Raw genomic sequence first — 112,796 nt, 5'->3', positions numbered from 1 at the left:
CGCCGGCGGGGCCGATGCCTGCTGGGTGCCGATCGCCCCCGGGCTGACTCCGCACGGGCTGCGGCACACCTACAAGACGATGATGGGCACCCCGGCTACGCTCATGGACGACCAGATGGGCCATGAGGACGGCTCGGTGCAGGCGCGCTATGCGCACATCACCTCGGGGATGACGGAGCGTCTCCTGGGTGGTCTGACCGATCTGTGGCACTCGGCGCTCGATGTGCGAGGCGCGTTCAGCCCAGGGTCACCGGTCGCCGTTCTCGATCACCTGTTGAGGGAGCGTGGGGAATGACGTTCTCCCCGATGTCAAGATCTTCTCCCCAGATTCTCCCCAGCACGTCTCCCAACGGGAAACGGGCTCCATCCCTGAGGGATGAAACCCGCTCTGACCTGCTGATTCATCTGGTGGGCGATACTGGGATCGAACCAGTGACCTCTTCCGTGTCAAGGAAGCGCGCTCCCGCTGCGCCAATCGCCCTCGATGCCGAGGTGGAGACGGGATTTGAACCCGTGTACACGGCTTTGCAGGCCGTTGCCTCGCCTCTCGGCCACTCCACCGAGCAGACCCCGCACGTAACCTGTGGCGGCCTCTCCGAGCGGACGACGGGATTCGAACCCGCGACCCTCACCTTGGCAAGGTGATGCGCTACCAGCTGCGCTACGTCCGCTTGTCTCTCCGGCGCGTTCCCCGGCGACGGATGAAACATTAGCGGGTACCCGGCCGCCTTGCCAAACCGGGGTACCCCGGCGCGTCGCGATCGGCGTTATCCACAGGTAAGGAAATCCGGCGCGCGTGTCGTCCCCGGACCCGCTTGGATGGCCTCATGCAGATCCGACAGGTCACCGCCGAGGAACGCACCGACACCATGTTTCCCCTGCAGGCGTACGCGTTCAGTCCCTCGCCGTGGGCCGACGCCGACCGGGAGGACTACGCCCGGCGGATGCGGTTCTACCGGACCGCAGTCAGCCTTGTCGCCGAGGAGGACGGGCAGGCGCTGGCCTGCGTCGGCGCCTTCCCGATGCGGCAGAACGTGCGGGGCGTCCTGCACGAGATGGCCGGCGTCGCCTCGGTCTCGACCCACCCGTCCGCTCGCCGCCGGGGGTTCGTCCGTGAGCTGCTGACCCGCCTTCTCCACCAGATGCGCGACCAGGGTTGCACCGTCAGCGCCCTCTACCCGTTCCGGCCTTCCTTCTACGGCCGCTTCGGCTTTGTCGGCCTGCCTCGGTTCCGGACCGCCACCTTCGCCCCTCAGGGCCTCTCCCACCTGCTCAGCGCCGATCTGCCGGGCGTGGTGGAGCGGGTGCCCATGCAGGCGGGCTTCGACGACTACGATGCCCTCACGCTGCGCCTGCTGGGGCAGCGGCACGGCTTCTCGGTGTACGACGAGGTCCGCACCGCCGAGTTCCGGGAGCTGCCGCGCTGGGTGGCGATCGCCCGGGTCGACGGCGAGGTGGTCGGTGCGGTGACCTACCGGATCGACCGGTTCGGCGGTGATCTGGTGGCAGGCGACCTGCTCACCACCGGGCCGCTCGGCCGGGCGCTGCTGCTGCAGTATTTCGCCCGGCACGTGGATCAGGTGGGACGGGTGATCGTGACCATCGGCGCGGACGAGGTGCCGGAGCTCTGGGGCACCGACTTCCCGGTGCTCACCCAGGGCCGGGTGGATCATCCCAGCCATGCCGGCCCGATGGCTCGCCTGCTGTCGATGGAGGCGCTGACCGGCACGGTGACGACGGCGGACGAGTCGATCACGATCGAGGTGGTCGACGACGACTTCATCGCCGGGTGCTACCAGCTGACCGGCGAGGGCGGGCGGCTCTCCGTGGAGCCGAGCAAGAACGCGCCGCAGGCGACGGTCACCTGCGGGGGCATCTCCGGGCTCGCGTACGGCGTCCTGGACCCGGTCGAGGTCATGACCAGGGGATTCGGGCAGGTGGAGGCGTCGGCGGTCGGGCCGCTGACCGCGTTGTTCCCCAAGCGGATGCCCTACCTTTTCGCCGACTTCTAGACCGGCCGCAGGCAGGGGAGGAGGGGCCGATGAGGTCAGACGGCGGCAGGAAGGCCGGCGGAGCTGAACGCCCGCCCGTCATCGGTGACCAGCGCGGAGTCGTAGCCGTCCGCAGCCAGCTTGGCGAGCCAGGCGATCCCGGCCTCGCCCATCGCCAGGGCCGCCGTCGCGTAGGCGTCCGCCAGCGCCAGGTCAGGTCCCACCACGGTCACCGAGCGCAGGCCCCGGGCCGGCTCACCCGTGCGCGGGTTGAACACGTGGTCCCCGCGCTCGTAGGTTCCCGACGTCGCCACGGCCTGGTCGCTCACCGCGAGCACCCAGCTCAGCTTGTCCGCTTCCCACGGGTGCCGGATGCCGACCCGCCACAGCGCGCCCGTGCCGGAGCGGCCGCGCGCCCGGATGTCGCCGCCGGCGTTCACGCAGTGGTTGACCGAGCCGGCCTGGGCCAGCCGCGCGGAGGCGATCTCCACCGACCAGCCCTTGACGTAGCCCGACGGGTCGAGCGGGCCGGCCGCGTAGGCGTCGAAGTATCCGTCCGTCTCGCGCCACAGGTCCGCGCACGCCTCCAGCACGTGCTGCATGTCCGTGGAGCAGTCCGCCGGGTTGAGTTCCCGCCGGCGCAGCCTGCTGACCTCGCTGTCCTCGCGATAGGTGCTGAAGCGCCGGTCCACCTCGTGCAGCCAGCCGCACACGTCGTCGACCATCGCGCGCAGTTGCTCCTGCGGCAGGTTGTCGGCCAGGTCGATGCTGACGACCGTGCCCATGACGTGCTCGGCGTGGTGCATGGCGCGGAACTCTACGCCGTGGCCTGGTCGATGGCGGCCTGGAGCGACTTCACGTACGACTCGGAGGTGAACGTCGCGCCCGAGACCGCGTCGACGTCGGCGCTCTGTGCCTGCACGGTGTCCTGCTTCAGCGCGGCGATCGCCGGGGGGTTGATCGTCGCGCTGTCGCCGGTGACCGGGTACGTGGCGTCCGCCGCGGTGATCTTGCCGCCGGAGATCTTGATCGACACCTGGATGGTGCCGTACGGGTTCTTCGCCGCCGAGCCCTTGAAGACGCCATTCTTCAGGCCGCTGCCGCCCGCTTCGCCTTCGGTGTCCGCGGCCTCCTCCGTCGGCTTGGCCGTGGGCTTCTTCGACGACGGCTTCTTCGACGAGGTCGCCTCCGGGTCGGCGTCCTGGCCCGAGTTCGCCAGGTCGACGGCGGGCGGCGCGGCCGTGGGAACCACCGGTGCGGAGACGCTCAGCCGGACCCCGACGATCAGGGCGGCGCCGGTCAACGTCCCAACGGCTGCTGCGGTGCTGCGTCGCATGAGGAAACTCCCGGAATCAGAATTCGAAGGGGTCGAGGTGCAACTGGCTGTCTGGCACTTCCAGCTCGCGCAGGGTCTGCACCGCGGCGTCCACCAGCCCGGGCGGGCCGCACAGGTAGACGTCCCGGCGGTTCACGTCGGGCACCAGCCCGAGCAGGCCATTCGCCGTGAAGAGACGGCGCGGGCCCGGGTCGTTGCGGGAGCCGACGATGTAGCGGACCCAGGCGTCGCGGCGCTCGGCCAGGTCCTCCAGCTCCTCGCGGAAGACCAGCTCGTCGGGGCGGCTGGCCCGGTAGATCACGATCGTGTCCGGCGGCATGTCCTCGAGCAGGGCCCGGATCGGTGCGATGCCGCTGCCGCCCGCGATCAGCAGCGCCCGGCGGCGGGTGCGGCGCTGCGCCGTGAACGTGCCGAACGGGCCTTCCGCCCAGATCGGCGTGCCCGGCTGCATCTCCGCGAGCTTCGCGGTGTGCCCGCCGACCGCGGTGACGGTCAGGCGCAGCCACTGCGAGTTCGGCGCAGCGGAGAGCGAGAACGGGTGCGACTGCCACCAGCCGTTGGCGGTCAGGAAGCGCCAGCGCATGAACTGGCCCGCCTGCGCCGGCAGCCGCTCCAGGTTGCGGCCGTCGATGTAGATCGAGAACGTGTTCGCGCCCTCGGCGACGACCTCGGCCACCTCGAAGCGGTGCCGCACATTGAGCCACAGCGGCTCGACCAGCCGGCCCCAGACCAGGGCGGCGATGACCAGGGCACTCAGCGCGGGCCAGAAGATCGACGCGAACTTGCCGGAGAGGTCCGCCCCGGTGGCGACCTGGTGGCCGTAGCCGAGCAGCAGCACCAGATAGGCGGTGAGGTGGATGAAGTGCCAGAGCTCGTAGGGCAGCTTGCTGCGCGCGGCCCGGATCGAGATCAGGCTGATCAGCACCAGCAGGCCGGTGGCCACCGTCGCGCTGATCATCTCGGGCAGCGTGGTGATGATCGTCCAGCCCTGGTCGACGACGCCGGATTCGGCGGTCAGCGCGTAGCCGTAGACGATGAAGACGATGTGCGCGAGCACCGAGACGACCAGCGTGGTGCCCAGCCAGCGGTGCCAGCGCAGCAGGTCGCGGGCGCCGACCCACTCCTCGAGCCAGGAGACCCTGCTCATCATCAGCAGCTGGATGAAGAGCAGGTAGCCGCCGGTCAGCCCGGTGATCCGGCCCGCGGCCAGCATCAGCGTGGCCGTGTCGTTGATCGCGCCGGCCTGGGTGTCGAAGAGCCAGAGCGAGATGCTCGTGGCTAGCCCGGAGAAGAACAGCAGCACCGTGAGCAGGCGGTTGCCGGAGGTGGCCTCTGCGGGCGGGCGGTCGTCGGTGACGATCGCCGGGCCGGTGCCTTGCCAGCCGGAGGAGTCCGGGGCCTCGACGATGATGTCGCCGCGTGGCACCGCCTCGTTGAGGTCGGGCTGCTCCCAGAAGCCGCGGTCGGGCAGCACCGTGGGCTCGTACTCGGGTTCGCGCTGGTCCTCGAAGGTTCCGAACATGGTCGGCCCTGATCGGCCGGCAGTATCGCCGTACGCTCGCGCCATCGACCTCACCCGCTCAGCAGTCGTCCTTCGGCGTCTGCCACCCCCCAGCGGCCGACGTGACGGTCCGGTCTCGGCAGGCCGTCGACGGGTACTACGCGGTTCAGCGGGTGAAGGCTCAAACCTGACGGAAAAAAGGTCAGTTGTAAGAGATGATCTTGTCGATCAGTCCGGCGCCGGGGAAGTCCAGCATGATCGTTCCGGTGCGGCGCAGCCCGTGGCCCTCGTTGAGGTAGACCAGCAGGAACGGGTTCACGCCCTGCACGCCCAGGGCGCCGCCGGCCACCTGTTGCGGCTGGGCGAAAATGCTCGATCCGCTGGCGAAATTGACGTACCACCTGGCCGGGTCGCCGGCGCCGGTGGTGTCGAGGTGGCGCCTGACCTGGTCGCGCTTGGTGGCGATGGCGCCCACGTTCGGCACCGAGTAGTTGTCCTGCACGTACGTGGACGAACCATCCCGCCACTGGTCGAAGTGGGCCAGACCGTAGTGCTCGATCGGGCTGCCGAACGCCCCGTGCAGCACGGCGAGGACCACTTTGCCGCGCACCGCGCCGAGGGTCGGGAGCCCGGCCGCCGTTGCCCGGGTCACCGAAGGCTGCCAGAACAGCGGGGTCACGTAGGAGTCGAAGATGTCCGCGAAGCTCTTCTGGCCCGAAACGTCCGTACAGGATCCGAGCTGTCCGGTGCACTCCTGTTTGAGGCGCATCACGACGGTCTCGCCCGGATGGTCCGCGAGGAAGGTGCGCAGCACCGCGACGACGTCGCCGAAGTTCGCGTTCTGATAGGCCGCGCCGTGGTGGATCGTGAAGGTGTTCCCGCCGTTGACCCGGGCCCGGATGTCGATCATGCGGATGCCGGCGGTGAGCTGGCGGGCCAGCGTGGCCCCGCTGTCGCCGAAGTTCTCCTGCGTCTGGGTCAGCGCGCCGCCGTGGATCGACATCGTCTCGTGCGTGCCCGGGATGGACAGCGCCGCCAGCGGGGTGGTGTCCGGCAGGTCGCGCATCCAGTCCGGGTGGCTGGCCGCGCTCAACGTCCGGTAGGAGGCGTCGGCGGCCAAGGCGCCGCCGGGCGTCGCTACGAGCAGGGCAGGCAGGACGGCGAGGACCACGAGGGCGCGCTTCATGCAATGAAACCTATCGATCTTTGGGGTACGGCGGAAGAACACCCGATGACCGGCGGCTACCGTCACGACGTGACTGACGAACCCGCCGGCCTCACCGTGGTCGGCATCGGCGCCGACGGCTGGCCGGGCCTGTCGGGCACGGCCACCGCCGCGCTGACGTCCGCACAGGTGATCTTCGGCAGCTCCCGGCAGCTCGCGCTGCTGCCCCCCAACGTCGAGGGCGACCGGGTGCCGTGGCCGTCCCCGCTGCTCCCCGCCCTGCCGGGCCTGCTCGACGCGAACCGCGGGCGGCGCCTCGCGGTGCTGGCCAGCGGCGACCCGATGCTCCACGGCATCGGCGCGACGCTGGTCAAGCTGCTCGGCGCCCCGGCCGTCCGGGTCGTGCCGCACCCGTCGTCGGTGTCGCTGGCGGCGGCCCGGCTGGGCTGGCCGCTGCCGGAGACCGACGTGCTCAGCCTGGTCACCGCCCCGGTCGAGGAGCTGCACCCGCTCGTGCACCCGGGCCGAAAGATCCTGATCCTGAGCTCCGGCGCGAAAACCCCGGCCGCCGTCGCGGCCCTGCTCACCTCCCGCGGGTACGGCGACAGCACCGTCACGATCCTCGCCCAACTCGGCGCCCCGACCGAAACAACACGCTCCGGCCCCGCGTCATCCCTGGACCTCACCGACGTGGATCCGCTGAACGTGGTGGCCGTGGCCTGCTCAGCGGGCGCCGCGCCACCACCGCAGCCCAAGCCCGGCGGAGTATTCGCTGCCCCGGAGCGGAGCGGGCCGCGACCCCTCGTGCCCGGCCTGCCCGATGCCGTCTACGAGAGCGACGGTCAGCTCACCAAGCGTGAGGTCCGAGCCGTCACGCTGGCCCTGCTGGGCCCGCAGCCCGGCGAGTTGCTCTGGGACGTCGGCGCGGGTTCCGGCAGCATCGCGATCGAGTGGATGCGGACCCACCGGGACTGCCGGGCCGTCGCCGTCGAGTCCTCCGCCGAACGCGCCGGGCGGATCGTGCGCAACGCCGCCGCTCTGGGCGTACCGAAACTTCGGGTTGTGGAGGGCCGCGCGCCCGGCGCCCTGGCCGGGCTGCCCGCGCCCGACGTGGTCTTCATCGGCGGGGGCGTCACCCGGGACGGTGTCGTCGATGCCGCCTTGGCCGCCCTGCCCGCCGGCGGGCGGCTGGTCGCCAACGCGGTGACCCTGGAATCGGAGGCCGTGCTGGCGGCCTGGTACGCGAAGCTGGGCGGTGAGCTGACCCGACTCGCCGTGCAGCGGGCGGCGCCGGTCGGCGGGTTCACGGGATGGAGAGCGATGATGCCGGTGACCATTTGGTCGGTGACCAAGCCGTGACGGTGCATTTCATCGGCGCCGGGCCGGGCGCGGCCGACCTGATCACGGTACGGGGCCGCCGGCTGATCGAGTCGTCCCCGGTCTGCCTGTACGCCGGCAGCCTGGTCCCTGCCGAACTGCTCGACTACTGCCCGCCCGGCGCCCGGCTCGTCGACACCGCCCGGCTCACCCTGGACGAGATCATCACCGAACTCGTGACCGCCGCGAAGGCCGGGCAGGACGTCGCGCGGCTGCATTCCGGCGACCCCTCTGTGTTCAGCGCGGTCGCCGAGCAGATGCGCCGGCTCGACGAGGCCGGGGTCGAGTACGACGTCACGCCCGGCGTGCCCGCCTTCGCCGCCGCGGCCGCCTCGCTGGGGCGCGAGTTCACGGTGCCCGGCGTGGCTCAGACGGTCATCCTCACCCGCACCAGCGAGCGGGCCACGGCCATGCCGCCCGGCGAGGACCTGGCCACACTCGGGGCGAGCCGCGCCACGATGGTGCTGCACCTGGCCGTCCAGCGGATCGACGCGGTGGTGGCCGAGCTGGTCCCGAGCTACGGCGCCGGCTGCCCGGTCGCAGTGGTGGCCCGGGCCAGCCGGGACGATGAGCTGATCGTCCGGGGCACGCTGGCGGACATCGGCGGCAAGGTGGCCGCGGCCGGGATCAGGCGCACGGCCGTGATCGTGGTCGGGGCGGCACTGACCGCATCGACGTTCCCGGACAGCCACCTCTACTCCGCGGACCGATGCCGACCGTGACCGGCCCAGCGATGGCCGCGCCCGGAGCAGGGCCGGCCGTGCCTGGGCCGCCCCCAGCTGCGCCCGGACCAGCGTCGGCTGCGCCCGGACCAACGCCGGCTGCGCCCGGACCAACGCCGGCCATGACCGGACCGATGCGGCCATGACCGGACCGGGATCGCCCGCCAGGGTGCTGGTGCTGGGCGGAACGACCGAGGGACGAAACCTCGCCTCCGCCTGCGCAGCCACTCCCGAGCTTGAGGTGATCAGTTCGCTCGCCGGGCGGACGACCACCCCTTTGCTCCCCGCCGGCAAGGTCCGCATCGGCGGTTTCGGCGGGGTCGACGGGTTGACCGCCTACCTGCGGGACCGGCGGATCGCCGCCGTCGTTGACGCCACCCACCCGTTCGCCGCGACGATGACCGCGCATGCCGTCGCCGCCTCCGCGCGGGCCGGCGTGCCGCTGCTGGTTCTGCGCCGGCCGGGCTGGACCGTGCGGCCGGGTGACCGCTGGCACCGCGTCCCCGACCTCGCGGCGGCTGCCGCCCTGCTTCCCCGGCTGGGCGAGCGGGTGTTCCTCACCACGGGACGGCAGAGCATCGCCGCCTTCGCCGCCGTGGATGCCTGCTGGTTCCTCTCCCGCTCGGTGGAGCCGCCCGGCGCGCCTCTGCCGGAGCGTCTCGAGGTGCTTCTCGGCCGGGGGCCGTTCACTCTCGACGGCGAGCGGGAGCTGCTGGCCCGGCACCGGATCGACGTGCTGGTGACCAAGGACAGCGGCGGCAGCACCGCCAAGCTGGACGCCGCCCGCGAGCGTGGCCTGCCGGTCGTGCTGGTCGATCGGCCGCCCCTGCCGCCCGCCGCAGAGAGCACCGCCGGCGGCACGGCGGTCGCGCCCTGCCCGGCGACGGCGGCCACCGTGGCGGACGCCCTCGCCTGGCTCAGGCGGGGTAGTGCCGCGGCGTGTACACCTGGGTAGAGCCGTCACCCCGGGTGGTCACCCGGGTCTGGCTGGAGCCGACGATCAGCAGGCAGCGCATGTCGATCGTGGCCGGGTCGAGCTCGCCGAGCGTGGTCACCCGCACCGCTTCCTCCGGGCCGCCCACGTCGCGGCCGACCACTACCGGGGTGGCCGGGCTGCGGTGCCGCAGCAGCAGCTCGCGGGCGCGGACCAGCTGTTCCTTGCGGCTCTGCGACGCCGGGTTGTAGATCGCGATCACCAGGTCGGCGCCCGCCGCCGCGGACAGCCGGGCCGCGATCACCTCCCACGGCTTGAGCCGGTCGGAGAGCGACATGATGCAGAAGTCGTGACCCAGCGGCGCGCCGGCGCGGCTCGCCACGGCCTGTGCCGCGGTCAGCCCGGGCACCACCCGGACCGGCACGTCCTTCCACTGCGGGTCCTCGCTGACCTCCAGCACCGCCGCGGCCATCGCGAAGACGCCCGGGTCGCCCGAGGAGACCACCGCGACGTTGCGGCCGTGTTTGGCCAGGTCCAGCGCGAACGCCGCGCGTTCCGCCTCCACCCGGTTGTCCGACGGGTGCCGGCGCTGACGGGCGTTCGGCGGGACGCGATCCACGTACGGGCCGTAGCCGACCACGTCGTCCGCGGCCGCCAGGGCCTCCTGCGCCTCCGGGGTCAGCCAGTTGCGGCCTGCCGGGCCCAGCCCGACGACCGTCACCTGCCCGTGCTGCTCCGCCGGGACCTGCTCGGCGCCGAACGTCGAGGCGGCCGGGCTGGGCAGCAGCGCCAGCGAGAAGTACGGGACCGTGTCCGGGTCGATGTCGGCCAGCCGGCCGTGGCGTTCCCGGTCGGTCGTGGCGCGTTCGACGTACCAGGCGTCGTCGAGGCGGCCGGCCTGGGCCAGCGCCTCGCGCACGCCGGTGAACGTCCGGCCCAGCTTCATGATCGCGGCGGAGTCGGTCGTGGCCAGCCGCGCCGCCAGTTCGGCCGGGGGCAGCGTGCCGGGCAGCACCGTGAGGATCTCGTCGCGTTCCATCAGCGGGCGGCCGAGCACCGCCGAGGCCGCGCTCACCGAGGTCACGCCGGGCACGACCTGTGTCTCGTAGCGGTCGGCGAGCCGCTTGTGCATGTGCATGTAGGAGCCGTAGAAGAACGGGTCGCCCTCGGCCAGCACCACCACGTCGCGGCCCGCGTCCAGGTGTGCGGCCAGCCGCTCGGCGCTCTGCGTGTAGAACTCGTCGATCGCGCCCTGGTAGCCGCCCGGGTGGTCGGTCGTGCCGGTGGTCACCGGGTAGATCAGCGGCTCCTCGATCTGGCCCTCGCGCAGGTAGGGCTCCGCGATCGCGCGGGCGTTGCTGCGGCCGTGCCGCGCCGCGTGGTAGGCGATCACCCCGGCCGCGCTGATCAGCCGGGCGGCCTTGACGGTGACCAGCTCCGGGTCGCCGGGGCCCAGCCCGACCCCGAACAGACGGCCCGCCATGACTACTCCTCCTCCGAGGCGAGGGCGTTGACCGCCGCCGCCGTGATCGCGCTGCCGCCGCGGCGCCCGCGCACGACCAGGAACTCCAGGTCGGAGGCGGCCAGCGCGTCCTTGGACTCGGCCGCGCCGATGAAGCCGACCGGGATGCCCAGCACCGCCGCCGGCCGGGGCGCGCCCGCCGCGACCATCTCCAGCAGCCGGAACAGCGCCGTCGGCGCGTTGCCGATCGCGACCACCGCGCCGTCGAGCCGGTCTCCCCACAGGTCCAGCGCGGCCGCGCTGCGGGTGTTCCCGAGCTGCGCCGCCAGCGCCGGCACCGACGGGTCACGCAGCGTGCAGATCACCTCGTTGCCGGCGGGCAGCCGCTTGCGGGTCACCCCGGACGCCACCATCTCGGCGTCACAGAGGATCGGCGCGCCACCGAGCAGCGCCTTGCGGGCCGCGGTCACCACCCCGGCGCTGAAGCCGATGTCGCCGGTCAGATCCACCATCCCGCAGGCGTGGATCATCCGGACGGCAACCCGCGCCACGTCGGCCGGCAGCCCGGACAGGTCGGCCTCGGCCCGGATCGTGGCGAACGACCGCCGGTAGATCTCCGCGCCGTCGCGCACGTACTCCATCTCAGCCCTTCCTCGCGGCGCCGACCAGCACGCCTACCTCTGCGGCCGAGGCGCTGCCGACCGCATACGGCGACCGCACCTCGTATCCCGTGCCGGTCGCCTCGACCCGCACGTGCGGCCCGGCGGGGCTTCCGCACCCCCGGGCGCAACCGACCCAGTGCACCGGCAGCCCGTCGCCCGCGACGGTCGCGGCGTCCGCGTCGGCGCGCACGTCGGCCAGCGACTTCGCGCAACCCGGCCGGCCCGCGCAGGCGGTCACCCCGGCCCACCGCGACCCCACCGCGACCTCCAGCCCGGCCCCGGCCAGGGCCGCGACCCAAGCCTGCGCCGCCTGCGGCGTCAAACCGGGCAGCACAACCCCCCGCCACGGCGTGAAGGTCAGGGTCGCTGCCGCCTCCAGCACCTCCAGCTGTACGTCGCTGAGCCGCCCGAGCGGAATCAACGCCCCGACGGCCACGGTGCCGTCGGGCTGCCCGACGACCCCGATCGGCTCCCGCACAACGGGCCGGGAGAGCCGCACCGGCTCCCGGAGCGTCCGGCCCAGCGTGGCGGCCGTCCGGGCAGCGACCCGGACCGGCCCGTCAAGCAGCTCACGCACCCGCCACGGCACTCGCTGCGAACCGGCCCGGGGGTGGGGAACACGCCGAGGGGGCCGACCATCCGGAGGCACGTCCACGGACGCCACAAAACCGGATGAGTCCGGCGGGGCCACCGGGTGGCTGTCAACGGACATGTCCGGCGCGGGCGACCCGAGCTGGGCCTCGCGTTCGTCCAGGAAGGCGTGAGCCGCCGCCAGCAGCGCCGGGATCGTCTCCGCCGCCGGCACGCGCAGCCCCGCGTCCACGCCCGCGAAGATGATCGCCACCTCGCCCGGCGGATCGAGCGGGAGGGCCGCCACGTCGGCCCCGAACGCCACGTCACCGACGCCGCTGTCCAGGGCGAACAGGAACCGGCCCGGCAACTCGGCCAGGGCCGCGTCGGCGCACAGGGCCCCGTCCAGCGCCTCGACCGGCAGCGCTCCGGCCAGCGGCGACGCCACTATGTTCCGTACCAGTTCATGGGTTTCCGAAGGCAGCAGGCCGGCGGCCCGCAGCCGCCCCGCCAGCTCGGCCACCGGGGCGTCGCGCAGGGCTCTGAGCTGGAGATTTCCCCGGCTGGTCAGCTCCACCTGGCCGTCGCCCCAGCGGGCCGCCAGCTCGCGCACCGCGGTGAGCTGGGCACCCGTCATCCGGCCGCCCGGCACGCGGATGCGCGCCAGCGGCCCGTCGGCCGCGGCGTGCAGCCGCAGCGCGCCCGGGCAGGCGTCGACGTCGGCGCGCACTGATGGGAGAGGCACGGCCCGGATACTACGGATCGGGGCCGACACTTTCCCGGCGGCGGTCGCCATCGTCACACCGGCCCGCTCGCCTTGACGCCGCTCGCACGCATCAGCAGAGTGGGAGGCCACGTGCGGCGACGCCGCGGAGGAAGCCGGTGCGAGTCCGGCGCGGTCCCGCCACTGTCAGAGGGTCCTGATAGACCTTCGAGCCAGGAACTCCAGTCGCCGTGACATCCACCGATCCGGGGCGCGGACCCCGAGGGGAGAGCCGTGTTTCTGCTGCTGTCGACCTCCGACACCGACCTGCTGAGCGCTCGCGCCAGCGGCGCGGCCTACCGCCTGGCCAATCCGGCCCGCACCGCGGTCGACGACCTGCCCGCCCTGCTCGACGGGGCCGAGCTGGTCGTCGTGCGCATCCTCGGCGGCCGGCGGGCCTGGGAGGAAGGGCTCGACGCGCTGCTCGCCGGGCCGGTGCCGGTGGTGGTGCTCGGCGGCGAGCAGGCCCCGGACGCCGACCTGATGAAGCTGTCGACCGTGCCCGCGGGCGTGGCCGCGGAGGCGCACGGCTATCTGGCTTACGGCGGCGCGGACAACCTCGCGGCCCTGCACGACTTCCTCTCCGACACGATCCTGCTGACCGGCCACGGGTTCGCCGCGCCGGTTCCGGCCCCCGACTGGGGGCTGCTGGAGCGCGAGCAAAAGGACATCCAGGGCCCGACCGTCGCGGTGCTCTACTACCGCGCCCACCACATGGCCGGCAACACCGCGTTCGTCGAGGCGCTGTGCCGCGCGGTCGAGGACAAGGGCGGCCGGCCGCTGCCGATCTTCACCTCGTCGCTGCGCACCGCCTCGCCCGAGCTGCTGGCCGAGCTGCGCAAGGCCGACGCCCTGGTGGTGACCGTGCTCGCGGCCGGCGGCACCAAGCCGGCCACGGTCTCGGCGGGCGGCGACGACGAGGCGTGGGACGTCGGCGTGCTCGCCGACCTCGACGTGCCGATCCTGCAGGGCCTCTGCCTGACCAGCAGCCGGGCCGCCTGGCAGGCCAGCGACGACGGCCTCTCCCCGCTGGACGCGGCGACCCAGGTCGCCATCCCCGAGTTCGACGGCCGGATCATCACCGTGCCGTTCTCGTTCAAGGAGATCGACCCGGACGGGCTCTCCGTCTACGTGCCCGATGCCGAGCGGGCCGCCCGGGTCGCCGGCATCGCGGTCGCGCACGCCCGGCTGCGGCACATCCCGCCGGCCGAACGCAAGATCGTGGTCATGCTCTCGGCATACCCGACCAAGCACTCCCGGATCGGCAACGCGGTCGGCCTGGACACTCCCGCCTCCACGGTGCGGCTGCTGCAGGCCATGCGGGAGCGCGGCTACCGGGTCGGCGAGTTCCCCGGCGTCGCCGAGGGCGACGGCGACAAGCTCATCCACGCCCTGATCGCGGCGGGCGGCCAGGACCCGGACTGGCTCACCGAGGACCAGCTCGCGGGCAATCCGGTACGCATCACCGGCGCGGCCTACCGCACCTGGTTCGCCACGCTCCCCGCTGACCTGCGCGAGTCCATGGAGCAGCACTGGGGCGAGGCGCCCGGCGAGCTGTACGTCGACGACGACAGCATCGTGCTGGCGGCGCTGCGCGATGAGAACGTGGTCGTGATGGTGCAGCCGCCCCGGGGCTTCGGCGCCAATCCGGTCGCCATCTACCACGACCCCGACCTGCCGCCGAGCCACCACTATCTGGCGGCGTACCGGTGGCTGGCCGACGACTTCGGCGCGCACGCGGTCGTGCACGTCGGCAAGCACGGCAACCTCGAGTGGCTGCCCGGCAAGAACGTCGGCATGTCCGCCTCGGACGGCACCGACGCGGCCCTCGGTGACCTGCCGCTGATCTACCCGTTCCTGGTCAACGACCCGGGCGAGGGCACCCAGGCCAAGCGGCGCGCGCACGCCACGCTGGTCGACCACCTGATCCCGCCGATGGCCCGTGCCGAGTCGTACGGCGACGTCGCCCGGCTGGAGCAGCTGCTGGACGAGCACGCGAACATCGCCGCGCTCGACCCGGCAAAGCTGCCCGCCATCCGCGCGCAGATCTGGACCCTGATCCAGGCCGCCAAGATGGACCACGACCTGGGCCTGGCCGACCGGCCGGGCGACGAGGAGTTCGACGAGTTCATCCTGCACGTCGACGGCTGGCTCTGCGAGATCAAGGACGTGCAGATCCGCGACGGCCTGCACATCCTCGGCAATGCGCCGAGCGGCGAGGCCCGGGTCAACCTGGTGCTCGCGATGCTGCGCGCCCGGCAGATGTGGGCCGGTCAGGTCGCCGCGCTGCCCGGCCTGCGCGAGGCCCTGGGCCTGGCCGAGGAGGCGTCGACCGCCGAGACGGACGCCGTCGAGGAGCAGGCCCGTGCGCTGGTCGCCGCGATGGAGGCGGCCGGCTGGGACCCGGCCGCCGCCGACCGGGTGACCGGGGACGCGACCGTGGCGAACGTCCTGCGCTTCGCCGCCACCGAAGTCGTGCCGCGGCTGGCGAAGACCACCGACGAGCTGACCAACGTGCTGCACGCCCTCGACGGCGGCTACGTGCCGGCCGGGCCGAGCGGGTCGCCGCTGCGGGGCCTGATCAACGTGCTGCCGACCGGCCGCAACTTCTACTCCGTCGACCCCAAGGCCATCCCCAGCGCCCTGGCCTGGGAGACCGGGCAGGCGATGGCGGAGTCGCTGCTCACCCGCTACCGCGCAGACTACGGCGACTGGCCGAAGTCGGTCGGGCTCTCCGCCTGGGGCACGAGCGCCATGCGGACCGCCGGCGACGACATCGCCGAGATCCTCGCGCTGATGGGGGTACGCCCGGTCTGGGACCCCGCGTCCCGCCGGGTGACCGGCATCGAGCCGATCGAGCTGGCCGAGCTGGGCCGGCCCCGGATCGACGTGACGATCCGCATCTCGGGTTTCTTCCGCGACGCGTTCCCGCACGTGGTGGCCATGCTGGACGACGCCGTGGGCCTGGTGGCCGGGCTGGACGAGCCAGAATCGGTCAACTTTGTGCGCGCGCACGCGCTCGCGGACGCCGCGGCCGACAAGACCTGGCGGCAGGCCACCACGCGGATCTTCGGCTCGCGGCCGGGTGCGTACGGGGCCGGGATCCTGCCGCTGATCGACAGCCGCAACTGGCGGGGCGACGCCGACCTGGCCGAGGTGTACGCGGTCTGGGGCGGGTTCGCGTACGGGCGAGGGCTGGACGGGGTCGAGGCGCGGGGGGACATGGAGACCGCGTACCGGCGGATCGACGTGGCGGCCAAGAACATCGACACCCGCGAGCACGACATCGCCGACTCCGACGACTACTTCCAGTACCACGGCGGCATGATCGCCACGGTGCGGGCGCTGACCGGGAAGGCGCCGGCGGCGTACATCGGGGACTCCACCAACCCGGACGCGACCAAGACCCGCAGCCTGACCGAGGAGACCGCGCGGATCTTCCGGGCCCGCGTGGTGAACCCGCGCTGGATCGCCGCGATGCAGCGGCACGGCTACAAGGGCGCGTTCGAGCTGGCCGCGACGGTCGACTACCTGTTCGGCTACGACGCGACCGCCGGCGTGGTCGCGGACTGGATGTACGAGCAGCTCGCGGCGAGCTACGTGCTCGACCCGGACAACCGCAAGTTCATGGACCAGTCCAACCCGTGGGCGCTGCACAGCATCACCGAACGGCTGCTGGAGGCGGCGGACCGCAAGCTCTGGGCGGCACCGGAGCCGGCGACGCTGGCCGCGCTGCAACAGGTCTACCTGGAGACCGAAGGCGATCTGGAAGGTGACGAGGGATAACCACCGACTGGTTCACGCTGGAGCACGCCTACGGGCGGGCCACCGACACCCCCGGCCACCTCGCCGCGCTGGAGCACGGCGACGCCGAGGCCCGGGCGGCGGCGCTGTCGCACCTGGACATCGCCGTGCACCACCAGGGCTTCTTGTACTCGGCGACCGAGCCGGCGGTCCGGGCGGTCACGGCGCTGCTCGCCGCGGGACGGGCCCACCCGGACACGGTGGACGAGCTGATCGGCTTCCTCGGCAGCATCGCGCAGAGCGTGGTCGCCCTGCGCGACGACGAGTACTTCGCCGTCCTGGTGCCGGATCTCTCGGCTGCGGTGGCGGAGGCCTACCCGGTGGTGCTGCCGACGCTCGAGTCGACGTCTCCCGAGGACGCCCTGATGCTCGCCGAGTGCCTGGTGGCCATGGCCCGGATCCCGCTGCTCGCCGACCGCCGCGAGCAACTCGCCGTGCTGATCGGCGAGCTGCGGTCGGCAGGGCCGCCCGAGTCCCAGCCCCACTGGGTGCGGCTGCTGGCGAGCCTGGGGGTGGACGTCCGGGCCGACCTCGACGACGCCGACCCGGCCGTCCGGCTGCGTGCGGCGCTGGCCTGCGAGCCGGACCCGGCGGCCCGGGAGATCATCCTCGCCGCGCTGGCGCACCCCGCGCCCGCCGGGACGCACCGATCGGAACTGGTCGCCGCGGCCATCCGGGTGGCGTCCGGCTTCCCGGAGATAGCCGACTCCGCGTGTGCCGTCGTGGCCCGAGCCAGCTGGACCGGCGCCGGCGACGAGTGGGGTGAGCTGGTCCGGTACGCGTTCGCCGGCGGGCGCCGGCCCCGGCTGACGGACGAGCAGCGGGCGTTGCTGCGGGCGCTGGTCGCCAACCCGGACCTCTGGGACCCGATGAACGGCACCGTCGGGCTCGTCTATACGCGGGCCGGCCTGCCGTTCGACCGGGAATCCTGCCGCCGCCTCGCCGAGAAACGTCGAGAAGCCGCCGCCGGCTCCGACTCAGCGGTATGAACAATCAGATGAGCAACCGCAAGGTCGTCGCGAACGTGTCACTGTCGCTCGACGGCCGCACCACCGGCACCGGCGGCGACTACGACATGGGCTGGATCGTCCCGCACGCGGTCACCGACACCGCCCGCGACCACATGATCCGGGTGACCGAACCGGCCACCACCGTCCTGCTCGGCCGCAAGAACTACCAGGGCTTCGGCGGCTACTGGCCGTCGGTCGCCGACGACCCCGGGGCCGACTCCCGCGAACGGGCGTTCTCGGCCTGGCTCAACCGGACGGAGAAGGTCGTCTTCAGCACGACTCTGACCGAGGCGCCCTGGGAGAATTCGCGCATCGTGCCCGGGGACCCGGAGGGTGAGGTCCGCCGGCTGCGTGAGCAGGCCGGCGGGGACATCATCGTGCTGGCCAGCGCCAGCATCATCCGCGAGCTCCTCGCCGCGGACCAGGTGGACCGGCTCAGCATCACGCTGTGCCCGGAACTGGTCGGCGGGGGAGCGAAGTTGCTGGAGGACGGCCTGCGAGCCTCGGCGTGGCAGCTGACCGACTCGACACCGACCGAGTCCGGCGCGCTCTGCCTGCTCTACGACCGCGTTTCGGCCCAGCGATAGGCAGCGCTCCAGCACCTGCCCCCGCTGCCGGCGATCAGTCGGTGTCGCGGCGGCGGAGCAGGTAGGTGTCCATGATCCAGCCGTGCCGTTCGCGGGCTTCCGCCCGCACCCGGCGGATCTCGTCGCTCACCTCGGCCAGCGGCCCGGAGATCAGCAGCTCGTCCGCCGTTCCCAGGTACGCGCCCCAGTAGATGTCCACGTCCTTCGCGTCCACCGAGCCGAAGGTCTGGTGGGCGTCCAGCATCACGATGACGTCGTCGACGTTCGGCGGCCATTCCTCGGCCAGCCGGCGGCCGGTGGTGACCTGGAACGGGCGGCCGATCCGGTTCAGGCCGATCCGGTGCTTGGCCGCCAGCGCCGAGACGCTGCTGATGCCCGGGATGACCTCGTAGTCGAAGACCGTCTCGCCGCGGGCCAGGATCTCGTCGAGGATGCTGATCGTCGAGTCGTAGAGCGACGGGTCGCCCCAGACCAGGAACGCGCCGGTCTCCTCGTCGAGCAGGTGCTCGCGGATCAGCGCCTCGGTCACCTCGGCGCGCCGGTGCCGCCAGTCCGCGATCGTGCCCTGGTAGTCCGCCGGGGTGCGGTCGCGGTCCGGGTCGCGGCCCTCGGCGATGCGCCGGCTCGGCCGGCCGTACGCCTTCAGCATCCGGCGCCGGAGCTCGATCATGCTTTCCTTGGCCTCACCCTTGTCGAGCAGGAAGAACACGTCGGCCCGCCCGATCGCCTTGGCTGCCTGCAGGGTCAGGTGGTCCGGGTCGCCCGCGCCGATCCCGATGACGTAGATCTTCCGCACGCCCAGCAGTCTGCCGCACGCCGCACCAGCACCGAAGCGCAGGCCACCCGCCCGAAACGAACCAACTCAACCCCGCACAGCAACCGCCGCCTTCAACGCATGCTCCAGTGCCAGATGCAAAGCCCCGTGCAACGCCGCCTCAGTCCCCAAAGTCCCGTACTCAACCCGGGTGGGCCCAGGGAACGAGATCGCCGCCCGCACTCGCGGCAGCAGCGCCGGATGCGTCCCCACCGGCCCGCCCAGCAGCACCAGCGCCGGATCCACCACCGCCGCCACCGAGATGATCGCGCGCCCCACCGCCGCCGCGAGCACCCGCAGCGCCCGCTCGTCCGCGCGATCGAGCAGTTCCAGAGCCGCCGCCACGTCGTTGGACGGGGCGTCCGACCGCCCCAGCCCTCCAGCAGCCAGATCAGCCGCGATCGTCGCCGTCGCTGCCCCCGGTAGATAGCCGATCTCCCCGGCCAGACCGTGCGCCCCCCGGATGAGCTGATCACCGATGTACAGCCCGACACCCAACCCCGCTCCCACGTACACGTAAGCGAAGCTGGCCTCCCCGGCCGCCCGGCCCGCGCGGTGCTCGGCGAGGGCGGCCAGGTTGACGTCGTTGTCGACCAGGACCGGCGCGGTCACCAGGTCGCCGATCATTTCCGTGGGGCTGACCAGGCCTTCCGGGAACGGCGTGCCGGCCAGCGGGACGATCTCGTGGGTCACCGGGTGCACCGGGTTCGCGATCGAGATGCCGACCGCGCGCAGTGGCCCGGGCCCCGCCGGGAACGCGCCGACCACCGCTCGCACGTTGGCGACCAGCGCGGCCACGTCGCCCGGGGCGCCCGCCGGGAGGCGGTGGTCGCCCAGGGTGCGGCCGGCCAGGTCGGCGGCGCGGGCACGGACGCCGGACTGGTCCAGTTCCACCGCGAGCACCCAGCCGGCTCGCGCGCCCAGCTCGTAGAACGTGCCGACCCGGCCGCGCCTGCCGGTCTCCTTCAGGCCCGTCGCGTCCAGCAGGCCGGCCTCGACCAGGCGCCGGACCGCCTCCGACACGGTGGGCCGGGAGTAGCCGGTGACGTCGGCCAGCTCGGCCCGGGTGGTGCGGCCCTGCTTGATCGTCTCGTCGAGCAGGCGGCGGTCGGTGGCAGCCCGCAGCACGGTCTGCGGCAGCGCTCGGCCGACCTCGTTCACCGTCACCCCTTGTGATCTTCCAGTTCGATCTCTTACATTAGGACAAGGTTCTAGTTAGGTCACCTAATCAAATGGTTGGAGACAGCGATGCACACCGCCCCCGACGACGTCCCCCGCGCCATCCGCGAGACCAAGGCCGAGCTGCGCAAGCGGATCGGTGACTACGCCGGCGCGTTCGCGCGGGCCGAGGCCGCCGTGCGGGCCGAGGTCGCCGAGGTGGTCGCGCAGCGCGAGCGGGGTGCGGAGGTCTGGCCGGTCGTGCAGTTCGCCGACATCGCCGCCGGCACGGTGCCGGCCGAGCTGATCGAGGCCGTACGCCGGCGCGGCTGTGCCGTGGTCAAGGGCACCTTCGGCCGGGAACGCGCCGAGGGCTGGGACGCCGAACTGGTGGCCTACCTGGACCGCAACGACTTTGCCGGCACCTACCGCTACCTCGACGACGGCGTCTTCGGCGGCCTCGCCGCCAGCAAGCCGTCGATCTTCCCGATCTACTGGTCCCGCCCGCAGATGGAGGCCCGCGAGGACGAGAACATGGTCGCCGTCCGCGGCTTCCTCAACTCCTTCTGGAAGCACGAGTCCGAAGGCCGCGTCTGGTTCGACCCGACCCGCGACACCGCGTACCCGGACCGGGTCCGCCGCCGCGCACCCGGCACCAGCTCGGCCGGCCTGTCCGCGCACACCGACTCCGGGTCGATCGAGCGCTGGCTGCTCCCGGCCTACCAGAACGTCTTCCGGCACGTCTTCGCCGGCCACCCCGAGGCGTACGACCCGTGGGACGGCGCCTACCGCACCGAGGTGCACGAGTTCGAGTCGACGGTGATGTGCTCGGCGTTCCGCACCTTCCAGGGCTGGACCGCGCTGTCCGACATGGCGCCGTCCGAGGGCGTCCTGCACGTCGTGCCGATCCCCTCGGCGATGGCATACCTGCTGCTGCGCGCGCTGCAGGACGACGTGGCCGACGACGACCTCTGCGGCGCGGCGAACGGCCAGGCGCTGCCGATCAGCGAGCGCTGGCACCCGGCGCTGATGCCCGCGCTGACCCCGATCCCCGCGGTCGAGCCGGGTGACACCGTCTGGTGGCACGGCGACATGATCCACTCGGTCGGCGCGGTGCAGGACCAGCAGGGCTGGGGCAACGTCATGTACATCCCGGCCAGCCCGCACTGCGCGAAGAACGCGGCCTACGCGGCCGCGTGCGGCCAGGCGTTCCGCAAGGGGATCAGCCCCACCGACTTCGCGGCGGAGGACTACGAGGTGAGCTGGGCGGGCCGCCCGACCGCCGCCGAGCTCAGCCCCACCGGCCGGGCCCAGCTGGGTCTGTGACCGCCCGTCTGCTGCCCGACCGGCCGGGTCCAGCTGGGGTCTGATCGGCGCGGCATTTCCCGGTACGGCGCAGCGAGCCCCCAACCGCAGCACCGTCCCCCACCCGCACACACCGGCCGGCCGGGGTGGCACTCACCCGTCTGCTGCCCGACCGGCCGCGCCGCGGGTCCAGCCACCGCCGGCAAGGTGCGGGGAGTGTCCGGCTCGGTCGGGGAATGGGCCGGTTGCGCGGCGCGGCCGGGGTCGGTTGCGCGGTGGAGGTGGCGGCGCGGTGGGGGCGGCGGACTTCAGCCGGGCAGGATTCAGTCGGGCAGGATCGGCACGGACGGGTTCAGGTCGCGGCCCAGCGCCGCCGCCCGGGTCACCGACGACGAGCCGAACCTGTCCCGCACCGCGTCCAGCGCCGAGTCCAGGCTGTCCTCCACCGGCAGCTCGAACGGCAGCTCCAGCTGCACCGCCCCGTCGCTGTCCAGGTTGCCCACCGCCACCCCGACCAGGGTCAGGCCGCGCTGGTCGATCAGCGGCCGGGCCTCGGTGAGCAGCTGCCGCGCCGTGGTCAGGATCGCGTCGGTCTGCATGGTCGCCTTGAGCAGGCTGCGGGACCGGGTGGCCCGGGTGTAGTCGGCGAACCGCAGCCGCAGCGTGATCGTGCGCCCGGCCCGGTGCGCCGAGCGCATCCGGCGGGTCACCCGGTCGACCAGGGCCGCCAGCGTCGCGTCGATCTCGGCGAACGGGCGTTCGCGGCGGCCCAGCGCGCACTGCGAGCCGATCGAGCCGCGGCGGTGGCCGGTGCGGACCCGGCGGGGGTCGCGGTTGTGGGCCAGCGCGTGCAGGTGCCGCCCGGCGTGCGCGCCGATGATCGAGACCAGCGCCGCCTCGCCGAGCCGGGCGACGTGCCCGACCGTCAGGATGCGGTGCTCGCGCAGCTTGCCGGCGGTGACCGGGCCGACGCCCCAGAGCCGTTCGATCGGCAGCGGGTGCAGGAAGGCCAGCTCCTCGCCGGGCGGCACCACGAGCAGGCCGTCCGGCTTGCCGACCGCGCTGGCCACCTTGGCCAGGAACTTGGTGCGGGCCACGCCGACCGTGATCGGCAGGCCGACCCGGCCGCGCACCTCGGCACGCAGCCGGGCGGCGATCACGGCCGGCGTGCCGCTGATCCGGTGCAGACCGCCGACCTCGAGGAACGCCTCGTCGATCGAGATGCCCTCGACGATCGGGGTGGTGTCGCGGAACACCTCGAACACCGCCTTGCTGGCCGCCGAGTACGCCGCCATCCGGGGCGGGACCACCAGGGCGTGCGGGCAGAGCGCCCGGGCCTGCGCGATGCCCATCGGCGTGCGGACCCCGTACGCCTTGGCCTCGTAGCTCGCCGCGAGCACAACGCCGCCGCCGACCAGGACCGGGCGGCCCCGCAGCGCGGGGTCGTCCCGCTGCTCGACCGACGCGTAGAACGAGTCGAGGTCGGCGTGCAGGATGGTCGCCTGGTCGGACACCGCGCCATCTTCGCACACATGTTCGAAACCGGCGACGCGCGAGGATGGTGTCATGACAACGCGACCGCCGCTGGCCGAGCAGCTGGACCTGCAACCCCACCCCGAGGGTGGCTGGTATCGCGAGACCTTCCGGTCCGCGGTCACCTTCCGGCCCGAGGGGTACGCGGGCAGCCGCGCCGCCGCCACCGGCATCTACTTCCTGCTCCAGCCCGGCGAGTTCTCCGCGTGGCACGTGGTGGCCTCGGACGAGCTGTGGTTCCTGCACTCCGGCTCGCTGGAGCTGCGGTACGGCGGCTCCGGCCCGGCCCCGGTCGAGGGTGGCGAGACGGCGATCCTGACCGCGGGGAGCCCGCAGGCGCTGGTGCCGGCCGGGGTCTGGCAGGCCGCGTACCCGGTCGGCGGGGAGCCGGTGCTGGTCAGCTGCGTGGTGGCGCCGGGCTTCGACTTCGCGGACTTCCGGCTGGCCTAGTGTCGCAGCTCACGGGGGTGTCCGGAAGGAACGGGGTGGCACCCTGGTTATCAGACTTGAGTGCAACACGCTCAATCTTCTGACCGGAGGACATCCCATGGTGCTGCGTACCGACTTCGACCGCCTGACCACCCGCGTCTTCGACAGCGCCACCCGCTCCGGCGGCGCCCGCCTGGACGCCTACCGCGAGGGTGACTCCTTCTTCATCGACATCGACCTGCCCGGCGTCGACCCGGCGAGCATCGACGTCACGGTGGACCGCAAGGTGCTCAGCATCCGCGCCGAGCGCAAGCGGGCCCAGCGCGAGGGCGTCACGTACCTCGTCGCCGAGCGCCCGATGGGCCCGGTCAGCCGGCAGGTCTTCCTGTCCGACTCGCTGGACACCGACCGGCTCGACGCCCGCTACGACAACGGCGTGCTCACGCTGAGCATCCCGGTGACCGAGCAGGCCAAGCCGCGCAAGTTCGAGGTTGCCGCCGCCTGAGCGGACGTTTCCGGGGCCGCGTACCGATCCGGTGCGCGGCCCCGGCGCGTCAGTGGGCGAACGTGAAGTGGTTGAGGTTGACGAACTCGCCGTCGCCGTCGCGGCCGAAGGTGACGAACACCGTGTGCCGTCCGGTGGTGGGCTTGAGGCCCGTGGTGCGCGACTCCCACTCCTGCCAGCCGCCGGTGTCCTGGACCGGCAGGGTGGCCGCGGGCTCGTTGCCGGGGCTGTCGATCCGCACCTCGACCCGGCCGCCGCGGTCGTCCGCGTCGGAGGCCAGCCGGACGGTGACCTTGGTGGCCGGCCGGTCGCCGAACTCCACGTCGTCGAAGCGCAGCCAGTCGCCGTTGCCGATCCAGCCGACGTTCTGCCCGCCGCCCTCGTCCTCGGTCTCCTGGCTCTCGGTGCCCTGCTGTCCGTCGGCCGCCTCGGCCTGGATCACCGAGTAGGCGTCCAGGCCCCCTGGCTCCGGGGCCGTCGGCGCGGGTGACGGCTCGGCCGAGGGTGTGACCGGCGCGGCCGGGTCGGCCGGTGCGGAGGCGACCGGAGGTGGGGCCGCGGCGGCCGGGGTGTCCGAACCGCCCTGGAGCCGGCCGATCAGGTAGCCGAGCAGGACGAGGGCCAGTCCGGCCGCGGCGAACGCGAGCCGGTTACGGGTGACCCGCGACCGGGAGTGATAGACCCCGGGCGGCGGGGAGGCTGGAATAGTCATCGGCTGAGCAGGATAGCGCAGCGGGCGGCCTTTTTCGAAAAATGTCGACCATGGACTTTGACCTGCGGCGATGGCCCGGGATGCCGGCCCGGGCGGGCTGTGCTACGGGGCCGGGACATCAACGGACGTCATCGGTTGACATCCTCCGCCGGCCGTACGAAGCTCGGTGAGAGCGCTCTCAGTGACAACGGAGCGTAACGGCCGGGACGCACCCCCCTTCCCCTGTCCGCCCCCGAAGCGGCCCGGCCGGCGCCGGATCCCTCCCGTACGGATGTCCTCCGCCGGGCCGGTGCCACCCGGGGGCCGACCGTTAGGTGCCTATGCGACCCCATCGCAAAACCCTGCTCGCCCTCGCCGTCGCCGCGGTGGCGATCCCCGCCGCCGTCGCGGTGATCCCCTCGGCCCAGGCCGCCGCCGGGCCGGACCTGCTCCCGCTCACCGTCACCAACAACTCCGGCCGCGGCGAGGCCACCCACCTCTACGTGCTCGGCGTCAACGGCGGCAAGCTCGGCTACGTCACCGAGGCGGGCACGTTCACCCCGTGGACCGGCGGCGCCAACCCGCCCGCGCCGGCGCCGGACGTGTCGATCGACGGGCCGGCCGACGGCGCCAGCAAGACGATCTCGGTGCCCAAGGGCATCTCCGGCCGGATGTACATGGCGTTCGGCGACAAGCTCGACTTCCGGATCAGCCAGGACGGCGGCCTGGTGCAGCCCGCGCCGTGGGCGGCCGGCGACCCGAACAGCGAGATCCTGTTCGACTGGAGCGAGTTCACCTACAACGACTCCGGGATCTGGCTGAACAGCTCGCAGGTCGACATGTTCGCCGTGCCGCACGCGGTCAGCGTGACCGGCTCGGACGGGCAGACCGCGGTGACCGGCGAGCTCAGGCCCGGCGGGCGCACCGCCGTCATCAACGCCATGAAGGCGGACACGTCGTTCGGCGGGCTGGTGCAGACCCGGGACGACGGGACCGTGCTGCGGGTGCTGGCGCCCGGCAAGGGCGCCGACCGGGGCAGCTTCGATCCGGACTACCTGGCGCCGTACATCGACCGGGCGTGGGCCGCGTACACCGGCGCCGAGCTGACCGTGCGGCCGTTCGCCGACCAGCCCGGCCAGGTCTTCAAGGGCCGGACCGCGGGTGACGTGATGACGTTCACCGATGCCACGGGCGCGCAGGCGGCGACCTTCACCAAGCCGACCACCGCGCACGTGTGGGGCTGCGACGGCAACCTCGGCGCGCCGAACGACCTGGTCGTCGGCCCGATCGCGCGCAGCCTCTGCGCGGCGTTGCAGCGCACCACGCTGGGCACCCAGGCGGTCGAGCCGAGCACCGACGCGTCGACGTTCTACCGCAACGAGCCGACCAACCTGTACGCCAAGGTCATCCACGAGCAGATGGTCGACGGCAAGGCGTACGCGTTCGCCTTCGACGACGTGGCCAACCAGGAGTCGCTCGTGCACAGCGGCGATCCCACCGCGATCGGCATCACGCTCACGCCGTTCGAGTAGCCGGCCGCTCATCGCGGTGGCCGCGACCGGGCTCTCCGTGTCGCTGCCACCGCGGTGCCGTGCCGCACGGGGGAGGTGCCCGGCGGCCGAAAAGCGATCCTCAGCCGTTCGGGGCGAGCGCGGCGAGGATCTCCTCGGCCCGCTCGCCGGCGGCCCGCGGATCGGCGTCCGGGGAGCCGATGAACGGGTCCCAGTTCAGGTCGTAGAACAGCTCGGTCACCCCGGCCTCGGCGTACAGCTGGGCGCCGGCCCGGATCTGGTCCCAGGTGCCGGAGAGCGGCACGTCGTCCGCGCGCAGCCCGGCCTTGACCACGCCGCGCACCACGATCCGGATCGCCGCCGGGTCGCGGCCCGCCTCCTCGGCGGCGCGGCGCACGATCTGGGTGCCCCGGGCGATGTCGGCCAGGCTGGCCCGGCTGCTGCTGACCCAGCCCTCGGCGATCCGCCCGGCCCGGCGCAGCGCGATGTCCGCCGTGCCGCCCAGCAGGATCGGCGGCCCGCCCGGCTGCACCGGCACGGGCGCCATGACGCTCGGCGGCACGGTGTACAGCTCCCCGTCGAACGCGGCGTGCTCGCCCCGGAACAACGTGCGCAGCACCCGCAGATACTCCTCGGTGCGCCGCCCGCGCGGGTTCGGGTTCGAGCCCGTCGCGGTGAACTCCACCTGCGACCAGCCGGTGCCCAGGCCCAGGTCGAAGCGGCCGCCGGAGAGCACGTCGAGGGTGCCGGCCTGCTTGGCGAGGTAGGTGGGTGACAGGTACGGCAGGTTGATCACGGCGACGCCGAGCCGGATCTGGGTGGTGCGGGCGGCGGCGTAGGTCAGCGCCAGCAGCGGATCGAGCACGCTGCGGTAGACCGGCGCGAGACCCTGGTCGTCGCCGGCGAGCAGCCGCTGGAACGCCCAGAGACCGTGGTAGCCGAGCTCCTCGGCCCGCATCGCGAACCCGGTCAACGACAGGGGGTCCGCCCACACCCCGGACACCGGGCACCCGCAGCTGATCAGCATGCGGATCACCGTACTGTCCATGCCAGTACGGTGCTACTGAAGGCCGCCCCGCGCCCTCTGGGGGCCGCAGACTGGCCCAACGTTCGATACTGCGCGGCGTTGCCTATGTTTTGTGTCCGCTGGTGGTCATATGGCACGCTGATGGGGTAAACCTGCTGCTGGATGGCTTGGCCGAGGCTGAGTGTCATCGACTGGGCGCAGAAGAGCATCCATGAGGATCAACCAGTGATTGTTTCGGCCTTCGGGTGGAGTGAAGCTGATGCCCTCGGCTCAATGATTGGCGGCTTGTCTACCGCCGCTGCTCTTGGGGCGACCTTAGCGATTCTGGTAAGGGAGATTCGAACCCGCAAGCTAATGGACCTAGAGAGAGATCGGGAACGCAGGGACAACGAGCGACGCCAGGCTCGAATGGTGTACGCCACTTTGGATCCGGAGAGACCGATCCCAAGCGACCATTTGCCGCGATCCATGCGAGGCTCGGAAAATGAGGTTTATGTTAGGGTCTTCAACCAAAGCGAGGAGCCAATCTGGGATGCGAAGGTCTACCTTCCTGAACGAAAAAGACCTCTTCTGTTTGAACAGGTAGGTCCGCACGACTCGGATACTAACGGTTGGCTCGACGCTCCCGATGAATGGTATCTGATGAATGTCGGACCTGGTTGTCCTGGTACGCCGCACTGGCTTCCACTCGACATTGTATTTGTAGACAACAGGGGTTTGCGATGGCGACGCTCGGGGCGCAGTGAACCAGTGCGCCTGCTCGACAACGAGGATCTCGTCCGGGACGATGCGGCCTGATCCGCATTCGGTATTGAGTACGCTCGGCAGTCTCCATGAGTGGCGCCCAGGTCGCTAGTTCCGCGCGGATGTCGTTGCTGAGACCGAACGTCTCGGTTCGACTGATAAGCATGGTGATCGGTGGCACCGATCGAATATGTCACACCTGCGAGGAGGTCTACCGCATGCCGCTGTCGCTGGTGCAGATGGGCCCGGCGGACTTCGCGCGCCGCCGGGGGCCGCTGATCGCGAGCTACGCCCGGGCGATCGAGAACTCCCGCCGATTGCCCGCGGCGCAGGCGCGCGCCGCGGCCGAGCTGGACGTGGCCGAGCGGCTGCCGCGGGGCCCGGCTACCCGGGGCCACCTGCTGCGCAAGGCGTTGGTGGGCGGCGCGGAGGTCGGCTGGATCTGGGTGTCGCTGCCCGGCACGAGCGTGCCGGAGGCGGCCTGGATCAACGACATCGAGGTCGACCCGGAGTTCCGGTCCCGGGGGTACGCCGGCGCGATCATCACCGCCGCCGAGGCGGAGCTGGCCGGGCTGGGCGTGGCCCGGCTGGGCCTGAACGTGTTCGGTGACAACGGCCCGGCCCTGCGGCTCTACCAGCGGCTCGGCTTCGAGGTGACCGCGCAGCAGTACGGCCGGTCGCTCACCGAGGTCACCGCGCCGGACGGCATCGAGCTGGTGCCGATGGCCGACTACGAGAGCCGGATCGAGGCGCTGTTCGCCGACTACGCCCAGGACCTCGTCGACGAGCAGGGGCTGTGGCACGGCGAGGCGGAGGCCCGGGCGGCCCGCAAGCTGTCCGAGCTGCTCCCGCACGGTGCGCGCACCGAGGGCATGATCCTGCGCACGGTGCTGGCCCGGGGCGTACCGGTGGGGTGGGTCTGGGCCGGCCTGCCGGAGTCGCCGCGGCCGCACCTGGGCTGGCTGCACAACATCGAGATCGACGAGCCGCACCGCGGCCGCGGGCACGGCAGCGCGGCCATCGCGGCGATCGAGGCCGAGCTGGCCCGCCGGGACGTGCCCGGCATCGGCCTGAACGTGCACGGCTCGAACGTCGGCGCGCGCCGGCTCTACCAGCGGCTGGGCTACCAGCTGCTGGCCCAGCAGATGGCCAGGCAGCTGCCGGCCGGCTGACCGGTCAGGGCCGGGTCTGGCCGGCCTCCGCCTTGGCGAGGAACTGCTCCATCCAGGCGATCCGTTCGGCGCTGAGGCCGGCCTCGTGGGCCTGCGCGACGGCCTGCCGGACGTGGGCCAGGCCCTGCTCGCGCAGCCCGTCGGCCAGCTCGGCGATGCCCAGCGCGATGGTGCCGCCGGGGATCCAGCGTGGGTCGCCCAGCTCGGCGCGCAGCTCGTGGGAGATGCGCAGGTGCTCCAGGGCCTTGTCGGACTGCAGGTCGGACATCGCGTAGTAGAAGCCGACGTGGCGGTGCACCTCGGAGCGCAGCAGCAGGTCGCCGTACCGGTCGGCCAGCTCCAGCGCCTCCCAGTAGTAGTGCATCGCGGTTTCCCAGTCCTGGCGCAGCACCTGGTGGACCAGGCCGAGGCCGAACAGCGACTCGGCGGTGCCGGCCGGGTCGGCCAGCCCGCGGCGGATCTCCAGGGCCTGCTGGAACAGCGCTTCCTCGCCCTCGCTGTCGGCCTTGGCGGGGTCGTCGTCGAGCGCCCGGAAGTGCATGAGCATGGCCTGCCGGTCCAGCACGGCCGCCTCCAGCGCCCGGTCGCCGTCGGCCCGGGCCCGGGTGAGCAGCTCCTGGAAGGTGCGCTCGGCCGCGTCGTACTCGCCGGTCCGGAAGGCGGCCTCGATCATCGCCTCGTTGCCCGCCGCCAGTGTGTCCCCCATTGTCCCCATTCTTCGCAGGCTACTGCCGATCCGGGGGCAAAAGGGTCCCCCCTGCCCGTTTGCTTGCCCGGACCTGCTCGAATCAAGGGCGTGAACCACGACATCGAAACGCGTCTCGCGGCCCTGGCCGGACTCATCCGGGAGGCGGAACTGCTCCGGGCCCGCCGCGCCGAGCTGGGTGGCCGGCTCGCGCACCAGGAGGAAGCCCTGGGCGAGCTGCGGGAACGCTGGGCCGGTGAGGTCCGTGACGTCGAGCGGCTGGAGAGCCTGTCGCTGTCCCGGGTGCTGGCGGCGCTGCGCGGCGCGCAGGCCGAGGAGCTGTCCCGGGAACGCGCGGAGGCCGACCTGGCCCGCTACCGGCTGGCCGAGGGGGAGAGCCGGCTGGCCGCGATCCAGGCGGAACGCCAGACGGTCGAGGCGCGGCTGACCGAACTGGCCGACCTGCCGGCCCGGTTCGCCGCGGCGGTCGACGACAAGGAACGCCACCTGCGTGAGCAGGGCGGCCCCCAGCTCGCCCGCCTGCTGACGCTGGCCGAGGAGCGCGGCCGGGTCGAGGCGGAGCTGCGTGAGCTGCACGAGGCGGCCGGGGCCGCGGAGGTCGCGCTGCGGGCGCTGGGCGAGGTGCGCCGCCAGCTCGACCTGGCGTCGGGTCGCCAGACGGCCGACAACCTGCTCGGCGGCGCGCTGTCGGTGGGGCAGCCGAACTGGCTCGACGGGGTGGCCTGGGCGGCGGCGCACGCCGACCGCTGCCTCGCGGTGCTGCACACCGAGCTCACCGACGTCGGCCTGGCCCGGCCGCTGGGCACGCTCCCGCGGGCGATCGCGCCCGCGACCGGCTTCTCGCAGGTCTTCTTCTCGAACATGATCATCCGGGACCAGCTCACCCAGGCGATCCGCGCCGTGGACGCGTCGGCCCAGCTGGTCGCCGGGGTACGCCAGGACGTCGCCCAACGCACCGAGGCGACCCGCGGCCGCTGGCACGTCCTTCAGCAGGAACGCCAGCGCCTGCTGACGACCTGACCGGCCGCGCCGGGTCAGACGGCGGCGAGCGCCTCGGCGATCGGGGTGTCGCCGGTGAACAGCTCGAACGTCGCGTCGATCGCCGCGCGGGTGGTGAGCACGGCGAACAGCACCGCCGCCACGTCGTCGCGCGGCACCGGGCCGCGGCTGCCCAGCTCGACCGAGATCCGCACCCGGCCGGTGCCGGGGTCGTCGGTGAGCGAACCCGGCCGGACGATCGTGTAGTCCAGGCCGCTGGCCCGCACATAGTCGTCCGCCTCGGCCTTGGCGTGCAGGTACGGGCCCATGGACCCGGCCGCGGCGTCCGGCCGGTCCGCACCGATCGAGGAGATCATGACGTAGCGGCGTACCCCGGTGTTGCGGGCCGCGTCGGCGAGCTTGACCGCGCCGCCCAGGTCGACCGTCCGCTTGCGCGCGTCCCCGCTGCCCGGCCCGGCCCCGGCCGCGAACACCACCGCGTCCGCGCCCTTCACGTACGCGTCCAGGGTCTCGTCGTTCTCCAGGTCACCGAGCACCGGGATCGCACCGACCGCCCGGAGATCGTCCGCCTGCGCGGGGGAGCGGATGAGGCCCCGGGCGGTGTGGCCCTGGGCGGCGAGCAGGCCGAGCAGGCGCAGCGCGATCTTGCCGTGGCCGCCGGCGACGAGGATGTCCATACCTCAGTTCTACTCCGCCTCGGGCCGGGTGGTCGCCGTCCGGCTGTCGCCGGTTCGGGCGGGGATCGGGGCCGGCGCGGCGGGGAGGGCGGGCTGCGCCGCCGCGGGCTGGAACGCGACGTCCGAGACGTCCGCAACCAGTTCGGTGAAGTCGGTGCCGTAGGCCGCCGGCTCGACGATCCGCAGCACCAGCGCGAACGGCCGGTCACCGCCGTAGCGACGGGACAGGTCGGTGTGCCGGGACGCGAGGTAGCGGGCCCCGGCCAGGTTGCTGCCCGCGCTCAGGCCGCCGATCAGGAACACCGGGTGCCCGCCGGCCGGTCCCCAGAACCGCGCGACCAGCACGTAGCTGACCTCGGGGGTCAGCACGTACTCGGCGCCGCCGACGGTGAATGCCAGCCGGGGCGAGTTGCCGTCGTCGACCGTGTAGGTCACCCCGCGCAGGATGGTGCGGACGTGCGCCGCGCTGCGCGGGCTGGCGCCGCCGGGGCCGCCCACGCAGAACTCGGTGAGCCGGCCGATCTCGCCGGCCGGCTGGTTCTCGCCGACCCGGTCGGCGTGCGCGCCGCACTCCCGCGCGATCGTCGCCAGCTCCACCAGCGCCGCCACGTCACGGCGGTGCACGCTGAACTCGCGCGGCGACGACGCGTGCCGGGACACCACCAGCAGGCAGCTCGCCCCCTCGGTGAGCCCGAAGAAGGCCCGCTCCCGGGAGAGCCGGCGGCGGCGCAGCAGGAAGCCCGCCAGCCAGACGGCCGTACCGGCGATGACGCTGGCCAGCAGATTGATCAGCAGGTCGCTCACGCCGACTCGCGGATCACGAGGGTGGGCTGGAAGGTGACCGAGCGCGGCAGCCGGCCCGGCGCGGCGATGTGGGCCATCAGCACCTCGGCCATCTCCGCGGCCATCTCCTCGACCGGCTGGCGGATCGTGGTCAGCAGCGGCCGGCAGTCCAGCGCGGCGCTGCTGTCGTCGAAGCCGACCACGGCGAGGTCGTCGGGCACCCGGCGGCCGAGGTCCTGCACCGCGCGCAGCGCGCCCTCGGCCATCAGGTCGCTGGCCACGAAGAGCCCGTCGATGTCGGGATGGTCGGCCAGCAGCCGGCGCGCGCACTCCTCGCCGCCGTGCCGGGTGAAGTCGCCCTCGATCGACGGCACGTCGGCCATGCCGCGGTTGGCCAGGTACGACCGGAAGCCGTCGAGCCGGTCCGAGCCGGCCGGGATGTCCAGCGGCCCGCTGATGGTGGCCAGCCGCCGGCAGCCGCGGCTGAGCAGGTGCTCGGCCGCCAGCCGGGCGCCGAGCCGCTGGTCGACGTCGACGAAGCTGGCCGGCAGCGGCGACGCGGGCCGGGCCGAGACCACCGCCGGGATGCCGAGCTCGTGCACCTGGCGGGGCAGCGGGTCCTGCTCGTGGCTGCTGATCAGCAGCACCCCGTCGACGTGGCCCTGGCGCAGGTAGCGGATGACGTGGTGATGGTCCGTCGAGTCGGTCGGGATGATCACCAGGTGGATGTCGTGCGGGCGCAGTGCGCCGGTGGCCCCGGCGGTGATCCGGCCGAAGTACGGGTCGGTGAAGACCCGGTTGAGGAACGAGGAGTCGTGCGGCCGGTCCGGTTCGGAGATCACCAGGGCCACCGAGTTCGACTTGCGGGTGACCAGCGAGCGGGCCGCCACGTTCGGCACGTAGCCGGTGTCGGCGATGGCGCGCTGGACGATCTCGCGGATCTTCGCGTCGACGCTGGGCGCACCGTTGATCACCCGGGACACGGTGGCCCGCGAGACCCCGGCCGCCTCGGCGACCTGGTCCATCGTCGGGTGCTGCCCTCCGCGGGCGGGCCGGGTAGTCATGGCGTCTGTTATAGCACCAGGCGATTTCTGCCTGAGAGCGCTTTCACGGCCCGCGCCGCCGGGGCCGCGACGAGCCCCGGCGGCTGCGGGCCCCATCTCAGGGCCGCCCGTTCGTGCCGCACTTGATGATCGGCCTGATGCAGTCGTTGACCCGGCGGGCCATCTCCTCCACCGGCCAGGCGTTGAAGAAGTCGCCGTGCATGCTGTACCCGTTGCCGGACGCCAGCCGGAAGTTCGCCGGACTGCCGCTGACCGGGTAACGCATGACCTGGCGCAGCTTCGGCACGACGACCGGGTGGGTCGCCGGGCAGGCCGCGTTGACCGGGTACGCCATGTGGCTCTTGTGGTCGGGCGAGTCCAGATCGCGGCCGTTCCAGCACTGCGGGAAGTCGAGGTACGACTCCAGCATCGTGCCGGCCGGGCACTCCACGAAGTTCTGCGACGAGCCCACGTGCCCGGCGTGCAGACACGACCAGCGCGAGTTCGACGCGTCGGCCGGGCCGGTCGCCTTGGCGTTGCCGGCCACGATCCGCAGCCCGAACGGCAGCGGCTGTGCCTGGGCGATCAGATCGTCCCGGACGCCCTCACCCAGGTAGTAGAAGATGCCGGTGGTCGGCTCGACCGGGGTGTTGCCGTTGTAGAACGTCGGGATCCAGTACGACGACTTGTCGATCGACGGGTTGCAGTTGCTGTTCGCGTTGAACAGGTCGTCGACCGTCGAGTTGGCGTTCGTCACCGTGCTGCCGAAGAAGCTGTGCATGTGCGAGGCGCCCGGCATGTTGGGGAACACGATCGGGTCGTCGGGCAGCCGGTGGCTGAACGGGCAGTCGGCGAGGAACTCCGACACCCGTACGGCGCCGGGCGGGATGGTCGGCGGGGGAGCGGTGCCGCCGCCGCTGCCGTACACCTCGAACTCGGCCAGCGAGACGCCCCACTGGGTGGCGCGGGCGGTGGACTGCAGGCGCACGTACCGGCCGGAGCCGGTGACCGCGACGCTCTGCCGCCCGCCGGTGCCGGCGACGTTGGCCTTGATCGTGGTCCACGAGCTGCCGGTGGCGGAGACCTGCAGGTTGAACGTCCGGGAGTACGCGGTCTCCCAGTCCAGCACCACCGAGGAGAGGGTGGCGGTGCCGCCGAGGTCGACCTGCAGCCACTGCGGGTCGCTGAACGCGCTGGACCAGCGGGTGCCGGGGTTGCCGTCGACGGCGTTCGAGGCGGGGAAGGCCGCGGACTCCGTCGACGAGGCGGTGGCCGGCCGGTTCGCCGAGAGCAGCCCGTCGGCGGCGCTGGCGGAGCCCTGGGTGATGGCGAAGGAGGCGGTCAGGGCGACCGCGACCGCGGCCGCGAGGAGCAGAGGTCGTTTGCGCATGGGGGTCCTTCCTGGTGCCGGGGGCGGGATGGGGGCCCGCCCCCGGCGCGGGGGAAAAGCGTGCGGTCAGCTCACTTGTAGACGCGGACGTAGTCCACGAGCATCCGCGCCGGGAACGGCGTGGAGGCGTCGATGGGACCGGGGAAGTCGCCGCCGACGGCCAGGTTGAGGATGATGTAGAAGGGGTGGTCGAAGATCCACGGCCCGCGGGTCGCCTCGACGGTGGCCTTGCTGGCGTAGAAGACCTGGTTGCCGTCGAGCAGGAACTTGATGCCCTTGCTGTCCCACTCCGCGGCCCAGACGTGGAAGTCCTGCGACAGGTCCACGGTGGCGTACTTCTGGCCGTAGCCGCCGGCGCCGTTGTACTGCGGGGCGTGCAGCGTGGAGTAGGCCTCGCCGGTGTTGCGGCCGAGCACCTCCATGATGTCGATCTCGCCGTTGTACGGCCACGGGCGCCCGGTGAGGAAGTCCGCGCCCATCATCCAGAACGCCGGCCAGAGCCCGTTGCCCTTCGGCACCTTGATCCGGGCCTCGACGCGGCCGTACTGGGTGGTGAACTTGCCGCCGGTGTTCATCCGGGCCGAGGTGTACTCGCGGCCGTTGACGGCTTCCTTGCGGGCCTCGATGACCAGGTTGCCGGCGCCGTCGGTCTTCGCGTTGTTGCTGTTCTCGGTGTAGTACTGGATCTCGCCGTTCTGCGGCACGCCCGGGTCGTAGGTCCACTTGGCGGTGCTGGGCTTGGTGCCCGCCGCGTCGTTGAACTCGTCGTTGAAGACCAGCCGGGTGGCCGGGAAGACCGGGTCGGCGGGCGGGGCCGGCGGGGTGGTCGGTGCGCCGCCGGTGCCGTAGACATTGAAGTCGTAGAGCGAGTAGCCGTACGGGGTGGCCCGGGCGGTGCCGTACATGCGGACGTAACGGCCGCTGCCGGAGACGTTCAGGACCTCCTTGAAGCCCTTGCCCGTGGTGGTGGAGTAGATGTCGGTCCAGCTGCTCGCGTTCGGCGACACCTGGATCTTGTACGAGGTCGCGAACGCCGGGTCCCACTGCAGCTCGACCCGGCTGATCTGGGCCGTGGCGCCGAGGTCCACGTAGATCCAGCCGGGGTCGACCCAGCCGGTGGTCGAGCTGGTCGCCCAGCGGGTGGCCGGGTCCAGGTCGAACGCCTTTCCGACGGTGCACGGGTTGCAGTTGACGTCGTTCTGCTCGCTGGAAGCCGCGCCCGGCTTGTTGTACGACAGCAACGTCGTGCCGCCGGTGGGCGGTGTGGTCGGTGGCGTGGTGGGCGGCGTGCCGCCGCCGCCGAGCACCTGGAACTCCCAGAGCGAGTAGCCGTAGATCGCCAGCGCCCGCTCGGTCAGGTTGAGCCGGACGTACCGGGCGGTGCCGGCCACCGCGACGGTCTGCTCGCCGACGTTGCCGCGCAGCGTGCCGGTGGCGTTGGTGAAGGTCGTGCCGTTGGTGGAGAACTGGACCGTGAAGGCTGTCGCGTACGCGGCCTCCCAGTTCAGCTTGACGCTGCTGACCGCGGTCGCGGCGCCGAGGTCGACCTGCAGCCACTGGGCCGGCGCGAAGGCGCTGGACCAGCGGGTGCCGGTGTTGCCGTCGGTGGCGGCGGACGCGGGGGTGCCCGCCCATTCGACGGACGAGGCGGTGGTCGGCATGCCCTGGGAGATCACGACCTCGGCCGCGTCGGCGCCCCGGACCGTGGCCACCAGGTACGCGGCGAGCAGGCCGAGCAGGGCGAGGCTGAGGGCGGCGGCCCGGGCGGGCCGGAACCGGCGCCCGTCACCTCGGAAAACGTCAGGACTCATGGACGGTCCTCCTTGCGGGGAATCAAGAGGGGATGTGTCAGAGCGGTTTCGGTGCTGCTTCGGGGATGAGAAAGCGCTCTTTGGTACGTCACTCTGAACTGGCGGTTCACAGGTGTCAATGCCTGCTAGCGGCTCGGGAAGCGCTTTCTCGCGGGCGTTCCCGGGGCCTCGGCCGGATCGACGCAGGTGAGCGGCCCGCCGACGGATCTCGGCGGGCCGCGAAGTCCCCGGTTCCGGAACTGGACGGCCCGGGCGCGGTCGGCGGGGCCACGCCCGGATCGGGGCTTATGCCGCGATTCGGCGGGCCGTGGCCCGGCGCCGGGCCACGGCCGGCCGGGGCACCGAGGTCAGCGTCCAGAGCACCAGCGCGGCGAGGCCGAGCACCAGCACCGCGGCGCTGACCGCCCGGTCGATCGACTGCGCGGTGACCAGCACCGGCAGCATCTTGACCGCCACCGAGCCGCCCAGCGCCCGCACCGACGCGCTGTAGGCCAGCGCGGTCGTGATGCCGTCGGCCGGGGCCTCGTCCGCGACCAGGGCGTCCATGTCGCCCTCGAACGCCGTCTGGCTCACCCCGGCCAGGAACTGGGCGATCAGCACGCTCACCACGTGCAGCGGGGCGCCGAGCCAGCCGATCAGCATGGCCAGGCCCCAGAGCGTCCAGCGCAGCACGGCCGGCAGCCGCATCGAGCCGATCGTCTCGACCGCCAGCGTCGCCAGCAGGCAGCCGATGCTGAAGGCGATGGCGGCGCCGGCGACCCAGTGCCGGCCGTGCAGCTCGGTGGTGAGCGGCACCGCGAGCAGGGTCGGGCCCGAGGCGAGCAGCATGATGCCGCCGCCCGCGACGAGCAGCCGGGGCGAGACCGCGGCCCGCCGGGACGAGCGGCGCCGGTGCCCGGTGACACCCTCGCCCGCGGGGCTCGCGGCGGCCGGGGCGCTGACGGCCGGGGCGCCGGCCGCGTACCCCAGGATGCGGGCGGGCATGATCCGGCGGGCCACGCCGTCCGGGGTCATCCGCGCCCGGCCCGCGCTGATGATCGTGGGGAGCAGCGAGCCCGCGTACCCGATGAAGATCATGATGAGCGGCGCGCCGGTCGGGTAGCCGCCCGCGCCCACCGGCAGCAGCGCGCCCAGCCCCGTGCCCGCGGCCTCCACCGCCGCGATGGCCAGCGCGTACCGGGTCATCGACCGGGGCCGGGCGTCGACGGCCGCCACCTCGGCGCGCATCGCGGCGAAGCCGACCCAGGCCGCCACGTGCATGGCGGTGACGGCGAGGGCGATCAGCCAGGACGGCAGGCCGGCGATGAGCCCGGCGAGCGCGCCGACGCGCAGCAGGATCTCGGTGCCGGCGGCGCCGCGCAGCAGGGTGCGGCCGGACCAGCGGCGGGCCAGCCAGCCGGTGACCGGCGCGGACAGCACCACGCCGATGAGCATCGCGGCGTTGTAGAGGGCGGCCTCGGCGAGGCCACCCCGGGAGACGGCCAGCAGGATGAGGATGGTCCAGCCCAGCGCCATGCCGAACGAGTCGACGACGCCCGCCACCACCAGCTCGCGCAGCCGGCCGGCGCGGCGCAGGCCGACCGGCCCGATCCGGCGGTGCCCGCCGCCCGTCGGCTCACGCCGCGTCCGGTCAGTGTCCACCGGAGGTTCCGGCCCGGACCAGCTCGTCCGTCAGCTCCCGGCGCTCCGGCCCGGTGCCGCCGACGAACAGCGGGGTGGGCGGCGCGAAACCGTTGAACGCCGAGGCGTAGCTGAGCGTGTACGCGCCCGCCGAGCCGATGTAGACGATGTCACCGACGTCGATGTCGGCGGGCAGCGCGACGCCGTAGAACATCGTGTCGGAGCTGTCGCAGCTGGGTCCGGTGACGGTGAACGGCAGCGTGGCGACCTCGCCGTGGCCGGGCACGGACGACCACATCGGGTAGTCCCAGCCGGTCGGCACCTGGACGGTCTCCATCATGCCGTTGTAGGCGCCGACGTCGACGAAGAGCCAGTGCTCGCCGCCCCGGAGCTCCCGGCCGATCACCCCGACGGCCATGACCGCGGCCTCGGCGACCAGGTGCCGGCCCGGCTCGGCGGCGAGCAGGGCCGGACGGTACGGCAGCAGCTCCGCCAGCGCGTCCAGCACCGTCGCGCCGATCTCGCCGAGCGACGGCACGTCCGCCAGGTACCGGGCCGGGAAGCCGCCGCCCAGGTCGATCATCTCCAGCCGGATGCCCACCGCGCGCAGGCTCGCCATGATCGCGCCGACCGTGCCGAGGGCGTGGCGCCAGGCGGCCGCGTTCCCGCACTGCGAGCCCACGTGGAAGGTGATCCCGTACGGCCGCAGCCCCAGCCGCCGGGCCAGCACCAGCAGGTCGTGTGCCGCGTGTGCCTCGGCGCCGAACTTGCGGGACAGCGGGAAGGAGCTGGCGGTGTCGTCGACCAGCAGCCGCAGGTAGACCGCGCTGCCCGGGGCGTACTCGGCGATCTTGCGAAGCTCGTTGGCGGAGTCGAAGCTGAAGCGCCACAGCCCGGCGGCGTGCGCGGCGGCGAGGTGCGCCGGCGGCTTCACCGGGTTGCTGTAGAGCACGCCGGCCGGGTCGACGCCGAGGCGCTGGAGCATCCGCAGCTCACCCAGCGAGGCGATCTCGAAGCTCGCGCCGTGGTCGCGCAGCGTCGCCAGGATCTCCGGCGACGGGTTGCACTTCATGGCGTAGAACGGCTGCACGCCGGGCAGCGCGGCGGTGAACGCCCGCAGCCGCCGCACGACCGTGTCCAGGTCGGTGACCAGGTACGGGGTGGGCATGGTGATGACCGCCAGGCAGTCCGGGGACAGCGCGGCGGGCCACGCGGCCGGCAGCGGTGCGCGGGTGCCGATGCGGGCGGCGGTCATGCGAGCTCCTGAGCGGTGGGAAGTACGGGGGATCAGGCGGCGGAGGACTGCGCGCCGGCGCCCTCGCGCAGCAGGCGCCCGGCCTCGGCGGCGGGCACCGGGCGGGAGAAGTAGAAGCCCTGGGCGAACGTGCAGCCCATGTCGCGGAGCGCGGCCAGCTGGCCGTACTCCTCGATGCCCTCGGCCACGGTCGACATGCCGAGGCTCTGGCCGAGCTGGACGATGGTGTTGGCCAGCGCGGTGTTGTCGGCCTGCTCGCCCAGCCGCTCCACGAACGAGCGGTCGATCTTGAGCGTGTCCACCGGGAACCGGCGCAGGTAGGCCAGCGACGAGTAGCCGGTGCCGAAGTCGTCGATCGCCAGCGTCACGCCGAGGGCCTTGAGCCGGACCAGCTGGGCCAGGTTCTCCTCGGTGTCGGTCATCAGCACGCTCTCGGTCATCTCCAGGCAGAGCTGGTCGGCCGGCATGCCGGTCGCGGTCAGCACCTCGCGGACCACGGTCGGCAGGTCGCTGCGGTCGAACTGGCGGACCGAGACGTTGACCGCCATCTTGACCGGGCGCCGGCCGTCCCGCGCCGCCCACTCCATCGCCTGGCGGCACGCCTCCTCCAGCACCCAGCGGCCCAGCGGCACGATGAGCCCGGTGGCCTCGGCGATCGGGATGAAGTCGAGCGGGTTGATCAGGCCGCGGACCGGGTGCTGCCAGCGCACCAGCGCCTCGAAGCCGATGACCCGGTTGTCGGCCATGTCGATGGTCGGCTGGTAGTGCAGCCGGAGCTCGCCGCGGTCCAGCGCCAGGCGCAGGTCGGCCTCCAGCTCCAGACGCTCGACCAGGCCGGCCAGCATCTGCGGGTCGTAGCTGGCGAAGCTGCTGCCGCCGGCGCCCTTGGCCTTGTACATGGCCAGGTCTGCGTTGCGCATGAGCTGCTCGGCGTCGTCGGCGTGGGTGTCGGTGGCCTCGCCCTCGGCGAGCACCGCGTACGCGGCCAGCCCGATGCTGCCCCGCACGTGCAGGTCCCGGGTGTCGATCCGGAACGGCTCGTGCAGCTCGTCGACGATGCGCTGGGCGACCAGCTCGGCCTCGCCCGCGCCGAGCGCCGAGCGGATCAGCACGGCGAACTCGTCGCCGCCGAAGCGCGCCACCATGTCGCCCTCGCGCACCGAGGCGGTGAGCCGGTCGGCGACCCGCACCAGCAGCTGGTCGCCGGCCAGATGGCCGAGGCTGTCGTTGACCTCCTTGAAGCCGTCCAGGTCGAGGAAGAGCACCGTCACGTCGTCGGCCGCGCCGCGGGTCTCCAGCGCCTCGGCCACCCTCTCGCGGAACAGCGCCCGGTTGGCGAGCTGGGTCAGCGCGTCGTGGTACGCCTCGTGCACCAGCTGCTCCTGGAGCTCCTTGCGCTCGCTGATGTCGCGGGTGTTGAGCACCAGGCCGCCGACGTTCGGGTCGCCGAGCAGGTTGGTGATGGTGATCTCGGCCTGGCGCAGGCCCAGCCGGCGGTGCGGCACGGTCAGCTCCAGCACCGTGGTCGCGTACGGGCGGCCGCTGACCGAGCGCAGCGCGTCGGCGAGGCGGCTGGCGGACTCGGCGTCCAGCACGCCGGTCAGCGCGCGCCCGGTGAGCATCCGCGGCCGATAGCCGAAGATCCGCTGCACGGACTCGCTCTGGTACAGCACCACGCCGTCGGTGCCCACCACGGTGACGACGTCGGAGCTGTGCTGCACGAGCGCGTGGAAGCGCTGCTCGCTGGCGTACAGCTCGGCGGTGCGGTCGGCGACCCGGGTCTCCAGGTTGCGGGTGAGGTTGCGGTTCTCCAGCAGGGTCAGCAGCTGGCGGCCGACCATCAGCAGGATCAGCACGGACCGGGTGTAGGCCACGAACGCGGTGTTCTGCCCGGTGCGGGAGAAGAAGATGACGCTGGTGACCAGCGAGGCCAGCACGGCCACGTACGGCAGCAGCACCCCGAACGGCTGGCCGCCCTCGCCGTCCAGCGGCAGGGCCGGCTGCTCGTCCGCGGCGGGCGCCACGATCGGCTTGCCGGCGGCCAGCAGGATCAGCGAGAAGCCCGCGAACCAGCCGATGTCGGTGACGCTGCCCGAGGCGTAGGCCCCGGTCAGGTTCAGGTACGCGTACCCGATGTCGGAGACCGCGAAGGCGACGATGCCGGCGCCGACCAGGGCGAGGTGGGCGAAGGTGTGGCCACGCCGGCGTTGCAGCGCCAGCATGTAGATCACGATCGTCACCATGACGATGTCACCGAGCGGGTACGCGAGGCTGAGGTAGAGCGCGACGGTGCTGTCCCCGCCCGCATCGAGCAGCGGTTCGATGATCAGGAACCAGGCGATCAGCATCAGCGAGACCGCGACCATCAGCCCGTCCAGCACGCTGCGGGCCCGGTTGGCCAGGGTCTGCGCGGCGACCGGCAGCACCAGCAGGCCGGCCGAGCTCAGCAGGATCATGCCCAGGTAGCCGAGGTCGGCCTGGGACGGCAGCGGCACCGAGCCGGTGAAGGTCTCCAGCCAGACGGCGCCCGCCTGGCCGACACCCCAGGAGAGCACGCCGAGGCCGAGTAGCGCCCAGCCGGTGCGCATCCGGCCGCGGAAGGCCGCCGCCCGGACCAGGCAGGCCAGCGCCGCGGAGACCGCGGCGGCGCACAACCCGAGGTTGGAGATGGTCTGCGAGACCTCCGGCCCGCCGACGCCGGTGCTGAGCACCGCGCCGAAGGCGACCACCAGGGCGGTGACGACGAGGCAGAGGGTCCTCCAGCGGCGGCTGCCGTGCGGCGACGGCTGTGCGGTGCTGGCTGCCATCCGACTCATCTCCGTCTGCGTCGGCCGCCCCGGGCAGGGTGGTCGTACCAGCGAGATCGGGCGGCAGGGGTGCGGACTTGAGGCGTTTCGCCGCCGGGCAGGCCGGTCCGCGGGTGCAATTCGGGTGCCCGGACGGCCGCGTTCATTGACACGTGTCTCTGGCGTGTGACAACGTTGTCACGAATTGATCACGACGTTGACCGGAGGTCTACCGATGTTCCGTCGGCTCCTGGCGGCCCTGCTCCTGGTCGTTCCGCTCGGCACCGCGAGCCCGGCGGCGGCGCGCGCGGCGCAGGACGATCCCGTCGACCTGGTGCGCCCGTTCGTCGGCACGCAGAACTTCGGCAACACCTTCCCCGGCGCGAGCGCCCCGTTCGGCATGGTCCAGGTCAGCCCGGACACCGGCGGCCAGGGCGGCTACGACTACCAGCAGTCCAGCATCTACGGCTTCAGCCAGACCCACCTCTCCGGCGTCGGCTGCGGGGTCGCCGGCGAGCTGCCCATGCTGCCCACCACCGGCGCGGTCACCACGGCCGACCCGAACCAGTACCGCTCGCCGTTCTCGCACGCCGACGAGGAGGCCGAGCCGGGCTACTACCGGGTCGGTCTGACGAAGTACCGGACCACCGCCGAGCTGACCGCCACCGCGCGCACCGGCTGGCAGCGGTACACGTTCCCGGCGACCGGCGCCGCCAACGTGCTGTTCAACACCGGCCGGGCCAACCAGAACGTGTTCGACTCCGAGATCCACGTGGTCGGCGACCGCACCGTCGAGGGCCGGGTGCGGGCCGGCAACTTCTGCGCCGGCCGCGACGACCACACCGTCTACTTCACCGCCCGCTTCGACCGGCCGTTCGCCGCCACCGGCAGCTGGCGCGGCTCGGCGCTCTCGCCCGGCGGCCGGGACGCGGCCGGGCCCGGCGGCAACGGGGCCTGGGTCACCTTCGACGCGACCGAGGACCGGGACGTGGTGGTCAAGGTCGGGCTCTCGTACACCGGGGTGGAGGGCGCCCGGCGTAACCTGGCCGCCGAGACCGCCGACTCGTACGACTTCGCCGCCACCCGGGCGGCCCTGCGCGCGACCTGGGCCGGCGAGCTGGACCGGGCCACCGTCGGCGGCGGCAGCACCGAGCGGCGTGAGGTCTTCACCACCGCGCTCTACCACTCGCTGCTGCACCCCAACCTGGCCGGCGACGTCGACAACCGCTACGTCGGCTTCGACCGCGCGGTGCACACCGCCGAGGGGTACACGCCGTACCAGAACTTCTCGCTCTGGGACACCTACCGGCCGCAGAACCAGCTGCTGGAGCTGCTGGTGCCGGAGGTGGCCCGGGACGTGGCGCTGTCGGTGCTGGCGATCGGGCGCGACGGCGGCTGGCTGCCGCGCTGGGCGCTGGCGGCGAGCGAGACCAACATCATGACCGGTGACCCGGTCACCCCGTTCCTGGTCGAGGCCTGGTCGAAGGGGCTGCTGGCCGGGCACGAGCAGGAGGCGTACGCGCTGCTGCGGGCGAACGCGACCGCCCAGCCGCCGGCGGACTCGCCGTACAACGGGCGGACGGGTCAGGACTTCTACGCCGACCGCGGGTACATCCCGTCCGGGTTGAGCCGCGGCAAGGAGTGCGCCGACAAGGGCGGCGACAACGACTGCGACCACCCGGCCTCGGCGACCCTGGAGTACGCGGCCGCCGACGCCGCCCTGGCGCTGATGGCCGCGGGGCTGGGCAAGAAGGCGGACGCGGCGCTGTTCGCCCGGCGCGGGCAGTGGTACCGCAACCTGTGGGACGTCTCGATCAAGCAGTTCCGGCCGCGCACGGTCGACGGGACCTGGCTGACGCCGTACGACCCGGTGGAGGCCGGTCACCAGTTCCACGAGGGCGGGGCGTACCAGTATCAGTGGCTGGTGCCGCAGGACCCGGCCGGGCTGGTGTCGCTGATGGGCGGGCGGCGGGCCACCGAGCGGCGGCTGGACGACTTCTTCGCCTACGACAAGCTGCTCACCGACCCGGCCGGCACCGCGCGGACCGAGTGGATCGCCGCGCCGTACGACTACTACGCCAAGGCCACGTACAACCCGAACAACGAGCCGGACCTGCTGGCGCCGTACCTGTATCTGTGGGCGGGCGACCCGGCGAAGACCGCCACCGTGGTGCGGGCCGCGATGACGCTCTTCACCACCGGGCCCGACGGCATGACCGGCAACGACGACCTCGGCACGATGAGCGCCTGGTACGTCTTCTCCTCCCTCGGGCTCTATCCGACGATGAGCGGCGCCGGCTTCCTGGCGCTGTCCAGCCCGCAGTTCCCCACCGCGACCGTCCGGACCGGGGGCGGGACGCTGACCATCACCGCGCCCGGCGCCTCGGACGCCAACCGCTACATCCAGCGGGTCAGGCTCAACGGCGCGCCGGTCGCCAGGACCTGGCTGGACTGGTCGGCGGTAGCCCGCGGCGGCACGCTCACCCACACGCTGGGCGCCCGCCCGTCGTCGTGGGGCACCTCGGTCGCCGCGCAGCCGCCGTCGGTGAACAAGGCGCCGGCTGACGGCCGTACCCATGTCGACGCGACCCTGCGCCCCGCGAGCGCGGCGCTGCCCGCGGGCTCGGCCACCGCGCAGCGGGCGAGCTTCCAGGTCGACGTGGTCGGCCAGGCGCCTCTGGTGATCGCGCCGAAGGTCACCGCGTCGGTGCCCGTGGGCTGGTCGGCGACGGTCTCGCGGGTGAAACCCCTGGTGTCCCGCCGTCTCCCGGTCGGCACGACCGCCACGGTCACCGTGCGGGCGCCGGCCGATACGCCGGTAGGGACGCACCCGATAGAGGTCACGGTGAGCGCGCCCGGCACGACGCCGGTCAAGCGCACCGCGTCGATCACCGTGCGGGAGCCGCTCACCTGCGCCGGCACGCCCGGCGCGGCGTGCCCGATCGACCTCGGCGCCGAGCGCACGCTGGACGGCACTGCGACCGTGGCAGAGCCGGCGGAGGGCAACTTCGACGGCGGCGGCTGGAGCTACGACGCGGACCTGCTGCCCGCGGCGGGCCCGGTCACCTGGGACGGCGTCACCTACCAGGCGCCCGACCCGGCGGGCACGGCGAAGAACTTCGTCCCGGCCCGCGGCCAGTCACTGCTGCTGCCGGTCGGCGACCACGCGGCGGTCAAGCTGGTCGCGACGACCCACAACGGGCCGGTCACGGCGGCCGTGACGATCGGGTACGCGGACGGCACCTCGGCGCCGGCCACCGTGACGATCGCGGACTGGTGCGGCACGGCGGCCCCGGGCAGCACCACCGTGCTGGCGATGCCGCACCGGATCAAGGCGGGGCAGGGCGTGGACGGCCCGCCGGTCAGCCTGTTCGCGGTGAGCCTGCCGGTGGCCGCGGGCATACAGGTCCGCTCGCTCACCCTGCCGAACGATCCGCGGCTGCACCTCTACGCGGTGACCCTGGCCTGATCCATTGTCGACGCGGGGGCCGTCGCGCCGCCTGCCCGATCCCGATAGATTCGTGGGGTGACCGGGAGCGGGGCCAGGGTGATCGTCGGCCGCTATCGGTTGGTGCGGCTGCTGGGGCGGGGCGGGATGGGTGCCGTCTGGCAGGCGCACGACACCCTGTTGGGCCGGGACGTGGCCATCAAGGAGATCTGGTTCCCGGGCGCCGGCACCGAGCCGGTCCCGCCGGCGGATCCGCTCGTCCGGCGGGCGTTGCGGGAGGCTCAAGCGGCGGCCCGGCTGCACCATCCCGGCATCGTCACCGTGCACGACGTGGTCACCGACGACGGCCGGCCATGGATCGTCATGGAACTGATCAACGGGCGGTCGCTGGCGGAGGCCATCCGGGAGCACGGGCTGCTGACCGAGCAGAAGACGGCGGAGATCGGGCTGCGCGTTCTGGACGCGCTGCGCACCGCGCATCGCGAGGGCATCGCCCACCGCGACGTCAAACCCGCGAACATCCTGCTCGACGCCGCGGACCGGGTGGTGCTGACCGACTTCGGCATCGCCGCCGTCGACGACGCGACCGCGCTCACCGCCACCGGGCAGATGGTCGGCTCCCCGGCCTACCTGGCACCGGAACGGATCAACGGCCGGCCCGCGGCCCCCGCCGCCGATCTCTGGGCCCTCGGCGTCACCCTCTACACCGCGGTGACCGGCAGCTCCCCGTTCCAGCGGGACGACACCCAGGCCACCATCGCCGCCGTCCTCACCAGCCGGCCCACCCCGCCGGCCCACGCCGGCCGGCTCTGGCCGGTCATCAAGGGCCTGCTCGTCAAGGAGCCGGACCGGCGGCTCACCGCTGAGCAGGCACACAAGCTCCTCGCCAACGTGGCCTATCCGACAGGCTCGCCCGGATCGGCCACGCCCACGACGGGGCGGCGCCTGCCTCGCTGGCGGCCCGGCCGACCCGGGCCGCGAAGGCGCACTGTGGACGGTCTGCCGGGAACGGTCGCGGCGCCGGCGCCCACGATCGCCGCACCCACGGCCCATCAGCAAGCATCAATCCCGGGAGAGGCGGCAACGGAGCAGGTTGTCACGGCGTCACCCGAGCCGACCACCACCGTCGCTCATCCGCTGACCTCCGGAGCGGCGCCGGCCGCGTCGAGACGGCACTTCGTGCTCTACGCCGCGATCGTGGCGATCGTGGCGGGTGTCGTCGGCGCCGGGACGCTCTACGCCCGCAACCGACCCGACGCGCCCGGCACGCGGCCCGCCGCCGGCCCGGCCGCGCTCACCGCGGCGGCGTCCACAGCGTCAGGAAGCGCCTCGGTGTCACCCGTCCCGCGCGGCCTGGCCGATCGGGCGCCGCGCCGCTCCACCAGCCCGCCGGCGCCCCGGTCCCGGGTGCCGGCCGCGTTCCACGGCCGCTGGGTCGGCATCGCCGACCAGCCGATGAGCAGGGCGAAGTCATGGCCGGCCGTCATCACCTTCGCCCCGGGCTCGGACACCGGAAAGTTCGAGGCGGTGAGCCTGCGTTGCAAGGGCGTGCTGACCGTCACCGCGCCGGCTCCTACCGAGCGCGTCCTGCACGTGCACCAACGCACCACCCGCGCCTCGCCCGCCCGCTGCGCCGAGGCGGCCGACCTCACCCTGATCGTCAACGCCGCGGGCGGCATCGACATGTACTGGCAGGACGCCGCGGCCGCCAACAACACCGCCACCGCGACCCTGGTGGCCGAGGCGCCACGGTGAGGTCGCCTCCGACCTCGGTCCGGCCCGGGACGCCGGACCGAGCGAGGAACCGGCGGTATTCGCTTGGGCCGGGCCGGGACAGCGCGGGCGCTCAGCGGCAGTCGACGACGATGTCCGTCAGCCGCGCCACCGCTACATCACCCAGCCGTACAGCCGCTCGACCTCCAGGCTGAGCACCAGCCGGCCCTCGTCGATCATGGCCCGGCGGTAGTCGTCCCAGTCCGGGTGGTCCTCGCCGCGGATCAGCCGGTAGACCTCGACGAGCTCCTCGACCGTGGCGTCGTGCTGCTCCGCGGCCGGCGCGGAGAACGTGGCGCGCACGTCGGCGACGACGTAGCCGGCGCCGCCCGGGCCCGGCACCCGCAGGCTGGCGCGCGGGTCGCGCCGCAGGTTGTGCACCTTGGCCAGCGACGCGCGGGTCGACACCCGCAGCACCCGGGCCTGCTCGGCGGCGGTGTAGTTCACATCGGACAGTTGGGGGCGGCCGTCGCGCCTGATGGTGGCGAGGGTGCACAGGTTGGCCGCGACGATCGTGGCCCAGAGGTTGTCGGACATGGAGATCAGGTTAGGCGCAGCCGCCGCCCCGCGTGCGGAGCGACGGCTGCGCCGGGTGTCAGAGTTTCGCGCACTGCCCGATGCGCGGGGCGCTGCCGGCGTTCGGCAGGCCGTTGTTCACCGGCGCCGGCTTGTTGCCCGAGCAGGTGAGCGGGCCGCCGATCGTGTTGCCGGCGACCACCGTGGCCGTCTTGTTGCTCAGCAGCGTCACCGCGCTCCTGAGCGTGGAGTTCTCCAGGCTGACCGGGCCCGAGCCGGACACGGTGACCGGGCCGCTGACCGTGCTGCCCAGCAGCGCGACCGTGCCCGCGCCGGTCGCCGTGACCGCCGCCCGCAGGGTCGCCCCGGTGGCGTAGAGCGAGGCGCCCCTCGACACCGAGACCAGGCCGGTGATCCGGGCGCCGGCGGTGACGCAGGTGACGCCCGAGCGCACCGAGACGGCGCCGACGACGGTGTCGGAGATCGTCGTGGTGCAGGCCGGGGCCGGGACGCCGAGCAGCTCGATCTCGGCGAGCGTGGTGCCCGGTGCGACCTCCAGCCGGTAGAACTTGTACCGGCCGGGTGACGCGATCTTGAAGGGCCGGGTCTGCAGCCGCCAGTCGAACGTCTGCTCGCTGCGCTCGTCGACGGTCGTCCAGGTGGTGCCGTCGTAGGAGCCCTTCAGGGTCCACGAGGACGGGTCACCGGCCGCCGTTGCCGAGGTCAGCGTGTAGAAGTCGGCCTGCTCGCCCGCCGAGGCGAACTCGTACTGCCATCCGGTCGGGAGGGCCGCCTGGGTGGCGGACGTGTTGTCGACCAGTGCCGGCTCCGACGCCGTGCCGCGGCCCGGGCCGGTCAGGTCGCGCAGCGGGTTGGCCACCGCGTCGCCCGAGGTGAGCGACGGCGGGGCGGCGTCCTTGCCGGTGCCCCACCGCGACGGCGACGAGCCCATGGTGAAGTCCAGCGTCGCGCCGTCGGCCAGCAGCGCGTGCGGCAGCGACGTCGAGCCGTACGCCTTGCCGTTGACCTTCAGCGACTGCACGTAGACGTTCTCCCGGCTGTTGCCCGGGGCGTTCACCACGATCTTCTTGCCGTTCTCCAGGTTGACCGTGGCCTTGGTGAACAGCGGCGAGCCGATGGCGTACGCGGGGCTGCCCATCTGCAACGGGTAGAAGCCGAGCGCGCTGAACACCTGCCAGGCGCTCATCTCGCCGTTGTCCTCGTCGCCCGGGTAGCCCTGGCCGATCTCGCTGCCCAGGTAGAGCCGGGACAGCGCCTCGCGGACCAGCTCCTGCGTGCGGTCGGGACGGCCGGCGTAGTTGTACATGTAGGGGATGTGGTGCGAGGGCTGGTTGCTGAAGCCCCACTGGCCCATCCGGACGTCGCGGGCCTCGTACATCTCGTGGATCGGGCCGCCGTACGAGCCGTAGAAGGTGGCCGTCTCACCGGTCGCGAAGAACTTGTCGAGCTTCTTGACCAGGCCGTCGCGGCCGCCGTACAGGTTGGCCAGGCCCTGGCCGTCCTGCGGCACGTGGAAGGCCATGTTCCAGCCGTTGGTCTCGGTGTAGTCGTAACCCCAGACCCGCGGGTCGTAGGTGTCCGGCGGGTTCCGCCAGACCCCGGCCGTGCTCTTGCCCTGGAAGAAGTCCACGGACGGGTCGAACATGTGCACGTAGTTCAGCGCCCGGTTGCGGAAGTACTCGGCCTGCTCGGCGTAGTCCTTCGCCTTCGGGCCGCCCTTGGCCGCCAGCGCCTCGGCCATGTTCGCGATGCCGAAGTCGTTGATGTAGCCGTCCATCGCCCAGCTCATCGCCTCGCCGGTGGCGTCGCTCGGCGTGTAGCCCTTGAAGATCGAGCTGGCCAGGCCCTTGCGGCCGACGTTGGCGTTCGGCGGCGTGACTGTCGCGTTCTTCACCGCGGCCCGGTACGCCGTCTCGGCGTCGATGCCCGGCACCCCCTTGAGGTACGCGTCCGCGAACGCCACGTCCGAGCTGGTGCCCACCATGAGGTTGGCGTAGCCCGGCGAGGACCAGCGCGAGATCCAGCCGCCGTCCCGGAACTGCTGGACGAACCCGTCCACCATCTCGCCCGCCTGCCCCGGCGTCAGCAGCGAGTACGCCGGCCAGGTCGTCCGGTAGGTGTCCCAGAAGCCGTTGTTGACGTAGACCTTGCCGTCCTTGACCGGGGCGCCGGTCTGCGTCGGCGTGCTGGCCGGGCTGGTCACCGCCGACTGCACGGTGTGCCGGTAAACCGGCTCGTCGTTGCTGCCGGTGTTCTCGAAGCCGGAGTTCGGGTAGAGGAACAGCCGGTACAGGTTGGAGTAGAGCGTGACGAGCTGGTCGGAGGACGCGCCCTCCACCTCGACCGTGCGCAGCTTCTTGTCCCACAGCGCCCGGGCCTGGTCGCGGACCGAGGTGATGGTGGCGTCGGCGGCGATCTCCAGGTCCAGGTTGTGCTTGGCCTGCGCCACGCTGATCAGCGAGGTGGCGATGCGCATCCGCACGGTCTTGTGCTGCGTGGTGTCGAACTTCAGGTAGCCGGTGGACGGGCGGTTGCCGGTGGGCAGCATCCCGCTCGCGGTGACCGGGGCGTCGACGGTCGCGTACATGAACATCCGGGTGAAGCCGGCGGAGAGCCCGCCGCTGTTCACGTCGGACCAGCCGGAGACCGCCTGGTTCGCCGCGTCGAGGGTCAGCCCGGAGCGGCTGTCGACGTTGTCCAGCACCAGGTTGGCGCTGTCGCCGGTGAAGGTGAACTGGAACAACGCGGCGTGGTCGGTGGGCGCGATCTCGGTCTTGAGCCCGTTGTCGAACGTGACGCCGTAGTAGTACGGCTTCGCCACCTCGTTCTCGTGCCCGAAGGCCAGCGCGCGATTGGCCCGGTTCGCATCCGGTACGCCGGTGGCGGCGCTCGGCATCACCTGGAACGTCTGCCGGTCACCCATCCACGGGCTGGGCTCGTGGCTGGCCGAGAAGGCCTGCAGGGTGGGCCGGTTCGCCGCGTTGTTGGCGCGGTGGTACTCGTACAGCCAGCTCGTGGTGCCGGCGTTGGTCACCGGGGTCCAGAAGTTGAAGCCGTGCGGGACGGCCGTGGCGGGGAAGTTGTTGCCACGGGAGAAGTCGCCGGAGGACTGGGTGCCGCGGCGCGTCTCCGCGTACTCGGCAAGATGGGCCCGGGGTTCCGCCGGCGCGACCTCGCCGATCGAGATGTCGTCGAACCAGGCCCGGAAGGCCGTCGGGCCGGCCGGCTTGTCGTAGCCGACCAGGATCCGGTTGATGGTCTTGCCGGCCGCGACCTTGCCGATCCGGGAGGTGCGCTTGTTCCACTGTGCGGTGGAGAGCGTCTTCGACGCGCCCTGCGCAGCCGGGCTGACCACGATGCCGTGCTGGTCCAGCGCGTTGAGCTCCGACAGGAAGGTGCCGTCGGTGAAGGCCAGGTCGACCGCGGTGTAGGTCGCCGGGTTCGTCAGGTCCTCGCGGTTGAACTCCGGGAGGACCAGATAGGACAGCTCGGTCTCGGCGGTCACCGCCACGTCGACGTCGAAGACCTTGTTGAACGAGTGACCGCGGCCCTCGGCGGTGTGCCGGCCGGCGATCTGGAACGCCCGGAGCCCGGTGTAGCCCGCGCCCGCCTTGGCGGTGGGTGAGCTGGCCGGGCCCGGGCCGACCCGGCTCTGCATCGGCCCGGCCGGCGGCGGGGTCACGTTGGCGTCGGCCAGCTCGAGCTCGGCCAGCTGGGTCAGGTTGCCGGAGGGGTGCCCGGTGATGCTCAGCCGGTAGATCGGGAACGCCGCCGGGTCGGCGACGGTGTACGTCTTGGTCTGGAACCGCTCGGTGAAGGTCTGGCCGGTCTGCGTGTCGACCGTGGTCCAGCCGGCGCCGTCGGCGGAGCCCTGCAGGGTCCAGTCCCGCGGGTCGCGCTCGGGGGCGTCGTTGGCGGAGGTCAGCGCGTACCTGACGACCTCGGCGGGTGCGTCCAGGGTGTACTGCGCCCAGCTCGTCGGGGTGTCGACCAGCCACTTGGTGGCCGCGTCGCCGTCGTTGAGGTTGGCGTGGCCCTCGTTGCTGTTCGGCTCCGCGTTGACGGCGATGCCGGTGACGTGGCCGCGCAGGCTGCCGGGCATCCCGACCACCACGGCCCCGTCGACGCCGCCGCTGCCGGCCGCCGCGTCGACGGTGTCGGTCCAGTCCGGCTCGGGCTCGTCGGCCTCGAACGACGAGCGGAACGAGGTGGCGGCGGCTGCCGCAGCCCCGCTGCCGGTGGCGACGGCCGCTGCCGCCGCGATCAATGTGACGGATAACAGGGCGACGCCCCATCGTGGCCGGTGCATGCCGTCTCCTTCGCGGAGGATGTCCGGAAACCTCCGCGACACATCGTCATGTCTAAGTCTGTCGATCCGCAAGGGTTCGAGCGCCCTCGATTGACATCGATGTCAGTCGGCGGGGTCCGGGGCCCTGTCGGCGAGCCAGCGTTCCACCTCGGCGGGCGAGCGCAGCAGCACCACGGGCAGCTCCGGGTCCGCGTGCCAGGCGCGCATCCGCCGCCGCTTGCGCGCGAACGACCGGAAGTGCCAGACCACGATGTTGTCGGTGGACAGCACCAGGTTCCGTACCCGCTCGCGGTTGCCGTTGCAGATCTCGGTCCGCAGCACGATCCGCCGGGCGGTGCGGCGCAGCAGCCGGCCCAGCGAGCGCCAGCGCGGGAGATCCAGCCCCACGATCAGCTCGGCGCGGGCCAGCGGGACGTCCAGCCACGTGCCGTAGGCCGAGTCGAGCACCCAGGCGTCGGTGGCGCAGACGGCGGCGATCCGCTCCCGCTGCACCTCGTCCGGCACGGCGACCCAGCCCGGCTCCCAGGTGAGATCGTCCACCGCGACGTACGGCAACCCGAGCCGCTGCGCGATCCGCGCGGCCAGCGTCGACTTGCCGGATCCGGTGACCCCGTAAACCAGAATGCGGCGCACCCCGCCCAGCCTAAGTGGCCGTTCCTCGGCCCACCAGGCCTTCCTCCCGGTCCCGGACGCCGAGCTCGGTGATCGCCGGTCGCGCAGGCGCGGCCCGGCGGTGACGTCCAGCGCGCCGGTCCCCGGCGTGATCAGGCGGAAACTGTGTCGCAAACTCTCGGTCAGGCCGGAAAACCAGGCCCGGCGCGGCCTCCCGCGTCGACTCCCTTCGGGTACGGGGCTACACCGATCGGCGTATGTCGCTCTAGGCTGAGCGGGTGATCGACGAGGGCACCGCCGCCGACGTGCTCGCCTCCTACGGCCGGTGCACCGTCCGCCCCGGGCTCACCGAGGCGGAACTGGCCGGGGTGGAGCAGGAGTTCGGCTTCTCCTTCGCCGACGACCACCGCGCGTTCCTGGCCGCCGGCCTGCCGTACGGGCGGGGCTGGCCGGACTGGCGCGACGGCGACCGCGACCAGCTCCGCGAGAAGCTGGCCATGCCGGTCGAGGGCGTGCTCTTCGACGTCGCGGAGAACGGCTTCTGGTACGAGGGCTGGGGCCCGCAACCGGCCACCACCACCGAGGCGGTGACGGTCGCCCGCCGGTTCCTGATGACCGTGCCGCGCCTGGTGCCCGTCCACTCGCACCGCTACCTGCCGGCGGGCCGGGGCGCGTCGGGTCACCCGGTGCTGTCGGTGATGCAGACCGACATCATCGGCTACGGGGCGGATCTGGCGGCGTACCTCCGGCACGAGTTCGGCGGCGAGCCGTTGCGGACGGCCCGCCCCACCGTGGCCTTCTGGCGCGACCTGATCTCCTAGCTGATCTGTTCGGTGGGGTGTTCCGCACGGCCGGTTTGCCGGGACAGCGTCAGCGGCCCGGCTTCCGCGCCTGCCGGCCGATGTGAGACGCGGGAACCTCCGATTCGCCAACCGGACACCCGCCGGCGTCGATCATGATGAGCTGCGGTCAGGTCCGCACCATGCCGTCACAAGATCTCGGGCCGGCCTCTCCGGGAGCGCCGTTCTGGGGTGAATGGGGTGAGCCGTCCACGATACGAGCGCGCGAGCTGCGCCCTGGCCGCACAGGACCGTCAATGGGTGTGAGACCGCCGTAGCGGATCGTGACGTGATCACTCGGCCTCGCGTTTGGCCCGGGCCCGGCGCTTGCCCTCGTGCATCGCCGCCACCCGGGCCACCGGGATGGTGTGGCCCTCCGCGACCAGGCCCGGATCCAGCGCCTGCGGCTGCGGCATGTGCGCCGCCCACGGGTCGCTGCCGTTGAGCAGTTCCGGTGCCGTGTGCACGGTGAAGTCGGCCGGCGTCACGTCGTCGAGCACGTCCCAGCCCACCGGGAACGACACCGGCAGCCCAGGGCGCACCCGCGGGCTGTACGCGGCCACCACGCTCGCGCCGCCCGACCGGGTCGCGTCCAGGAAGACCTTGCCGTGCCGGTCCTCGCGGATGTATGCGGTGGTCGCCAGCTCCGGATCGAGCCGCTCGGCGCGCGCCGCGACGGCCCGGGTCGCCGCGGCCACGTCCCAGGTGGCTGCGCTGCCGTCCAGCGGCACGAAGATGTGCACGCCCTTGGCGCCGCTGGTCTTCACCGCGCCGGCCAGCCCGGAGTCGGCGAGTGCCTGCCGGACCAGGTGCGCGGTCTTGATCACCACGTCGAAGCCGGCGCCCTCCGGCGGGTCCAGGTCCATGATCAGGTGGGTCGGGTGGTCGTGGTCGGCGACCGTCATCAGCGTGGGGTGGTATTCGACCGCCCGCTGGTTGGCGAACCACAGCAGGGTGCGGCGGTCGTTGCAGAGGGCGTACTGGACCTCGCGGTGTGACGCCTCCGCCCACACGGCCGTGCGCGGCACCCACTCCGGGGTGTACTTCGGCAGGTTCTTCTGCATGAACTGGTCCTGCCCGCGCAGCACCCGGATCACCGACAGCGGGCGGTCGCGCAGGACGGCGATGAGCGGCTCGCGCACCGCGTCCAGGTAGTCGACCAGGTCCCGCTTGGTGGCCCCGGCGCCGGGGAAGAGCTCCTGGTCCAGGTTGCTCAGGGGTACGCCGGCCCGTTCTTCTTTGTCCGCCATGCCGTCATCCTGCCCGGACCAGGCTGAGCGCGGGAAGGACCATCGCGAGCGTCAGCACCACGTAGACCCCGCCGAGGAAGAACTGGCCGTGCCGGGTGGCGATGACCGCACCGACGAACGGCAGCACGACGGCGAGCAGCGCGGCCAGCAGCAGCGCGCCCGGCTGGCGTTCGGGGCCGGTGACACCCCAGCCGACCAGCAGCGAGACGGAGACGAGCCAGCTCAGCGTGACCAGCGCGACCTTGAGCGCGACCTCGGTGCGCAGCGCGGCGGCCCGCCGATCGGCCCGGATCTCGCTCGCCGACCTGAGCCCGACGTCGACCCGCGACAGCGGCGTCCGCTCGATCTCCAACGTCACAACCAGCACTCTAGGGGAGCACCGGACCTCGTCGCATCGCGAGAAACCCGAACGTGACCAGCCACGCCACGTCAGTGCGGCGGGCGCTCGCCGCTGCCCCGGGCGATCACCGACGTCGAGATGACAATCGACCGGGCCGGGACGGTGAGCCCGCTGATCCGCTCGTACGCCAGCCGGGCCGCCTCCCGGCCCATCGCCACCGCGTCGTGCGCCACCACGGTCGTGCCGATCACCTCGGCCAGGTCGAAATCGTCGAAGCCGATCAGCGCTGGCGGGTCCGGCCGGTCCTTGAGCACCCGCAGCGCCCCGGTGGTCAGCCGGTTGTTCGTGGTGAACAGCGCGGTCGGCGGCGGTTCGAGCGCCAGCAGCTCGCGGACCGTCTCCTCGGCCCGCCGCACGTCGTGCACATCGGTGCGCAGGTAGGGCTTCCACTCGGTGTTGCCGGCCGCGCGCATCGCCGCCTGGAACCCCTCGATGCGCCCGCGCTGCGGCACCGTCCGGGCCAGGTCGGCCACCAGCGCGATCCGCCGGTGACCGCCCTTGAGCAGGTGCTCGGCCCCGGCCCGGGCGCCGCCGGCGTTGTCGATGACCACCACGTCGGCCTCCACCCCGTCCGGCGGCCGGTCCAGGAAGACGAACGGCACCCCGCGGTGGCTCTCCACCGCCAGGTACGCGTGCCGGTCGGCGCTCGGCACCACCAGCAGCGCCCGCACCCGGCGCTCCAGGAACGTGTCGATCAGCGCCCGCTCCAGCGCCGGGTCCTCGTCGTTGTTGGCGGTCACCAGCTGCAGCCCGTGCTGGCGCAGCTCACGCTCGATCCCGCTGGCCACCGCCGAGTAGAACGGGTTGGTCAGATCCCCGCTGATCAGCGCCACCAGCGCGGAGGTGGCGCCCCGGCGCAGCTCGCGGGCGATCCCGTTGAGCCGGTAGCCGAGGTGGTCGGCCGCGTCGCGGACCCGGCGGCCGGTCTCCTCGGCGACGTTCGGCTCGCTGTTCAGCGCCCGCGAGGCGGTCTTGAGGCTGACCCCGGCCAGGGCCGCCACCTGGGTCAGCGTCGGCCGGCGGGCGGCCGATTCGTCGACGGCGCCGTCGGCGGACCGGAAGGCGGACATGGTGCTCCGAACTGTCGTCGGTGGCTGACGGGTCTGTCCAAGTCAGGCGGCAATTATGACATCGACGGCAGCCGGGGCGGCGGCGCCGGCACCAGGCTGACCGGCCCCGGCCCGCCCGGCGAATCGGCTCCGCGGACCAACCGTTCGGGCCGCTGCGCAGCCGGGGAAAAACACTACTGTCTGTAGTCTCCGACCTCGCGGGTCTGGGCATGGATCGGCTGCTGGAGGCGCTGTGACGGACACCATCACCGCCGGACGGGATCGGTACTTCGATACTCTGCGTGCTGTCGCCATCGTCCGGGTGGTGCTCTTCCACGCCTTTCCGATCGCCACGCTCGAGCTCGTCTTCCCGTCGATGGGGGTCATGTTCGCGCTCGGCGGCTCGCTGATGGTCAAGTCACTGGACCGGTCCGCGTCCCGGGCGGTGCGCAACCGGCTGCGGCGGCTGCTGCCCGCGCTGTGGGTGATGGCGCTGATCCTCGTACCGGTGATGCTCCAGCGGGGCTGGCAAGACCGGCCGTCCTGGCCGCACCTGCTGCTCTGGGTGCTGCCGGTCGCGGACCCGCCGGCCAGCGAGTTCGGCTACCCGGCCGCGGGCGTGCTCTGGTATCTGGTCACCTACCTGTGGCTGGTGCTGCTCTCGCCGCTGCTGCTGCGCCTGTACCGGCGGTGGAACCTGCCGACCGTGCTGCTCCCGCTGGTCGGTCTGCTCCTGCTGATCGCCTACCCGGAGACTTTCGGTACGACGGCCGGCTGGGTCGTGCAGAACGTGCTCGCGTTCGGGTCGTGCTGGATCCTCGGCTTCGCCCACCGCGAGGGTGACCTGGCCAGGCTCCGGCCCGCCGCGGTCCTCGGGCTGGCCGCCGCGTGCGTCGGCGGCGCGCTGGGCTGGGCCTACCTGCACCCGTCGGAGAACGGTATGGACCTGACCGGCATCCCGGTCGCGTACGCGGTCTTCTCGATCGGCTTCGTGCTGGCGCTGCTGCGCTGGGCGCCGCGGATGCGGTGGCTGGCCCGGTCCCGGCCGCTGGACGGTTTTGTGTCGATGGTCAACAACCGGGCGGTGACCATCTACCTGTGGCACAACGTGGCCATCACGCTCGCGGTGTGGCTCTTCGACCCGCTCAAGCTCTGGCGGATCCCGACCCAGGGCCTGGAGAGCGCGGTCGACTTCACCATCGCGCTCGCGGCGCTGGCCGTGGCGGTGCTCGCGCTGGGCTGGGTCGAGGACCTCGCGGCCCGGCGGCCGGCGCGGCTCTCGCCGTTCGTCCGGCGGCACAGACTTCAGCAGACCCCGGCCCCGGCGCATGCCCCCGCGCCGGCCGCCGCCTGAGCTGCTGAGGAAGCGCGGGCCCCCGGTGATCGGCGGGGGCCCGCGCTCATTCACCGGGTCGGCAGGTCGCGCCGGCCCCGGAGCGGGCCCAGCACCAGGATCAGGCCGCTGGCCGCGTACCCGAGGGCCATGAGCAGGATCGCGCCGCGCGCGCCCAGCGGGCCGGCCAGCGCGCCGCCCAGCACGGCGCCCACCGGGATCGCGCCGAAGTTGACGAACTGCATGCTGGTCAGCACCCGGCCGAGCAGCCCGGCCGGGCAGTACGCCTGCCGGAAGCTGGCGCTGACCACGTTGCCGGCGATCGCGCCCGCCGCGACACCGAGCATTCCGGCGACGAAGATCAGCAGGCCCACCCCGGGCCGGGTGAACGGGATGAGCATCGACGCCACCCCGCCGAACGTCTTGCACACGACCAGCGTGCGCGCGCCGCCGAGCCGGCGGACCAGCTGGGGGGTCAGGGTGGCCGCGCCGACCCCGCCCAGGCTCACTGCCGCGAACAACAGGCCGACTGTGGTGGTGCCGACGCCGACCTCGCGGATCAGGAAGACCACGCTGATCGCGTTGATGCCGGTGAGCCACAGGTTCGCGGCCGCGCCGTAGATCGTCTGGTTCAGCAGGTACCGGTCGCGCAGCAGCCAGCGGGCGCCCTCGACGATGTCGCCGCGGATGCTCGACCGGGCCGCCGGCGCCGGCCGCCGCTCGGCGCGCCGGATCCGCCACAGGGCGAACGCGGAGACTGCGAAGCTGACCGCATCCACCACGAGCCCGGCCATCGCGCTGACCGCGGCGACCAGCAGGCCGCCCACCGCCGGGCCGGCCACCTGGGCCGCGGACTCGGTGCCCTGCAGCGCGGAGTTCGCGGCGACCAGCTCGTCCTTGGCGAACATCGCCGGCAGGTACGCCGCCCAGGCCACGCTGAAGCACACCGTCGCCGCGCCGAGCAGCAGCGTCACCGTGAGCAGGTGGGCCATGGTGAGCACGCCGGCCCAGGCGGCGACCGGGACGCTGATCACCAGCACGGCCGAGACGAGGTCGCTGATCAGCATCACCGGCTTGCGGGTGATCCGGTCGATCGAGGCCCCGGCGGGCAGCCCGATCAGCAGCCAGGGCAGCCAGGCGGCCGCGGTGAGCAGGCTGACGGTGAAGGCGCTGGCGTCGAGCACCTGCACGGCGATCAGCGGCGTGGTCACGCTCGCCACCGAGCTGCCGAGGCGGCTGACGGTCATCCCCGCCCAGAGCTTGCGGAAATCGGCGTCCCGCAGCACACCCCCGCGCCGCCTCCCGCGGCCTCGGGCCGCGCCGCTTTCGGCCGTGCCGGGCTCGGCGCCGGCGGCACCGGCGGGCCCGGCAGTGTCGGCGCTGGTCAGGCTGGATGGGGCCGGGGCGGTCACGGGCGGGCCGGGAAGCCCCGGCCGATCACGAAGACCGGCTCCCGGCCCGGCGCCTCCGGGCGCCCGGCGTAGCGGTCCAGCACCGCCTGGATCTCCGCGCCCAGCTCGGCCAGCTCGGCCGGGCTCAACCGCAGGAAGCCGTCGGTGGAGAACGCGGCCTCCGTCCACGGCTCCTCCCGCGACGCCGGGCTGCCCAGCCAGGTCGAGATCAGCTCCACCTGGCGCTGCAGCCCGATCGCCATGGCCGCGTCGGCGGCCGCGAGGTCGGCGGCGTCGGCGGTGAAGTCGGACAGGCTCCAGCTGATGCTCCGGTCCGGCATCCGCCACCAGTGTTCCTTGCGGTTGCGGGCCAGCTCCGGCGCCTCCTCGATGAGCCCGGCCCCGGCCAGCACCCGCAGGTGGTGGCTCACGTTGGCGACCGCCTGGCCGGTGGTGCGGGCCAGCACGCTGGGCATTGACGGTCCGTCCACCCGCAGCGCGTCCATCAGGCGGCGGCGGACGGGGTGCGCGACCGCCTTGAGCACGGCGGCGTCCTTGATCTGCGGCATGACCCACCCTGACATAGTAAAGCGCTGTTGCGCAAGAGTCGTTAACCATTAAGATCAACACCATGACGGAGATCCGCGAGCGACGGGCGGGCGACCTCGACGAGTGTGTCCGCCTGCTGCGGCAGGTGCACGAGGCCGACGGGTATCCGCTCAACTGGCCCGCCGACCCGCGGGCCTGGCTCCATCCGCCGCGGATCCTCGGCGCCTGGGTGGCGCCGGCCGACGGGCTGCTCGCCGGGCACGCGCTGGTCACCGCCGACGGCGAGCTGAGCAGGCTCTTCGTCAGCCCCCGCCGGCGCGGTCAAGGGCTGGCGCGGGCCCTGATCGACGCGGCCCGAGCGACGACGCCGGACGGGCGGCTCACTCTCGAGGTCGCCAACGACGCGGCGGCGGCGTACTACGAGCGGACCGGCTGGGCGCTCACCGGCAGCTACCGGGCCGGCTGGACCGGCCCGGACGGCGGGCCGGTCACGCTGCGCCGCTATGCCTCGGTGGCCTGACGCAGCGACAGCCGGCGGACGCGGGCCGGAGATCGAGCCGTCCACGACCGGCAGGCCCGCACAGGTCTCCGCGACCCGGGCCAGGGTCGGCGGGGAGATCGCGTTCAGGTCGGCGACGATCGGCGACCGGCCGGTGCGCCGCGCGGCGTCCGCGATGCTCCGGGCCACCGCCAGCGCCTGGCCCGGCGGGCATGTGTCCCGGACTCACCAGACATTACGAACCCCGCCACAGCGCGGACACAGACGGCGCACAGTGAGGCTTGGTTGTCTGGTCGCAGGACATCAGGCGAGGAAGGGACCGCTGTGCAGGAGCAAGGGGATCAGGACAACGCCGCGTACGTGCGTCGGGTGCACGACAAGGGGCTGCAGTTCGACCTGCGGACCATGTCACGGCGCCGGCTGCTCGCCGCCTTCGGTGGAGCGGGTGCCCTCGCGCTCGTCGGGGGCACCGCGGCCTGCGGCAGCACGACGGAGACGGCAAGCACGTCGGCGTCGGCCGGCACCACGGCGAGCGCCGCCGCCGGCACGGTCGCCGAGGTCGCGTCGGAGACGGCCGGGCCGTACCCGGCGGACGGCTCGAACGGGCCCGACGTGCGCACCGAGTCGGGCATCGTGCGCAAGGACATCCGGACGTCGTTCGGCGGCTCCAGCGGCACCGCTGCCGGCGTACCGCTGGAATTCTCCCTGGTCGTGACCGACCTGGACGGCAAGGCCGTCACCGGGGCCGCGGTCTACGCCTGGCACTGCGACCGGGACGGCAACTATTCGCTCTACTCCTCCGGGGTCACCGACCAGAACTACCTGCGTGGCATCCAGGAGACCGACGCCACCGGCACGGCCACCTTCACCAGCATCTTCCCGGCTTGCTATTCGGGCCGCTGGCCGCACATCCACTTCGAGGTCTACTCGTCGCTGGCGAACGCCACCAGCGGCGCCGGCCCGATCGTCAAGACCTCGCAGATCGCGATCCCCGAGGACGTGGCGGACGTCGTCTACGCCACCGACGGCTACAGCAGGAGCGTGGCGAACATGAGCCAGGTCAGCCTCGCCACCGACAACGTGTTCGGCGACGACTCGGCCGCCACCGAGCTGGCCACCGTCACCGGCAGCGTGGCCGACGGCTACGTCGCCAAGCTCACGATCGCGATCGACCCGTCCGGCGAGGAGACCGGCGGCGGCGACGCCCCGGCCGGCGGTGGCGGCCCCGGTGGCGCCCCGTCGTCGGGTGGCCCGCGCCCTGCTTCGTCTTGAGCACGGTTCCGCCCGGGCCGCACCGACCCGGGCGGAAACGCTGTGCTCACACCTCGGTGGTCAGCTCGTAGATCTCGGTCGTCGGGTGGCCGGCCCGCTCGTGGATCCGCAGCACCGCCTCCTTGCTCGGCCCGCTGGACAGGCAGAACACCTTGCCCTGCTCCGGGTCGAGCCAGGCCCGCTCGAAATGCACCCCCTCGTCGGCCTCGATCTTCTGGTCGGCCTGGTGCGCGGCCTCCAGCTCCGCCGGGGTCACCCCGTGGAACCCGCTGTGCACGTCCATGAACTTCGCCATCGAACTCGTCCCTCCGTTGTGGTTACCGGTGCCAGCCTGCGCGGCCGGGCGGCGTCGGACATCGGTCAGAACACCTAGGAAGGCCGCGGAGTTCGGCCTAGAGTCACGCCCATGCGCGCCCCGAGCCCGGTGCTGGTCGGCCGTGACGACCTGCTGGCCCTCGCGGACCGCCGGCTCGCCGCGACCGCCGCGGGCCACGGCGAGCTGCTCTTCCTCGCCGGCGAGGCCGGCATCGGCAAGACCCGCCTGCTGACCGAGATCGCGGCCCGGGCGGCGGCGCGCGGTTTCCGGGTGGCCGGCGCGGCCGCGTTCCCCGCAGACGCCGACGTCGCCGCCGGCTTGATCACCGACGCGCTCTCCTGCTTCGGTACGCGCACCGCGAAGCTCCTCCGCCAGTCGTACGACGGCGACAGCCACCGGCAGCGGCGCCTGCTGGTGACGGCCCTGGCCGACGCCCTCGCCGAGGTCGGTGCGGGCCCCGAACCGCTGCTGCTGACGCTGGAGGACCTGCACTGGGCCGACGACCTGACCCTGCAGACCCTGGCCCGGCTCGCGCACCGGCTGTCCGGGCTGCCGATGCTGATCGTCGGCACGTACCGCAGCGACGAGCTGTACCCGCGGGTGCCGATGCGGGAGTGGCGCACCCGGCTGCTGAACCAGCGGCACGCCGAGGAGGCCCGGCTGCCCCGGCTCGGCCCCGCGGACACCGCCGCCCTGGCCGCCGCCATCTCCGACGCGGTCCTGCCGGCGACGGTGACCGGCGCGGTCTTCGCCCGCAGCGACGGCATCCCGCTGCACGTGGAGGAGTTCCTGGCCACGGTCGACGCGGCGGCCGCCCTGCCGGACACGCTGGCGGAGGCAGTGCTGTCCCGGGCCGCCTCGTTGAGCGCGCCGGCCCGGCAGCTGGCCGGCGCGGCGTCGGTGATCGGCCGCTCGTTCGACGTGGACCTGCTCACCGCGATCACCGGCGAGCGCCCGGACCGGATCGACGACGGGCTGCGCGAGCTGGCCGAACGGTTCTTCGTGCAGCCGCACGCCGACGGCTTCACCTACGACTTCCGGCACGCACTGATCCGCGACGCCCTGCACGCCGACCTGCCCCCGCTGCGCCGCCGCGACCTGCACGCCCGGACGGCCGGCGCGGCGCTGGCGGCGGGCCTCTCCGACGCGTTCGTGAGTGATCAGTACGAACGCGCCTACCGGCCCGCCGACGCGTACGGGCACGCGCTGACCGCGGCGGCCGGGGCCGTGCGGATGTCGGCGCACCGCGAGGCCGTGGAGCTGTACCGGCGGGCGTTGCGCACCGCACCGGCCGATCTCCCGCCGGCCGAACGGGCCACGCTGCTGGCCGCGCTCGGCGCCGAACTGGCGGCGGTGGACGAGAACGGCGAGGCGGAGGGGACGTTGCTGCGGGCGTACCGGATGCGGTTGGAGCTGGGGGACGCGCTCAGCGCGGCCGTTCTCGTGCCGCAGCTGGTCGCGGTCCGGCATCTGCTCGGCGCGGGCCTCGACGAGCGCGCCGCGCTGCTGCGCGAGGGCCTCGACCTGATCGCCGCGCGCGCCGACGACCAGGCCCAGGAGATCCGCGCGGGCCTGCACGCCGCGCTGGCGGCGGCCTACATGCTGGACCGCCGGCTGGAGGAGGCGACCGAGGTGGGCGTGCTGGCGGAGGCGTTCTCGGTGGAGGACTGCGACCACGCGCTGCGCTGTCACCTCGGCGGCACGCTGGGCTCGATCCTGGTCTTCGCGGGCCGGATGCACGAGGGCTGGCAGATGCTGGCGAACGCGATCGGCCGGGCCCGCCGCGGCGGCCTGGAGGCGGAGGCGGCCCGCGGCTACCGGATGCTCGGCTCGTCCGCATCGGTGCTGGTCGAGTACGACCTGGCCCGGCAGTGGCTGGCCGAGGGGATCGCCTACGCGGAGTCGGTGGAACGGTTCAACGACCGGCACTACATGGCGGCGCACCTGGCGCACGTGGACTGGGCGGAGGGCGCGTGGGAGGCGGCCGAGGCCGGCGCCACCCGGGCGCTGGCCGACGGGCAGGGCATCACCACCCGGATCACGGCGCTGCACGTGCTGGGCTACGTGGCGCTGGGCCGCGGCCGCTGGGAGCGGGCGACGGAGTGCATGCGCGAGGCGGCGACGTTCGGCGAGACCATGGGTGAGCTCCAGCGGATCTCCCCGGCCTGGTGGGGACTGGCCTCGATCGCGCTGCTGCGCGACCACCCGGACGAGGCGATCACCTGGTGCGAGCGCGGCTACGCCGCGTCGGCCAAGGTGCGGGACGCGGCATACCTTTTCCCGTACGTGGTGACGGGGGTGCGCGCGCACCTGGCGAAGCAGGACCTGACCGGCGCCCGGGACTGGCTGGCCCGGACCGGGGCGCTGCTGACCGACCGGGAGATCCCCGGCACGCTGGGCGCGCTGGACCACGGCGAAGGCCTGATCCACCTGCACGAGGGACAAACCGGAAAGGCGCGGGTCGAGCTGGAGCGAGCCGCCGCCTTCTGGCGGGCCCGAAAACGCTTCTGGGAAGGTACGCAGACCCTGTCGGACCAGGCCAGATGCGCACACCGGTCGCGCCGCCCGGCGGACGCGGCCCGGCTGTCCACCCAGGCGGCAGCCCAGGCAACGACCGCGGGCGCGGTGGTCCTCATGCCGGCGACCCGGCCGTCAGCGCCACAACCCCGGTCGGCGCTGACCGCACGGGAAGCGGAAGTCGCCGGCCTGATCGCCGACGGCGCCACGAACCGGGAAATAGCGGCCGCCCTGTCGATCTCCCCGAAAACCGTATCCGCGCACGTCGAACACATCTTGACCAAGCTCGCGGCGTCCCGCCGCGCCCAGATCGCCACGTGGACTACAACACATCGCCGACAGTTCTCGACCGAACGGGGTACCTCAAACGGGCTATAGCTAGTGGTCTATGCAATAGCAAGAATCGGACCATGACCGGAAACGACACCCTCCTGATCACGCTGCTGGCCGTCTTCACGGCCTGCGTGGGATATACGGCCGGGCGCCTGCACCAGTGGTACCGCACTGTCCTGGACCGAGACGAGGCCTACCGGGACGGGTACGACACGGCTACGCGAAGCGTCTTCAGCTTGGCGGCTCGGTTGATCGGGCCGAAGCGGGCTGTGCGGGGGACGGCTGTGGTGGGTGGATCGGCCTCTGCTCCGTTGGTCGCGCCTCCGCCGGTGGGGTTGCGGGCTGCTTCTTTTGGCGGGTCGGCGGCTTCGGCATCGCGTTCCTCGGCTTCTGGTTCCTCGGGCTCGCGGGCGGGGGCGTCGGTGTCTCGCGCTGGTTCGCCCAAGGCTGGGGTTGAATCGGCGCGGTCCGGGGCGGGCGCTGGGTTGTCTGGCGCTGATGTTGCGGCGGGGCGGGTTGATTCTTCGTCTTCCTCGGTGCCTTCGTCGTCGCCCTCCTCGCCTGCATCATCCTCATTGCCGTCGTCCTCGCCTTCGCCGTCTTCGCCCTCCTCGCCGTCGTCGCTCTCCTCGCCGTCTTCGCCCTCCTCGTCCCGGTCCTCGTCCTCGTCCCGGTCCTCGTCCTCGTCGTCGGATGAGGACGAGCCGGTGGTTGCTGGCGGTGGGCGCCATCTGGTGCCGGACGAGCTGGTTCAGGCCCCGACGTACCGGTTGACGCCGGACCGGGTGGCCCGGGCAAAGGTCCGCAGAGCAACTCCCGGAGACGACGAATCCGAAGAGCCGACAACCCGCCTGCCATCGGTCCCGCGCCCTCGCTCGTCCTGACCTTGTCCTCCTTGCCCTTGCAGTTCCTGGCCCCTTCCTCTCTGACCCGTCTCCCTCGGGCACCTTCCAGGCTCTCTTCCTCCCGGTCTCCTCCGGTCTCCTCCGGTCTCCTCCGGTCTTCCTCCCGGCTCACTTTTCCTGGCTTCTTCCTTCCTTGCCTCTCCTCCTGGCCGCGTCGCCCCCGTAAGCGCGAACCTTGTCCGCGCCGCCGCCCCCACAGGCGCGGCTTCTGTCCCCGGAAATGTCATAGGCCGGCGTTAAGGTGCGCCATGGTCACCGTTCAAGAGGTCCGCGAGGTGGCGATGAAGCTGCCCAGGACAACCGAGCACCTGATCTACGACCGGGTGAAGTTCCGCGTCGGAAAGATCGTCTACGTGGCGTTCTCCCGCGACGAGACGATCATGGGTTTCGGCTTCCCCAGGGAGGAGCGGGAATCACTGGTAGCGGCCCAACCCAAGGTCTTCCACCTGCCGAACGCGACGAACATGCGCTTCCAATGGGTGCAGGCCTGGCTGGCAGAGCTGGACCACCGCCAGATGGAGGAACTGGTCATCGACGCCTGGCGCATGGTCGTCCCCAAACGCGTCGCCGCGGCCTACGTCGCGGCCCTCCCAGACGTCCACCCGAAATAGCCGCCGCCGGGCACCGCGGCCGGCTCACGGTCATTCGCCGTCGCACGGGCTGCCACCCGATCGGTCCGGGAGACCGTTGACCCGGCATTCGCCGTCGCACGGGCTGCCACCCGATCGGTTCGAGAGACCCTTGACCCGGCCGAGCTGACGGCGACGGCCTGTCGCTTCGCGTGATCGGCCCGACAGGTCCGGGGCCTGGCGGAGGTGAGCAGTGGCCCGCCGATTCCGGGTGATCGGCGCCGCGGGTCGGCGATGTGGCCGAGGCGGCGGCAGCGTCCTGTCGTTTCCGCGTGACCGGCTCGGGTGCCGCGGCCCGTCGGCGCGGCGCCATGGAGGCGTAAATGCGTTGCGGCGATTCCGGGCCAGGTCAGGATGGCGTCATGGGCATCTACCTGGAGACGGATCGGCTGGTCCTGCGCCAGTTCACCGAAGACGACGTTGACAACATCGTCGAGCTGGACAGCGATCCGGTGGTGATGCGCTACCTGACGGGCGGCCGTGCCACGCCGGTCGAGGAGGTTCGGGACGAGGTGCTCCCGTTCTGGCTGGCGTACTACGAGCGCGGCGAAGAGGTCGGCTTCTGGGCTGCGATCGACAAGGCCACCGGGCATTTTCTCGGTTGGTTCCACTTCCGGCCGCGGTCCAGAGACCCTGAGTCCGGAGTCGAGCTGGGCTACCGGCTGCGCCGTGACGCGTGGGGCAAGGGTTACGCGACCGAGGGGAGCCTGGCGCTGATCCGCAAGGGCTTCACCGAGCTCGGCGTCGAGCGGGTCTTCGCGGAGACCATGGCCGTCAACGCCGGCTCGCGCCGGGTCATGGAGAAAGCCGGCCTGCGGTACGTCCGCACCTTCCACCAGGAGTGGCCGGAGCAGATCCCCGGCGACGAGCACGGCGACGTCGAATACGCCCTGACCCGTTCCGAGTGGCAGGCCGCCGCGGGCTAACGGGACGGGGGCGTCAGGTAGCCGCCCTCGGCCAGGTGCTTGGCGTGCTGGGCGTACACCTCGGGTTGCCGGGGCGCGAGCGTCGCCAGACACGCGCGGGTCGTCCGCCCGGCCAGACACGCGCGGGTCGCCCGCCCGGCCAGGCGCACAGGTCGTCCTCCCGGACGGCCGCACGCGGGTCGCCCGCCCGGCTACACGCATGCGGGAGTGCCCGCACAGCTATCTGCATGCGGGGGTGCCCTCACGGCAGCGCGCATGAGAGTCGCCCTCACGGCAGTGCGCATCGGGGTCTCCCGCGCGGCGTGAGCAGCCGCAGGCACCAGAACGTCGAGAGTCATCCGCATGGCAGCACCGCTCGGAGGCCGGCCCGGAGCTCGGCCACGAACAGAGCCGGTTGCTCGAACGCCGCGAAGTGACCGCCGCGGGCCGGCTCGCCCCAGTATCGGATTTCCGTGAAGCGTCTCTCCGCCCATCGCCGCGACGGTCGCGGGTTCTCCTTCGGGAAGATCGAGCATGCCGTCGGCACCGTCACCACGTCTGTCGTGCCGGTGCGGAAGCGGGCCTGGACGGCTCGGAAGCTCTCCCAGTACATCCTGGCCGCGGCGGCGCCCGTGCCCGGCAGCCAGTAGAGCATCAGGTTGTCGAGCAATTCGTCGCGGGTGAGCACTGTGGACAGATCGCCGTCGCAGTCCGTCCAGGCCTGGAACTTCTCGATGATCCAGGCGGCCAGCGCGGCGGGGGAGTCGACCAGCCCGTAGCCGATGGTCTGCGGTCTTGTCGACTGCTCCAGCGAGTAGCCGTCACCGCTGTCGCCCGACGCGTCGAGGTCGTGCAGCGCGGCCCGCTCCGCCGGCGTGAGCGTGTCGAACGTTGCCGGGTCGGGGGCGACGAGCGGCGGCATCACGTGGATGCCGATGAGCCTCTCGGGATGCTGCTGGGCGATGCTTGTGCTGATGCTGGTGCCCCAGCCGTGCCCGGCTGCCATGAAACGGGTGTATCCCAGTCGTTCCATCAGCTGAACCCATGCCCCGGCGGTTCGTTCCACCGTCCAGCCCGGCGCGGCTGGACGGTCGCTGAAGGCGTACCCGGGTAGAGAGGGACACACCACGTGGAATGCGTCGGTGAGCGGGCCGATCACCTTCGCGAACTCCACGATCGAACCCGGCCAGCCGTGGGTGAGCACCAGCGGCACGGCGCCGGGATGCGGCGAGCGTGCGTGCACGAAGTGGATGCCGAGGCCGTCGACGGTGCTGCGGAACTGGGGCATCCGGTTGAGCCGCCGCTCGGCCGCGCGCCAGTCATAACCCTCCGCCCAGTAGTCGCACAGCGCCCGCAGCTCCCGTAGTGGCACACCCTGCGCCCAGCCGTCGACCGTCGCCGGCTCGGGCCAGCGGGTCCGCCGCAGGCGATCGCGCAGGTCGGCGAGCTCGTTGTCGCCGGCCCGGATCTCGAAGGGCGTGATCATGCCGGCCGCCGTGGTGGCCCGGCCGCGATCCGCTCCCGGATCTGCCGCATGCGCTCGGCGCTGTGATGCGGCATCTCCCAGCGGGTCTCCATCCACCAGGTGCAGCCCGCATCGGCCCACGGGGCGATCGTCGCCCAGGCGGCTGCCGGATCGTCGCCGGGGGTCTCGCCTTCAGCCAGAATGTCCAGTTCGGCAGGCGCACCGCGCTCGGTCAGCCAGGCCCGCATCTGGCGCAGCTCGTCCGGCCCGCTCTGGTGACCCGGGATGACCCCGTCGCACCGCAACACGCGACGCAGGGACTTCGGGCGTGGCCAGACGGCGACGACCCAGATCGGGATCCGTTCCTGCACCGGGCGGCCCACCTCGGCCAGGTCGCGGCGTTCCACCTCGTAGGTGTAGTGCGGACCGCGATAGCTGGTGCCGCCCGCCCACAGCGTGCGGATCAGGTCGATGCCGTCGTCCATCATGGCGGCGCGGCCCCGCAGGTCCGTGACCTCGCCGGTCAGCGGCAGATCGGTGGTGATGGCGCCCAGGCCGATGCCGAGCACCGCGCGGCCGTTCGAAAGCTGGTCGACCGTCGCGACCTGGCTGGCCACCTTCCACGGCCGCCGCCAGGGCAGGGGCGTCAGCATCGTGCCGAGGCGGATCCGGGTGGTCGCCGTGGCGATGGCGGCGAGCAGGCTCCACGCGTCCACACCGGACGCCGCCTCCCACACGAACACGCCGTCCCATCCCGCCTGCTCGGCGAGGATGGCCTGGTCGAGCTGCTGCGGTGCGGTGCCACCGGGCAGGATGACTCCGTATCGCATCAGCGTGGGCCCGGTGGGGCCGCCCGGCCGGGCGCGCGTCTGCCGATGAACCCGATGCCTGCGTCCCGCTGATTCATGGTCCGGGACGCTAGCGGGGCGGTACGACATTCTTGCCCGGATCCCGTCCGAGCAGGGCGAGGATGCGATCCAACGGATCAGCACCGGGGTCCGGGACGCGCGGTCCGAAGGGCGATCCCGGCGCGAGCCTGGCCTCGTCGTCGGGCACGGCCTCGGCGATGGGCAGGGCTACGGCGAGCACGTCCGCCGGCAACCGGTACGCGATCCCGAGCGCGCGGGCGACGTCCCAGCCGTGCACGACGAAGTCCACGAGGTGGAAGCCGACCGCGAGCCGGCCGGGGATGGGGTGCGGGAACTCGGGCAGGAGGATGTCCCGTTCGAGGACACCGGGCTCGGCGAAGGCAGCGATGACTGCTTCGGCCGCCTGGGCGTACTCCGGTCCGGGGTGGGCGCCCGGCGCGCGCTCCGCGCCGGTGGCCGCCGCCGCGAAGGCCTCGTGCTGCTCGGTCATGTGGGCCAGCAGCTGACCCAGATCCCATTCCGCGCATGGTGTGGGCAAGGACAAGTCCGACGGGACGACACGGGCGACGACGGGAATGGTCGCCCGGACAGCTGTCCCGTGGCAGGCGAGCAGGTCGATAGTATGCATGTGCTTACGATCTGCGGGCGTACACGATATGTCAAGGGGTATGTTCTCGGCCGTGCCTGATCCGGACCGTGACCGTCCCGACCTCGGCGCGATGATCGTGCGGTTCGGCCGCGCGCTGATCGCCGCCGAGCGTCCCGTGCTGGCCGCGCACGACGTGTCGATGTGGGGATATGCCGTGCTCAGTGCCCTGGCCGACGAGCCGATGCGCACCCAGGCCGCGCTCGCGCGCGCCATCGGCGCCGACAAGACCCGGATCATCGGGATCCTGGACGAGCTGCAGGAACGCGCTCTGATCGAGCGCGAGCCGGACCCCGAGGACCGAAGGGTACGGCTGCTGCGGCTGACGCCGGCCGGGCGGCACCTGTACGCGTCGGTGCGGGCCGAGATCCACGCCGCCGAGGAGCGGTTGCTGGGCGGGCTGACGTTGGCAGACAAGGGCGTCTTCCTGCGAGTTCTCCAGCAGCTCAGCCACGAGCCGGACTGATTGTGTCGGTGCCCCCTGCTAGACCGGGAGCCTCACGAAACCGAGGAGGGGCACATGGCGACGGCGATCAACCCGAAGGCGTCAGCGGGCGGCGAGGGCTTCCTGCAGACCACGCGCGGCGAGCCGGTCGGCCCGCTCGTTCTCGGGATGGCCGGCGTGGCCCTTGACCCAGTGCCACTGCACGTCGTGCCGCTGCACCACCGCGTCGAGGCGCTGCCACAGGTCGACGTTCTTGACCGGCTGCTTGGCCGAGGTCTGCCAGCCGTTCGCCTTCCATCGCGGCAGCCACTTCGTGATGCCGTCCCGCACGTAGATGCTGTCGGTGTAGAGCAGCACCGGCAGTGGTTCCCGGGTCAGGCTCTCCAGCGCCCGGATCGGCGCCATCAGCTCCATCCGGTTGTTGGTGGTGGAGGAGGCCTCGCCGCCGCAGAGGTCCTTCTCGTCGGCGCCCCAGCGCAACACGGCGCCCCAGCCGCCGGGGCCGGGATTGGGGATGCACGCGCCGTCTGTGTAGATCTCCACCGCGGTGGCCGGGCCAGTCATGCGGAGCACCCTACCGACCGGCCCGCCGCCGACCGCGCCGTCACCCTCGCGGCGCCGACGCTCGCGCGCCGCCCAGGGGGATGGGTGATTCTGATCGGGAGGCTCCCACCGCGCCGAGTGAGCGTCAGGCCGCCAATCCGGGGCCTGCGTGACGCCGCAGGCGTGCCGGGGGGAACCGGTGCCGGACCGGCGGCCTGCCCCCGCATTGCTCGAGCGCGGTGGGAGCGCTCCCACAGTCAGCCTAGCGAATCTCCGGCCCGGCGCAAAACGGGTCGCGAACACTCACATTCCACCGCTCCCGGGCGGCCCTGCCACCTGCGGATCGTCCACCGCGGCGGGTCCGGCACCCACCTGTCGCCGGCCCGGCGGTGCCGCGGCGCTCACCGGGCGTGCGCGGCGTGGGCCACACCCGTGTGGACGCCCCGAAGCGGCGGCCCGCCCAGCCAGTACAGTTTCGGCATGCGTGAGGCAGCCGTCGAGGTGCAGGACGTCGTCGTCAAGTACGGCGACGTCGTTGCTGTCGACGGTGTCTCGCTGACCGTGCCGCGCGGCGCGATCCTCGCCCTGCTCGGCAACAACGGCGCGGGCAAGACCAGCTTGCTGCAGGTTTGCGAGGGCTTCCGGAGGCCCGATGCCGGCTCCGCCCGGGTGCTCGGGCTCGACCCCGTCGCCGATCATGACGACCTGATGCCGCGGCTCGGCATCATGCTGCAGTCCGGCGGCGTGTATCCGTGGGCGACCGCGGGCGACATCCTGCGCCTGTTCGCCTCCTTCGCGGCGCATCCGCTCGACACCGACATGCTGCTCGACCGGCTCGGGCTGCGGAAGTTCGCCAAGACCACGTTCCGTCGGCTCTCCGGCGGCGAGCAGCAGCGGCTCTCGCTCGCCATAGCGCTCGTCGGCCGCCCCGAGCTCGTCTTCCTCGACGAGCCCACCGCCGGCATGGACGTCGGCGCCCGCCAGACCACCTGGGAACTCGTCGAGAGCCTGCGCGCCGACGGCGTCTCGGTCCTGCTCACCACGCATCTGCTCGACGAGGCCGAGAGCCTCGCCGACCACGTGGTGATCATGGACAGCGGCGTGGTCGCCGCGACCGGCACCCCGGCGGAGCTCACGGCCGCCGCGGGCATCGACCTGCTCCAGGTGCGCGCGGATCCGAGCCTGCCGGTCGCCGCCCTCGCCGCCCGCCTGGACGCCAAGGTCACCGAGGGCAACCCCGGTGAGTACACGATCGCCGGCGCCCTCGACACCGAGGCGATCGCCGCGGTGCTCGGCTGGTTCGCCACCGCCGGCGCCCAGGTCACCGCGGTGAACACCCGCCGCCGCACCCTCGAAGACGTCTACCTGGCCCTGACCGCCGGAGCTGCGCGATGACCACCGAGACCGGCACGTTCACCCCGGCGCCGGGCCGGGCGCCCATGCGGGCCATCCTGCGCCAACAGGTACGCATGGAGCTGCTCCTCACCGCCCGCCGGGGCGAGGCCGTGGTGCTCGCCATGGGCGTGCCCCTGTTGGTCCTGCTCGGCGCGGGCCTCACCGAGGCCACCAACGTCCCGGGCAACGACCGCCTCGGTTACGTCGTCCCCGGAGTCCTCGCCCTGACGGTGATGTCCACGGCTTTCACGGGCCAGGCGATCACCACCGGCTACGAACGCAGCTACGGCGTCCTCAAGCGCCTCGGCGCCTCCCCGCTGACCCGCCCCGGCCTGCTCTTCTCCAAGACCGCCGCGATCCTCTGCCTGGTCGCGCTGCAGGTGCTCGCCCTCGCCCTGGTCGGCGTGCTGGTCGGCTGGCGCCCGGAGCTCGCCCAGGTGCTGCCGGCCATCGGCGTCACCGTGCTCGCGACCGCCGCCTACTGTGGCCTCGCCCTGCTGATCGCCAGCGTGCTGCGCCCCGAGACGACCACCGCCGCAGCCACCTTGATCTACGTGCTGATGCTGGCCGCGGGCGGCATCATGTTCGCCGCGCCCGACCTCGGAACGGCGGGCCATTTCCTGCTGCCGCTGGCCGCCCACGCCGAAGCGCTCCGCGACACCCTGACGGCCGGCACCGCGGTGCCGGCGAGCATCTGGCTCAGCCTGACATTGTGGGCGGCGGTCGCGCTGACGGCGGCCGCCCGCAAATTCCGCTGGGAGTAACCGCCCCGGCCGAACCGCAGCCGCTGCGCACGCACCCACCGCGGTGCCGGGCGAAGCGGGGGTGGTGCCGGGTGCGGTCTGGCCGCAACTTCGGCGGTGGGCCGGGCGGTGGTGCCGGGTGCGGTCTGGCCGCAACTTCGGCGGTGGGCCGGGCGGTGGTGCCGGGTGCGGCCATGCGCAACCCGCTCCACGAACCCGTGGCCGTGGACAGGCCCCGGCCCGCGATGATCATCGCGAGCAGGCCGCCGAACGAGTGGCCGACCACGTGTCGAGAACCCTGCGGCAGGAAACGTCAGCGGCCGGCCGGTGTGGACCGCGTCGACAGCGTCACTTTCCCGGCGGGAGGGTTGCCACGAACGCCCGGGCCCGCTCCAGCCATGCGGTGAGGACGTCGTCGTCCAGCTCGGCGCCGTCGACGCGGATCCAGCCGCGCATCCGCCGTCCGCCCATCTCCATCAGCCGGGTCCCCGGCTGCGTCAGGGCCTGGTCGGCCGCCTCCGCCCCGACCCGCACCATCAGGTCGTCGCCGGTCACCCCTACGGTCAGCCGGCCGTCCGTCAGGAACGCCAGCGAGCCGAACATCCGCTTGTCCGTCACCCCGGGCAGGTCGGCGAGCCGGTCGCGGACCCGGTCGGCGAGGGTCTCGTCGTAAGCCATGAGCCGACCGTACCGCTGGCGTGGCCCGCCTAGGCTCGGGCCATGCTCCGCCGGATCGCGGCCGTCCTGGTCACCCTGATCGCCCTGGTGGCAGCCGCGCGGCTGGTCACCCCGCAGCAGACCCCGGGGGTACGCCAGCAGCTGACGTTCCTGCGCGCCCAGCTCGACGCCGGCGCCGCCGAGCAGGCCCAGCAACTGTTCCCCGAGGGCTACTTCTTCCTGCACGCGCTCTACGGCCTCGCGCACGTCGACCTGGGCCGGACCGCGGCGGACCCGGCGCCGGACCTGCGGGAGGCCCGCTGGGCGCTGGACCGGCTGGCGACCCCGGCCGGACGGCAGCCGTTCGACGCCGGTCTCGCGCCCGCGTACGGCGTCTTCTACCAGGGCTGGAGCAACTGGCTGCGCGGCGGGATCCTGTCGCTCCACCCGGATCCGGCGCTGCGCCGGGACTTCGACGCCGCCTCGGCCGCGCTGGCCGCCGCCTTCGACGCGGCGCCGACACCGTTCCTGGCGGCGTACCCGGGGCAGGCCTGGCCGGTCGACTCGACGGTCGCGGTGGCCTCGCTGCGCCTGCACGACAAGCTCGGCCCGCCCCGGTACGCCGGCACGATCGAGCGCTGGCTGTCCGGGGTCCGGCAGCGTCTCGACCCGGCGACCGGGCTGCTGCCGCACACCGTCGACCCGGTGTCGGGCGCGCCCACGTCTGTTGCCCGGGGCACGTCGCAGAGCATCATCCAGCGTTTCCTCGTCGACATCGATCCGGCGTTCGCCCGGTCGCAGTACCTGCGTTTCCGGACGCAGTTCGTGGTGCGGCCGCTGCGCCTGGGCCCGGCGGTGCGCGAGTATCCGGTGGGACGGGACGGCCCGGGGGACGTGGATTCGGGGCCGCTGCCGCTCGGCGTGAGCCTGTCGGCGACGGCGGTGACGCTGGGGGCGGCGGCGGTGCAGGGGGACGGGCGGCTGGCCGGGGCGCTGGCGAACTACGGGGAGCTGATCGGCGTACCGGTGTCGACGCCGTGGTCCAAACGCTATGCGGCGGGCGTACTCCCGATCGGTGATGCCTTTCTCGCGTGGTCGAAGACCGCGCGGCCGTGGGTGGCCGCCCAGCCGGCGCCGCTTCCGCCCGGGGTGAGCCGGACGTGGCGGCTGCCGTTCCTGGCGCTGCTGGCCCTGGGCGTGCTGCTGAGCTGGCTGCCGGTGGCGCGGTCCGTCAGCGGGCGCCGGCCAGGATGAGCCCGAAGCCGGCCGAGCCGAGACCGACGACCAGGGACGCGGCGCCGGCCCAGAGCAGGGCGATCAGCTTGCCGGGCCGCTGCGGGTCCCGCCCGAGCACGGAGAGGAAGAAGCCGGCGGGCATCAGGATGGCGGCGAGCAGGACGCCGGAGGAGAGGGTCTGCCAGAGGCCGGCGACGTCGTTGAGCCGGGTGAGCAGCAGGACCAGCAGGCCGAGGATGACCAGCACGCCGGCATGCGCGTGGCCCGCCCGGTAGAAGCGTTGCTGGAGCTCGTTGGCGGGGACACTGCCCCGGCTGACCTGCAGGAGGAAGGTGCCGCCGTAGGCGATGCCGATCATTGAGAGCAGCACGGCGCCGGCGAGGATCTGCTGGGCGTTGTCGAGCATGTCGGATCCTTCGGTCAGGGGTGCAGGAGGGAAAGCGCCCGCCGGGCGAGCGCCGTGACGTCTGTCTGCTGGTCGCCGCCGAGCGCGCCGGTCAGGGTGCCGGTCAGCGCGAGCGTGGCGACGCCGTGCACGACGCCCCAGTGGGCCACCTCGGCGGCGACCGGATCGGCGGTGCCGAGCGCGCGAACCCCGGCACGCAGCGGCGCCATAGCCTCGGTGCGCGCGGAAATCAGCTCGGGAGCGTCGTTGTCGAGCAGGTCGGACCGGAACATGACGGCGAAGAGCCCCGGCTCGTCCAGCGCGAACCGCACATAGGCGACGCCGACGTCGACGAACGACCCGGCCGCGGCGGCCGCCCGCAGCCGCTCGGCGAGCGCCCGATTGCCCCGGACGGCGAGCGCATTGAGCACCCCCTCGCGACTGCCGAAATGCCGCCGGAAAGCGGTGTGGCTGACCCCGATATCAACGGCGAGAGCCCGCAGGCTGAGCGCGCCGACACCGTCGCGGGCAATGACGCCGGCGGCTCCGGCGAGGAGCGTTTCCCGCAGATTCCCGTGGTGGTAACCGGCCATGCCGCGAAGTTACCAGCGGATACTTGTCATCGTCAAGATTTGACATTTGCGCTGGTAGGGAGCTTGCGATCGGCGCGATCGGGTAAGAAGAAATAGACACAAGAACGTATCCAAGGGGCCATCCGACCTAAAAGTCCAATTCCCCTCCAAGGCGGCAATCGCCTGGTTACAGTACGGACGGCGCAGTTCCGAAGTGCGAGCTATGTGCCGCGCTAGCGGCCCGCGCCAGCCGTCGCGTGCGGCACCGAGAAAGGCAAACCCGTCGAGAGGCGGGGACGCAAAGCTAGGGACCTCCCGGAGTGGGAGGCGGCCCAGCCGCCGAAGGAGACAGAAACACATGCGCTATTCACCAGCCCATGCGGCCAAGAGCGGCTCGGTTCCGTTCATGCTGCGTGGCCCCAAGTCGACCAAGAAGATTCTCTCGGTCGCAGTCGCCGGCGTGCTCGGCCTGGTGCCGACCGTCGTCATCGGATCGCCGGCCATGGCCGACGGAGCGCTGAGCCTGCAGAGCAACACCGTTTCGGTCGGCGAGGCCGCCGGCTCGGTGACGATCAAGGTCAACCGTGCCGGCGACGCCACTCAGGCGGCCCGGAACATCACGTGGACGACCACCGACGTCACTGCCGAGACGCCTGACGACTACACCGGCACCCAGGCGGGGGCCCACACCATCCCCGCCAACGTGGCGACTCCCGCCGTGGCGGACTCCTACGACATCGTCATCCCGATCGCCGAGGACAACCTCGACGAGATCGACGAGACCTTCACCGTGACCGTCATGGAGGGCGTCGTTGCCGTCGGGACGGCAACTGTCACGATCACCGACAACGACAGCGCCCCCGCCTACGAGCTGGAGATCGACGACCTCAGCCCGGGTGAGGCAGCCGGATCGGTGGCCGTCACCGCGAAGCTGCTGGCGGAGTCCGGCAAGACGGTCACCATCCCGATCGCATCGGCGGACGTGAGTGCCAAGGCTGGTCAGGACTACACCGCCATCCCGGGGGCCACGAGCCTGACCGTCCTCCCGGGCCAGACCGTGAGCGACACGGTCAACGTCTCGATCACCAACGACCTGCTGTATGAGGAGTCGGACCAGACCTTCACGGTCACGGGAACCGCGGACGCGACGGTCACCGGCACCGATTCCGCCACGGTCACCATCTCGGACAACGAGTTCGCGCCTCAGGTCACGATCGACCCGATCTCGGCTGACGAGGGCGACCCGCTGAAGTTCAAGGTCAACCTCTCGGGCCTGTCGGAGCGGGCGGTCACCGTGTCCGCCAGCACCGCGGACGGCTCCGGCTCCGACCTCGACCCGGCGACCGCTGCCGAGCACGGCACGGCCAAGGCCGGCGAGGACTACACCGCGGTCTCCAACACGACGATCACGTTCCCCGCCGCCACGATGAACGTCGGGAACCCGACCGCGAACACGGAGCAGACCCTCACCGTCAACACGACGGCCGACGCGACCGACGAGGTCAGCCCGGAGGACATGCACGCGACCCTGTCGAACGCGACAATCGCCGACCTTGGCACCGACATCGAGGCCACCGGTGCGATCAACGACGACGACGACAGCCCGACCGTGTCGCTGCTGCCCAGCACCCGACGGGTGCCGGAGGGCAACACCGGAAAGACGGCGCAGACCTTCACGGTGAACCTGAGCAAGGCGTCCGCCAAGACGGTGGCCGTGAATTACGACGTCACCAGCGACACCGCCGCCGACGGCCTGGACTTCTCGGCTGCCACCGGCACGCTGACGTTCGCTCCGGGCGAGACGACCAAGACGTTCTCCGTGGACGTCATCGGCGACTCGATCTACGAGGGCACCGAGGAGTTCGACCTCGAGCTCTCGAGCTCGACCGCGACCGTGCCGGGCAGCCTCGCCCCGGTCAGCATCCAGATCACCGACGACGACGCCAAGCCGACCGTCACGTTCGGATCGATGACGATGGCTGAGGGCAACGGCGGTTCCGTCGCGGTGTTCCCGGTCAAGCTGTCCAACGCCGCTTCCACCAACGTGGAGTTCACCGTTGCCGACATTCCGGGCGTGGGCCCGGGCGGCGCGACGACTTCCGCGAGCTCCGCGCCGGCGCCGGGCGCGCTCGACTACATGGAGCCTCCGACGACGGCGTTCGTTCCGGCGGGGCAGACCACCGGCTATGTCTACTTCCTCGTGAACGGGGACGACGTCTTCGAGCCCACGGAGTCGATGCAGGTCGAGCTCACGCCGATCGGCACGAATGTGGCACTCGCGCAGAAGACGGCCACCCTCACCCTCACCAACGACGACACTGCACCCTCCATCGAGGTGACCAGCGCCACCGTGACCGAGGGCGACAAGGTCCAGGTCAAGTTCACGACGGTCGGCGTCTCGCAGGACACGAGCATCTACAGCGTGTCGTTCCGGGGTGCGTCGGTGAACGGCAGCGTCGCCGCGTCGGCGGATGACTACACCGACCCGGGCACGGTTCTGGTGTACGTCACGGGCGGCACCCCGTCCGGCGCGACGAACAACGTCGGTCAGCTGATGCAGATCACCGATGACACCACCAGCGAGGGCCCGGAGACGATCCTCGCCACCGGCACCGCCCTCGGCGCCGGCAAGGTCATCGACGGTGTCATCACCATCGCGGCCAGCGACGGCGGCGTGGTGGCTCCGGCTCCGACCCTGACCTCCGCCGCCAGCTACCGGCTCGGCGTCGGTTCGCTGAAGCTGAGCGGCACGGCCGCAGCCGGTGCCACGGTCACCCTTTGGGGCACGCCGATCGGCGCCGACGAGGACAAGCCGTGGCAGAGCCTCGGCACCACCACGGCCAGCACGCCCGACGGCGACTACAGCTTCTTCCCGGAGTTCACCACCACCGGCTGGTGGTTCCGGACGGCTGTCGGCGCCCTGGAGTCGGAGCCGGTCAAGGTGAACCTCAAGGAGGACCCGGACCTCTACGTCCGTTCCTCCAGCCGGGGCGTTGCCACGCTGAGCGTCTTCGGTGACCCGCGGGTCGCCGGCCTGTCGGTCCGGATCCTGCGGGCCAACAGCAACGGCACCTGGAGCACGGTCGGCCTCGGCCAGCTCGATGCGAACGGCAAGTACGTCAAGGTGCTCACCGGCCTCAGGTCGGGCGCGTCGTACCTCTACAAGGCGACGGTCTACGGCGACGGTGATGTCGGTCTGCTGACCAACACCTCCATGAGCCTGCGGCTGCGGATTCGCTGAACCATCCGGCACTGACGAAGGGGGCGGCCCACCGGGCCGCCCCCTTCCGCCGTTCCGTCCCTACGCGCCGGCCGGGCGCCGATCAGTCGAGGTCGACGTCGACCGCGGCCTGAGCGAACTGCGCCGAATACAGCCGGGCGTAGGCGCCTTCGGCCGCGATCAGCTCGTCGTGCGTCCCCTGTTCCACGATCGCGCCGTGTTCCATCACCAGGATCACGTCCGCGTCCCGGATCGTCGACAGCCGGTGCGCGATCACGAACGACGTCCGGCCCTGGCGCAGTGTGTTCATCGCCCGCTGGATCAGCACCTCGGTGCGGGTGTCCACCGAGCTGGTCGCCTCGTCCAGGATCAGGATGCTGGGCTCGGCCAGGAACGCCCGGGCGATCGTGATCAGCTGCTTCTCGCCGGCCGACACGTTCGAGCCCTCCTCGTCGATCACCGTGTCCATGCCGTCGGGCAGCGACCGGACGAAGCGGTCCACGTGTGCCGCCGACGCCGCCTCGGCCACCGATTCCGGCGTCGGGTGGTCCGCGCCGTACGCGATGTTGTCGTGGATCGTGCCGCCGAAGAGCCAGGTGTCCTGCAGCACCATGCCGATGTGCTCGCGCAGTTCCTCGCGCGGCATCGAGGCGATGTCGACGCCGTCCAGGGTGATCCGCCCGCTGGTGACGTCGTAGAAGCGCATCAGCAGGTTGACCAGCGTCGTCTTGCCCGCGCCGGTCGGGCCCACGATGGCCACCGTCTGCCCCGGTTCCACCGCCAGCGACAGGTTGTCGATCAGCGGCCGGTCCGGCAGGTAGCGGAACGACACGTCCTCGAACGCGATCCGGCCGCGCACGGTGTCGCCGAGCACCGGGCCCGGCGGCTCGGCGGACTGCTCCGGCGCGTCCAGCAGCGCGAACACCCGTTCCGCCGAGGCCACCCCGGACTGCACCAGGTTCGCCATGCTGGCCACCTGGGTCAGCGGCTGGCTGAACTGCCGGGAGTACTGGATGAACGCCTGCACGTCGCCCAGCGACAGCGAACCCGAGGCCACCCGCAGCCCGCCGACGACTGCCACCAGCACGTAGTTCACGTTGCTGATGAACATCATGGCCGGCTGGATCAGGCCCGAGATGAACTGGGCGCGGAAGCTGGACGCGTACAGCTTGTCGTTGTGCTCGCGGAAGACCTCCGCCGCCTCGTGCTCGCGGCCGAAGACCTTGACCAGCGAATGGCCGGTGAACATCTCCTCGATGTGGCCGTTGAGCCGCCCGGTGGTCGCCCACTGCGCCACGAACTGCGGCTGGGACCGCTTGCCGATCCGGGTCGTGACCCAGACCGACACCGGCACGGTGACCAGCGCGATCAACGCCAGCAGCGGCGAGATCCAGAACATCACGGCCAGGACGCCGATGATGGTCAGCAGGCTCGTGACGAGCTGGCTGAACGTCTGCTGCAACGTCTGCGCGATGTTGTCGGTGTCGTTGGTCGCCCGGCTCAGCACCTCGCCGCGCGGCTGCTGGTCGAAGTAGGACAGCGGCAGCCGGGACAGCTTCGCCTCGACCTGCTCGCGCAGCCGGGACACGGTCGCCTGCACCACCGTCGCGGTCAGCCGGCCCTGGAACACCCCGAAGGCCCACGCCGCCACGTAGAGCGCGAGCACCCAGAGCAGCACGTGCCCGAGCCGGGTGAAGTCGACGCCCTGGCCGGGGATCACGTCCATCGAGGCCAGCATGTCGGCCCGGTTGGTCTCGCCCTCGGCGCGCAGCCGTTCGACGATCTCCGCCTTGCTGGCCCCGGCCGGCAGGCCCTTGCCCACGATGCCGTCGAAGATGATGTCGGTGGCGTGCCCGAGCAGGCGCGGGGCGATCACCGACAGCGTCACGCTGGTGATGCCGAGCAGCAGCACCACGCCGACCAGCACCCGCTGCGGGTGCAGCATCCGCAGCAGCCGCTTGCTGGAACCCTTGAAATCCTGCAACTTCTCGGTGGGCATCTGGCCGGCCATCATGCGGGCCGCGGGCCCGCCCATCGGCGGTCCGCCAGGCCTGCGAACAGGCGCGGTCATGCTGTTCCTCCCAAACGAAGAAGCCGGACCAAAACGCGATCATGACGCTCGCTTCGCTCGGTCATGCCGCGGCCTCCTGCTCCGTGAGCTGAGAAAGAACGATTTCCCGGTACGTCGGGTTGCCGTCCATGAGTTCGCTGTGGGTGCCCGTCCCGACGACCGATCCGTTGTCCAGCACCACGATCCGGTCGGCGTCGCGGATCGTGCTGACCCGCTGCGCCACGATCACCACGGTGGCGTCGGCGATGTGGGCGGTCAGCGCCGACCGCAGCGCCGCGTCCGTGGCGTAGTCCAGCGCCGAGAACGAGTCGTCGAAGAGGTAGATCTCCGGCCGGTGCACCAGCAGCCGGGCGATCGCCAGCCGTTGCCGCTGGCCGCCCGAGACGTTCGTGCCGCCCTGGGCGATCGGCGCCGCCAGCCCACCCTCCATCCGCTCGACGAAGTCGCGGGCCTGCGCCACCTCGAGCGCGGTCCACAGCTGCTCGTCGGTGGCGTCCGGGTTGCCGTACCGCAGGTTCGAGGCGACGGTGCCGCTGAACAGGTACGGCTTCTGCGGCACCAGCCCGACCGTGCGGGACAGCAGCGCCGGGTCGAGCTCCCGCACGTCCACCCCGTCGACCAGCACGGTGCCACCGGTCGCGTCGAACAGCCGGGGCACCAGGTTGAGCAGCGTGGTCTTGCCGCTGCCCGTACTGCCGATGACCGCGGTGATCTCGCGCGGCCGGGCGGTCAGGTTGATGCCGCTGAGCACCGGCGCCTCGGCGCCCGGGTAGTGGAAGTCGACGCCGCGCAGCTCCAGGAAGCCGTGCCGGGGCAGCTCGGTCACCGGCCGCGGGGCGATCACCACGCTCGACGGCAGGACGAGCACCTCGTCGATCCGCTCGGCGCAGACCTCGGCGCGCGGGATCATCACGAACATGAAGGTGGCCATCATGATCGCCATCAGGATCTGCATGAGATAGCTGAGGAACGCGGTCAGCGCGCCGATCTGCATCGAGCCGTCGTCGATCCGGTGCCCGCCGAACCACAGCACCGCCACGCTGGAGGCGTTCACCAGCAGCATCACGGTCGGGAACATCAGCGCCATCAGCCGGCCGACCCGCAGCGAGACGTCGGTCAGCTCGGCGTTGGCGACACCGAAGCGGGCCTGCTCGCGGTCGTCGCGGACGAACGCGCGGATCACCCGGATGCCGGTGATCTGCTCGCGCATCACCCGGTTGACCTTGTCGATGCGCACCTGCATGGTGCGGAACAGCGGCCGCATCCGGATGATGATCAGCGCGACCACGCCGACCAGCACCGGCACCACGACCAGCAGCAGCGAGGAGAGCGGCACGTCCTGGCGCAGCGCCAGCAGGATGCCGCCGACACACATGATCGGCGCGGAGACCATCAGCAGGAACGTCATCAGCACCAGCATCTGGACCTGCTGGACGTCGTTGGTGGTGCGGGTGATCAGCGACGGCGCGCCGAACTGCCCGACCTCGCGGGCCGAGAAGCCGAGCACCTTGTCGAAGATGGCACCCCGGATGTCGCGGCCGACGGCCATGGCGGTCCGCGCGCCGAAGTAGACGGCGGCCACCTGGGCGGCGATCTGCACCAGCGTGATGCCGAGCATCTCGAGGCCGACCATCATCACGTAGTCGGTGTCGCCGGGCACCACGCCGTTGTCGATGATGTCGGCGTTCAGGGTGGGCAGATAGAGCGTGGCGAGCGTGGCGACGAACTGGAAGAACACCACCAGCAGAATCTCGTTCCGGTACGGCTGGAGCCGCGCGCGCAGAAGTCGGACAAGCACCGGTCAGACACCCCCGTGGGTCTGGTCAGGTCGGGCGGCGATCAGCGGGATCACCGCTTCGGACGTGCCGTCGGTGACCACCAGCAGCCCGTCGAGCAGCAACGACACCAACTCGTCGCCGTCGACGCGGCGGTCACCGAACGGGCCGTAGGTATTCGCTCCGCAGAAGAGCAGAACGAGCCGGGCCACCTCGGCCGGCTCGCGGCGCAGCTGCCCGGCGTCCGGCTCGATGAGGGCGGCGAGCCCGGCGAGCAGCTGCTCCCGGGCCCGGTTCATCCGCGCGACCCCCTCGGGATCGCCGGCGTGGTGGGCGAGCCGGGCCGCGTGCAGCAACCGGGCGTTGCCGGCAAACCGGTTGCCGATCAGCGTCGCGGCGGCCGACAACCGGGCCCGCAGATCCAGCCGCCGATCGATGGCGGCGATCGCCTCGAGGGTGGGCGTGGGGTCGAAGGCCTGAGTGATCGCCGCGACCAGCAGCGACCGCTTGTCCGGGAAGACGCCGAAAATGGTGCCCTCGGCGACCCCGGCGGCCTGGGCGATCTGCCTGGTGCTGACGTCGAGCCCATGCTCGTGCAGCAACGGCAGGGTGGCGGCGATGAGCGCGGCACGCCGATCCTCGGGGGCCATGGCGGGCACCCGTCGGCGTCGCGGACTCTGTGCGGAGGTCACCCGGGGAAGACTAATGAGCGAGCACTCACTCAGCCACTGAATATTTTGTCGTGGGCTCGGAGTCGGTATTCCCTCGGCGTATACTCTCAGCGTATAGTCCTCCGCATGACGGTGCCGCTGACCCTTCTCGGGCTGCTCGAACGCGAGCCCAGCCATGGCTACGACCTCAAGCGCGACTACGACGCCTATTTCGGCCGGGGCAAGCCGCTCTCCTTCGGCCAGGTCTACGCGACCCTGTCCCGCCTCGCCCGCGACGGCAAGGTCGTGATCAGCGACCTGGAGCCCGGCGGGGGACCCGACCGCAAGCGGTATGTCATCACCGATCTCGGCGCCACCGAGGTGGACGCCTGGCTGAGCGAGCCGGTCGCCGCCGAGCCGCATCTGCAGACCGTGCTCTTCGCCAAGGTCACCCTGGCGCTCATGCTCGGCCGTAACGCCGAGGCCTATCTCGACACCCAGCGCGCCGCCCACCTGCGGCGGATGCGTGAGCTCACCGAGATCAAGCGCGCCGGCAGCCTGGTCGACGCCCTGCTCGCCGATCACGGCCTGTTCCACCTGGAGGCGGACCTGCGCTGGATCGATCTGACCGCCGCCCGGCTCGAGGCCCTGGCCAAGGAGGTCCACCCATGACGATCATCGAGGCGCGCGACGTGGTGCTGTCGTTCGGCGAGACGCCCGCGCTGCGCGGCGCCGATCTTGCCGTCGCCGAGGGGGAGCTGCTGGCCATCATGGGCTCGAGCGGCTCCGGTAAGTCCACCCTGCTGCACTGCCTCGCCGGCATCCTGGTGCCCGACGCCGGCGAGATCCGCTTCGCGGGCCGGCGGGTGGATCAGCTCGGCGAGACCGACCGCAGCAGCCTGCGCCGGGACAAGTTCGGCTTCGTGTTCCAGTTCGGCCAGCTCGTCCCGGAGCTCAGCGCGCAGGAGAACGTCGCCCTGCCGCTGCTGCTCAACGGGGTGCGCCGGGCCGCCGCGGTGGCCGAGGCCCGGTCCTGGTTCGGCCGCCTCGGTCTCGACGGGCTGGCGGAACGGCGCTCCGGCGAGCTCTCCGGCGGCCAGGCCCAGCGGGTCGCGCTCGCCCGCGGGCTGGTGGCCCGGCCGCGGGTGCTGTTCGCCGACGAGCCGACCGGCGCGCTCGACTCGCTCACCGGCGAGCACGTCATGGACCTGCTGGTCGGCGCCGCCCGCGAGCAGGGCACCACGGTTGTGCTGGTCACCCACGAGGCCCGGGTCGCGGCGTACGCCGATCGGGAGGTCGTGGTGCGCGACGGCAGGGTGCACTCGCTCGCCGCCGAGGCGATCGCATGATCCGCTTCGGGCTGCGGCTCACCCTGGCCGGTGGCCGGGAGGCACTGGTACGCCTGACGGTCATCGCGCTGGCGGTCGCCCTGGGAGTGGCGATGCTGCTGTTCGCGCTCACCGGGCTGCACGGCGTCACGAGCCAGAACGACCGGTACGGCTGGGCCAACTCGGCGAACCAGCCCGGCGCCGAGCGGGGCGCCGATCCACTGTGGTGGCAGTTGCGGGTGGACGGCTTCGAGCGGCGTACCGTCGGTCGGGTTGATCTCGCCGCGACCGGCCCGCGGTCGCCGGTGCCGCCGGGCCTGCCCCGGCTGCCCGGCCCGGGGGAGTATTACGCGTCGCCGGAGCTGGCGAAGCTGATCGCCGCCACCCCGGCCGCCGAGCTGGCCGACCGCTTCCCCGGCCGCCGCCTGGCCGGCACGATCGGCCCCGCGGCGCTGCCGGCCCCGAACTCCCTGGTGGCCGTCGTCGGGTACGACCCCGCGGAGCTGTCGCGGCGGCCCGGCGTCGCCCGGGTCGGCACCCTCGCGACCACCGCGCCGACCCACTGCCCGTACGGCTGCTGGGCCGGCATCCCGACCGCCGGCCTGCAGCTCATCCTGTCGGTGGTGGCGGCGGCGCTGATCTTCCCGCTCTTCATCCTGATCGGTACGGCCACCCGGCTCGCCGCCACCCGCCGGGAGCAGCGGTTCGCGGCGATGCGGCTGGTCGGCGCGACCCCGGCGCAGGTCTCCGTGGTCTCCGCCGTCGAGGCCACCGTTTCCGCACTCGCCGGCACCGCCCTGGGCTTCCTGCTGTTCTTCGCCCTGCGCGGCACCCTCGCCGCGATCCCGCTGACCGGCGCGCCGCTGTTCCCCGCGGACCTGGCGCTCGGCCCGGTGACCGCGCCGGCCGTGGCGCTGGGCGTGCCGCTGCTGGCGGTGCTCGCGGCCCGGTTCGCCCTGCGCCGGGTGCGGATCTCCCCGCTGGGCGTCACCCGCCGGGTCACCCCACGGCCGCCGCGTGTGTGGCGGCTGATCCCGCTCGTCGCCGGGCTCGCCGAGCTGGCCTACTTCGTCGGCCGCCGGCCGCCGGGCACGAACGCGCAGATCATGGCCTTCCTCCCGGGCATCTTCGTCATCATGATCGGCCTGCTGGTGGCCGGGCCGTGGCTGACCATGGCCGGCTCCCGGCTGATCGCCGCGCGGGCCCGGCGGCCGGCCTCGCTGATCGCCGCGCGCCGGCTCGCCGACGATCCCCGGGCGGGCTTCCGCTCGGTCAGCGGCCTGGTGCTCGCGCTCTTCGTGACCAGCGTCGCGGTCGGCGTGATGGGCTCGATCGCCGCCGAGCAGAACGTGCCGGCCCGGTCGCCGAGCGCCGCCTCGCTGGTCACGCTCTTCCGCGACGAGCGGGCCGCGCCGGCCGGCGATCCGGTGCCGGCCGCGCTGCGCGGCCAGCCGGGCGTGCTCGCGAACGCGGTGACCCGGGTGCCGCCGGCGAACCTGGCGCCGCCGGCGGACCCGATCGGCAACTGGGGCTGGCCGAGCTCGCTGGCCGCGTGCGCCGATCTCGCCCGGATCCCGGCCGCCGGCCGGTGCGCGCCCGGCGCCCGGACCGCCTGGGTGTGGCCCGGACTGCTGGGCCCGGACGACTGGACCGGGGTCTGGCCGACCGCCGACGTCGACCCGGCCACGCTGCCCGCGCTGCGCGCCCAGGCGATCGTGACCCGGACGGACGGCTCGGTCACCGCGCTCGAGACGGCCCGCACCACCCTGCAGCTCGCCCACCCGATGCTCTACTCGCCGTATTCCGAGGTCGAGTTCCGGGCGGAATCCGCGCGGGTCTTCGAGGGCTGGAAGCGGCTGGCGAACGTGGTGATCCTGGCGAGCCTGGCCATCGCCGGGTGCAGCCTGGCGGTGAGCGTCGCGGGCGGGCTGAGCGAGCGCAAGCGCCCGTTCAGCATGCTGCGGCTGACCGGGGTGCCGCTCGGCACGCTGCGCCGGGTGGTGGCGCTGGAGAGCGTGACGCCGCTGGTGATCGCCTCGGTGGTCGCGCTGGCCGCGGGGCTGCTGGCCGCGCATCTGTTCCTGACCGCCCAGATGGAGCTGTCGCTGAGCCCACCGACGATCTCGTTCTATGCCATCGTGGTCGGCGGGCTCGCGGCGTCCCTCGCCGTGATCGCCTCCACGATGCCGCTGCTGCGCCGGATCACCGGCCCGGAGGCGGCCCGCAACGAGTGAGGACACACCTGTGCAGGACGACCGGATCGGCCCGCCCCTGCTCGGCGGGGAACGCGAGACAGTGCGCGCGTTCCTGGACTACCACCGGGCGACGCTGGCCATGAAGTGCCAGGGTCTGTCCGACGAGGAACTGCGGCAACGCTCGATGCCGCCGTCGACGCTGACCCTGCTGGGCCTGGTCCGGCACCTGGCCGAGGTCGAGCGCACCTGGTTCCGCCGGGTGATCAACGGCGAGGACATCCCGCTGCGCTGGTCAGCCGACGGCGACTTCCAGGCTGCGTACGACGGCTCGGCGTCCACCCGGGCCGAGGCGTTCGGGGCGTGGCAGGAGGAGGTCGAGCATGCCCGCCGGATCGAGCAGGCGGCGGAATCACTCGACGTGACGGGCTACCAGCCGCGGTGGGGCGAGCACGTCTCGCTGCGCCTGGTGCTGCTACACATGATCCACGAGTACGCCCGGCACAACGGCCACGCGGACTTCCTGCGCGAGGGCATCGACGGCGAGGTGGGCGCCTGAACCGGCCGCCCTGAGCCGGCCGCTCACGGCAACTCTGAGCTGGCCCCTGCTGTGCGACCGGAGCCCGCCTCTTCACCCCGGCCCGCGGGATCGTGGTGCTGTCCGGGCGGGTGCCCGTGTGCGAGGCTGACGCCATGGGACGCGTGGTGACCTGGGCTCGGACCGTCGGCGTGGCGGGTGCGCTGATCCTCGGCTGGCTCGGCTCGGCTGCCGCCGTACGGGTGAGCGGTTTTCCCGGGCCGCCCGCCGAGGCCGACGCAGTGGCCGCCGCGGTCACCGCGATCGGGCGGCAGCCGATCGACACTCCCGGGCCCGTGGTGGTCTGCGACTACTTCTGCCCCGACGCCACCGGCGAAGGGGTGGTCTCCTACGACTCGGAGCCGGAACGCACGGACGTGGTCGCGGTGACCTACCACCTGCGCGGGACCGGGGCGGCCGCGGTCGAGGCGGCCGCGCGCAGCCGGCTCGCCGCGCAGGGCTGGCGGGCGGCGCCGCGCGGTGACCTCACCCGCGGCGGGCTGGTGGTCGGGCTGCAGGTCAGGGACACCCCGGACGGCGCCGAGGCGATCGTCGTCGCGGCCAAGGCCACCCCGGTCGGCGCGAAGGTGCTGGCCGTGGCCGGGTTCCTGCTCGGTGCGGCGCTCGGCTGGCTGCTGGTGCGGGCCGCGGACCGGCGGTTCCGCCGGCACAGCCCGGCGCGGCGTGCGCTGATCGGGATCCCCGCAGTGGTGGCCACCGCGGTGACGCTGGGGTACGCCACCCTGGCGGTCATGTTCGTCCTGCACAGCGGGCCGCAACCGGCGGGCGTGGAGCTCGCCGAGTTCGTGCTCACGGTCTTCCCGTCCCTGGCGCTCGGGGTGGGCGCGGCCGCGGCGCTGGCGCTGACCCTGGTCGCGCTGCCGCCGCGCCGAGGACCGGCTGGTCTGCGGCTCACCCCGCCGGTCGGGCACACTGGTGACCATGGTGCAGCCAGGTCCTGACCCGGACAACTACCCGCCGATCGACCCGACCGAGCCCGTGCCGGACGACCCGGGCGAGCTGTCCCCGGACACCCCGGAAACCCTGCCGCCGGCCCCGGTCGAACCGATGCCGGGCCCGGACGACCCGGGCAACGTGCCGGACGGCGGCACCGTTCCCGAGCCCGCCTGAGCAAACCGACGGCCCGGCCGGGCGATCGGCCGGGCGCTGTCCTGCCGGGCGGCGCCGTGCCGAGCCGGCCTGAGCAGAGTGACGGCCCGGCCGAGTGGTCGGCCGGGCCGTTGTGCCGTCGGGTCAGCCGATCAGCGAGCGGATGATCACGATGGCCAGGAAGACGATGATGAACGCCAGGTCGATCGACATCCCGCCGAGGCGCAGCGGCGGGACCAGCCGGCGGACCGGGGCGAGGATCGGTTCGGTCACCGCGAAGACCCCGGCCGAGAGCCGGGAGCGCACCGAGCCGTACGCGGACGGGCCGGCCAGCGTCACCGCCCAGTCGAGCACCGCGCGGACGATCAGCAACACCTGCACCAGCAGCAACACCAGGCTCACGATGGTGAGCACAAGACCCATGAGACCTCCCAAGCCGGACGGGCGTGCTCTCCACTATGCGGCTTTTGCCGGTGAATTCGTTGAGTGCTGGCTGTGATTCTGCTCGATAAGCTGCCGGCATGTACGCGATCGATCTTGGTGACGGCGCCGAGCTGCGCCCGCTGGAGCCGTGGCAGGCGGCGGAGTTCCTGGCCCACATGGACCGGGCCCGGGAGAGCGTGGACCCGTGGATCCCCTGGGCGGAACGCAGCACCGACCTGGAGTCCGCGACGGCCACCCTGCAGCGCTACGCCGACAACGCCGCCGCCGACCGCGCCCGCCTGCACGGCATCTGGCTCGCCGGGACGCTCGTCGGCGGCGCAATGTTCGTGCACTTCGACGCGGTCGCCGGCACGTGTGAGGTGGGCTGCTGGCTGGAGCCCGCGGGCCGGGGCCACGGCCTGATCACCCGGTCGGTGCGCCTGCTGATCGACTGGGCGATGGACGTCCGCGGCATGTACCGGGTCGAGTGGCAGTGCCGCCCCGACAACGTGGCCAGCGCCAACGTCGCCCGCCGGCTGGGCATGCGGCTCGACGGGGTGCGGCGCGGGGAGTTCCTCTTCCACGGCGTACGGCACGACACCCAGGTGTGGTCGCTGATCGCCCCGGACCGCGGCTAGCGTCCGACGGTCGCCGGGGCGCCGGCCGGGGCCGCCGGGACGGGTGAGCGGCGCCGGGGCCGGCGCCGGATGACCCACTCGGCGACCAGCAGGTTGATCACCCAGGCGGCGTTCATCAGCACGGCCCGGGTGCCGACGCCCGGCTGGCCCAGCAGCAGCATCCACGGCAGGAGCGTGAACACCTGGGTGCCGGCGCCCAGGCCGATCGCGTACGCGCGGATCATCCAGGCGCGGTGCCGGACGATGTCGCGCCTGCGGATCGCCACGACGCTGAGCACGATCGCCGCGGCCATCACCGCGCCGAAGCCGAGCCGGGAGATGCCGAGGACGCCGAACCGGGCGCCGTCGCTCACCGGCAGCGGGTAGTACAGGGTCATCCAGATGCCGGACAGCGCGGCGACGATCCCGCACAGGGCCAGCACCCGGCCGGCGAGCCGGTGCCAGCGGGGCCGGCGCCGGCGCAGCCCGCGATGGAACTGGAACGCGCCCAGCAGGCAGAACAGGCTGGCGCCGATGATGTGCGCGACGACCGGCAGCGGCACGGCGAAGAACCGCTCGTTGGCCGGCGTGACCGCGGCGCCGGCGGTCAGCTGGGTCACCCGGGAGGCGCCGGCGATCACCGGTACGGCGCTGAGCACGAGCAGCCCCACGGTCACTCGCCGGTCGGTGCGGGAAGCGGGTTTCGTCATGACCCGATCGTGCCGAGCGGGGCGCGCCCGCCCATCCGTCCCAGGTCCGGTCACCCGGCCGTACTTTCGGCGGGGTCAGCGCCCGTGCACCCGGTGCGTCTCGTACGCCCAGATCGCGATCTCCACCCGGTTCCGCGCCTGCAGCTTGTTCATCAGGCTGGTGACGTGGGTCTTCACCGTGCTGAGCGTGATGTGCAGCTCGGCCGCGATCTCGGCGTTGGTGCGCCCGCGGGCCACCGCCGCCAGGACCTGCTCCTCGCGGTCGGTCAGCGAGTCGATCGGCTGCGTCGCCGCGGCCGGCCCGGAGCTGGCGAAGGTCCGCAGCAGCCGGGCGGTGATGCTCGGCGCGATCAGGGCCTCCCCGTCGGCTGCGGCGTGCACGGCCTGGGCCAGCATCACCGTCCCGGCGTCCTTGAGCAGGAACCCCCGGGCGCCGGCGCGCAGCGCGGCGTAGACGTACTCGTCGAGGTCGAAGGTCGTGATGACGATGACGGCGAGCGGGTCCGGCACGTCCGGGCCGGCCAGCGCGCGGGTCGCCGCGATGCCGTCGACGCCGGGCATCCGGATGTCGAAGAGGCACACGTCCGGGCGCAGGTGCCGGGCCAGCTCGACGGCCCGCTGCCCGTTGGCCGCCTCGCCGATCACCTCGATGCCGGGCTGCGAGTTGAGGATCATCGTGAGCCCGGTCCGGACGATCTCCTGGTCGTCGGCGACCACCACCCGGATGCTCACGCCGCGGAGCCGCTGCGGGGCAGCACGGCGGTGACCGTCCAGCCCCGGTCCGGTCCGGGCCCGGCCTCGCAGGTGCCGCCGAGCAGGCCGGCCCGCTCGGCCATCCCGATCAGCCCGTAACCGGTGGGCCGGGTCGCCCGCGGCCCGCTGCCGTCGTCGGTGACCTGGAGCCGGACCGAGGTGGGATCGGTGCTGACCCGGACCTGGATCCGGCCGGCGTGCCGGGCGTGCCGCCGGGCGTTGGTGACCGACTCCTGGGCGATCCGGAAGATCGCCGTGCGCACCGGGGCGGGCAGGTCAGCGAGGTCGCCGGTGATGTCCACCTCGACCGGCGGCCCGGCCCGGCCCTGGCCGGCCAGCGCGGTCAGGTCGGCCAGCCCGGGATCGGGGGCCGGCGCCGTGGGCGGGTCGTGCCGCAGCACCCGGACCATGCCGCGCATCTCGGCCAGCGCCCGGGACGCCTCGGCCTCGATCACGCGCAGCGCGTCCGTGGCCGCCGCCGGGTCGGTCGGCGCGGTGGCCAGCCCGGCCTGGGCCCGGATCGCCATCGCCGACACGTGGTGCGCCACGGTGTCGTGCAGGTCGCGGGCCAGCCGTTCGCGTTCCAGCAGCTTGACCTGCTCCAGCTCGCGCTGCCGGGCGCGGGCCCGCCAGCGCAGCGCCAGCCCCAGCGCCCCGGTGCAGGACAGGATCGCGAACCCGGCGCCCAGGTCGGCCACCCCGAGCTGCCCGGCCGCCGCGCCGAGCCCGACCTTGCCCAGGATCACCGCCGCCCCCAGCACGATCTCGCGGCCGGAACCCCAGCGCAGCAGGGCGTACGGCAGGATCAGCAGAAAGGCGATCGAGTACGTCTCCAGCGTGGCGCCCGGGAACACCACCGGGGCGAGCCCGCTCACCCCGAAGCCGATCGTGATCATCAGCAGCGGCCGGGTCCGGCGCCACAGCAGGGTCGGGATCAGCGCGAGGACCAGGCCCGCCGACACGACCCGCCAGGGCAGCTCGGGCCGGAGCAGGGCCTCGAGCACGGCGAGCGGCACGAGCACGGCGACGAGCGCCCAGTCCCGCCACACCCGCGTCGGCGGGTGCGGTGGGCGGGGCTCGTCCCAGACCGAGCGGAGCAGGTCGTGCACCCGCTGATCGTACGAGAGGGGCCCGGCCACCACGTCGTACCAAAGGACTACTCAGGGCACGATGATCTGGATGCCGGCCCGGGCCGGGCCGTCCAGCGCGGCCAGGGCCGCCGCGGCGTCGGGCAGCGCGAGCTCACCGGTGATCAGCTCGGCGGGGCGCAGCGCGCCGGTCTCCACCAGCGGCAGCAGTTCCTGGTACGCGTGCGCCGGCATCCCGTGGCTGCCGAGCAGTTCCAGCTCGTGCGCGACGACAAGCTCCATCGGTACGGTGGGCCGCCCGCTGACCGCCGGCAGCAGACCGACCTGCACATGCCGTCCGCGCCGGCGCAGCCCCTCGACGGAGGCGGTGAGCGTGACCTGGCTGCCGAGCGCGTCGAGCGAGAGATGCGCCCCGCCCCCGGTGATCTCCCGCACCAGATCGGCTGTCGACCCGCCCGGGGACGCGGCGTTGACGACGGCGGTGGCGCCCAGCCGCCGGGCCAGCGCCAGCGCGTCGGCCGAGACGTCCACCGCGACCACCCGTGCCCCCGCCGCCACGGCGATCATCACCGCGGACAGCCCGACGCCGCCGCACCCGTGCACGGCCACCCATTCGCCCGCCCGGGCCCGGCCCTGGTGCACCACCGCCCGGAACGCCGTCGTGAACCGGCACCCCAGCGTCGCCGCCGCCGCGTAGTCGACCCCGGCGCCCAGCCGTACCAGATTGGTTTCCGCCCGGGGCACCACGACGAGGTCGGCGAACGATCCCCAGTAGGTGAAGCCGGGCTGTTCCTGCCGGTGGCAGACCTGCTGGTCACCGGCCAGGCAGGCCGGGCAGCGCCCGCACGCGCAGACGAACGGCGCGGTGATGCGCTCGCCCACCTGCCAGTCGCGGACGCCCGCGCCGACGGCGGCGATCCGGCCGGCGAACTCGTGGCCCGGCACGTGCGGCAGCCGGATGTCCGGGTCGTGCCCGCGCCAGCCGTGCCAGTCGCTGCGGCACAGCCCGGTCGCCCGCACCGCGACCACCACCCCGCCGGGCGGCGGGGCGGGGTCGGGCACCTCGCGGAGCTCGGGCAGCTCGCCGAACCGTTCGTAGATCACCGCACGCATGGCCTCATCGTCGCAGCCGGCCGTACGAGTCGAGGGTGCGCAGGGCCTGCAGGGTGACCATGCCGCGCCAGGCCAGGCGGGCCGCGGCGCTCGGCGGCGCCCAGGCCAGCGGCCAGCCACCGTCCGGCTGCTGGGCCCGCAGCAGGTGGTCGAGGTGGCCGTTGAGCTGGGCTTCGGTGAACAGCGACCGCCAGCGGGAGTCCGCGGCCGGGGCGAAATGCAGGGGGGTCAGGCCGTACCCGTCGGACTCGGGGTCGAGGTGGAACATCGACGCGGTCATGAGGCGTTCGGCCACCACGGCCACCTGCTTGTCCGCCCGGTCCCGGTCGGGCACGTGCGCCAGGAAACCGAACACCTCCAGGATCGCGTGCACGTCCTCGGGCGGCGGGCCGTTCTCCAGCGCCGCCCAGCAGTAGCGGGTGGCCGCGTCGCGCCACGGGTGCGCGAAGTCCAGCTGGTACAGCAGCCCCGCCAGCCCCGCGGTCGGGTTCAGCCCCGGCGCGTACGTCCAGTCGCTCAGATGCTCGGCCCGGGGGTAGGACTCGATGACCGGGGCGGCCAGCGAGACCGCCCCGTCGACGGCCACGCTCTGCAGGAAGCCGGCCGCGCCCGCCAGCAGCCGCTGATCGGTGGTGCGGGCGGCGACCAGGGTCTGCAGGGCGACCTCCACGTCCAGCGGCAGGCTGGCCGGGCAGCACTTGTCCGGCTCCAGTCCGTGGCCGAAGCCGCCGTCGGCGTTCCGGTAGCCGCGCAGCGCGTCGACGACCCCGGTGGCCGGCGCGTCGTGGAAGAGGGTGTCGAACAGGCGCTGCTCCAGCAGCCGGGCCTCGGCCCGGAGGAACCGCTCGGCGGCGGCGAAGACGTCATCCATGGTCGCAGCCTAGGAAGGCAACGACCCCGGCGTCTTGAACGAATCGGACCCCGGGTCAGTGGTACTTCAGCTCGCCGGCCGTGATCGGCACGGTCAGCCTGTTCTCCTCCGGCGCCAGCGGGCAGAGCCACTGGTCGTCGTACGCGCAGCTCGGGTTGTAGAGGTAGTTGAAGTCCAGCAGCACCCGGGTGCGGGAGACCATCTCCACGCCGCGACCGTGGGTGCCCTTCACCGTGTCGGTCAGGTAGCGCCCGCCGCCGTACGACTGCGGGCCGCAGGTCGTGTCGCGGACCGGCAGGAACAGGCCGCCGCCGTACGCGGCCAGCCACCACAGCGACAGCGCGCCCCACGGGGTGTCCAGGATGCCCACCCGGTCGTAGCGGCACACGCCGTCCGGGCCGCCGGTGTCGATCTCGATCTCGCCGGGCGCCGGGCGCAGCTCCACCTCGGCGCGGAACTCGTCGGCCGGCGGGAAGTAGACCAGCCCCTCGAAGTCGCCGGTGCTGGGCACAGGGGACTGGGGGTGGTACGCGAACAGCTCGTCACGCCGGGCGCGGAAGTCGGAGAGGTCGGACGCGGTCAGGTAGATCCGGGCCACCGCCGCGCGGTAGTCGGCGAGTTCGAGTGCCTGCACGACGACCACCGTATCGCGCAGGCCTTGAGTGGATCTTGTGGTTCGTCCTACGCTCGAAAGGTCGGCGCATTGAAACGTTTAAATGCGTTGATTGCCAGCCCCGCGCACCTCCCCCCACCGAGGAGAACCGCATGGCCAAGTCCCTATCCCCTCATGTCCGCAGGCCGTTGCTGATCGCCGCCGCCCTCCTGCTCCTGCCCGCGGCCCCGGCCGCCGCGGCGACTCCCGTTCCCCGGGCCGCTGCGCTGGTCACCACCCCGGTCAGCCTGGCCGGCGCGCACTGGATCTGGTACGCCGAGGGCGACCCGGCCACCAGCGCACCCGCCGCGACCCGCTACCTGAGCCGGACGTTCACCGCCCCGGCCGGACCCTGGACCGACGCCCAGCTGGTCGTCACCGGGGACGACACGGTGGACGTCTGGCTCAACGGCAGCTATCTGGCCGGCTCGGCCCGGGTCGCCGACTCCTGGAAGAGCGCCCGCTACGTCGACCTGGCCGCCGCCCTCAAGGCCGGCAGCAACACCCTGACGATCGCCGCGCGCAACACCGGCGTGGGTCCGGCCGGCGTGCTCGGCCGGGTCCGTGTCGCCGCCGCCCAGGGCGTCGTCGACCTGGTCACCGACGGTTCCTGGCAGGCGGCGAACTCGGTGCCGCAGACCTGGACCGCCGCCAAGGACCTCGGCGCGTACGGCAGCGGGCCGTGGCGCAGCGACGTCGGGGCACCGGACCCGGCCGCCGGCTCGCCGGTCACCCTCGCCGGCCTGACCACCGAGCGCCGGACCAACCCGGTCGGGCTGGACGCGGCCAAGCCGCGCTTCGGCTGGCGGCTGGTCTCCACCGCCAACGGCCAGATCCAGGGCCGCTACCAGGTCACCGTCGGCACCGCCGCCGGCGGCGCGGACGTCTGGGACAGCGGCCAGGTGGCCTCCGGGCAGAGCGTGGACATCGGGTACGGCGGCCCCGCGCTGGCCAGCAACCGCACGTACCACTGGCGGGTGCGGGTCTGGGACGCCCAGGGCCGGCCCAGCCCGTGGAGCGCGCCGGCCCGGTTCGACACCGGACTGTTCGCCCCGGCCACCGAATGGCAGGCGGACTTCATCGGCGGCCCGGTCACCGCCGGCCTCACCGGCGCCGAGTGGATCTGGTACCCCGAGGGCGACCCGGCCGTCACCGCCCCGGCCGCCCAGCGGTTCTTCCGCCGCACCTTCGAGCTGGCCGCCGTCGCCAAGTCGACGCTGGTGGTCACCGGCGACGACACCGCCGACGTGTGGGTCAACGGCGCCCGGGTCAGCACCTCGCGGCGGGTCACCGACTCGTGGAAACGGGCCACCACTGTGGACGTCACCGCGCAGCTGCGGGCCGGCGCCAACACGATCGCGATCGCCGCGACCAACAGCACGGAGGGCCCGGCGAGCGTGGTCGCCAAGCTGACCGGCGGCGCCACCACGGTGGCCACGGGCGGCGCGTGGAAGGCCGCCCAGTCCGGCCCGTCGGGGTGGGAGCAGCCCGGCTTCGACGACGCCGCGTGGCCCGCCGCAAAGGTGACGGCGGCGTACGGCGCGGGCCCGTGGGGGACGCAGGTCACGGTGGCGAACCCGGCGCCGTACCTGAGCAAGGGGTTCAGCGTCGGCAAGCCGGTCGCCCGTGCCCGGCTCTTCGCGACCGCGCTCGGACTGCACGACACGTACCTCAACGGCGCGAAGGTCGGCGCCGAGCGGCTCGCTCCAGGTTGGACCGATTACGCCGATCGGTTGCAGTACCGGGCGTACGACGTGACGGCGAGCCTCAAGCAGGGCGGCAACACGCTGGGCGCGCTGGTCGGCAACGGCTGGTACTCCGGCAACATCGGCTTCGCCGGCAGCCAGCGGTACGGCACCTCGCCGTGGTACTCCGCGTTACTGTCCATCGAGTACACCGACGGGACGCGGGCCGACGTCCGTACCGATGGGTCGTGGTCCGCGACGACCAGCGTGATCGTCGCCGACGACCTGTACCACGGCGAGGATCAGGATGCCCGGATCCGGCCCGGTGACGGCACCGCCGTCACCGTCCGGACCGGCGCCCGGCCGCGGCTGGTCGCCCAGGTCGACCCGGGCGTCACCGTGCAGCAGCAGCTCAAGCCGAAGAGCCTCACCCAGCCGAAGCCCGGCGTGTGGATCGCCGACCTCGGGCAGAACTTCGCCGGCTGGAACCGGCTCACCGTCGCCGGCGCGGCCGGCACCCGGGTGACGCTGCGGCACGGCGAGATCCTGAACGCGGACGGCACGCTCTACACCGCGAACCTGCGGGCCGCCCAGGCCACCGACACCTTCACGCTCGCCGGGACCGGCGCGCCGGAGGTCTTCGAGCCGCATTTCACCGTGCACGGCTACCGGTACGTGGAGATCACCGGGATGACACCCACTGTGGACAGTCTGACGGGGCTCGCCGCGTGGACCGACGGGGCCGAGACGGGCACGTTCACCACCAACGATCCGCTGGTGAACCAGTTGCAGCACAACATCCTGTGGGGTGCGCGCTCGAACATGCTGTCGATTCCGACCGACTGCCCGCAGCGTGATGAGCGGCTCGGCTGGACCGGGGACATCGCCGCGTTCGGGGCGACGTCCACGTTCAACTTCGACACCCACGGGCTGCTCAGCAAGTTCGCCGACGACCTGGTCGACGCCCAGCGCGCCGACGGGGCCTTCACCGACGTGGCCCCGGCCGTGATCGACGGCGCGGGCAAGGCCGGCTGGGCGGACGCGGGGGTGATCGTGCCGTACACGGTGTGGCAACGGTACGGCGACCTGTCCGTTGTGGACAAGCACTTCGCGGCCATGGCGAAGTACGTCGACTACCTCCGCTCGACCGCGGGCGCCGACCTGATCCGGGATCACGAGACCTTCGGTGACTGGCTCAACGTCGACGACAACACCCCGAACGACGTGTCCAGCACGGCGTTCTTCGGCTGGTCGGCCCGGCTGCTCTCGCGGATGGCCGCGGCCACCGGGCGCACCGCCGAGGCGACCAGCTACGGCGCGCTCGCCGACCAGATCGCGGCGGCGTTCACCAGCCGTTTTGTCGCCGCGGACGGCACCGTGGGCAGCAACAGCCAGACCGGCTACGTGTTGGCGCTCGCCTTCGGCCTGGTGCCGCAGAACCGGGCGCAGGCGGTGGCGGACAAGCTCGCCGCCAAGGTGGCGTCGCGCAACGGGCACCTCTCGGTCGGCTTCATGGGCGTGGAGAACCTGCTGCCGGTGCTGGCCGCGCACGGGCACCTCGCCACGGCGTACCAGATCCTCCAGCAGCCGGACTATCCCGGCTGGGGCTACCTGAACTCGCGTGGCGCGACCACGATCTGGGAGCGCTGGGACGGGATTCGCACCGACGGCTCGTTGCAGGACGTGGGGATGAACTCGTTCAACCACTACGGCCTCGGCTCGGTGGGGGACTGGCTCTACCGCACGGTGGGCGGGGTGGCCCCGGCCGCGCCGGGCTACCGGCAGGTGCTGATCGCCCCGAAACCCGGCGGTACGGTCACCTCCGCGACCGCGGACCTGGCCACAGGGTACGGCCGGACGCGCTCGGAGTGGAGCCGCGCCGGCACCACCCTGACGCTGAAAGTGGTGGTTCCGCCGAACACCACGGCCATCGTGCAGGTGCCTGTGGCGTCGGGGGCCGCGGTTACCGCGCCCGCCGAAGCGGTGCCTCAGGGGCCGGCTTCCTACAGCTTGCCGTCAGGGAGTTACACGTTCACGGCTCAGGCGGGGTAGCTCGTCGCCTCGGTCGCCTTGAGGCTGGCCCACACCTCACGGCCGGGCTCGAGCCCCAGCTGCACGGCGGCCGCCGGCGTCACGTCGGCGGCCACCGTGACCGGCCCGGTCAGCTCGATGCGCAGCGCGTCGCCGTGCCGGGAGACGGCCGCGACGGTGGCCCGCCAGGTGTTGCGGGGGCTCCCGTCGGGGCGCGTGGCGTAGAGGGCGACCGCGGCCGGCGGGAAGGCCACGAACACGTCGCCGTGCTGCGGGGTCGCCGTGGTCAGGGCGAAGCCGCCGGTCACCCGGACCTGGTCGCCGTCCGCCTGACCGCGGTACAGGTTCAGGCCGACCAGCCGGGCCACGTAGTCGGTGCGCGGCCGCGAGGTGATCGCGGCCGCGTCGCCGATCTGCACCACCCGGCCGTGCTCCAGGATGACGAGCCGGTCGGCCAGCATCATCGCGTCCAGCGGGTCGTGGGTGACCAGCACCGTCGGACCGGCGTGCCCGGCGAGGTGCCCGCGCAGGTGGGCCCGGGTCTCCAGCCGGGTCCGGGCGTCCAGCGCGGCCAGCGGCTCGTCCAGCAGCAGCAGGCGCGGGCCGGTCGCCAGCGCCCGGGCCAGCGCGACCCGCTGGGCCTGCCCGCCGGAGAGCTGCCGCGGCTTCTTGCCGGCGTGCTCGGCCAGCCCGACCCGGCCCAGCAGCTCCGCCGCCGCGAGCCGGGCCCGGGCCCGGGGCACCCCCCGGCAGCGCGGCCCGAACGCCACGTTCTCCAGCGCCGACAGGTGCGGGAAGAGCAGATAGTCCTGGAAGACGACGCCGATGTGCCGGTGCTCCGGCGCGATGCCGTCGATGCGCTCACCGCCCAGGTTGATATGCCCGTCGTCCAGCGCGACGAGCCCGGCCAGCGCGCGCAGCGCCGTCGTCTTGCCGGCGCCGTTCGGCCCCAGCAGCGCCACGACCTCACCGGCCTCGGCCCGCAGCTCGGCATCGAGCGTGAACCCGTCCCGCCGCACGACAAGGTGCGCATCGAGGGCGCTCATGTCACGCCCAGCCAGCGGTCGCGCAGCCCGGCCAGGATCACCACCGAGACCACCAGCAGCACCAGGCTCAGCACGATGGCCGCGTCGAGGTCCTGCTCCAGCGCCAGGTAGACGGCGAGCGGCATGGTCTGGGTGCGGCCCGGGAAGTTGCCGGCGAACGTGATGGTCGCGCCGAACTCACCCAGCGCCCGGGCCCAGCACAGCACCGCGCCCGCGGCCACGCCCGGCCCGATCAGCGGCAGCGTGACCCGCCGGAACGCCGTCCAGCGGCTCGCGCCCAAAGTGGACGCGGCCTCCTCGAACCGGGCGTCCGCACCGCGCAGCGCGCCCTCGACGCTGATCACCAGGAACGGCATGGCCACGAACGCCTCGGCCACCACGACCCCGGTGGTGGTGAACGGCAGGCTGAAGCCGAAGGTGCTGTCGAGCCAGCCGCCGACCAGGCCGCGCCGGCCGAAGACCAGCAGCAGCGCCACGCCGCCGACCACCGGCGGCAGCACCAGCGGCACGGTGACCAGCGCCCGGACCAGCCGGCGGCCGGGGAACCGGGCGCGGGCCAGCAACCAGGCCAGCGGCACGCCGAGCAGCAGGCAAACCACCGTCGCCAGGCTCGCCGTCAGCAGCGACAGCCGCAGCGCCGCCAGCACGCCGGGCTCGGTGAGCCGCTGGGGCAGGGTCGCCCAGGGCGCCCGGATCAGCAGCCCGGCCAGCGGCAGCACGAGGAACGCCAGCCCGGCGACCGCGGGGATCACCAGCGCCAGCGGCGCTCGGGACGGGGGCCGGTTCAGGGTTTCTGGAACCCTGCGTCGATGAGGATCCGCTGCGCCTCGGGGGTTCGCACGAAGGCGACGAAGGCCGCCGCGCCGGCCGGGTTCGGCGCGTCCCTGAGCGCGACGATCGGGTAGTCGTTGATCGCGCCGGCGGACTCGGGGAACTCGACGCCGTCCACGTCGGCCGCCGCGGACCTCGCATCCGTCCGGTAGACCACCGCGGCGTCGACCTCGCCGAGCTTCACCTTGGCCAGCGCGGCCCTGACGTCCGGCTCCAGGGTCACCGGGGTGAGCCGGACGCCGGCCGCGGCCAGCGCCTTGCTCGCGGCGGCGCCGCACGGCACCTGCTCGGCGCAGAGGGCCACCTTGACGCCCGGCCCGGCCAGCGTGGCCAGGGTGGTCAGCTGCCGCGGGTTGCCCTTGGCGACCGCGATGACGAGCTGGTTGCGCACGAAGGTGGCCGGGGCGCCGCCGGCGTCGCCGGCGTCGGTGACCGCCTTCATCGTGGCGGGGCTCGCCGCGGCGAACACGTCGGCGGGGGCGCCGGCGGTGATCTGCTGCGCCAGCCCGGAGCTGCCGCCGAACGAGAACGTCACCTCCGCCGACGGGTTACGCTCCTCGAACTCCGTACCGATGGCGGTGAACGACTCGGTGAGCGAGGCCGCCGCCAGCACCGTGATCGGTCCCGGCACGGTGGCGCCGGCGGACGCCGGGCCCGACGAGACGGCGTTCGGATCCTCGTCCCCGGCCGTGTCGGCGCATCCCGTGGTGGCCAGGAGCGCGGCGACCGCGACCGCGGCCCACCGTCGTGTCGTCACGCGTCGTCCCCCTTCTCCACGACCACGGTCGTGGACTTGATCACCGCGGTCGCCGGGGAACCGACCTCCAGGCCGAGGTCGTCGACGGCCTCCCGGCTCATCAGCGACACCAGCCGGAACGGCCCGGCCTGCAGGTCCACCTGGGCCATCACCGCGTCGCGGGTGATCGCGGTGACGATGCCGGGCAGCCGGTTGCGAGCCGAGGACCGGCGGGCGCCGGTGTCGGGCTCGTCGGCCAGCGAACGGGCGAACGCGGCCAGGTCGACCCCGGAGACCGTGCGGTGCCCGTGGGCGTCGCGCGCCGCCGTCAGCCGGCCGGCGTCGATCCAGCGACGCAGGGTGTCCACGCTGACGCCGAGCAGCACAGCCGCCTCACCGATCCGGTAGGTCGTCACGCCGCCCAGCATAGGGCCGCAGATGCCAGGCAGTCGAGTCGATCCGCCTGGCATCTGCCCGCTCAGAGGTCGCGCAGCTCGGCTTCCAGGAGTCCGGTCAGGTAGTCGTGCCGTGCGCCGCCGACCGGGATGCCGCGGCTCGGCCCCTCCGCCGGCATCAGCACGTAGAGGTGCACCCGGCAGAGCCCGAGCCGGGTCCGGGCGGCGTCGTCCAGCTCCAGCCCGGTCGCGGCGGTGTACCCGCGCAGGAACGGGTTGCCGGGCTCGTCCTCGATGCGGCGGAACAGCGCCGGCGACACCAGGTCGAGCAGCGGGTCGCCCCAGAGGAAGCGCTCGCCGTCGACCAGCCCGGTCAGCCGGCCGTCGGCGGCCTGCACGTTGCCGTCCCAGAGGTCGAAGTGCAGCAGCGCGGGCCGGGTGACCATCGCCAGGGCGGCGTGGTGCCGGGCGGCGAGCGTGCCGATGCCCGGCGGCAGCGGCACCGCCCGGTCGGCGGCGTCGGCCAGCAGCGCGGCGATGATCGCGCCGTACGCGGTGGGCCAGTCGGCGCCGGCCGGGCGCTCGCCGGGGTAGCCGAAGTGCGGCCCGGTGAGCCGGGGCAGGCCGCCGACCGCTGCGCCGAGCTGCTCGCGGACGGTCGCCTGGCCTACCGCAGCAGGCGCGCCTCCGCCGGCGGGCCTACCTTGACCACCAGCTCGCGCCCGTCGGCCAGCCCGGCCCGCCACACCGCCGCGAAACCCCCGCCGGACAATTCAGTGGCAGTGCTGACATCAACCCCGAAAACGGGCCGGAGCCGGTCCACAATCGCGGAAAAGTCGAGATTGCGTTGGGTCGGACTGCGCATGCCGCATTGTGCATCTCGCGCGCTTGGGAAAACCTTGGGGTCCACGAAGGATCAAAGCCAGATCGATGGTGACTTGAGCGCCCGGAGGGGTACACAGGTGCATGACCGTCAGTGACGAACGGCCGGGGTTGGCGGACCTCGGCCGGGACATCACCCCAGGTGTCAACGCCGTTTCCCCGGCAAACCGCCCGGTGCCGCTGGCACCGCCGGTCGGCGTGGACGACATCCCCCGCTATCTGCACGCCCTGCGCCGGCTCGCCGACGCCGATGATCTCGCGGCGGCCCACTCCGGCTGCACCCTCGCCGTCGACGTGGCCGGCCGGCACGGGTCGGCGTCCGGGCTCGCCATGGCGTACTCGCAGCGCAGCTCGGTGGCCCGGCGGATGGGCCGGCTGGCCGATGCGGCCCGGGACGCCGAGGCTTCCGAGGAGCTGCTGGCCGTCTCGGGCGCGGACCCGGCCGGCCCGGCCGCGGCGCTGGTGCTGGCGCGGCGCCTGGCTGTGCTGCTCGACCTCGGCCACCCCGACGACCTCGACCTCGCCGACGGCCTGCTGGTCGAGGCCGGGCTGGCCGGCGACCTGCCGGACGAACCCGAGTTCCTGCTGCTGCGGTATGTCCGGGGCCGCCTGCACACCGCGGCGGCGCGACCCGGCGAAGGGCTGGCCGACCTGTACCGCTGCGGCGAACGGCTGGCCGTGCGGCGCTCCGACCACCCGGGCGTGCTGCCGTGGCGCTCGGCCGCCGCGTCCGTCCTGGTCGGACTCGGCGCGCGGGAGGCGGCCGAGCGGCTCGTCGCCGAGGAGGTCGCCCTGACCCGGCGGCACGGGCTCGCGTCGGCGCTGGGCCGGGCGCTGCGGATCCAGGGACAGGTGCGGCCGGGCGACGCGGGGATGGCCGCCGCGGAGGAGGCGATCCGGGTGCTGCACGGCACGCCGCGGCGCTTCGAGCTGGCCACGGCCCTGGTCGACCTGGGCGCGCTGCTCAACGCCGCGCGCCGCCGGCCGCAGGCCCGACGGGTGCTGCGCGACGGGCTGGAGCTGGCCCAGGAGTGCGGCTCGCCGGCGCTGATCGCCCGGGCCCGAGCGCTGTTCGCGGGGCGCAACCAGCCCTGAGCGGCACTATGAGGATAGGCTAGCCTTACCTCCGTGACGACGACCGTGCGTGCCACGACCCGGACCCGACGCCCCGCCGCGGAGCCCTACCGGCCGTTCGCCCTGCGGGTGTCCCGGGTGCACCGGCTCAGCACCACGTTCGTCCGGGTCACGCTGGCCGGCCCGGCCCTCGCGGAGTTCGCCGGCCACGGCCTCGACCAGCGCGTCAACCTGCTCCTGCTGCCCGCGACGGCCGACCACGAGGCATTCGCCGCGCGCCCGGACTGGCTGGCCGCGTGGCGTTCCGGGCCGCCGGCGTCATGGGCCCCGCTGCGCGTCTACACGGTCCGGGCGTTCCGGCCGGCCGCCCTCGAGGTGGACATCGACTTCACCCTGCACGGCGACAGCGGCCCGGCATCCCGCTGGGCGACCGCCGCCCGGCCCGGCGACCGGGTGGTGATGATCGGCGCCACCCACGGCCACCGGGTCACGGACGTCGCCTGGCGCCCACCGGCCGGCGCCACCCGGCTGCTGCTCGCGGCCGACGAGACGGCACTGCCGGCCGCGGCCGCGATCCTCGAAGGCCTGGACCGGCCGGCCCGGGCGTTCCTGGAAGTGCCGCACCCGGACGACCGCCTGCCGATCGGCGGCCCCGCGACCATCACCTGGCTGGTCCGCAGCGCGGGCGAACGGCTGGAACCGGTGCTGCGCGCCCACCTCGACGCGGTGGCGCCGACGGCCCCGCCCACCGCCGTGGCGCCCGCCGAGGACGACATCTGGGACGTGCCCGAGCACCCGACCGGCAGCTTCTACGCCTGGCTGGCGGGAGAGTCTGGCACGGTGGTGGCGCTGCGCCGGCACCTTGTCGGCGAGCGCGGGGTGGACCGCGCGTCGGTGGCCTTCATGGGCTACTGGAAGCGCGGCCGCGCCCAGCCGAACTAGACGGTCAGCGGTTCGCGGGGCGCGAAGGAGCTGTGCTCGGCGAAGGCCCGGTAGCGGTGCAGGGCCAGGAACAGCCAGCCCAGGCTGAGGATCGCCAGGACGACAAACGCCACCGGCCCGCCGAAGGTGTCCCACGCGGTGTGCATCGCGACCGCCCCGATGAAGGTGGCGATGAACGCCAGCACCTTCTTGCCGGACGGCGACGCCACCAGGGCCCACAGCGCGCCGCAGGTGAGGCCGGTCCACGCGGTGTGCCCGGCCGGCGCCGTGAGCCCGCGGACGAACAGCGTCTCCTGGACCGTGCCGATGTTGCCCTGCGACGACAGCAGCGCGGTGAAGCCGTAGCCCATCGTCTCCAGCGCGGCGAAGCCCATCCCGGAGGCGACCCCGATGACCAGGCCGTCTGACGGCAGCCGGCGGCCACGCCGGGCCAGCAGCGTGACCAGCAGCACGATCGGGACGATCATCTTGGCCGATTCCTCGATGAGCGCGACGAACAGCATCGGCAGGGCGCCGAGGTCGCGCAGCGCGTCGTACTCCAGGGTGCCGGCCACCACGACGCCGATGACGCCGCCGAAGAACGCCGCGACCACCAGCGCCGAGGCGGGCACCTGCCAGTGGCCGGTGCGGGCCTGCGCGAACGTCAGGAAGGCCAGCGGCACCACGGTCGCGCCGAGCAGCAGCAGCGACGGGATGAAGTTCGGGTTCTGGGTCCGTACCAGGGTGCGGAGCACGATGACGTAGAGGACCAGCCCGATGACGAGCACACCCAGCCACGCCCACCGCCGCGAGAGATCACGCATGCCTTGGATCCTCGCGCTAGCCGTGGTCGTGCGCCAGATCTCCGGCGAAACGGGTACCCGGCGCCGGGCCGGGGTGCGCGCGCTGGTCGACGCCGCAGCGGAGTCCCGCGGGCCGGCCAGGCTGATCGGCGGCGGCGCGAGGCACCGACGGATGAGCGCCGGGGGCCTGGAAACCGCCGCGGCGCACTGACGTCCGATGGGGACGGTATTTTGTCGGTTGATCAGGGGCAAGCGGGATCGCCTCTGGTGCTGCTCTCGTGCAGGGTCACCATGGCGGGATCTGCCGGCCAGGCCGGGCCGACCGCACGGTGGCGACCCGACCCGGTGCCGCGGCGACGAGGGCTGTACCTCACGAGCCGGTCCATCGCCGACCCGATGGAGCGGGCCGCGCGTCGCAAGAAGCCAGGCTCAGGGGTCCTCTGCTCCGAGCATCGGCTCACTGGGTCGTAACCGGCGGATCATGGACGTCGGCCGTTGAGCTGGTGAAGGCGCGTTTCGATCCGACGGAGCGCGAGTGGGCGATCTTGGCGCCGTTGTTGCCCGAGCCGGCGGCGTGATCACCGGCAGGGTCCTCAACGGGATCTGCTGGGTGAAACGCGCCCGGCTCACCCATGGCGGACATGCCGCGCGGCACGGACCCTACCGGACCGCCTCCGACCGGTACCGGGAATGGACCGGGACGGCACCTGGGCGAGGCGCAAGCGGGAGGTCATCGCGCTCGCGCAGGCTCAGGCCGACTCGACGATGGTGCCGCCGGCGCCCGTGAAGGGGCTCAGCGGCAAAGACTCGCAGGCACGTCAAGGTCTGGGTCGCCACGAGGTGCACGTCTGTTTCCGACGGCCGAGGCCGGCCCTGCGATCGGCCGGCCCTGCGATCAGCTGGGCCTGCGATCGGCTGGGCCTGCGATCGGCTGGGCCTGCGATCGGCTGGGCCTGCGATCGGCTGGCTCGCTGATCGCCGACAGGGCGGACTCAGGCAAGGTGAAGCGGGCTGGGTTGCGCGTCCGCAAGGTCAGAGCGGTGATCGCCGAGCGATTCGACCAGAAACCCTCGACTGGATCCGCGCCGCACCCGGCCGCCCTACGAAGGTGAACTACGCGACCCGGCCCGACCACCGCGACGGACCTCCCCGCGACCGCCGACGGCCTCATCGGATTGCCCGCGCGCCGGCCGGCCGCCGCTGCCCGGAGACCCCCGAGCCACGTCAGCGCGGCGGGCGGGCCCGGGTGCACGGAGGCCCGGGGTCGGTGGTCGCGGCCGATCGTCCCCGGGCCGGGGTTGTCAGTGGGCGACCGCGACCGCCGGGGTTGCGTCGTCGACCGGCAGTTGCCACGGGCGGACCACCAGCAGCAGCACCAGGTTTGCCGCGACCATGCCGCCCGCGATCACCAGGGCCATGCCGACCGCCGCCGTGCCGAGGATGCCGACCAGCGGTGCCGCCAGCGCGCCCACGCCGAACTGGACCGCGCCGAGCAGCGCGGCCGCCGTGCCCGCCGCCTCGCCGTGGCGGGACAGGGCCAGTGCCGGTGCGTTCGGGAATGCCAGGCCGGCCGAGGCCAGCACCATCCAGAGCGGGATCAGCACGCCGACCAGGCCGCCGAAGCCGGTCGCCGCGAACAGCAGCAGCACCAGGCCCGCGACCGCGCCGCCGGCCAGCGAGGTGACCAGGATCTGCGAGGGCGTCCAGCGGCGCAGCAGCCGCACGTTGAGCTGGGTGGCGGTGATCAGCCCGACCGCGCCGGCGCCGAAGACGAAGCCGAACTCCTGCTCGTTGAGGCCGTACTGCTCCTGGAAGACGAACGAGGAGCCGGAGACGTACGCGAACAGCGCCGCCATCGCCAGGCCCGCCACCAGGATCAGCCCCAGGTAGGCCCGGTCGCCGAAGAGCCGGCCGTAGTCGCGCAGCGTGCCGGCCACGCCGCCGTTGCGCCGCCGCTCGACGGGCAGCGTCTCGGGCAGCGCCAGCGCGGTCGACGCGAGCATCGCGATGCCGAAGAGCGCCAGCACCACGAACACGCCCCGCCAGGACGTCCAGTTGAGGGTGATGCCGCCGAGTGTCGGGGCCAGGATCGGCGCGGCGCCCATCACCAGCATCAGCCGGGAGAGCAGCTTGGCGGCGGCGAGCCCGGTGAACAGGTCGCGCACGATCGCCATCGCGACCACCGCGGCGGCCGCGGCGCCCAGGCCCTGGAGCACCCGCAGCGTGCCGAGCACCGCGAGGTTGGGGGCGATGACGCAGAGGACCGACGCGAGGATGTGCACGGCGATGCCGGCCAGCAGCGGCGCGCGGCGCCCGACGGCGTCGGAGACCGGCCCGATCAGCAGCTGGCCCAGCGCCAGGCCGGCCAGGGTGCCGGTGAGGGTGAGCTGCACCGCGGCGGTGGTGGTCTGCAGGTCGTCGGTGATCGTCGGCAGCGACGGCAGATACATGTCGATGGTGAGCGGGCCGAGGGCGATGAGGAAGCCGAGCACCAGCACGAGCTGCAGCCGCTCCCGGGAGGTCATGCGCTCCCCGGGCGTCTGCGCCGCCTGCGGTGCTGCGAGGCGTTCGGGCGCCTGGGTCATGAGGTGGATCCCATCTGGTCGTCCGGCCGGGTCGCTGTCCAGCGTCCGGCACGGGTACGACAAGTTCCGGCCCGTGGCGGTGATTCCCCGGAAAGCAATTTCGTGCCTCCCGTCACAGTCGCCGGAACATTCGCGAAAAGAGCCGGCGCGCCGACCGAAGAATGGTAATTCGGTTGACGCGCCGGCCCTGCGGTCGCCGATCAGAACGGCGTCAGCACGATGCCCGCCTGCCGCGGGTCGCCGGAGTGCACCAGCGACTCCTGGTTCTGCACGTCGTCGAAGGCGAAGCCGTACGCCTTACCGTCGACCATCTGCTCGTGGATGATCCGCGAGTAGTGGTTGGTCAGCGTGCCCCGGTAGAAGTCGGCCGCCGTGCCGCCGGGCTGGGTGTCCAGCGTGCCCAGCGTGCTGCGGTGCAGCGCCGCGCAGAGGGTCCGGGCGATCGGGCCGACCACCTGGTCGTTCGGTGCGCCCAGGGCCCCGTCGCAGCCCCACACGTTGGCGGTGGAGGGCTTGGTGAAGGACGCCACCGTCCTGCCCGCGGTGTCGGTGAAGTTCATGACGTTGCCCGCGGTGCGCCCGAAGAACTTGGTGTCCGGCCGGTCGCCGAACGGCACCACGGTCAGCGTCTTGCCGGTGTACGCGTTCCACGCCGAGGTGATGTACGGGTCCAGGTACGTCGCGCTGAACGTACCGCTGTCGGCCGCCTTGCCCGGCGCGAGCACCCGCAGGACGGTCCCGTCCGCCCGGGTGTAGACGGTCTTGGAGAAGCCCGGCTGTGCCTTGACCCGGTCGATGACCCGCTGCCGCCCGCCGGCCTTGAGCTCGCCGGTCTTGCTGGTGACCCCGTTGCCGCCCTGCACGGTCACGATGTGCGGCACCGCGAACATGTCCACCTGCGAGCTGTTCAGCCACAGGCCGGAGTCGTTGAGGGTGAACTCGCTCCAGTCGAACAGGATGTCCTTGTTCGGGTCGGCGCCGGCCCACGGCGCGGGCTGGACCAGGCCGTCGGTGCTGAGCCGGAAGTCGAGCTTCTTGCCCAGCGACATGTAGAGCCGGCCGGAGAGGTTCTTCGGCATCTTGATGGTGGTGCTGGCGCCGTTGGCCGGGCCGGGGATCGACACGTCGGGGGCCGGCACCGGGGTGGGCTGGCCGCCGGTCCAGTTGGTGAACGCGCCGGCCGAGTTGACGTAGCCGAGCCGCCCGGTGGTCAGGTTGACGCCGAGCAGGTAGAGGTACACCGCGTCGGAGCGGCCGGTGTTGTTGGTGACCGTGACCGGCAGCAGGTTCGACGCCGGCGGCGGCGACGGGTTGTTCGGCGGCGCCGTGGTCGGGGCGGTCGTGGGCGGCCGGGTGGTGGGCGCGGTCGTCGGCGGTGTGGTCGGCACGACGGTCGGGTTCGTCGTCGGCGCGACCGTGGGTGCGGTCGGGCCGCCGCCGCAGGGCTGGCCGTTGAGCAGGCAGTTCACCGGCGTGCCGCCGGCGCCGACCAGGCCGAACGAGACCTTGCCGCCGGCCGGGACGGTGCCGTTCCAGGCCCGGTTGGTGAAGGTCCGGTGGCTGCCCGCGGCGACCATGTCGGCCTCCCAGTAGCTGCCCACCGTGCCGCCGGCGGGCAGGTCGAACTCGACCTTCCAGGACGTCAGCGCGGACGAGCCGCCGTTGCTGATGGTGACGTCACCCTGCCAGCCGGTGCCCCAGTCGGAGGTCTTGGTGAAGGCCGCGGTCGCCGCGGCGGCGGACGCCGGCAGGGCGATCCAGGTGGTGCCCGCGGCGGCCAGCACGGCGGCCACGGAGAGGATGAGTGTTCGCTTGCGGCGCATCGGGGGGTGCCTCCGGGAGGGGATGTGCGGGGGATACGCCTAATTATTAGGACTCTTAACTGCGAATCCGTTAATTAAGATCGTCATTAAAGTTCTTCTAAAACATTCCGCACACAAAGAGTTGCCCGCCGACCGCGGACAGCGCGATCGGCGGGCAATAACAGTTTTTCGGCTATGCGCGACGCCACTTCTGGTTCGCGCCGCCGGTGCACTCCCAGAGGATCAGCCGGGCGCCGTCGTTGGCGTTCCAGGCGTCGATGTCGATGCACTTGTTCGCCTGCGGGTTCACCAGGTCGCCCGCCGCCGACAGGACGAACTGCTGCGCCGGGTTGCCGCTGCACCCGACGATCTGGATCACCGCGCCGTTCGCCGTCGAACCCCAGGCCACGTCCATGCACTTGTTGTTCGAGGTCTGCAGGGTGCCGTTGACGAAGTTCCACTTCTGCGCGGCGGTGCCGTTGCAACCCCACATCTGCAGCGGTACGCCGTCGGCGAAGTTGCCGTTGGGCACGTCGATGCACTTGCCGTTCAGGTTGCTGATCACCGCGTTGCCGCCGCTGCCGCCGCCGCTGGTGGTCAGCGACAGGCCGTACACGCCGAGGATCTCGTTGACCGGCTGGAACCACATGGTGCCGCCGGACGAGCAGTTGCCGGAGCCGCCCGAGGTGACACCCTGGGCCTGGTTGCCGGAGATCCACGAGCCGCCGGAGTCGCCCGGCTCGGCGCAGGCGTTGCTGCGGCTCAGCCCGGAGACGGCGCCCTGGGAGTACACGATGGTCTCGTTGCGGCCCAGGATGGTGCCGCAGCGCCAGCCGGTGGTGCGGCCCGAGCGGCAGACCGAGCTGCCGATCGCGGCGTCCTGCGAGCCGGCCACCAGCACGTTGCCGCCGGCGTAGTTGTTGACCCACGGCTGCGACGCCCAGTTGCCGTTGGTACGGACCCAGGCGTAGTCGTTGCCCGGGAAGGACGACCCGGCGAAGGTGCCCTGCGCGACGTTGTTGTAGCCCAGGGTCGGGCTGTTCACGCCGCCGCAGTGGCCGGCGGTGACGAAGCCGCCCGCGACCGAGAAGCCGACCGAGCAGAGCGTGTTGCCGTTGATCACGTACTGGTCGCCGCCGCGGATGTCGTACATCGGCTTGGGCGCCTCGGCCGTCTCGACGACCGTGACCGCTCCGGCGCCGCTGTTCTCGGCGAAGGTGCGCGCCGCCGCGGCCTTGCCCGGTGCGGCGGTCACGACGACCCGGTTGGCCGCGACGTCGACGTACCAGCCGCGGATCGCGGTGCTCTTGGCCTTCGCGGCGTTCTTGTCGAGCTTGCCGCGCGCCGCGGTCAGCTCCGCGGCGCTGCGGGTGACCACCTTGGGGGTCGCGCCCTCGGCGCGGACCGCGTCCGCCACGCCGGGGTCGGTGACCGCCACGGTGAGCTTGTCGCCGCCGGCCGGGATCCAGGCGCCGGCGTACGCCGCGCCGAGCCGGGTGCGCAGCCGCTTCTCGACCACCGGGGCGGCGGCCTCGGTGACCAGGCGGTCCGCGATCTGGGCGTCGGTCAGGCGCAGGTCGCGGCGCATCGCGGCGACCATGCCTGGGGCCATGTCGAAGCCGGGGGAAGCCGCGGTGGGCGCGGCGGGTGCGGGTGGCTCGGCGGCGAAGCTCGCCGCCGGGAGGACGCCGAGGGCGGTGAGCGTCACGGTGGCGACGCCCAGTGCTCGGGCAGCACGGGACATGGGGGGTCCTTCCGCTGAACTGGGGGAACTCCGGGGGGTGAGAGCGCTCTCTTGATCGGAGTCTGTCTATTTTTTAACAACCTGTCAAGAAATCGCGAGGATCGTTGTCCATCGATGTCAGCGGCGTGTTGCCACCGGTAGGGCGCAAAACGTGCTAGCTTGGACGAGTTGCCGTTCCGATTTCTCATATTTGCCAGAGCCTGGTGGGTATCCGAACCCACTGGGCTTTTGTCGTAATGAGTCCGGTTTCCTTGTTCTCTACGGGCGGCGACGGAGTTCGCGAGGTGCGAGCTCCCTGTGGTTTCGAAAGGGTTCAGCATGGCTGTCGGCACAGTGAAGTGGTTCAACGCGGACAAGGGCTTCGGCTTCATCACCCAGGACGGCGGTGCGCCGGACGTGTTCGCTCACTTCTCCGCCATCGCCTCTGACGGGTACCGCACTCTCGAGGAGAACCAGCGGGTGGAGTTCGACATCGAGCAGGGCCAGAAGGGCCTGCAGGCGGCGAACATCCGTCCCATCTGACGAACGTCGGCGAGGGCCGTGCCTTCCGCGTCACCGCGGAGGCACGGCCCTCGGTCGTTTGTCCCCCCATCCAGACCCCCTGCGACGAAACGAGTTCTGTGAAGACGTACTCCGGAGCCCCCTACGCGGCCGCGACCCACAGCGCCCTGCAGCGACGACTGCTGCGCAACGCCTCATTCCCGCCGCGGACGCCGAAGCAGGACGCCCTGAAGATGGGCCCCGTGCCGATGGTTCCGGAGGTCCACCTCTTCCTCGCCGAGGACTCCGTGCTGCTCTGGGCCCGGCTCGAGGCCGAGGAGGGCACGCCGCTGCCGGCGCCGTACTGGGCGACCCCGTGGCCGGGCGGGCAGGCTCTCGCCCGCTACGTCCTGGACAACCCGGAAGTGGTCACCGGCCGCCGGGTGCTCGACCTGGCGTCGGGCTCCGGCCTGGTCGCCATCGCTGCCGCGATCGCCGGCGCCGCCGACGTGACGGCCAACGACACGGACGGCTACGCCATCGCCGCGATCCAGGCGAACGCGAACGCCAACGGCGTGGAGATCGCCACCCTCGTGGACGACCTCACCGACGGTGACGGCGAGGACTTCGAGGTGATCCTGGCCGGCGACTGCCTCTACACCGCCGAGGTCGCCGCCAAGATGCTGCCGTTCATCGGCCGCGCGATGCGGCGCGGCGCCACCGTCCTGCTGGGTGACCCGGGCCGCGGTTACGCGCCGGCCGGGCTGCTGCGCACCCTGACCACGTACTCCTCGGCGCCGCTGGTCTCCGGCGAGGACGGCCAGCGCGACCAGACCAGCGTGCTCACCCCGGTGGCTGTGGCCCTCACCAGCTAGTGCAGCACCGCGTTAGTTCGTCGGGGGTGGGAGCCATGCGGTGGGGTCGTTGAGGTAGAGGCCGCAGGCGCAGTCGAGGGCTTCTTCCGGG

General features: G+C 72.6%; 98 protein-coding genes, 3 tRNA genes, 1 pseudogene and 2 riboswitches (1 of these 104 running past the window's edge). Of the genes and pseudogenes, 42 read left to right on the top strand and 60 right to left on the bottom strand.

Translation table 11 applies throughout. The annotated features are described in order from the left end of the window. Window positions 1-295 (top strand): annotated as a pseudogene (locus ACIBQZ_RS35995) (LacI family DNA-binding transcriptional regulator); its annotated part reaches 816 nt to the left of the window's first position; the annotation flags it as partial. Window positions 296-406: 111 nt separating this feature from the next. On the opposite strand, the gene ACIBQZ_RS35990 reads toward ACIBQZ_RS35995, so the two are convergent. The 3 genes from ACIBQZ_RS35990 to ACIBQZ_RS35980 all read right to left on the bottom strand — a co-directional run bounded on the left by ACIBQZ_RS35990 (window position 407) and on the right by ACIBQZ_RS35980 (window position 671). Next, window positions 407-481: transfer RNA gene (locus ACIBQZ_RS35990), tRNA-Val, on the bottom strand. Window positions 482-490: 9 nt separating this feature from the next. After that, a tRNA-Cys gene (locus ACIBQZ_RS35985) sits at window positions 491-561 on the bottom strand. A gap of 37 nt (window positions 562-598) precedes the next feature. Next, window positions 599-671 (bottom strand) — tRNA-Gly (locus ACIBQZ_RS35980). A gap of 156 nt (window positions 672-827) precedes the next feature. Here ACIBQZ_RS35980 and eis point away from each other — a divergent pair. Next, the gene (gene eis, locus ACIBQZ_RS35975; RefSeq protein ID WP_396093337.1) at window positions 828-2,012 is read left to right on the top strand and encodes an enhanced intracellular survival protein Eis; all 1,185 of its coding nucleotides are present in this window, start codon (window positions 828-830) and stop codon (window positions 2,010-2,012) included. A 35-nt stretch (window positions 2,013-2,047) separates the two neighbouring features. On the opposite strand, the gene ACIBQZ_RS35970 is transcribed toward eis, so the two are convergent. The 4 genes from ACIBQZ_RS35970 to ACIBQZ_RS35955 form a co-directional block, all read right to left on the bottom strand. Continuing rightward, the gene (locus tag ACIBQZ_RS35970) at window positions 2,048-2,797 is read right to left on the bottom strand and encodes an FAD:protein FMN transferase (RefSeq protein ID WP_396093336.1); all 750 of its coding nucleotides are present in this window, start codon (window positions 2,795-2,797) and stop codon (window positions 2,048-2,050) included. Between the two features lie 11 nt (window positions 2,798-2,808). Continuing rightward, window positions 2,809-3,327 carry an FMN-binding protein gene (locus ACIBQZ_RS35965; protein ID WP_396093335.1) on the bottom strand — a complete coding sequence of 173 codons (519 nt, stop codon included), beginning with the start codon at window positions 3,325-3,327 and terminating at the stop codon, window positions 2,809-2,811. A gap of 16 nt (window positions 3,328-3,343) precedes the next feature. Then, on the bottom strand, window positions 3,344-4,849 hold the full coding sequence (locus tag ACIBQZ_RS35960; RefSeq protein WP_396093334.1) for a ferric reductase-like transmembrane domain-containing protein: 1,506 nt from the start codon (window positions 4,847-4,849) through the stop codon (window positions 3,344-3,346). Between the two features lie 181 nt (window positions 4,850-5,030). Further along, window positions 5,031-6,014: a phosphatidylinositol-specific phospholipase C gene (locus ACIBQZ_RS35955; RefSeq protein ID WP_396093333.1), complete on the bottom strand. Its 984-nt coding sequence runs from the start codon at window positions 6,012-6,014 to the stop codon at window positions 5,031-5,033. 69 nt (window positions 6,015-6,083) lie between these two features. On the opposite strand from ACIBQZ_RS35955, the gene cbiE reads away from it, so the two are divergent. From cbiE to ACIBQZ_RS35940, 3 genes are all read left to right on the top strand, one after another. Beyond that, entirely contained in the window at window positions 6,084-7,352 is a 1,269-nt protein-coding gene (cbiE, locus tag ACIBQZ_RS35950) for a precorrin-6y C5,15-methyltransferase (decarboxylating) subunit CbiE (RefSeq protein WP_396093332.1), read from the top strand. Further along, window positions 7,349-8,092 carry a precorrin-4 C(11)-methyltransferase gene (gene cobM / locus ACIBQZ_RS35945; RefSeq protein WP_396093331.1) on the top strand — a complete coding sequence of 248 codons (744 nt, stop codon included), beginning with the start codon at window positions 7,349-7,351 and terminating at the stop codon, window positions 8,090-8,092. Before cbiE ends, cobM begins: the two co-directional genes overlap by 4 nt. Window positions 8,093-8,234: 142 nt before the next feature. Beyond that, window positions 8,235-9,047 carry a cobalt-precorrin-6A reductase gene (locus ACIBQZ_RS35940; RefSeq protein WP_396093330.1) on the top strand — a complete coding sequence of 271 codons (813 nt, stop codon included), beginning with the start codon at window positions 8,235-8,237 and terminating at the stop codon, window positions 9,045-9,047. Here the strand turns inward: ACIBQZ_RS35940 and ACIBQZ_RS35935 are convergent. The 3 genes from ACIBQZ_RS35935 to ACIBQZ_RS35925 are packed head-to-tail and all read right to left on the bottom strand — an operon-like array spanning window position 9,010 to window position 12,465. Beyond that, window positions 9,010-10,509 (bottom strand): precorrin-2 C(20)-methyltransferase, encoded by a 1,500-nt coding sequence (locus ACIBQZ_RS35935; protein WP_396093329.1) that lies wholly within the window; start codon window positions 10,507-10,509, stop codon window positions 9,010-9,012. The genes ACIBQZ_RS35940 and ACIBQZ_RS35935 overlap by 38 nt on opposite strands. 2 nt (window positions 10,510-10,511) lie before the next feature. Continuing rightward, window positions 10,512-11,129 carry a precorrin-8X methylmutase gene (locus ACIBQZ_RS35930; RefSeq protein WP_396093327.1) on the bottom strand — a complete coding sequence of 206 codons (618 nt, stop codon included), beginning with the start codon at window positions 11,127-11,129 and terminating at the stop codon, window positions 10,512-10,514. Window position 11,130: 1 nt separating this feature from the next. Continuing rightward, entirely contained in the window at window positions 11,131-12,465 is a 1,335-nt protein-coding gene (locus ACIBQZ_RS35925; RefSeq protein WP_396093326.1) for a precorrin-3B synthase, read from the bottom strand. Window positions 12,466-12,592: 127 nt separating this feature from the next. Further along, a riboswitch (cobalamin riboswitch) is annotated at window positions 12,593-12,666 on the top strand. A gap of 51 nt (window positions 12,667-12,717) precedes the next feature. On the opposite strand from ACIBQZ_RS35925, the gene cobN reads away from it, so the two are divergent. From cobN to ACIBQZ_RS35910, 3 genes are all read left to right on the top strand, one after another. Beyond that, window positions 12,718-16,269: a cobaltochelatase subunit CobN gene (gene cobN, locus ACIBQZ_RS35920; protein WP_396093325.1), complete on the top strand. Its 3,552-nt coding sequence runs from the start codon at window positions 12,718-12,720 to the stop codon at window positions 16,267-16,269. Between the two features lie 125 nt (window positions 16,270-16,394). Next, window positions 16,395-17,276, top strand: a complete 882-nt coding sequence (locus tag ACIBQZ_RS35915) for a hypothetical protein (RefSeq protein ID WP_396093324.1) — start codon at window positions 16,395-16,397, stop codon at window positions 17,274-17,276. A gap of 8 nt (window positions 17,277-17,284) precedes the next feature. Further along, complete coding sequence (locus tag ACIBQZ_RS35910) at window positions 17,285-17,884, top strand: dihydrofolate reductase family protein (protein ID WP_396093323.1); 600 nt, start codon at window positions 17,285-17,287, stop codon at window positions 17,882-17,884. 34 nt (window positions 17,885-17,918) lie between these two features. Here ACIBQZ_RS35910 and cobF read toward each other — a convergent pair whose 3' ends face one another. Together cobF and ACIBQZ_RS35900 are read right to left on the bottom strand one after the other, a co-directional pair. Next, on the bottom strand, window positions 17,919-18,680 hold the full coding sequence (gene cobF, locus ACIBQZ_RS35905) for a precorrin-6A synthase (deacetylating) (RefSeq protein WP_396093322.1): 762 nt from the start codon (window positions 18,678-18,680) through the stop codon (window positions 17,919-17,921). A gap of 66 nt (window positions 18,681-18,746) precedes the next feature. Further along, window positions 18,747-19,859: an ROK family transcriptional regulator gene (locus ACIBQZ_RS35900; protein ID WP_396093321.1), complete on the bottom strand. Its 1,113-nt coding sequence runs from the start codon at window positions 19,857-19,859 to the stop codon at window positions 18,747-18,749. 87 nt (window positions 19,860-19,946) lie between these two features. Here ACIBQZ_RS35900 and ACIBQZ_RS35895 point away from each other — a divergent pair, with 87 nt between their 5' ends. Next, a complete protein-coding gene (locus tag ACIBQZ_RS35895) occupies window positions 19,947-21,182 on the top strand; it encodes a YbiU family protein (RefSeq protein ID WP_396093320.1) in 1,236 nt (411 codons plus the stop codon). Between the two features lie 302 nt (window positions 21,183-21,484). Here the strand turns inward: ACIBQZ_RS35895 and dinB are convergent, their stop codons facing one another. Continuing rightward, window positions 21,485-22,675, bottom strand: a complete 1,191-nt coding sequence (gene dinB, locus ACIBQZ_RS35890; protein WP_396093319.1) for a DNA polymerase IV — start codon at window positions 22,673-22,675, stop codon at window positions 21,485-21,487. Window positions 22,676-22,727: 52 nt separating this feature from the next. Here dinB and ACIBQZ_RS35885 point away from each other — a divergent pair, with 52 nt between their 5' ends. Continuing rightward, window positions 22,728-23,144 carry a cupin domain-containing protein gene (locus tag ACIBQZ_RS35885; protein WP_396093318.1) on the top strand — a complete coding sequence of 139 codons (417 nt, stop codon included), beginning with the start codon at window positions 22,728-22,730 and terminating at the stop codon, window positions 23,142-23,144. Window positions 23,145-23,241: 97 nt separating this feature from the next. After that, on the top strand, window positions 23,242-23,628 hold the full coding sequence (locus ACIBQZ_RS35880) for an Hsp20/alpha crystallin family protein (RefSeq protein ID WP_396093317.1): 387 nt from the start codon (window positions 23,242-23,244) through the stop codon (window positions 23,626-23,628). A 49-nt stretch (window positions 23,629-23,677) separates the two neighbouring features. Here the strand turns inward: ACIBQZ_RS35880 and ACIBQZ_RS35875 are convergent, their stop codons facing one another. Beyond that, on the bottom strand, window positions 23,678-24,340 hold the full coding sequence (locus ACIBQZ_RS35875; RefSeq protein ID WP_396093315.1) for a carbohydrate-binding protein: 663 nt from the start codon (window positions 24,338-24,340) through the stop codon (window positions 23,678-23,680). Between the two features lie 320 nt (window positions 24,341-24,660). Between ACIBQZ_RS35875 and ACIBQZ_RS35870 the strand changes: the two genes are divergently transcribed. Next, complete coding sequence (locus ACIBQZ_RS35870; protein WP_396093314.1) at window positions 24,661-25,851, top strand: beta-1,3-glucanase family protein; 1,191 nt, start codon at window positions 24,661-24,663, stop codon at window positions 25,849-25,851. 100 nt (window positions 25,852-25,951) lie between these two features. Here the strand turns inward: ACIBQZ_RS35870 and ACIBQZ_RS35865 are convergent, their stop codons facing one another. Further along, the gene (locus ACIBQZ_RS35865) at window positions 25,952-26,878 is read right to left on the bottom strand and encodes a TIGR03619 family F420-dependent LLM class oxidoreductase (protein ID WP_396093313.1); all 927 of its coding nucleotides are present in this window, start codon (window positions 26,876-26,878) and stop codon (window positions 25,952-25,954) included. 204 nt (window positions 26,879-27,082) lie between these two features. Here ACIBQZ_RS35865 and ACIBQZ_RS35860 point away from each other — a divergent pair, with 204 nt between their 5' ends. Beyond that, entirely contained in the window at window positions 27,083-27,655 is a 573-nt protein-coding gene (locus tag ACIBQZ_RS35860; RefSeq protein WP_396093312.1) for a hypothetical protein, read from the top strand. A gap of 110 nt (window positions 27,656-27,765) precedes the next feature. After that, window positions 27,766-28,773, top strand: a complete 1,008-nt coding sequence (locus tag ACIBQZ_RS35855; protein ID WP_396093311.1) for a GNAT family N-acetyltransferase — start codon at window positions 27,766-27,768, stop codon at window positions 28,771-28,773. 4 nt (window positions 28,774-28,777) lie between these two features. Here ACIBQZ_RS35855 and ACIBQZ_RS35850 read toward each other — a convergent pair whose 3' ends face one another. After that, a complete protein-coding gene (locus ACIBQZ_RS35850) occupies window positions 28,778-29,479 on the bottom strand; it encodes a tetratricopeptide repeat protein (RefSeq protein WP_396093310.1) in 702 nt (233 codons plus the stop codon). Window positions 29,480-29,569: 90 nt separating this feature from the next. Here ACIBQZ_RS35850 and ACIBQZ_RS35845 point away from each other — a divergent pair, with 90 nt between their 5' ends. Further along, complete coding sequence (locus ACIBQZ_RS35845; protein ID WP_396093309.1) at window positions 29,570-30,499, top strand: hypothetical protein; 930 nt, start codon at window positions 29,570-29,572, stop codon at window positions 30,497-30,499. A gap of 14 nt (window positions 30,500-30,513) precedes the next feature. Here ACIBQZ_RS35845 and ACIBQZ_RS35840 read toward each other — a convergent pair whose 3' ends face one another. The 8 genes from ACIBQZ_RS35840 to ACIBQZ_RS35805 all read right to left on the bottom strand — a co-directional run bounded on the left by ACIBQZ_RS35840 (window position 30,514) and on the right by ACIBQZ_RS35805 (window position 41,864). After that, complete coding sequence (locus ACIBQZ_RS35840; protein WP_396093307.1) at window positions 30,514-31,155, bottom strand: SDR family oxidoreductase; 642 nt, start codon at window positions 31,153-31,155, stop codon at window positions 30,514-30,516. A 9-nt stretch (window positions 31,156-31,164) separates the two neighbouring features. After that, window positions 31,165-31,959, bottom strand: coding sequence for a hypothetical protein (locus tag ACIBQZ_RS35835; protein ID WP_396093306.1), 795 nt, complete (start codon window positions 31,957-31,959; stop codon window positions 31,165-31,167). After that, complete coding sequence (locus ACIBQZ_RS35830; RefSeq protein ID WP_396093305.1) at window positions 31,956-33,002, bottom strand: LacI family DNA-binding transcriptional regulator; 1,047 nt, start codon at window positions 33,000-33,002, stop codon at window positions 31,956-31,958. Before ACIBQZ_RS35830 ends, ACIBQZ_RS35835 begins: the two co-directional genes overlap by 4 nt. Before the next feature lie 97 nt (window positions 33,003-33,099). After that, a complete protein-coding gene (locus ACIBQZ_RS35825; protein WP_396093303.1) occupies window positions 33,100-34,371 on the bottom strand; it encodes a DUF1996 domain-containing protein in 1,272 nt (423 codons plus the stop codon). 71 nt (window positions 34,372-34,442) lie between these two features. Next, window positions 34,443-36,182: a discoidin domain-containing protein gene (locus tag ACIBQZ_RS35820; protein ID WP_396093302.1), complete on the bottom strand. Its 1,740-nt coding sequence runs from the start codon at window positions 36,180-36,182 to the stop codon at window positions 34,443-34,445. 285 nt (window positions 36,183-36,467) lie between these two features. Further along, complete coding sequence (locus tag ACIBQZ_RS35815) at window positions 36,468-37,823, bottom strand: hypothetical protein (RefSeq protein WP_396093301.1); 1,356 nt, start codon at window positions 37,821-37,823, stop codon at window positions 36,468-36,470. Beyond that, entirely contained in the window at window positions 37,813-39,057 is a 1,245-nt protein-coding gene (locus ACIBQZ_RS35810; RefSeq protein WP_396093300.1) for a type III PLP-dependent enzyme, read from the bottom strand. Before ACIBQZ_RS35810 ends, ACIBQZ_RS35815 begins: the two co-directional genes overlap by 11 nt. A gap of 32 nt (window positions 39,058-39,089) precedes the next feature. Continuing rightward, window positions 39,090-41,864 (bottom strand): putative bifunctional diguanylate cyclase/phosphodiesterase, encoded by a 2,775-nt coding sequence (locus tag ACIBQZ_RS35805; protein WP_396093299.1) that lies wholly within the window; start codon window positions 41,862-41,864, stop codon window positions 39,090-39,092. 214 nt (window positions 41,865-42,078) lie between these two features. Here ACIBQZ_RS35805 and ACIBQZ_RS35800 point away from each other — a divergent pair, with 214 nt between their 5' ends. Then, a complete protein-coding gene (locus ACIBQZ_RS35800; protein ID WP_396093298.1) occupies window positions 42,079-45,312 on the top strand; it encodes a GH92 family glycosyl hydrolase in 3,234 nt (1,077 codons plus the stop codon). Window positions 45,313-45,369: 57 nt separating this feature from the next. After that, on the top strand, window positions 45,370-47,046 hold the full coding sequence (locus ACIBQZ_RS35795; protein ID WP_396093297.1) for a serine/threonine-protein kinase: 1,677 nt from the start codon (window positions 45,370-45,372) through the stop codon (window positions 47,044-47,046). 132 nt (window positions 47,047-47,178) lie between these two features. Here ACIBQZ_RS35795 and ACIBQZ_RS35790 read toward each other — a convergent pair whose 3' ends face one another. The 3 genes from ACIBQZ_RS35790 to ACIBQZ_RS35780 all read right to left on the bottom strand — a co-directional run bounded on the left by ACIBQZ_RS35790 (window position 47,179) and on the right by ACIBQZ_RS35780 (window position 52,543). Next, entirely contained in the window at window positions 47,179-47,601 is a 423-nt protein-coding gene (locus ACIBQZ_RS35790) for a PPOX class F420-dependent oxidoreductase (RefSeq protein ID WP_396093296.1), read from the bottom strand. A gap of 58 nt (window positions 47,602-47,659) precedes the next feature. Then, window positions 47,660-51,865: a GH92 family glycosyl hydrolase gene (locus ACIBQZ_RS35785; RefSeq protein WP_396093341.1), complete on the bottom strand. Its 4,206-nt coding sequence runs from the start codon at window positions 51,863-51,865 to the stop codon at window positions 47,660-47,662. Between the two features lie 147 nt (window positions 51,866-52,012). Continuing rightward, window positions 52,013-52,543 (bottom strand): adenylate kinase, encoded by a 531-nt coding sequence (locus tag ACIBQZ_RS35780; RefSeq protein ID WP_396093294.1) that lies wholly within the window; start codon window positions 52,541-52,543, stop codon window positions 52,013-52,015. Window positions 52,544-52,800: 257 nt separating this feature from the next. On the opposite strand from ACIBQZ_RS35780, the gene ACIBQZ_RS35775 reads away from it, so the two are divergent. Further along, complete coding sequence (locus tag ACIBQZ_RS35775) at window positions 52,801-53,343, top strand: hypothetical protein (RefSeq protein ID WP_396093293.1); 543 nt, start codon at window positions 52,801-52,803, stop codon at window positions 53,341-53,343. A gap of 311 nt (window positions 53,344-53,654) precedes the next feature. Here ACIBQZ_RS35775 and ACIBQZ_RS35770 read toward each other — a convergent pair whose 3' ends face one another. The 3 genes from ACIBQZ_RS35770 to ACIBQZ_RS35760 form a co-directional block, all read right to left on the bottom strand. Next, window positions 53,655-54,611 (bottom strand): DNA polymerase domain-containing protein, encoded by a 957-nt coding sequence (locus ACIBQZ_RS35770; protein WP_396093292.1) that lies wholly within the window; start codon window positions 54,609-54,611, stop codon window positions 53,655-53,657. Window positions 54,612-54,615: 4 nt separating this feature from the next. Beyond that, window positions 54,616-54,969, bottom strand: coding sequence for a hypothetical protein (locus ACIBQZ_RS35765; RefSeq protein ID WP_396093291.1), 354 nt, complete (start codon window positions 54,967-54,969; stop codon window positions 54,616-54,618). A 71-nt stretch (window positions 54,970-55,040) separates the two neighbouring features. Beyond that, window positions 55,041-56,081 carry a LacI family DNA-binding transcriptional regulator gene (locus ACIBQZ_RS35760; RefSeq protein ID WP_396093290.1) on the bottom strand — a complete coding sequence of 347 codons (1,041 nt, stop codon included), beginning with the start codon at window positions 56,079-56,081 and terminating at the stop codon, window positions 55,041-55,043. Window positions 56,082-56,313: 232 nt separating this feature from the next. On the opposite strand from ACIBQZ_RS35760, the gene ACIBQZ_RS35755 reads away from it, so the two are divergent. Further along, window positions 56,314-57,414 carry an acyltransferase gene (locus ACIBQZ_RS35755; RefSeq protein WP_396093289.1) on the top strand — a complete coding sequence of 367 codons (1,101 nt, stop codon included), beginning with the start codon at window positions 56,314-56,316 and terminating at the stop codon, window positions 57,412-57,414. Between the two features lie 50 nt (window positions 57,415-57,464). On the opposite strand, the gene ACIBQZ_RS35750 is transcribed toward ACIBQZ_RS35755, so the two are convergent. Next, entirely contained in the window at window positions 57,465-58,679 is a 1,215-nt protein-coding gene (locus ACIBQZ_RS35750) for an MFS transporter (RefSeq protein ID WP_396093288.1), read from the bottom strand. Window positions 58,680-58,801: 122 nt separating this feature from the next. After that, entirely contained in the window at window positions 58,802-59,353 is a 552-nt protein-coding gene (locus ACIBQZ_RS35745; protein WP_396093287.1) for a winged helix-turn-helix domain-containing protein, read from the bottom strand. 62 nt (window positions 59,354-59,415) lie between these two features. Between ACIBQZ_RS35745 and ACIBQZ_RS35740 the strand changes: the two genes are divergently transcribed. Both ACIBQZ_RS35740 and ACIBQZ_RS35735 read left to right on the top strand, forming a co-directional pair. Next, window positions 59,416-59,853 carry a GNAT family N-acetyltransferase gene (locus tag ACIBQZ_RS35740; protein ID WP_396093286.1) on the top strand — a complete coding sequence of 146 codons (438 nt, stop codon included), beginning with the start codon at window positions 59,416-59,418 and terminating at the stop codon, window positions 59,851-59,853. A 303-nt stretch (window positions 59,854-60,156) separates the two neighbouring features. Further along, window positions 60,157-61,104 carry an intradiol ring-cleavage dioxygenase gene (locus tag ACIBQZ_RS35735; protein ID WP_396093285.1) on the top strand — a complete coding sequence of 316 codons (948 nt, stop codon included), beginning with the start codon at window positions 60,157-60,159 and terminating at the stop codon, window positions 61,102-61,104. Window positions 61,105-61,150: 46 nt separating this feature from the next. On the opposite strand, the gene ACIBQZ_RS35730 is transcribed toward ACIBQZ_RS35735, so the two are convergent. Beyond that, window positions 61,151-61,399 carry an SCO4226 family nickel-binding protein gene (locus ACIBQZ_RS35730; RefSeq protein ID WP_396093284.1) on the bottom strand — a complete coding sequence of 83 codons (249 nt, stop codon included), beginning with the start codon at window positions 61,397-61,399 and terminating at the stop codon, window positions 61,151-61,153. Between the two features lie 111 nt (window positions 61,400-61,510). Here ACIBQZ_RS35730 and ACIBQZ_RS35725 point away from each other — a divergent pair, with 111 nt between their 5' ends. From ACIBQZ_RS35725 to ACIBQZ_RS35715, 3 genes are all read left to right on the top strand, one after another. Then, window positions 61,511-64,315, top strand: coding sequence for an ATP-binding protein (locus tag ACIBQZ_RS35725; RefSeq protein WP_396093283.1), 2,805 nt, complete (start codon window positions 61,511-61,513; stop codon window positions 64,313-64,315). Window positions 64,316-65,423: 1,108 nt separating this feature from the next. Beyond that, window positions 65,424-65,786 carry an MmcQ/YjbR family DNA-binding protein gene (locus ACIBQZ_RS35720; RefSeq protein WP_396093282.1) on the top strand — a complete coding sequence of 121 codons (363 nt, stop codon included), beginning with the start codon at window positions 65,424-65,426 and terminating at the stop codon, window positions 65,784-65,786. A 380-nt stretch (window positions 65,787-66,166) separates the two neighbouring features. Then, entirely contained in the window at window positions 66,167-66,730 is a 564-nt protein-coding gene (locus ACIBQZ_RS35715) for a GNAT family N-acetyltransferase (RefSeq protein WP_396093280.1), read from the top strand. Here ACIBQZ_RS35715 and ACIBQZ_RS35710 read toward each other — a convergent pair. From ACIBQZ_RS35710 to ACIBQZ_RS35695, 4 genes are all read right to left on the bottom strand, one after another. Next, the gene (locus tag ACIBQZ_RS35710; RefSeq protein WP_396093279.1) at window positions 66,727-66,879 is read right to left on the bottom strand and encodes a hypothetical protein; all 153 of its coding nucleotides are present in this window, start codon (window positions 66,877-66,879) and stop codon (window positions 66,727-66,729) included. The genes ACIBQZ_RS35715 and ACIBQZ_RS35710 overlap by 4 nt on opposite strands. 185 nt (window positions 66,880-67,064) lie before the next feature. After that, on the bottom strand, window positions 67,065-68,195 hold the full coding sequence (locus ACIBQZ_RS35705; protein WP_396093278.1) for an epoxide hydrolase family protein: 1,131 nt from the start codon (window positions 68,193-68,195) through the stop codon (window positions 67,065-67,067). After that, a complete protein-coding gene (locus tag ACIBQZ_RS35700) occupies window positions 68,192-69,004 on the bottom strand; it encodes an LLM class flavin-dependent oxidoreductase (protein WP_396093277.1) in 813 nt (270 codons plus the stop codon). Before ACIBQZ_RS35700 ends, ACIBQZ_RS35705 begins: the two co-directional genes overlap by 4 nt. A gap of 88 nt (window positions 69,005-69,092) precedes the next feature. Beyond that, window positions 69,093-69,671: a TIGR03086 family metal-binding protein gene (locus ACIBQZ_RS35695; RefSeq protein ID WP_396093276.1), complete on the bottom strand. Its 579-nt coding sequence runs from the start codon at window positions 69,669-69,671 to the stop codon at window positions 69,093-69,095. 52 nt (window positions 69,672-69,723) lie between these two features. Here ACIBQZ_RS35695 and ACIBQZ_RS35690 point away from each other — a divergent pair, with 52 nt between their 5' ends. After that, complete coding sequence (locus tag ACIBQZ_RS35690) at window positions 69,724-70,155, top strand: MarR family winged helix-turn-helix transcriptional regulator (RefSeq protein ID WP_396093275.1); 432 nt, start codon at window positions 69,724-69,726, stop codon at window positions 70,153-70,155. Window positions 70,156-70,236: 81 nt separating this feature from the next. Here ACIBQZ_RS35690 and rnhA read toward each other — a convergent pair whose 3' ends face one another. After that, complete coding sequence (gene rnhA / locus ACIBQZ_RS35685; protein ID WP_396093274.1) at window positions 70,237-70,698, bottom strand: ribonuclease HI; 462 nt, start codon at window positions 70,696-70,698, stop codon at window positions 70,237-70,239. 459 nt (window positions 70,699-71,157) lie between these two features. On the opposite strand from rnhA, the gene ACIBQZ_RS35680 reads away from it, so the two are divergent. Together ACIBQZ_RS35680 and ACIBQZ_RS35675 are read left to right on the top strand one after the other, a co-directional pair. Further along, on the top strand, window positions 71,158-72,072 hold the full coding sequence (locus ACIBQZ_RS35680) for an ABC transporter ATP-binding protein (protein ID WP_396093273.1): 915 nt from the start codon (window positions 71,158-71,160) through the stop codon (window positions 72,070-72,072). Further along, on the top strand, window positions 72,069-72,836 hold the full coding sequence (locus ACIBQZ_RS35675; RefSeq protein WP_396093272.1) for an ABC transporter permease: 768 nt from the start codon (window positions 72,069-72,071) through the stop codon (window positions 72,834-72,836). The genes ACIBQZ_RS35680 and ACIBQZ_RS35675 overlap by 4 nt, the downstream gene beginning before the upstream one ends. Window positions 72,837-73,163: 327 nt before the next feature. Here ACIBQZ_RS35675 and ACIBQZ_RS35670 read toward each other — a convergent pair whose 3' ends face one another. After that, window positions 73,164-73,493, bottom strand: coding sequence for a TfoX/Sxy family protein (locus ACIBQZ_RS35670; protein WP_396093271.1), 330 nt, complete (start codon window positions 73,491-73,493; stop codon window positions 73,164-73,166). 42 nt (window positions 73,494-73,535) lie between these two features. On the opposite strand from ACIBQZ_RS35670, the gene ACIBQZ_RS35665 reads away from it, so the two are divergent. Continuing rightward, window positions 73,536-74,726: a hypothetical protein gene (locus tag ACIBQZ_RS35665; protein WP_396093270.1), complete on the top strand. Its 1,191-nt coding sequence runs from the start codon at window positions 73,536-73,538 to the stop codon at window positions 74,724-74,726. Here the strand turns inward: ACIBQZ_RS35665 and ACIBQZ_RS35660 are convergent. Both ACIBQZ_RS35660 and ACIBQZ_RS35655 read right to left on the bottom strand, forming a co-directional pair. Further along, complete coding sequence (locus ACIBQZ_RS35660) at window positions 74,704-75,114, bottom strand: hypothetical protein (RefSeq protein WP_396093269.1); 411 nt, start codon at window positions 75,112-75,114, stop codon at window positions 74,704-74,706. The two genes, ACIBQZ_RS35665 and ACIBQZ_RS35660, sit on opposite strands and share 23 nt — an antisense overlap. 14 nt (window positions 75,115-75,128) lie before the next feature. Continuing rightward, window positions 75,129-75,686 carry a TetR/AcrR family transcriptional regulator gene (locus tag ACIBQZ_RS35655; protein ID WP_396093268.1) on the bottom strand — a complete coding sequence of 186 codons (558 nt, stop codon included), beginning with the start codon at window positions 75,684-75,686 and terminating at the stop codon, window positions 75,129-75,131. 242 nt (window positions 75,687-75,928) lie between these two features. Continuing rightward, window positions 75,929-76,009: riboswitch (cyclic di-GMP riboswitch) on the top strand. A 14-nt stretch (window positions 76,010-76,023) separates the two neighbouring features. On the opposite strand from ACIBQZ_RS35655, the gene ACIBQZ_RS35650 reads away from it, so the two are divergent. Further along, window positions 76,024-78,906: a Calx-beta domain-containing protein gene (locus ACIBQZ_RS35650; RefSeq protein ID WP_396093267.1), complete on the top strand. Its 2,883-nt coding sequence runs from the start codon at window positions 76,024-76,026 to the stop codon at window positions 78,904-78,906. A gap of 82 nt (window positions 78,907-78,988) precedes the next feature. Here the strand turns inward: ACIBQZ_RS35650 and ACIBQZ_RS35645 are convergent, their stop codons facing one another. The 3 genes from ACIBQZ_RS35645 to ACIBQZ_RS35635 form a co-directional block, all read right to left on the bottom strand. Further along, entirely contained in the window at window positions 78,989-80,956 is a 1,968-nt protein-coding gene (locus ACIBQZ_RS35645) for an ABC transporter ATP-binding protein (RefSeq protein WP_396093266.1), read from the bottom strand. Between the two features lie 61 nt (window positions 80,957-81,017). Then, window positions 81,018-82,754, bottom strand: coding sequence for an ABC transporter ATP-binding protein (locus tag ACIBQZ_RS35640; protein ID WP_396093265.1), 1,737 nt, complete (start codon window positions 82,752-82,754; stop codon window positions 81,018-81,020). 3 nt (window positions 82,755-82,757) lie between these two features. Then, on the bottom strand, window positions 82,758-83,381 hold the full coding sequence (locus ACIBQZ_RS35635; protein WP_396093264.1) for a TetR/AcrR family transcriptional regulator: 624 nt from the start codon (window positions 83,379-83,381) through the stop codon (window positions 82,758-82,760). 147 nt (window positions 83,382-83,528) lie between these two features. Here ACIBQZ_RS35635 and ACIBQZ_RS35630 point away from each other — a divergent pair, with 147 nt between their 5' ends. The 6 genes from ACIBQZ_RS35630 (at window position 83,529) to ACIBQZ_RS35605 (ending at window position 88,609) form a co-directional block, all read left to right on the top strand. Continuing rightward, window positions 83,529-84,053: a PadR family transcriptional regulator gene (locus tag ACIBQZ_RS35630; protein WP_396093263.1), complete on the top strand. Its 525-nt coding sequence runs from the start codon at window positions 83,529-83,531 to the stop codon at window positions 84,051-84,053. After that, a complete protein-coding gene (locus ACIBQZ_RS35625) occupies window positions 84,050-84,730 on the top strand; it encodes an ABC transporter ATP-binding protein (RefSeq protein ID WP_396093262.1) in 681 nt (226 codons plus the stop codon). Before ACIBQZ_RS35630 ends, ACIBQZ_RS35625 begins: the two co-directional genes overlap by 4 nt. Continuing rightward, the gene (locus tag ACIBQZ_RS35620; protein ID WP_396093261.1) at window positions 84,727-86,943 is read left to right on the top strand and encodes an FtsX-like permease family protein; all 2,217 of its coding nucleotides are present in this window, start codon (window positions 84,727-84,729) and stop codon (window positions 86,941-86,943) included. The genes ACIBQZ_RS35625 and ACIBQZ_RS35620 overlap by 4 nt, the downstream gene beginning before the upstream one ends. Before the next feature lie 10 nt (window positions 86,944-86,953). Next, the gene (locus tag ACIBQZ_RS35615) at window positions 86,954-87,460 is read left to right on the top strand and encodes a DinB family protein (RefSeq protein WP_396093260.1); all 507 of its coding nucleotides are present in this window, start codon (window positions 86,954-86,956) and stop codon (window positions 87,458-87,460) included. Window positions 87,461-87,594: 134 nt separating this feature from the next. Beyond that, window positions 87,595-88,440, top strand: coding sequence for a hypothetical protein (locus ACIBQZ_RS35610; protein WP_396093259.1), 846 nt, complete (start codon window positions 87,595-87,597; stop codon window positions 88,438-88,440). Beyond that, on the top strand, window positions 88,421-88,609 hold the full coding sequence (locus ACIBQZ_RS35605) for a hypothetical protein (protein ID WP_396093258.1): 189 nt from the start codon (window positions 88,421-88,423) through the stop codon (window positions 88,607-88,609). Before ACIBQZ_RS35610 ends, ACIBQZ_RS35605 begins: the two co-directional genes overlap by 20 nt. Window positions 88,610-88,732: 123 nt before the next feature. Here ACIBQZ_RS35605 and ACIBQZ_RS35600 read toward each other — a convergent pair whose 3' ends face one another. After that, window positions 88,733-89,011 (bottom strand): YggT family protein, encoded by a 279-nt coding sequence (locus ACIBQZ_RS35600; RefSeq protein ID WP_396093257.1) that lies wholly within the window; start codon window positions 89,009-89,011, stop codon window positions 88,733-88,735. 98 nt (window positions 89,012-89,109) lie between these two features. Here ACIBQZ_RS35600 and ACIBQZ_RS35595 point away from each other — a divergent pair, with 98 nt between their 5' ends. Next, window positions 89,110-89,649, top strand: coding sequence for a GNAT family N-acetyltransferase (locus ACIBQZ_RS35595; protein WP_396093256.1), 540 nt, complete (start codon window positions 89,110-89,112; stop codon window positions 89,647-89,649). Here the strand turns inward: ACIBQZ_RS35595 and ACIBQZ_RS35590 are convergent. From ACIBQZ_RS35590 to ACIBQZ_RS35565, 6 genes are all read right to left on the bottom strand, one after another. Further along, window positions 89,646-90,338: a DUF2306 domain-containing protein gene (locus ACIBQZ_RS35590; RefSeq protein WP_396093255.1), complete on the bottom strand. Its 693-nt coding sequence runs from the start codon at window positions 90,336-90,338 to the stop codon at window positions 89,646-89,648. The genes ACIBQZ_RS35595 and ACIBQZ_RS35590 overlap by 4 nt on opposite strands. A 75-nt stretch (window positions 90,339-90,413) precedes the next feature. Then, complete coding sequence (locus ACIBQZ_RS35585; RefSeq protein ID WP_396093254.1) at window positions 90,414-91,070, bottom strand: response regulator; 657 nt, start codon at window positions 91,068-91,070, stop codon at window positions 90,414-90,416. Further along, entirely contained in the window at window positions 91,067-92,200 is a 1,134-nt protein-coding gene (locus ACIBQZ_RS35580; protein WP_396093253.1) for a sensor histidine kinase, read from the bottom strand. Before ACIBQZ_RS35580 ends, ACIBQZ_RS35585 begins: the two co-directional genes overlap by 4 nt. A 51-nt stretch (window positions 92,201-92,251) precedes the next feature. Then, the gene (locus tag ACIBQZ_RS35575; protein WP_396093252.1) at window positions 92,252-93,292 is read right to left on the bottom strand and encodes a zinc-binding dehydrogenase; all 1,041 of its coding nucleotides are present in this window, start codon (window positions 93,290-93,292) and stop codon (window positions 92,252-92,254) included. Between the two features lie 4 nt (window positions 93,293-93,296). Continuing rightward, entirely contained in the window at window positions 93,297-94,163 is an 867-nt protein-coding gene (locus ACIBQZ_RS35570) for a hypothetical protein (RefSeq protein ID WP_396093251.1), read from the bottom strand. Window positions 94,164-94,218: 55 nt separating this feature from the next. After that, window positions 94,219-94,797 (bottom strand): DUF1684 domain-containing protein, encoded by a 579-nt coding sequence (locus ACIBQZ_RS35565; protein WP_396093250.1) that lies wholly within the window; start codon window positions 94,795-94,797, stop codon window positions 94,219-94,221. A gap of 131 nt (window positions 94,798-94,928) precedes the next feature. Here ACIBQZ_RS35565 and ACIBQZ_RS35560 point away from each other — a divergent pair, with 131 nt between their 5' ends. Then, complete coding sequence (locus tag ACIBQZ_RS35560) at window positions 94,929-98,552, top strand: family 78 glycoside hydrolase catalytic domain (RefSeq protein WP_396093249.1); 3,624 nt, start codon at window positions 94,929-94,931, stop codon at window positions 98,550-98,552. Here the strand turns inward: ACIBQZ_RS35560 and ACIBQZ_RS35555 are convergent. From ACIBQZ_RS35555 to ACIBQZ_RS35535, 5 genes are all read right to left on the bottom strand, one after another. After that, on the bottom strand, window positions 98,540-99,577 hold the full coding sequence (locus ACIBQZ_RS35555; RefSeq protein ID WP_396093248.1) for an ABC transporter ATP-binding protein: 1,038 nt from the start codon (window positions 99,575-99,577) through the stop codon (window positions 98,540-98,542). The genes ACIBQZ_RS35560 and ACIBQZ_RS35555 overlap by 13 nt on opposite strands. After that, on the bottom strand, window positions 99,574-100,365 hold the full coding sequence (locus tag ACIBQZ_RS35550; RefSeq protein ID WP_396093339.1) for an ABC transporter permease: 792 nt from the start codon (window positions 100,363-100,365) through the stop codon (window positions 99,574-99,576). Before ACIBQZ_RS35550 ends, ACIBQZ_RS35555 begins: the two co-directional genes overlap by 4 nt. Then, window positions 100,362-101,165 (bottom strand): molybdate ABC transporter substrate-binding protein, encoded by an 804-nt coding sequence (gene modA / locus ACIBQZ_RS35545; RefSeq protein WP_396093247.1) that lies wholly within the window; start codon window positions 101,163-101,165, stop codon window positions 100,362-100,364. Before modA ends, ACIBQZ_RS35550 begins: the two co-directional genes overlap by 4 nt. Continuing rightward, the gene (locus tag ACIBQZ_RS35540) at window positions 101,162-101,560 is read right to left on the bottom strand and encodes a molybdopterin-binding protein (RefSeq protein WP_396093246.1); all 399 of its coding nucleotides are present in this window, start codon (window positions 101,558-101,560) and stop codon (window positions 101,162-101,164) included. The genes modA and ACIBQZ_RS35540 overlap by 4 nt, the downstream gene beginning before the upstream one ends. A gap of 62 nt (window positions 101,561-101,622) precedes the next feature. Continuing rightward, window positions 101,623-102,285 (bottom strand): phosphotransferase, encoded by a 663-nt coding sequence (locus tag ACIBQZ_RS35535; protein ID WP_396093245.1) that lies wholly within the window; start codon window positions 102,283-102,285, stop codon window positions 101,623-101,625. 220 nt (window positions 102,286-102,505) lie between these two features. On the opposite strand from ACIBQZ_RS35535, the gene ACIBQZ_RS35530 reads away from it, so the two are divergent. Then, window positions 102,506-103,516, top strand: coding sequence for a hypothetical protein (locus tag ACIBQZ_RS35530; RefSeq protein WP_396093244.1), 1,011 nt, complete (start codon window positions 102,506-102,508; stop codon window positions 103,514-103,516). A 33-nt stretch (window positions 103,517-103,549) separates the two neighbouring features. Next, complete coding sequence (locus ACIBQZ_RS35525) at window positions 103,550-104,437, top strand: siderophore-interacting protein (RefSeq protein ID WP_396093243.1); 888 nt, start codon at window positions 103,550-103,552, stop codon at window positions 104,435-104,437. Here ACIBQZ_RS35525 and ACIBQZ_RS35520 read toward each other — a convergent pair. Beyond that, entirely contained in the window at window positions 104,434-105,240 is an 807-nt protein-coding gene (locus ACIBQZ_RS35520) for a PrsW family intramembrane metalloprotease (RefSeq protein ID WP_396093242.1), read from the bottom strand. The two genes, ACIBQZ_RS35525 and ACIBQZ_RS35520, sit on opposite strands and share 4 nt — an antisense overlap. Here ACIBQZ_RS35520 and ACIBQZ_RS35515 point away from each other — a divergent pair. After that, window positions 105,239-105,430: a hypothetical protein gene (locus tag ACIBQZ_RS35515; protein WP_396093241.1), complete on the top strand. Its 192-nt coding sequence runs from the start codon at window positions 105,239-105,241 to the stop codon at window positions 105,428-105,430. The genes ACIBQZ_RS35520 and ACIBQZ_RS35515 overlap by 2 nt on opposite strands. Before the next feature lie 1,090 nt (window positions 105,431-106,520). Here ACIBQZ_RS35515 and ACIBQZ_RS35510 read toward each other — a convergent pair. The 3 genes from ACIBQZ_RS35510 to ACIBQZ_RS35500 all read right to left on the bottom strand — a co-directional run bounded on the left by ACIBQZ_RS35510 (window position 106,521) and on the right by ACIBQZ_RS35500 (window position 111,350). Continuing rightward, window positions 106,521-107,744: a multidrug effflux MFS transporter gene (locus tag ACIBQZ_RS35510; protein ID WP_396093338.1), complete on the bottom strand. Its 1,224-nt coding sequence runs from the start codon at window positions 107,742-107,744 to the stop codon at window positions 106,521-106,523. Between the two features lie 260 nt (window positions 107,745-108,004). Continuing rightward, window positions 108,005-109,627: a beta-1,3-glucanase family protein gene (locus tag ACIBQZ_RS35505; RefSeq protein ID WP_396093240.1), complete on the bottom strand. Its 1,623-nt coding sequence runs from the start codon at window positions 109,625-109,627 to the stop codon at window positions 108,005-108,007. Window positions 109,628-109,799: 172 nt separating this feature from the next. Next, window positions 109,800-111,350 carry a ricin-type beta-trefoil lectin domain protein gene (locus ACIBQZ_RS35500; RefSeq protein WP_396093239.1) on the bottom strand — a complete coding sequence of 517 codons (1,551 nt, stop codon included), beginning with the start codon at window positions 111,348-111,350 and terminating at the stop codon, window positions 109,800-109,802. 318 nt (window positions 111,351-111,668) lie between these two features. On the opposite strand from ACIBQZ_RS35500, the gene ACIBQZ_RS35495 reads away from it, so the two are divergent. After that, on the top strand, window positions 111,669-111,872 hold the full coding sequence (locus tag ACIBQZ_RS35495) for a cold-shock protein (RefSeq protein ID WP_023561244.1): 204 nt from the start codon (window positions 111,669-111,671) through the stop codon (window positions 111,870-111,872). Between the two features lie 98 nt (window positions 111,873-111,970). Then, window positions 111,971-112,705 (top strand): class I SAM-dependent methyltransferase, encoded by a 735-nt coding sequence (locus ACIBQZ_RS35490; protein WP_396093238.1) that lies wholly within the window; start codon window positions 111,971-111,973, stop codon window positions 112,703-112,705. Window positions 112,706-112,796 lie beyond the last annotated feature (91 nt).

Source organism: Actinoplanes sp. NPDC049599 (assembly GCF_044465625.1).
In the GTDB taxonomy this organism is placed as follows: domain Bacteria; phylum Actinomycetota; class Actinomycetes; order Mycobacteriales; family Micromonosporaceae; genus Actinoplanes.
The sequence above is the reverse complement of the archived record's forward strand: the minus strand, read 5'-3'. Positions and strand labels throughout refer to the sequence as shown.

Bases quoted from the DNA above. Each gene is read 5' to 3' on its own strand.
- eis (WP_396093337.1), top strand. From the start codon at position 828: ATGCAGATCCGACAGGTCACCGCCGAGGAACGCACCGACACCATGTTT.
- ACIBQZ_RS35970 (WP_396093336.1), bottom strand. From the start codon at position 2,797: ATGCACCACGCCGAGCACGTCATGGGCACGGTCGTCAGCATCGACCTG.
- ACIBQZ_RS35965 (WP_396093335.1), bottom strand. From the start codon at position 3,327: ATGCGACGCAGCACCGCAGCAGCCGTTGGGACGTTGACCGGCGCCGCC.
- ACIBQZ_RS35960 (WP_396093334.1), bottom strand. From the start codon at position 4,849: ATGTTCGGAACCTTCGAGGACCAGCGCGAACCCGAGTACGAGCCCACG.
- ACIBQZ_RS35955 (WP_396093333.1), bottom strand. From the start codon at position 6,014: ATGAAGCGCGCCCTCGTGGTCCTCGCCGTCCTGCCTGCCCTGCTCGTA.
- ACIBQZ_RS35940 (WP_396093330.1), top strand. From the start codon at position 8,235: ATGACCGGACCGGGATCGCCCGCCAGGGTGCTGGTGCTGGGCGGAACG.
- ACIBQZ_RS35935 (WP_396093329.1), bottom strand. From the start codon at position 10,509: ATGGCGGGCCGTCTGTTCGGGGTCGGGCTGGGCCCCGGCGACCCGGAG.
- ACIBQZ_RS35930 (WP_396093327.1), bottom strand. From the start codon at position 11,129: ATGGAGTACGTGCGCGACGGCGCGGAGATCTACCGGCGGTCGTTCGCC.
- ACIBQZ_RS35910 (WP_396093323.1), top strand. From the start codon at position 17,285: ATGAGCAACCGCAAGGTCGTCGCGAACGTGTCACTGTCGCTCGACGGC.
- ACIBQZ_RS35895 (WP_396093320.1), top strand. From the start codon at position 19,947: ATGCACACCGCCCCCGACGACGTCCCCCGCGCCATCCGCGAGACCAAG.
- ACIBQZ_RS35885 (WP_396093318.1), top strand. From the start codon at position 22,728: ATGACAACGCGACCGCCGCTGGCCGAGCAGCTGGACCTGCAACCCCAC.
- ACIBQZ_RS35880 (WP_396093317.1), top strand. From the start codon at position 23,242: ATGGTGCTGCGTACCGACTTCGACCGCCTGACCACCCGCGTCTTCGAC.
- ACIBQZ_RS35875 (WP_396093315.1), bottom strand. From the start codon at position 24,340: ATGACTATTCCAGCCTCCCCGCCGCCCGGGGTCTATCACTCCCGGTCG.
- ACIBQZ_RS35870 (WP_396093314.1), top strand. From the start codon at position 24,661: ATGCGACCCCATCGCAAAACCCTGCTCGCCCTCGCCGTCGCCGCGGTG.
- ACIBQZ_RS35865 (WP_396093313.1), bottom strand. From the start codon at position 26,878: ATGGACAGTACGGTGATCCGCATGCTGATCAGCTGCGGGTGCCCGGTG.
- ACIBQZ_RS35855 (WP_396093311.1), top strand. From the start codon at position 27,766: ATGGTGATCGGTGGCACCGATCGAATATGTCACACCTGCGAGGAGGTC.
- ACIBQZ_RS35850 (WP_396093310.1), bottom strand. From the start codon at position 29,479: ATGGGGGACACACTGGCGGCGGGCAACGAGGCGATGATCGAGGCCGCC.
- ACIBQZ_RS35840 (WP_396093307.1), bottom strand. From the start codon at position 31,155: ATGGACATCCTCGTCGCCGGCGGCCACGGCAAGATCGCGCTGCGCCTG.
- ACIBQZ_RS35830 (WP_396093305.1), bottom strand. From the start codon at position 33,002: ATGACTACCCGGCCCGCCCGCGGAGGGCAGCACCCGACGATGGACCAG.
- ACIBQZ_RS35825 (WP_396093303.1), bottom strand. From the start codon at position 34,371: ATGCGCAAACGACCTCTGCTCCTCGCGGCCGCGGTCGCGGTCGCCCTG.
- ACIBQZ_RS35820 (WP_396093302.1), bottom strand. From the start codon at position 36,182: ATGAGTCCTGACGTTTTCCGAGGTGACGGGCGCCGGTTCCGGCCCGCC.
- ACIBQZ_RS35810 (WP_396093300.1), bottom strand. From the start codon at position 39,057: ATGACCGCCGCCCGCATCGGCACCCGCGCACCGCTGCCGGCCGCGTGG.
- ACIBQZ_RS35805 (WP_396093299.1), bottom strand. From the start codon at position 41,864: ATGGCAGCCAGCACCGCACAGCCGTCGCCGCACGGCAGCCGCCGCTGG.
- ACIBQZ_RS35800 (WP_396093298.1), top strand. From the start codon at position 42,079: ATGTTCCGTCGGCTCCTGGCGGCCCTGCTCCTGGTCGTTCCGCTCGGC.
- ACIBQZ_RS35790 (WP_396093296.1), bottom strand. From the start codon at position 47,601: ATGTCCGACAACCTCTGGGCCACGATCGTCGCGGCCAACCTGTGCACC.
- ACIBQZ_RS35770 (WP_396093292.1), bottom strand. From the start codon at position 54,611: ATGGCGGACAAAGAAGAACGGGCCGGCGTACCCCTGAGCAACCTGGAC.
- ACIBQZ_RS35760 (WP_396093290.1), bottom strand. From the start codon at position 56,081: ATGTCCGCCTTCCGGTCCGCCGACGGCGCCGTCGACGAATCGGCCGCC.
- ACIBQZ_RS35745 (WP_396093287.1), bottom strand. From the start codon at position 59,353: ATGCCGCAGATCAAGGACGCCGCCGTGCTCAAGGCGGTCGCGCACCCC.
- ACIBQZ_RS35740 (WP_396093286.1), top strand. From the start codon at position 59,416: ATGACGGAGATCCGCGAGCGACGGGCGGGCGACCTCGACGAGTGTGTC.
- ACIBQZ_RS35730 (WP_396093284.1), bottom strand. From the start codon at position 61,399: ATGGCGAAGTTCATGGACGTGCACAGCGGGTTCCACGGGGTGACCCCG.
- ACIBQZ_RS35725 (WP_396093283.1), top strand. From the start codon at position 61,511: ATGCGCGCCCCGAGCCCGGTGCTGGTCGGCCGTGACGACCTGCTGGCC.
- ACIBQZ_RS35720 (WP_396093282.1), top strand. From the start codon at position 65,424: ATGGTCACCGTTCAAGAGGTCCGCGAGGTGGCGATGAAGCTGCCCAGG.
- ACIBQZ_RS35715 (WP_396093280.1), top strand. From the start codon at position 66,167: ATGGGCATCTACCTGGAGACGGATCGGCTGGTCCTGCGCCAGTTCACC.
- ACIBQZ_RS35705 (WP_396093278.1), bottom strand. From the start codon at position 68,195: ATGATCACGCCCTTCGAGATCCGGGCCGGCGACAACGAGCTCGCCGAC.
- ACIBQZ_RS35700 (WP_396093277.1), bottom strand. From the start codon at position 69,004: ATGCGATACGGAGTCATCCTGCCCGGTGGCACCGCACCGCAGCAGCTC.
- ACIBQZ_RS35695 (WP_396093276.1), bottom strand. From the start codon at position 69,671: ATGCATACTATCGACCTGCTCGCCTGCCACGGGACAGCTGTCCGGGCG.
- rnhA (WP_396093274.1), bottom strand. From the start codon at position 70,698: ATGACTGGCCCGGCCACCGCGGTGGAGATCTACACAGACGGCGCGTGC.
- ACIBQZ_RS35680 (WP_396093273.1), top strand. From the start codon at position 71,158: ATGCGTGAGGCAGCCGTCGAGGTGCAGGACGTCGTCGTCAAGTACGGC.
- ACIBQZ_RS35675 (WP_396093272.1), top strand. From the start codon at position 72,069: ATGACCACCGAGACCGGCACGTTCACCCCGGCGCCGGGCCGGGCGCCC.
- ACIBQZ_RS35670 (WP_396093271.1), bottom strand. From the start codon at position 73,493: ATGGCTTACGACGAGACCCTCGCCGACCGGGTCCGCGACCGGCTCGCC.
- ACIBQZ_RS35665 (WP_396093270.1), top strand. From the start codon at position 73,536: ATGCTCCGCCGGATCGCGGCCGTCCTGGTCACCCTGATCGCCCTGGTG.
- ACIBQZ_RS35660 (WP_396093269.1), bottom strand. From the start codon at position 75,114: ATGCTCGACAACGCCCAGCAGATCCTCGCCGGCGCCGTGCTGCTCTCA.
- ACIBQZ_RS35655 (WP_396093268.1), bottom strand. From the start codon at position 75,686: ATGGCCGGTTACCACCACGGGAATCTGCGGGAAACGCTCCTCGCCGGA.
- ACIBQZ_RS35650 (WP_396093267.1), top strand. From the start codon at position 76,024: ATGCGCTATTCACCAGCCCATGCGGCCAAGAGCGGCTCGGTTCCGTTC.
- ACIBQZ_RS35645 (WP_396093266.1), bottom strand. From the start codon at position 80,956: ATGACCGCGCCTGTTCGCAGGCCTGGCGGACCGCCGATGGGCGGGCCC.
- ACIBQZ_RS35635 (WP_396093264.1), bottom strand. From the start codon at position 83,381: ATGGCCCCCGAGGATCGGCGTGCCGCGCTCATCGCCGCCACCCTGCCG.
- ACIBQZ_RS35630 (WP_396093263.1), top strand. From the start codon at position 83,529: ATGACGGTGCCGCTGACCCTTCTCGGGCTGCTCGAACGCGAGCCCAGC.
- ACIBQZ_RS35625 (WP_396093262.1), top strand. From the start codon at position 84,050: ATGACGATCATCGAGGCGCGCGACGTGGTGCTGTCGTTCGGCGAGACG.
- ACIBQZ_RS35620 (WP_396093261.1), top strand. From the start codon at position 84,727: ATGATCCGCTTCGGGCTGCGGCTCACCCTGGCCGGTGGCCGGGAGGCA.
- ACIBQZ_RS35610 (WP_396093259.1), top strand. From the start codon at position 87,595: ATGGGACGCGTGGTGACCTGGGCTCGGACCGTCGGCGTGGCGGGTGCG.
- ACIBQZ_RS35605 (WP_396093258.1), top strand. From the start codon at position 88,421: ATGGTGCAGCCAGGTCCTGACCCGGACAACTACCCGCCGATCGACCCG.
- ACIBQZ_RS35600 (WP_396093257.1), bottom strand. From the start codon at position 89,011: ATGGGTCTTGTGCTCACCATCGTGAGCCTGGTGTTGCTGCTGGTGCAG.
- ACIBQZ_RS35595 (WP_396093256.1), top strand. From the start codon at position 89,110: ATGTACGCGATCGATCTTGGTGACGGCGCCGAGCTGCGCCCGCTGGAG.
- ACIBQZ_RS35590 (WP_396093255.1), bottom strand. From the start codon at position 90,338: ATGACGAAACCCGCTTCCCGCACCGACCGGCGAGTGACCGTGGGGCTG.
- ACIBQZ_RS35575 (WP_396093252.1), bottom strand. From the start codon at position 93,292: ATGCGTGCGGTGATCTACGAACGGTTCGGCGAGCTGCCCGAGCTCCGC.
- ACIBQZ_RS35570 (WP_396093251.1), bottom strand. From the start codon at position 94,163: ATGGATGACGTCTTCGCCGCCGCCGAGCGGTTCCTCCGGGCCGAGGCC.
- ACIBQZ_RS35560 (WP_396093249.1), top strand. From the start codon at position 94,929: ATGGCCAAGTCCCTATCCCCTCATGTCCGCAGGCCGTTGCTGATCGCC.
- ACIBQZ_RS35555 (WP_396093248.1), bottom strand. From the start codon at position 99,577: ATGAGCGCCCTCGATGCGCACCTTGTCGTGCGGCGGGACGGGTTCACG.
- ACIBQZ_RS35530 (WP_396093244.1), top strand. From the start codon at position 102,506: ATGACCGTCAGTGACGAACGGCCGGGGTTGGCGGACCTCGGCCGGGAC.
- ACIBQZ_RS35515 (WP_396093241.1), top strand. From the start codon at position 105,239: ATGCCTTGGATCCTCGCGCTAGCCGTGGTCGTGCGCCAGATCTCCGGC.
- ACIBQZ_RS35520 (WP_396093242.1), bottom strand. From the start codon at position 105,240: ATGCGTGATCTCTCGCGGCGGTGGGCGTGGCTGGGTGTGCTCGTCATC.
- ACIBQZ_RS35510 (WP_396093338.1), bottom strand. From the start codon at position 107,744: ATGACCTCCCGGGAGCGGCTGCAGCTCGTGCTGGTGCTCGGCTTCCTC.
- ACIBQZ_RS35505 (WP_396093240.1), bottom strand. From the start codon at position 109,627: ATGCGCCGCAAGCGAACACTCATCCTCTCCGTGGCCGCCGTGCTGGCC.
- ACIBQZ_RS35500 (WP_396093239.1), bottom strand. From the start codon at position 111,350: ATGTCCCGTGCTGCCCGAGCACTGGGCGTCGCCACCGTGACGCTCACC.
- ACIBQZ_RS35495 (WP_023561244.1), top strand. From the start codon at position 111,669: ATGGCTGTCGGCACAGTGAAGTGGTTCAACGCGGACAAGGGCTTCGGC.